Source organism: Mycetocola sp. Y444 (genome assembly GCF_059445295.1).
Map to the genome: position 1 here is coordinate 451,539 of NZ_JCAIUB010000003.1, position 109,996 is coordinate 561,534.

The window sequence follows — 109,996 nt, forward strand, 5'->3', positions numbered from 1 at the left end:
CGTGGTCGTCAGCGACCCGGTGCATCCCGATTTTCTCGGCCACGCGACTCGACGCGTAATTGTCGGGGTGGACGATGGCCACCAGCTCCTCGGCGCCGGTGTGTTCGCGAGCGAAGTCGCGGCACGCCGCTGCGGCTTCAGTCGCGAGTCCCTGCCGGTGAAGGGCGGAGCGCACGTGGTAGCCGACCTCGAGTTTCGGCACTCCGTTTACCTCCTGCCAGGTCAGGCCGCAATCGCCCACAAACTCACCGTCGAGGGTATCGATGATCCAGAGTCCGTAACCGTGCTCGGTGTAGTTCTGCTGGTTCCAGTCGATCCAGGCGGCAGCTTCGGAGCGTGACTTCGGCGCCGGGTAAAAACGCATCACGTCGGGGTCACCGAGCAGCGCGGCCATGGCGTCGAGATCGGAATCGGTCATGGGCCGGAACCGCAGGCGGGCGGTGGGAGCGGGAAGCATCCTGCGACTCTAGTGGCCGCCGCTCGAGGGCCGCTTGCTCGTCATCGTTGACGACGAGGGCCGTTTCGGCCGGGTGGTGCGGATTCGATGACGGATGCCATCGCTCACTTCGCCGGGGAAGGACGCGCTAAAACGCACTCCTGAGGCGGGAGAGATAGGTGTCGAGTGCCTCGAGCACCAGCTCCGGAGTGAACCTCAGGGGATCAGCCAGTGCATTCACGGTCAAGCCGTCGGTGAAGGCGCGGAGAGCCTTGCTCTCGCGCTCTGCCGCTTCGGCCGGGCAGCCGAGGTCTTCGACCGTGACGCGACAGAGGCGATCGAGGTCGGCGTTCGCTTCTTCCAGAACCTCACGTATCGCGGGCGAGGACGGTGGTGCCGTCATGGCGGCCAGCCAGACCGCGGCTTCTCGCCTTCTCCGCGCGTCGAGCGGCAATGCCTGTTCCCATGCTTCGCGGATGCTCCACGGTGAGTCCGGGTGTTCGGGGCTGGGCAATCCGTCGGCCTGGGCCAGGCGTACTGCCGTGAGCGCGCTCGCCAGCATCTCGTCGCTGGTGGGGAAGTAGTGGCGAACCGCGGACGGGCTCACCCCGAGGTCGCGCGCAACCGTTCGCACGCTGACGCCGCCGAGCCCTTCCCGCTCGATTCGGCGAATGACCACATCGACGATTGCCTGGCGGCGCGACGTGTGGTCGACGATCTTCGGCATCTCAGAGCCCCTCGCTTTCGCAGTACAGTTGTGCGGTGACTTTATAGTACAGTCGTACGGCAACGGAAGGGACCCGATGAAGCCACACAGGATCACCGCTCTGATCATGGTCGCGATCATCGGTGGCATGTCGGTGCCGCTGGCCCTCTGGCTGGCCCGCGATCCAGCGAGGTTCTGGACCGATTTGCTCGGGTTCGGGCAGGATCTCGCAAGCATCCCGTGGGGTTGGCTGCTTGCCGTCACAGTCGCGGCTGCGTACATCGGCTACACCTTCTGGGCTGTTCCGTTCGTGCGTCGCACGGCGTTCGAGCTGAACACCCTCAAAGCTCTCGCTGTTCCCCTGGCGATTGTCACCGGCATCCTCGAAGAGCTGATCTTCCGGAAGTTCCTGATGGACGGGCTGGCGGGGCTTGGCGTCGCCTGGTGGGTGCAGGTGACCGCCGCCGCGCTGGCCTTTGGGCTTGCACACTCCATATGGGTCATGTTCTCGCGGGACCTGGCCATCATCGCCCCTGTAGCGATCTCGACGACCGTGCTTGGCGGTGCCCTGGCCATTGTGTACCTCGCAAGTGACCGGCTCGTCCTGCCCGCGGTCCTTGCCCACATCATCATCAACCTGGTGATCGAACCGGCGCTGCTTCGCAGTTCGCTCACCGGCCTGTGGCGGGAAGCTGCGGACCCTAGGAGGGCGGGCGGTTCCACGGTCGATACCGCGGTGTGAGGCCGGCAGCCCGGCGCTTCCAGAGGATCCGGTCGGGCGCTGCCCGCGTACGTTGGGCGGTGTCGCAGAGCGCCGTCGACGCGCTAGCGTAACCCCGTGGCCATGCACAGCATCCCCGAGGACTCAACGGATCGCCTCCGTCTGTGCCGCCCGCTGACGGATGACGCACCTGGGCTCTACGCGATTCTTAGTGATCCTCGCGTGTGGGCGCACTACCCATCGCTTCGCAACACAGCCATCACCCAGACGAAGGCCACCCTCGAGCGGTGGCTGCGGGGCTGGGATGCCGACGGCATCGGGACCTGGATCGCCCGCGAACATGGGTCTGACGCGATCGTCGGATATGGTGGCCTGTCCTCGCTCGGTGGTGTCGCCTGGAATCTGGGTTATCGGTTCGCCCCGGCGGCGCAGGGCCGAGGGCTGGCGACCGAACTTGGACGCCGGGCGCTCGAGCGAGCCGTACGCCTCAAGGGCAACCGCCCCGTGATCGCCTATCTGCTCGAAGAGAACGCCGCTTCGTCAGCGGTGGCTGAGAAACTCGGCTTGCACCTCGTCGACAGGGGACCTGATGCGGGAAACCCCGACCCATTGGCGGTGCGGCTCGTTTTCGCGGATCGGTCGCTGACGGCCAACGAGCTGGCGGCTGCCCGACAGTAGGGCGTGCCCGTCACGGTGTCGCCACCGTGCCCGAGTCATCCGCCCGCAGCATCTGCCGCAGTGTTCTCGTCATGGTTCTCAATGCGGTGTCAGGGCCGTAATAGGCTTTCAGCATGATCTCTCGTGAGGACCTGTCGGCTCTGCCCATCGACGAGTACGCATTCCCCGGGCCGCTCCGGGACGCTCTCGTCGGCGCGATCCTCGACGGACGCAAGACCAGCACGACGTCGCTGGTCGCCGACTACGACCTGTCGGAGGAGCAGCTGCCCGTGATCGGCGAGCGTCGCGTTGTCGTCGACTCATCCGAGAATCCCGTCTGCGTCACCGAGGTCACCGGTGTCCGCGTCGTGCCGCTGGGCGAGGTCGACCTCGCCCACGCCATCGACGAGGGCGAGGGCTTCGAGACCGTCGCCGACTGGCGTGCCGGCCACGAGAAGTTCTGGCACGGCGCTGAATTCCGAGAGTGGATGCGCGACCCGGAGTTCACGGTGTCGGATGCCACTGAAGCGGTGCTGGTGCGATTCCACGTCACCGACCGAGCCTGAGTAGCCCGCCCCTGGGTAACGGAGCACTAGCGTAGGAGCGCGCTTCGATCTTCGGCGCACGTCGTTGTGGAGGAGTCGGCACCGTGGATGACAGGACAGAAGCAGAACTCGAGCGCATTTTTGCCGCCCGCGATCGCGACAACATGGGGCCGACGATTGCGGCGTTGCTCCCGATCTACGAACAGCATCCGCACGATCCACGAGTTCTCTATGAGGTCGGCGGCGCGTACGACACCGCGGGTGATGAAGCGACGGCACTGGGTTTCTATGAGCGGGCGATGGCCGAGGGGCTCGAGGGCGACGTGCGCAGGCGGTGTTACCTGCAGCAGGGCAGCACGCTGAGAAACCTCGGGCGACTCGACGAATCGATCGAACTCTTTGCGCGCGCTCGCCGCGAGTTCCCCGACTCGGTCTCGCTTGGCGCGTTCGAGGCGCTGACCCTGCACGCGGCCGGGAAAGCGAACACGGCGCTCGGGAGTCTCTTCACCCTGCTTGCGGAGCACGTCCACGCTGAGGAACTCGACAGGTACCAGGCCGCGCTTCGAGGCAACGCCGAGTACCTCGTCTCGCTCGACGCTCCCCGCTGAGCGGGTTGCGCTGTCGCATTTCGCGACGGTGCCGCGTGACGGCATCCGCTGCTCGGCCACAAATGGCTATTCGGTCTTTGCTCGGACGCAAAGAGCTGGACTTTCTCGAGACCAGCAGCCGTTTATGTCCGCGCACGACGCCCGCTGGGCGTGAGCGATCATTTTCGTCCGAGCAAGGCCCGCTCGCGGGTGTTACCGGCGGCGCGCCTGTACGACTCGTCTGTATGACGGGGAACGTCTTACTGTTTCGGGGTTTCAGAGGTAGCGTGGGCCGTCTGCCGATGCCCGAACCGGAAGGGGCTCCGATGCGCCGCACGATCCTCACGGTCGAGGGGAACTCCTACGTGCTTGCGCAGGGAACCGACGCCGTTGCGGTGAAGGCCGAGGTCGAACGCGCGGTGGTCTCCGGCGGCCACTTCGTCGATCTGACGATGGTGGGAGACGCTGTCGTGAGCGTCCTGATCAGCCCGGGCGTCGCGGTCACGCTCGCCACGCTCGACGTTCCTGACGACGATTCAGACACGGATCACGGGGCGACGTTCGAGGATCACTCCACCTGGGACATCGCCGACCTGCTCTGACCGGCCGAACCGCCACGTCGGAGTCGACCTGGGGGCGCGCCTCGGGTTACCGCTTTGCCGTCGCGGGTGCGTCGGGCTCCGGGACTACCCGCAGGCCCGCCGGAGAGTTAGCCAGCCTGACGAGTTCTTCCACCCAGGCTCGGTTGAGCTGCGGCTCACGGCTCCCCACGAAGTCGAACTGGAGCGGGATGGTGGGGTGGACCCAGATCGAGCTGTGTCCGCTGCCCGAGGCAACTGTGTAGTCCCAGGAGAACGTGAAGCTCTCACCGCGTCGCACCTTCGACAGAATGACGACCTTGAGGTGAGCGAGCACCCGATCGTCGAACTCGACGGAGATCGACGGGGTTCCGTAGATGAATTTGCCCATGAATTACTGTCCCAGCCCTGCGTCGAGCTCGTCCATGATCTGATTGAAGTCTTCGGCGGTCTGGCCGGCACCGGTGCCCTCTTCTTCCACGGTCCCTCTGATGCCGACCTGCGGCATTTCGGGAACGGGAAAGCGTCGCGCTTCTTCCTCGGCGGTGATGCCGCCCACGTCGGCGACGTCGAACTGACTGGCCTTGCTGAGCAGGAGGGTGTGGACGGAGGTCTCGCCGTGTTTTTCGAGGACAGTGATATCGACGGTGACGCTGTGTTCTGCGTCTGCCACCGTTGTCGTGTACTCGAGAAGCGCCGCCGTGATGGCATTGCCCGTGACGAAAGACCCGCCACTGTGTGTGATGCGCTTCATGCGTCCGACCATACGCCATGCATGCGCCGTCGGAAAACCGCGCGAGGGGGGCGGATGCTGCCGCTCAGCCCTGCGGCATCCGCTCTGCTCGGCCACAAACGGTCGTTCCTCCCTTGCTCGGCCGAAAATGGTCGGCGTTTCTCAGGATCAGCGACCATTTCTGGCCGAGCACGGCTCACGCATGGGCGAGGATGGGGCGCATGGAAGAGCGATTCGATTGGGTGGCCGATGTCTCGCGGGGCGAATGGCTTCGTTCGATGGAGGCCGAGCATTTTGGCAGCATCTTGTCGATCGTCCCCCGCGGGTTTGGGGCGTACGCGCGCGTGTTCCATCCCGTCGAGCGTGATCGACCGCGTGCCACGAAGACGTGGCTGGGCGTCACTGAGTCGACCTACTTCGCCGACATCGCGGCGTCGCTCGAGACCGAGCGCGCCACTTGGGCCCAGGTGGCCGAGTCCTTCGGCACAACCATGCACGCTGAAGCGCAATACGCTCGCCTCGTGCGCCGCGACTCTGACAGTATCGACGGCGTCGTAAGCCCCGACGGCTGGCGCTATGGCTCCACCAGCCAGGGCAGCCTCGATGCTGGGTCGGTCGCAACGGCATCCGCGGTTCTCGCTCGGCACACATCGACACCGGATGCCGGTATCGCCGCGATCTGGGAGGGCTGGGGTGGGCTCGTGAACTCGACCGGCTTTGCCGCCCTCACGCGGGCGGGGAGCGGCGGGCCGCCCGTCCGGCCCGGTGCCGAATCGGAACCGGGCTCCGGGCTGCTGGGTCGCGAGGTTGCGGCAGGGCCACGGTTTGCTTTGCACGGGGACACCGGGCGCCACTACCTGCTGTTCGAGGTCGGAGCGAATGACCTGGCGGATGCCGCGTGGCCGGATCGAGCGCCGTGGGTGCGCGAGGTCATGTGGGCGCAGTCGCCCAGCATCCTGTGGCCCGACGATCACTCCTGGGTACTCGCAACCGAGATCGACCTCGACTCGACGCTGGTTGCCGGAACCACCGCGCTCATCCGGGAACTCGTGCGAACGCCGGGACTCGAGGTGTTGCCGATCCGCACCGACGCCCACCTGACCTGGGATGGCGACGGGATCAATCGCCCGGGGTGAGAAGTAGTGAGACAGCCCGACCGCGTGAGGCCGCGGCATCCGGTGCCGGTTCAGTCGACGTGATCCTGCCAGGTTCCATCGAGAACCTCAGCCGCATGACGGCGCTCAGTCTCCGAAACGGATTCACCAATGAAACTGGCGACGAGCCAGTCCGACCGATAGGCGGCTGAACCGAGCGCTCGCGCGGCGGCTGCTGCGTCGTCCTGGGTGTCGAACTTCATCAGCACCATGTCGGCGGTGCCCCAGGCGGAAACGCAGGGCACCGCCGCATCGCAACTCGTTGCGGTCACATCCGTGGCACCGGCGAGGAGCGCAATGCTGGGTTGCTGGTCCTCGGCACCGACAAAGTCCTCCGGCAAAAGGTCGACGCGGGAGTCCCGGAGGAACAACCAGCTGACGAAAATGATGAGACCGAGAACGGATGCCGCGACTGCCCATCTGGCGACCGTGCGGCTTCTGGGTGGGTGCGGGGCGAGAGCGGACACGACCGTAATGCTGGCAGCGATTTCCGCACCCGGCAACCGAGTGGGGCATCCCGGCCGCCCAGGCGAGGAGCTGTTCGGCCCTCCGACCGTTCAATCGGTGGCGGGAGGGCCGAACGTGGGCGCTGGGACTCGGGTACCTGGCATTTAGCTCTGGCGGTTCGGGGTTCCGGACAGTCGCGCCATCTCCGACTCCACCCGGGCGTCACGGATGGCGAACAAACGCCCACCGAACACAGCGATTGCCGCCACGATCACGGCGACCGCCCAGCCGAGGATTGGCCAGATCGGCCAGAAGTATCCGTCAGGTGTGGTCAGAGTCCAGATGAGGACCATCGCCAGCGATGCGATAACCCAGATCGCGACAATGGCGGTGAATATCCTGCGTGCGACGATGTTGCGGCGAGCACGTCGGCGGATGTCGATGTCTTCGTTCATGTCAGTTTCTCCTATCTGTGTGGACCGGCCGATCCGGTTCGTTGGTGGATCATGATGAAGCCTCAAGTCTTAACGTGGGCATTTCATTCCCGGTTGTGCTCAGGCCGGGTCCATGTCGAGGACGAACCGGTACCGCACGCTCACCCCGCCGCTTGACCGAGAGCATCCGTTTCGGTCGAGCGCATCAGTTACGCGGGATGTTCTCGACCGCAACTGATGTGCTCGCGCACGGGGGCAGCGGCCCGCCCGCCGTCCGCCCGCCCGCCCGCCGGGGCATCCGCTCTGCGCGGCATCCGCTCTGCGCGGCCACCATGGCTGCCGAGCACCGACAGCGCGCGACCAGCGCCCTAGATCCAGCCCTGCTGCCAGGCGATCTCCGCCGCCTCGTGGCGTGACCGGGCATCGAGCTTCGTCATCGCCGCCGACAGGTAGTTGCGTACGGTGCCGGGCGCGAGGTGCAGCCGATCCGCGATCTCCTGCACGCTCATCGTCGACCGCGAGAACCGCAGCGCGTCGAGCTCGCGATCGGTGAGCGGGCAGCGCTCGGCCGTCAGCGCCGTCGCCGCGATCTCCGGGTCGATGTAGCGCTTGCCCGCGACCACATCGCGGATGACATCGGCAAGCTCCTCCGCGGGGGTCGACTTCGGCACGAATCCCGACACCCGAGCCGCGAGCGCTCGCCGCAACACGCCGGGCCGGGCATGTCTCGTCACGATCACGACCTTCGTCGCCACCGTCGAAAGGATGCGCGCGGCCGCCTCGATTCCATCGGCCTGCGGCATCTCGAGGTCGAGCAGGCAGACGTCCGGCTTCGTCTCGAGCGCTCGCTCGACGGCCGCCACTCCGTTGTCAACGCTTGCAACAACCTCGATGTCCGGCTCAAGGTTCAGCAGCGCGCTCAGCGCACCGCGAATGAGGTGCTCGTCGTCGGCGATGAGCAAACGGATGACACGGGGCCCGTTTTGAGGGAAGGTCATGCGTTCACGCCCATCCGCGCTGGCACAACGACCCGCAACGCGAACCGGTCGCCCTCGACGTCGGTCTCCAGCCACCCGTTCAGAGCGGACACCCGGTCACGAAGACCGACCAGACCGCTGCTGTCGGCCCGCCCCGTGGCATCCGTTGGGGACGCCGCTTCGTTGTTCTCGATCTCCAGGGCCACGCTCTCGGCCGTCGTCGTCAGGTGGATGGCGGCCCGCGTCGCTGCACTGTGGCGCAGGATGTTCGTGGTCGCCTCGCGCACGACAAGCGCGAGCACCCGTCGTATCTCGGCATCGGCGGGCAGCGCGTCGACCTGCAGTGTGCAGTCGGCACCCGCGGCGGTGAGCACTTCGCGCGCGTTCTCGAGTTCGGCGGCGAGGTCGACCTCACGGTAACCGGCGACGAGCGAGCGGGTCTCCTCGAGCGCCTGCTTCGCGATCATCCGCGTCTCGTGCACGTGCTCGCGCGCGGCCTCGGGGTCGACCGCGAGCAGGCGCTCGGCGAGCTCCGACTTGAGCGCGATCACCTGCAAGTGGTGGCCCTGGATGTCGTGCAGGTCGGAGGCGAACCGCAGGCGCTCCTTGGCCACGGCGAGTTCGGCCGCGGCCGAACGGTGCCGATCGAGCGTCACAACGATCTCCCACCACCAGAGGCTGGAGAGAACCATGAGCGGCAGCAGGATGCCATAGAAGTACAGGAGTCCCGATCCTGACATGCCCGTGGTATCGAACGGATGCCCCAGCATCGTGGCGAGGGTGGGGTGCAGCACCGTCACCACAGACCCGGCGAGAAGCAGAGCCCGCCTCGACGTGACCGGCAGCAGGGGAGCGACAGCGTTGACCGCCATCCACAGCGGGAACGCCGCGAAGAGCCCTGCAGCGGGAGTGAACAGGCCCAGCACCCACGCGAGTGCTGGCGGAATGAAGAGAGCGAGCGTCCAGCCGACCCGCGGCATCCCGCCCCCGCGCCCGACGCGGAGGAACCAGCAGTACCGCACCTGCACCGCCGCCGAAACGATGAGCAGAGCGAGAAGGATGGCGTCAAGCGTGCTGCGCGACTGCGCATAATTGGCCCCCGCGATGATCAGCAGGATGGCATCGAGAACGACGAAGAAGAAGATGATCGACGAGAGCGTATAGGTCCACGTCGTCTGGACGCTGCGTGCCGGTTGTTCGCGCTGTGGCTCGTCGGGTGTCCCGGTTGCGGCGCTGCGCTGAGCGGTCACGACAATGCCCGTTCTGGCGAGGTCTGGGGAAACATGCTCTCAGCGTAGAGCAGTGACATTTGTCACGGTCGCGGGTGTGAAACCGCCCCGGATGCTGTGACGCGGCGACACTTACCGCCCTGATGTTGCGCCGGAAGGATGGTCTCATCACCTCGACTGGCGGACCGCCCGGCGGTCGCGAGTGGCTCCGCATCACAGCACCACGGCTTCGACGAAAGGCACCTCATGATTGACGCACTGCGCGACTTCACCTCCACCCTCCCCGACGTACTGCAGTGGGTGGGTGTGATCCTCGCGGCAGCGATTCCGTTCGTTGAGTCCTACTTCGGAGCGGTCATCGGTGTGCTCGCGGGCATCCCTCCTGTTATCGCCATTGCCGCCGCGATCGTCGGCAATATCCTGTCCATGCTGGTCTTCGTACTCAGCGCCCACGGGGTTCGGTCCAAGGTTCGGAACGGCAAGCCCGCCAAGCCCGAAACGCCCCGCCGCGCGAAGCTGCGCGAGCGCTTCGACAAGTACGGTGTGGCCGGGGTGAGCCTCCTTGGCCAGACGCTCCTGCCCAGCCAGATCACCTCCGCCGCGATGGTGTCATTCGGGGCATCGAAGAACGCCGTCATCTTCTGGCAGGTCATCTCGATCGTGCTCTGGGGCGTCGCGTTCGGAGTGCTCGCGACGCTCGGTGTCACGTTCCTGCGCTGACGCGGCGGCCGCTGACGCGGCATCCGTTCGCCGTCCGCTCGAGCGCTGACGCGGCATCCGCTCTGCTCGGCCAGGAACGGTCGCAGTTCCTCGTGAACTGCGACCGTTTCTGTCGTAACAGCGCGATCACCGGAGAGCAGGTCTGCTGCCGCGAGAATAACGGCGAGGGGAGTCTTTCCTCTCTATAGGCGCCACAGCGACAGACGTATTCTCTGCCGCATGTCAGCCGATCCGAACCGCTCAACCACCGCGACGAGATCCCCTGGAGTCGCGCGATGGGTGTTCTGGCCCGCCGCGGTTATCGTGATCGTCTTCGCCGCGTTCGCCATCTTCCTGCCGGAGGCCGCAGAGGTTCTGTTCGCGAACATCCAGGCCAGTATCGTCAGTAACTTCAACTGGTACTACGTGCTGATCGCCGCCTTCTTCGTGATCTTCAGCCTGTGGATCGGGTTCAGCCGATACGGCGACATCAAACTCGGCAAGGAAGACGACGAGCCCGAGTTCTCGCTCGGGTCGTGGTTCTCGTTGCTCTTCGCCGCGGGGATGGGCATCGGGCTCGTGTTTTACGGGGTTGGTGAGCCGCTCAGTCACTTCGCCGACCCGCGCCCGGGCGTGAGCGGCACACCAGCCCAGCTCGCGCAGGCGGCGCTGTCGCAGACCTATCTCCACTGGGGTGTTCACGCCTGGTCGATCTACGTCGTGATCGGGGTCGCACTCGCCTACTCGATCCACCGGCGGGGTCGACCGGTGTCGATTCGCTGGGCGCTCGAACCGCTGCTTGGCAAGCGGGTGCGCGGCGGCTGGGGCAACCTCATCGACATCGTCGCCCTGGTCGGCACGCTGTTCGGTGTTGCCACCTCGCTCGGGCTCGGCGTCGTTCAGATCAGCGCCGGGCTGGAAAGCGCCGGGATCATCGCGGCATCCGATTTCGTTAATATCGTCCTCATCGTCCTCATCACGGGTGCCGTGCTTTTCTCTGTGCTGTCCGGGGTGTCGAAGGGCATGAAGTGGTTGTCGAACATCAACCTCGTGCTCGCGGGCATCATCGTGCTGTTCATTCTCATCGTCGGACCGACGCAGTTCCTGCTGCGCGACTTCGTGCAGTCAATCGGCACCTATCTGCAGAACTTCATTGGCCTTTCGTTCAATGTCGGCGCGTTCGCCGGTGCGGAAGGGGAGGCGTGGCAGGCGGCGTGGACCACGTTCTACTGGGGCTGGTGGATCTCCTGGGCACCCTTCGTTGGCGTCTTCATCGCCCGAATTTCGCGTGGCCGCACGGTGCGACAGTTTGTCACGGGCGTGCTGCTCGTGCCGACCCTGGTGACCTTCCTCTGGTTCAGCGTGCTCGGCGGCACGGCACTGTACTCCGAGCTCAACGGGCCGGGTGGGCTCATCGGTGCCGACGGCGTTGTCAACGTTGAGGGCGCCCTGTTCGCGATGTTCGACCAGCTCCCGGCGGGCTCGGTGCTCACGGTCGGCGGGATCATCCTCATTGCAGTGTTCTTCGTCACCTCGGCGGACTCCGGTGCGCTCGTCATGAGCATGATCGCGAGTGGCGGCGAGGTCGAGCCGAAGCGGTGGATCCGTGCCTTCTTTGCCGTGATCACGTCGGTTCTCGCCACGGCGCTGCTTCTCGCTGGCGGGTTGGAGGCGCTGAAGACCGCGGCGATCATCATCGCCCTGCCGTTCAGCGTGATCATGCTGCTCATCTGCTGGGCGACGGCGATCGCGTTCAACCGTGAGTACAAGGCGTGGGAGAAGGCGCGGCGGTCGGCGTTCCTCGATCGAATCGGCACGTACTACGGGCTCGATGCCGAGGATCTCGAACCGGCCGTCCCCGCGGGGCGGAGGTCCATCTTCAAACGGCGGAGGAAACCGTCGAGCTCGGACCGCCCGCCGACCCAGGTGTTCTAGCGGCGTCCTCTGAACGCTCGCGAGAGCATCCGTTCCGGTCGAGAACATCCGGCGCAACTGATGCGTTCGGCGGGAACGGATGCTTTCGGTGAATGTGTGCCCGTGATTCGACCGAAACGGATGCCGTCGGCGCGTGAGTCGCAGCTCGGCCCACGGTCGCCTGCTACTCGGCGCGCTTGTGACCCGAGACGCTGGTGCGCGGCAGGCGCCCCGCACGCGAGTAGCCGGTCATGCTTTCGTCCTGAACCGTGACGTCGAACTCGAGGTTCAACCGCATCGGCTTGCTCACCCTCTGCCGCCAGGTCACTCGCGCGGTCTCGCCGTCGGCTGCCTCGAGGACGATGTCATTCAGGGGCACGGTTTCGCCAGCGCCGGTCGCGGTGCCTTCGAGGATGCCGTCGCGTGAGGTGAAGCGGTACTCGGCGGCGAGGGTGCCGATGGGAGTTTTCAAGCTCAGGTCCCAGATGCCGGGAAGGGTGTTCATGTGTTCTCTCTCTTGGTCGTTGTCGGTAGATCAGGGTCAATATGCGACGGGGATGCGACCGCCCGCGCGCCAGACGACGCCACGTCGTTCGTATTCGAAAAGATCCTCGACGGCGCGAGCAACAGCCGGGCCGAAATCCCGATCGAGCAGGTGCAGGGCGAGGTCAAGTCCCGACGTCACACCCCCGGATGTCACGAGGTCGCCGTCGTCGACAACGCGTGCGCGGATCGCGTTCACGCCGGTCGCGTCGAGTACGTCCATGCCGAGCGTGTGGGTGGCTGCGTTTCTGCCCTCAATGAGGCCGGCCATGGCGAGGCCGAGCGCACCGCCACAGACCGCGACCATGGTGATTTCAGGGTTGTCGATGGCGTCTCTGAGCATGGGCGCAGCTGGGCCGTTCGCAAGGCGGGCGAGCAGAACCGGGATTGTTTCCGCGCCGGCATCCGGGTCACCTTGGACCGGACCGGATGCTCCCGGAACGATCACGTAGCCCCGCGCCCGTGGGTCCAACCGTGCGGTTGCCGTGAGCGTGAGTCCCCGCGTTCCGGACACGACGGTCCCCGGCCCTTCCGCTGAGACGAGCTCGACCGAAAGCTCGCCGCCGAGAGCATCACTGCCCGCGGCGAGCATCTCGAACGGAGCGATGACGTCGAAGGGATCGAAGCCGTCGAAGAGGAGGATCTGGGCTGACAGTGGCAAAAACGGCTCCTTGCAGGCTGGCGCAGGCGGGGAAGTGCGCCTGCGTTCACTCATCGTCCCGTGTGGGTCGAGACAGTGCCAGTGGCCGTGCTGCCACGTTTCGACTGAATCTGGCCACACCGGTCCTTCGACGCAGATCGGCGACAGTCGCCCGAACACGCGCGGCGGAGCGGGGTTACCATGACCCTATGCACACCGTTGCGGTTCTCGCCTTGACCGATGTCATCGCATTCGATCTGGCCACCGCCGTCGAAGTCTTTGGGCGCGCGAAGATGCCCGATGGCAGGCCCGCCTATCGCGTTATCGTCTGCGGCGCAGAACCGACGGTCGACGCGGGACCGATGAAAATTTCTGCGGGCTCGGGGCTCGACGAGCTGCGCCAGGCCGACACCATCATCGTCCCGGGGCGGAACCGAGCTGACGCTCCGGCATCCGCCCCCATCCTTGAGGCTCTACGGACGGCGGCGGAGGATGGCACACGCGTCGCGTCGATCTGCGTCGGAGCGTTCACGCTCGCCGAGGCCGGCCTGTTGGACGGCCGCCGCGCGACGACGCACTGGCTCGCCGCTGACCTGCTGGCCGAGCGATATCCCGCGGTGCAGGTCGACCGAGACGTGCTCTACGTCGACGAAGGGGCGGTGCTGACCTCGGCGGGAGCCGCCGCTGGCCTCGACCTCTGCCTTCACCTGATCCAACGGGACTTCGGCGTGGCGGTCGCGGCGGATGCCTCTCGACTCGCGGTTGCTCCGCTGCATCGCACGGGAGGGCAGGCACAGTTCATCGTGAGGAACACACCGGGGTATGCGACCGCGACGCTCGAGGACGTGTTGGTGTGGATTGAGAAGAACGCGCATCGAGAATTGGTCCTGGCCGACCTCGCGGCGGCGGCTCACACGAGCGTTCGGACCCTCAACCGGCGCTTCCACTCCGAGACGGGGCAAAGCCCGATGGAGTGGGTGGCCGGGGTTCGCGTGCGCCACGCGCAGGAACTGCTGGAGACGACCGACCACGGTGTTGAGCAGATCGCCCGTCGTGTCGGGTTCGCCAGTCCCAGCAATTTCCGGTCCCACTTTCGTCGGCTTGTCGGCGTCACGCCGCAGAGCTACCGCTCCACGTTCACCGGGGCCGCGCTGGCGGCGGGCTGACCGCACGGCGGCGCACGCTGCGGCCGAGATCACTCGTGCCGGACGAGATCACCCGTTACGCCGGGTGATCTCGTCCGGCACGAGTGATCTCGGGGCGAAAGCGTGCGAGAACGGATGCTGTCGCCACGTTCAGTGCGCGAGCGCGCGTCCTACGCCTCCCGCCGCACCCCGCGGCTCATGATCGCCGACATGAGGGCCTGCACTGGCTCGCGCGCGGCCGACGGGTTCGCCATCAGCACGTAGTCGACGTCGACGAGTTCGGGCAGGCTGAACCGGTTGCTCACCTTCACGAGGTCGGACGGGATGAGCGAGTGGGGGAACGCCGCGACCCCGATCCCGGCCCGCACGGCGGCGAGCATCCCGTTGACGTCGCGAGTGTTGCACGTGATTCGCCAGGTGCGACCGGCGGACTCAAGCGCGTCGATCGCGATCTGCCGGCTGAGGCTCGGCGCCTGGTACGCGATGAGTGGCACGGGATTGCCCTCCGCGATCGTCAGGGTGTCCTGTGCCATCCAGACCAGGGTGTCTTTCGCGACCCGGGTGCTCGCCGTCGCCTCGCCCGCGCTCTGCTTGACGAAGATGAGGTCGAGGTGACCCTGTTCGAGCCGGCGGCGCAGCGGTGCGCTCTGGTTGACGGTCAGCTCAAGGTTGATCTCGGGATACAGCTGCCGGAAGTGCCTCAGCATGCTCGGCAGCTGCGTGATCGCGAGGTCGTCCGCTGCACCGAAGCGCAGCCGTCCCTTCATCGCCGACCCGTTGAAGTAGCTCTCCGCTGCGGCATGCGCGGCGAGGATCGTCCTGGCGAAACCGGCCATCGCGTCGCCGTTGTCGGTCAACCGCACCTCGCGCGTATCCCGCACGATGAGCATCCGCCCCGCCGCCTTCTCCAGCTTGCTCATCTGCTGGCTCACGGTGGGCTGGCTGATTCCGAGCCGAAGCGCCGCATTGGTGAAGCTGTGGGTCTCGACGACCACGAGAAATGTCTTGAGCAATACCGGGTCGTACATGCCACTCCAGTCTCAGCCATTGAGAACACCAATGACCATAATTCTATCTATTGAGGGTCCGAATACGGATGCCGCCCCTAGCGTTAATCGAGGCATCCGCTCTTTCAACGTTTCAGGAGATCTTCCGTGGCCAGCGCGCCTCTCACCGCATTCCCGCCCACCGAACCCCTCTCCCTTCAGACCGGTCGACTGCCCTGGCGCAAGACCTTCATCGCGCTGAGCGTGCCGAATTTCCGGTTGTGGACCATCGGCAATCTGCTCGCGATGACCGCGGGCTGGACCCAGCGCATCGCCCAGGACTGGCTCGTGCTCGAACTGACCGGCAGCGCCACAGCGGTCGGCATCACCGTGGCGATGCAGTTCGCGCCGATGCTGCTCTTCGGCCTGTTCGGCGGTGTGATCGTCGATCGATACAGCAAACGGATGCTCATGGTCATCACGCAGGCGCTCTTCGCCGTGCTCAGTCTGGGCCTCGCGGCCCTCGCGCTGACCGGGACAGTTGAAGCGTGGCACGTCTTCGCGATCGCCTTCGCGACCGGGCTCGTCACGGTGATCGACAACCCCGCGCGCCAGGTCATCGTCACCGAGCTGGTCGGGCAGCGCAACCTGCGCAACGCGATCAGTATCAATTCGTCGGTTTTTCAACTGGCCGGGATGATCGGGCCCGCGATCGCCGGTGTGCTCCTGCTCACCGTCGGAGCCGGCCCCGCGTTCGTCATCAACGGGGTGGCGTGCGTCATCGTCATCGGCATGCTCTGGATGCTCCGCACCGATCAGATGACCCGGCTCGCGCCGTCGCCGCGGGCGAAGGGTCAGCTGAGGGAGGGGCTGCGCTATGCGAAGTCGAAGCCCACGATTGTGTACCCGGTGATCCTCATCGCGGTGTTCGCCGTGTTCGGGCTCACGATGCCCGTGCTGCTCGCGTCATACGCCGCCGACGTGTTCAACGTCGGACCGGGCGGCTACGGCCTCTTCAACTCAATGGTCGCCGTCGGCGCGCTCGTCGGTGCGCTGCTGTCCACCCGGCGGGCATCGATCCGGCTGCGGACGATTGTGATCTGCGTCGGCGCGACCGGGCTGCTCCAGGCTGCTGCAGGGTTCATGCCGTCGGTTGCGCTGTTCTCGGTCTGCCTCGTCACGGTGGGCGTGGCATCCCTTCTCTTCCTCACCGCGTCGAACTCGCTCGTGCAGATGTCGAGCAACATCGGCATCCGCGGGCGGGTGATGTCGCTCTACGTTCTCGTGCTGCTCGGCGGGCAGGCGATCGGCGGGCCGCTCATGGGTGTTCTCATCGAAGAGTTCGGCGCGAACGTCGGCATGATCGTCTCGGGTGGTGTGCCGGCGCTCGCCGCGGCGATCGTCGCGATCGTGCTCGCGCGGCGCGGGCAGCTGCGGCTGCAGGTGCGGCGCACCCGGTTTGTCCCGTCGCTGAGCATCGGGCCGCGGACGTACGACGGCGCCTGAGCGCGCGCTCTCGCGCGCCGAGCGCTGCAGAAACTAGTTGTGCGCGGCAGAAGTATCTGCAGCGGAACGCAGGATCCGCAGCGCTCGAGGCGGGTGGGCGTGCAGACGAGCTGAGGTGGGCAACGGATGCGGCGGGGCGAGTCGAGCAGGATGGTCGCGCGGCAGCGTGGCGCGAGTGCCGAGCGCTGCAGTTACTTTCTCACGCTGCAGAAGTATCTGCAGCGCGGGCATGGATCTGCAGCGCTCGAGGCTGGTGGGCGTGCAGACGAGCTGAGGTGGGCAACGGATGCTTCGGGGCGAGTCGAGCAGGATGGTCGCGCGGCAGCGTGGCGCGGGCATGCATCTGCAGCGCTCGGATCTGCAGCGGCGGGTGCGTTGAGGGCGGATGCTGCCGGCCGGGCGGGCGGGTGCGCCGGAGCCCGCGACTCAGGCCCGCACCGCAGCCGCCACCCGCAGCCGCCAGCTCACGAGCGCCAGGTCGAGGGCGGTGCGCCGCTCGCGGTTGTCGAGGTCCAGCCCGCCGAGCAGCCGACTGATCCGTTCGAGCCTGCCGTAGAGCGTCTGGCGACGGATGCCGAGGGCATCCGCCGTTCGCGTCTTCGACAGCCCGGCAGCGAGATACGCGTCGAGCGTCATCACGAGGCCGGCACCGGTGTGGGCGTCATGCGCGAGCAGGGCGCCGAGCTGGTCGTTGACGAACCGCTCGAGCGCCTCATCGTCGACGAACGAGGCAAGCAGCTGGTACAGCGCAAAGTCGGCCGCGACCACGACACGCGCCGCCGGAGTCAGCCGCATCGCGAGCCGTGCAGTGTCGCGCGCGCTCGGGAACGCACTCACGAGCGCGGGCACATCACCGACGGCGTTGCCGGCACTGACGAGCACGCTTCCACCCGTGGTCGACCGCAACTCGCCCTCGACCTCGTCCGCGAACCGCGCAACAGCCGCCCGCAGGTCACGGGGGGCGATCACTGCGGCGACGAGAATGTCGCCATCGTGCTCAGCGGTGATCGATCCGGTGAACACGCGCCGTGCTGCCTCCCGTGCCGCGATGAGAACGGCGTTGGCCGTCGTGTTCGCAGTGCGCGGCCGCACGCACAGAGCCAGCGCCCTGTGCCCGGGTCGCACCGTCATACCGGTTCCGAGGGCGCGGCTGGTGAGTTCGCCGGTGGAGCCATACCGCCCCGTCACGATGTCCCGCAGCAGCTCGGCCCCGGCCTGATTGCGGCTCACCGGAGACGAGCCCGAGCGCGCAACCTCGGCGGCGAGCACCTGCGCGGCCCGGGCGGCAACCGTGCGTACCCGGTCGGTCGGAGCGCCATCGAGCACGAGCTCACCCCAGACGACCCCGCCGGCGACGATGGGTTCACGGTGGGCCGCGGATTCTGCGCCGGCATCCGTCGCTATCCCGGCAACAAGCTCCCCGTCGGCGGTGTACAGCGCAACTCCGCACCCCGCGAGCTCCCCGACGATGCCGGTCAACCCGGCCAGGCCGGCGCGCTCGCCGAGCGCGAGCAGCAGTCGTTCGGTGACGGATGCCGCGAGCGTCAGACTGTCGAGGTCGGAACCGAGCAGCAGCGCGTGGGCAACCTGGGTCACCTCGATGAACGGGACCACCCCGTGCAGCAGCACGAGGGGCAGCCCCACCCGGCGGGCTTCGTCGACGAGGTCGTCCGGCGCAACCGGAAACGTACGGCCGAGCTCGAGCATGAGGGCGGAGATTCCGACCCGGGCGAGGTCCGCGATGTACGCGCGCCTCGCCTCGGGGGTCAGCGCGACCAGGCCAAGACCCGTGGTGAGGAGTACCTCTCCGCCCCGGAGAAGCGACGAGATCTCGTAAATCTCGCTCGAGTGCACCCACCGCACCGCCCGGGCGTCGAGGTTCTCGCCGCTGACAATCTCGGGTCGCGCCCGCGCGAGCACGGGCAAATCGAGGAGGTCAGTCACGGTCAGGGGCATTGCCATACCCTCCCAGCGCACCAGACACAGTGTCAAGAGTTAACGCAGCAGAAATGACACTGTGTCCCTGATGACATCGGATGCCGTCACCCTATTCTCAGAGAAGGTCACCCCACCCGGCTCACGCCCGCCCCACCTGCTCACCGCGACACCGCCCAATACTCGCCCGCACACCGCACCAGCACCACCCGAGCACCGCACCCCCACCCGAACACCGCCCCACCTGCACCAGCGCAACACCGCACGAACACCGGCACCACCCGAGCCCAGCCACACTGCCAGCCACACCCCGCACCAACCCGAGAGAAGGCCCCGATGCTCGACCGCTCCTCCCGCCGTCCCGCCCGAATGCTCGCAACGATTGGCGTGGCATCCGCAGCAGTGCTTCTCCTCGCCGGATGCGGAGGCACGACGGGCAACGAGGGCTCGGGCGGTGCGTCGACGAGCGAGGGCGGCAGTGACGTTCCCTCGGTGTTCGGCGCGTTCGCGACGCCGCTCGAAGAGCCGTGGGATGGCGCCATCCACGCGGCGCTCGAGTCGGCCGAGGAAGACGGCCTGATCACCTACGAGCACACCGACAACCTGCACACCGCCGATGAGATGGAACGCGCCCTGCGCGACATCGCCACCAACCAGGCACCCGACATCATCATCGGCGACGCGTTCGCGGCGGAAGACGCCGTCCGTACCGTTGCGGCCGAGTTCCCCGACATTGCGTTCGCGTTCGGCTCCGGTGGCGAGGAGCAGGCACCGAACTTCAGCGTGTTCGACAACTGGATGCAGGACCCCGCCTACCTCGCCGGAATGCTCGCCGGTGGACTTACCGAGACGGGCACGATCGGCGTCGTCGGCGCGATGCCGATCCCCGAGGTCAACCGCATCGTCAACGGTTTCATCGCGGGCGTCGAGGAAACCAACCCGACCGCGACGGTCACCGTGTCGTTCATCAACTCCTTCTTCGACCCGGCCACGGCCAAGCAGGCTGCGGAGGCCGCTATTGCCGGCGGGGCCGACGTGCTCTTCGCCGAACGTGACGGCGTCATCGCCGCCGCGGACGAGAACGGGCTCCCCGTCTTCGGCATGATGGTCGACCAGCAGGACCAGGCTCCCGACCACGTGGTCTCCTCCCTGCTCTGGGACATGCGCCCCACCGTTGAGGCAATCGTCGAGGCTGTCGCCGCCGGTGAGTTCGAGGCATCCAACCTCGCCGAGTACTCCTTCATGGTCAACGGCGGAAGCTCACTCGCCCCGATCAACACCGAGACCGCGTTCGAGATCCCGGCTGACCTGATCGAGAAGGTCGAGGCCCGCCAGGCCGAGATCCTCGACGGCAGCTTCGAGACGCCGGTCAACGAAGAAGCCCCAGCGGGCTCGACCACGATCGGCGAGTAAGCGCTCCGTGATCTCTCGCACCACCGGGGCGGCGCCGGACGCCGCCCCACACGATTCGACCCCGCTCGCCGAGCTCATCGACATCACCAAGACCTTCGGTGCCGTCGTCGCGAACGACTCGATTTCGCTCGCCGTCGCCCGAGGGGAGGTCCACGCGCTCCTCGGTGAAAACGGCGCGGGCAAGTCGACGCTCACCCGCATCCTCTACGGCCTCAGTCAGCCCGACAGCGGCGAGGTCCGCGTCGACGGTGTGCCGACCCGTATTGATTCACCGGCGGATGCCATGGCATCCGGAATCGGAATGGTCACCCAGGAGTTCTCGCTCGTCGACACCATGACGGTGACCGAGAACCTCATGCTCGCGGGCGTCGGGCTGGGCCGGGTGCGGACCGCGGATGCCCGGGAGCGGGTGCTGGCAGCAGCGGCGCGGATCGGCGTCTCGCTCGACCCCGACGCTCTCGTCGGCGCGCTCTCGGTCGGTGAACGCCAGCGGGTGGAGATCGTGAAGGCGCTGTTCCATGACTGCCGTGTGCTCATCCTCGATGAGCCGACCGCTGTGCTCGTGCCGCAGGACGTCGAACTGCTCTTCGCCTCGATCGAGCGGCTCACCGCCGACGGCATGGGCGTCATCTTCATCTCCCACAAACTGCACGAGGTCACCCGCATCGCCGATCGGGTGAGCATCCTTCGGCGCGGCCGGATCGTCGCGTCCCGTCCCGCCGACGGGCTTGAACCGCGCGATATCGCCGCGCTCATGGTGGGTTCGACCGCGCCGGTCGACGCGCCGTCGATCGCGCTGGCCACGAGTATCGGGCTCGAGTCGGACGATCTTTCTGTAGCGACTGCCGCTGCGCCCACGGATGCTGCGCCGACGGATGTTGCGCCGACGGCAGACGCAACCGTGACGCCGACGGCATCCGCTCGCGACCTTCCCGGTGAAGCGGCACTCGAACTCAGCGGGGTCAGCCTCGGCAGCGCGAGCTCGACGGTGCTCGACGGTGTCACCCTGAGCGTTGGTCGCGGCGAGATCGTCGGCATCGCCGGGGTCTCGGGCAACGGGCAGACCGAACTCGTGTCGGTGCTCTGCGGAACCCTGCTGGCGACGAGCGGATCGGTGCGCGTTGCCGGAACCGACATCACGAGCCTCGAGCCTGGAGCTCGGATCAAAGCCGGGTTCGGCCGGCTCACCGAGGACCGCAAGGGAAGTGTCATTCCGTCGCTCAGCGTCGGCCAGAACCTCGTGCTCGAAGACCTCGATGATTTCCGGCGTGGGCCGTTCCTCGACCGGCGGGCAATTCGCGAGCACGTCGCTGCACTCATCGAGCGCTTCGACATCCGCGCGTCGGCGAGCGATCCGATCAAGTCGCTGTCGGGCGGGAACATGCAGAAGGTGCTCCTCGCCCGCGCGATCTCCCGCAATCCGCGCGCGCTCGTCGCGTCGCAGCCGACCCGCGGACTCGACATCGGCGCGTGCGACTACGTGTACTCCCAGCTGCGCGCACTGCGCGACCAGGGCGCCGGCGTCCTGCTCATCTCCGAAGACCTTGACGAGCTCCTCGGCCTCTGTGACCGCATCGCCGTGATCTTCTCGGGCCGGATCATCGGCGAACTGCCCGCGGCCGAGGCGACGCACGACTCGCTCGGACTGCTGATGACCGGACACCGGGCGGAGGATGCCGCATGAAAATCCTCCTTCGCGCGACCGAGCCCCGCTGGCTCGCACCCGCCGCCGTCGCTCTCGCGGTGATCGTCACGCTCCTCATCACAGCGGCGCCGATCCGGCTGGCCGGCGCTAATCCCGCCGCCGCCTTCCAGCGCTACCTCGTCACCCCGCTGACAACCATCGGCGGCCTCAACGAGGTGCTGCTGGCATCCACCCCGCTGATCTTCACGGGACTCGCGGTGGCCGTCGCGTTCAGGGTCGGCTACTACAACATCGGTGCTGAGGGGCAGTTTCTCGCGGGAGCCGCCGCCGCAACGGTACCCGGGCTGTATCTCACCGACGCTCCGGCGTTTATTGCCCTGCCGCTCGCGCTCGGGGCCGGGGCGCTCGGGGGAGTGGCCTGGGCTTTCGTGCCGGCCTGGCTCAAGCGGCATGCCCACATCGACGAGGTCGTCACGACACTGCTGCTCAACCCGGTGGCGCTGCTGCTCATCCAGGGGCTGCTCAACGGGCCGTGGCGCAACTCACAGAGCGGTTTCCCCGACAGCGACCGGTACGGCGACGGCTACACGCTGCCCGCGATCATCGACGGTTCACGCGCGCACTGGGGGCTCATCATCGGCCTCGTACTCGTTCTCATCGCCTTCGTCGTGATGTCGTTCACCCCGCTCGGGCTCAAGCTCAAGGCGGCGGGCCAGGCGCCGGCCGCTGCGCAGTTCTCCGGCATCCCGGTCGCGAAGCTGCAGTGGCGCTTCGCCCTCATCTCCGGCGGGATCGCCGGGCTGGGTGGCGCGACCCAGGTCCTCGGCGTGCAGCACCAGCTGACCGCGGGCATCTCGAACGGTTACGGCTACACCGGTGTCGTCATCGCGACGCTCGGCGCGCTGACCGCCGGTGGCGTGCTCCTCGTCGCGCTGCTGCTCGGCACGATCACGGTCGGTGCGCAGAACGCGTCGATCACGCTGCAGCTGCCCACCCAGATGGGCGAGATCGTCAGCTCGACCCTCCTGCTCTCCGTGGTGTCATTCCTCGCGCTGCGGCGCTACACGGTGGTCTTCCGCCGACGAAAGCCGTCGACGAGTGAGGGGGACAGCGCATGAACTTGCCACTGTTCGCGATCCTCGCGGCCACCCTCACTATCGCGACCCCGCTCGTCTGGGCGGCGCTCGGCGCGGTCATCAACGAGCGTGCCGGCATCCTGAATCTGGGTATCGAGGGGACGATGTACGCCGGGGCGTTCTGCGGGTTCCTCGCCACGGTGATGAGCGGGTCGCTCTGGTTCGGCCTCGCCGCGGCCATTGTGGCCGGTGCGCTCGCCGGTGCGCTGGTGGGCCTGTTGACCGTCACGCTCGGCGTGAACCAGCACGTGGCCGGAATCGGCACGACCCTGCTGCTCGTCGCGGCCTGCGACTTCACCAACCGGCTGCTGTTCTCGGGCGGTGGGCAGACCACGACCGAGAAGTTCGATCGGTTGCTGCCCGGTGGCGGGATGCTGTCGCAATACCCGATGACCTACGTCGCGTTCATGCTGCTCGCCCCGGCGCTCTGGTGGGTGTTGCGCTCGAGCGGGTTCGGGCTGCGTCTCCGGGCGGTCGGTGAGAACCCTGAAGCGGCGGATGCCGCCGGCATCCCGGTCGCGAAAACGCGCTACGCCGCCCTCATTCTGGGCAGCGTGCTGATGGCTCTCGGCGGGTCCTTCCTCACACTCTCGCTACTCGGTGCGTTTACCATCGACATCGTCAGCGGGCGCGGCTGGATCTGTATCGCGCTCGTCATCTTCGGACGCTGGAAGGTGTGGCCCGTCGTTGCGGGTGCGCTGCTCTTCGCCGTCGTCGATGCGTTGCAGCTGCAGCTCGCGATCACGCCGCTGTTCAGTGAGGTGCCCAACGAGTTGCTCATCGCGTTCCCGTACCTCGTCGTCATCGCGGCGCTTGCCATCTGGGGGCGGGGCGTCCGGTATCCGGGTGCCTACCTCAAGCCGTATCGGCGGGCGTGATGTCCGGTTCCATGCCGTTGTCCGCCCCGGCGCCGCGGCCCAGTGTGCTTCCGGCAACTACGGTTCAGCCAACTGCGGTTCAGCCCTCTGCGCCGGAGCCAACTGCGCCGGAGTCAACTGCGCCGGAGCCAACTGCGCCGGAGCCAACCTCGTCTCGTCCCACCCCGTCGCATCCCACTTCCTCACATCCCACCCCGTCACGTCTCTCGAACGGAGCAGCAATGCCGACACCACTCACCGATGCCGAACAACTCGACGTTGCCATTGCCGAGGCCAGGAAGAGTCGCGCGGAAGGCGGCATCCCGATCGGTGCTGCCCTGATCGTCGATGGACAGGTGCTCGCCACCGGGCACAACCGACGCGTGCAGGATGCCAGCCCGATCCACCATGGTGAGACCAACTGCCTGGAGAATGCGGGCAGGCTGCCGGCGAGCGTCTACGCTCGGGCCACCATGGTGACGACGCTGTCGCCGTGCGACATGTGTACCGGCGCGATCCTGCTGTACAAGATTCCGCGCGTGATCATCGGCGAGAACTCGACCTTCTATGGCGGCGAAGACTATCTCCGCGAGCGTGGCGTCGATGTGGTGGTGCTCGACAGTGCGGAGTGCGTCGAGCTCATGGGCGAGTTCATCGCGGCGGAGCCGGCGCTCTGGAATGAGGACATCGGCGAGTAGCGGGCTGCGGCGCGCGCCGAGCCCCACTCCTCTCTCTGGGCTCCCGCTCACCAACCCCACCCTTCACCGCCCGGCGCTGCATATCCATGCTCGAGCTGCAGAAGTATCTGTAGCGCGGGCATGGAAGTGCCGCGCTTGCGGCTGCGCGCGACGGATGCTACGGGACAAGCGGGCGGGCTGCGCGGCTGCGCCCGCACCCGGCGCTGCACATCCATGCTCAGGCTGCAGAAGTATCTGTAGCGCGGGCATGGATATGCCGCGCTCGAGGTGAAGGGCCGCCCCGGCCGCCCGCTCAGATCCCCGGCCCGACCGGCAGGAGGTCGAGCCGCGTCACCGCACGGGTGTCGAGGTCGATCATCGCCGCCGAGTCGGGCGGCACGTGCGTCCACCCCGGCTCGTCAAGCCCGCTCGAAATGATGTGAACGGCATCCGCACTCACGCGGTAGTCCATCGCGTAATACTCCGTCGCGTGCCTGGGTGGCATGTCCTCATACGAGTCATAGAGTGCGCTCAGCGCGGGGGGCGGTGACGCAGCCCGGCTGTTGATGTGGATAGCGAAGAGGGTCGTCGGCGTGAGCAGAAGCGCGTTGAGACTCGCGTCCGGAAACTCCTTCATCATCGTGTGCAGCGCGCGCGTGACGCCGCTCGCCTCGCTTGCGCTCTCCCCAATGCACTGCATGACGAAACGGAAATACCGCTCACTGTCGGTCGCACCCCTGAGCTTCGCCGTCGACTCCGGCGTGAGCAGTTCGTCGAGCCGGGAGATCGGTGTGATGTTGCCGTTGTGGGCGAACACGTATTGCCCATCGGTGAACGGATGCGTGTTCTCCGGTGCGACGGGAAGGCCCCCGGTGGCCCAGCGCAGGTGCACCAGCCCCGCTGAGCCGAGCGGCGTGTGGGTGAGTTCGGTGTACCGAGGGTCGCGGGCCGCCGAATCCGGGCTGGAGACCGCGTGCGTGAGGTGGTCGCCGTCGCGCCATGCCATTCCCCAGCCATCGCCGTGGAGCGACGCGAGCGAGGTGAACGCCTCGAATGGCCCCTCACCCAGCACGTCGACAGCGGCGACAGGGCGGGCTGCAACGTAACCAAGCAATCGGCACATGGCGCACCCCCTTCCGCAGTGTCCAGCTTTCTCCACTCTCGCGCTGGTGGCAACCGATGCGGGCTGCGACACTATACGCATGCGCACCGTCGGGGTCGAGGAAGAGCTGTTCCTGGTTGATCCGAAGAGTGGTGCCGCGCGGTCGGTGGCGACGCGCGTCCTCCGCCAGACCAACGATGTCCCCGGGTCTCATGACCACCTCGGCGGACGGCTCGAGCACGAGGTGCAGCAGCAGATGGTGGAGACCAACACGGCCCCGCACGCCGATCTCGCAGAGCTGGCCGATGACATCCGTCAGTGTCGTTCACGGGCGATCGACGCAGCGAGGGATGCCGGCGTGCGCGTGATTGCGTCGGCCACGTCGCCTCTGCGGGTTGAGCCGCGGCTGTTTTCGCATCCCAGGTACGAGCACATGGCCGAGGTGTTCGGCATCACGGCCAGGGAACAACTGACCTGCGCGTGTCACGTCCACGTGCAGGTCGAGTCGGACGAGGAGGGTGTTGCCGCCCTCGACGGGATTCGCTGCTGGCTGCCCGTGCTCGTCGCGTTGAGTGCGAACTCACCGTTCTGGCAGGGCGCAGACTCGAGCTACGCGAGCTACCGGTCACAGGCGATGCTGCGCTGGCCGACCGCCGGGCCGACCGAAGTGTTCGGCTCAGCAGAGCAGTATCACGCGACGATCGCGGCCATGCTCGACTCGGGCGTCATGCTCGACAGGGGCATGGTGTACTTCGACGCGCGGCTGTCGCATCACGCGCCGACGGTGGAGATCCGGGTGGCGGATGTCTGTGCGGATGCCGCCGACACCGTGCTGATCGCGGCCCTGTGTCGCGGTCTTGTGGAGACGGCCGTCGCCCTGTGGCGTGACGGCGAACGAGCGCCGCAGGTGCCGGCTGCGCTGGTGCGCCTCGCGGGCTGGCAGGCCGGTCGTTACGGACTCGAGGGCATGCTGGTCGACCCGGTGATACTCACGCCGCGGCCAGCTGCGGAGGTCGTCGCCGATCTCCTCGAACTGGTGCGGCCTGCACTCCGTCAGAGCGGCGACGAAGAGCTGGTCGAACAGCGCATCGACGCGGTGCTGTCACGGGGTAACGGTGCGATGCGCCAGCGGGCCGTTCTCGCACGCACCGGGCAGTTCGCCGACGTCGTCGCTGACCTCGCCAGACTGACCGCCGGGCAGGACGCGCTCTAATTGTTACCGGTACAGACGCCGGGCAGTTACCGCGCGGATGCCGTCTGGCATTCTTCGCAGATACCGTTGAAGATCACTTCGGCGGCGAAGATCTCGAACCCGGATGTATCGGAGGGAGTCAGGCAGGGGGCTTCGCCGATGACGCAGTCCACGTCCTTTACCGCACCGCAGCGCACGCAGAGCAGGTGGTGGTGGTTGTCACCGACCTTTCGCTCGAAGAGCGCGGGGGATCCTGGCGGGTCGAAGCGCCGGACGAGGCCTGAAGAGGTGAACACGGCGAGGATGCCGTAGACGGCCTGCGGTGATGAGCTGCCCAGGATTTCCTGCACCCGCGTGAAGATCTCTTCGGCGCTGGAGTGCGGGTGGTTTTCCACGGCTTCCAACACTGCGAGGCGTGGCGCCGTCACCCTGAGTCCCGCCGCGCGAAGCGACTGTCGGAGTACATCGGTGTCGAGTGCGGCCGCGCCGAACACCTCTACGTCGAGTTGGGGGTCAGCCGCAAGTGCCATGGGTCAATGCTAGGCCTTGTTTTGATTTAGTCAAAACAAGGCCGTAAGCTGAACCAACTTCCGTGTTTGGAACGTCCAGATGCGTAATGCAGTAAATGAGGAGAAATCCATGACCGATGTCGCAAGCCAGCCACCCGCAGAGGGCGATGACCGGGAGGTCCTGACCAACCGACAGGGTCACCCCGTCTACGACAACCAGAACTCGCGCACCGTCGGCGCACGCGGCCCGGCCACACTCGAGAACTACCAGTTCCTCGAGAAGATCAGCCACTTCGACCGCGAGCGTATCCCGGAGCGCGTCGTTCACGCACGCGGCGCCGTCGCATTCGGTTACTTCGAGGCAACCGGCAACTGGGGCGACGAGCCCATCTCCAAGTACACCCGCGCCAAGCTCTTCCAGGAGCCGGGCAAGCGCACTGACCTTGCCATCCGCTTCTCCTCCGTTATCGGCGGACGCGACTCATCCGAAGCCGCACGTGACCCCCGCGGATTCGCGGTCAAGTTCTACACCGAAGACGGCAACTGGGACCTCGTCGGCAACAACCTCGGCGTGTTCTTCATCCGCGACGCGATCAAGTTCCCCGACGTCATCCACTCCCTGAAGCCAGACCCGGTGACCTTCCGCCAGGAGCCGGCTCGCATCTTCGACTTCATGTCGCAGACCCCAGAGTCGATGCACATGCTCGTCAACCTCTTCAGCCCGCGCGGCATCCCGGCCAACTACCGGACCATGCAGGGCTTCGGTGTCAACACCTACAAGTGGGTCAACTCCGAGGGCGAGACCAAGCTCGTCAAGTACCACTGGATTCCGAGCGTCGGCGTCAAGAGCATGACCGAGAAGGACGCTGTGGCAGTTCAGGCCGGCGACCTCGGTCACGCATCCAAGGACCTCTACGAGTCGATCGAGAACGGCGAATACCCCGAGTGGGAGCTTCGCGTCCAGCTCATGTCTGACGACGCGCACGACGAGCTCGACTTCGACCCGCTCGACGACACCAAGCTCTGGCCGGAGAACGACTTCCCGCCGAAGACGGTCGGCAAGATGGTGCTCAACCGCAACGTCTCCAACTTCTTCGCCGAGAACGAGCAGCTCTCGTTCGGTACCGGTGTGCTCGTCGATGGTCTCGACTTCTCCGATGACAAGATGCTCGTTGGCCGTACGTTCTCGTACAGCGACACGCAGCGCTACCGCGTCGGGCCGAACTACCTCCAGCTCCCGGTCAACCAGGCCAAGAACGCCAAGGTTCACACGAACCAGCGCGATGGCCAGATGACCTACCACGTGGACGGTGGCGAGAACCCGCACATCAACTACGAGCCGTCGATCACCGATGGTTCGCTGCGTGAAGCCACGTACCCGACCCACGACGAGCAGGGTCCCGAGATCGTCGGGCGCCTCACGCGCAAGCGCATCCCGCGCACCGATGACTACACGCAGGCTGGCCAGCGCTTCCTGCTCATGGAGCCGTGGGAGCAGGACGACCTCGTCGCCAACTTCGTCGAGCTCATCGGACAGGCGAGCCGCGAGGTGCAGGAACGTATGGTCTGGCACTTCTTCATGGTGGAGGACTCCCTCGGCGCCCGCGTCGGTGCCGGTCTTGGCATCAGCGCTGACGACGTTCGTCACCTGCCGCCGCTCGCGAGCCAGACCCTCAACGAGGCTGAGCTTGCCCGCCTCGCGAACCTCGGCAACAACGGCCCGCGGGACGTCGCCGGACTGGTGATGACCCACTGCGTGCCCAACGAGCACGTCGTTGTAACGCTGTAACCAGCACCAACCCGTAGTGAAACGGCGGGCCCCGGGAAATCTCCCGGGGCCCGCCTTTTTGCTGTGCGGATGCCTGTCGTGGGCCGCCCGCGAACCGCTCGGCCTGAATCGGCGCGGTTGGACAATCCGTTCCCAACGGTGGCCGATGCCGCACGGATGTCGTCTCATCCGGGCGGTCGTGTCATTTTTCTGGACTCACGTTCCTCGATTTCGGGATGAGAGGCTCTCGCGGCAATACTCATCAGCGTGACTGCCGACCCGCGTTCCAGCGCCATCCCCACGTCCATCGACGGCCTTGAATTCGCCATGATCAGCTCCTCCGGAAGCGCCGTATCGAACGAGCAGCCCTCTCGCTTCCGGTACCACCAGGACGGAGCGATGATCTGGGGTGAATACGCCGGGGACACGGTCGCCGTCGGCCGTTTCGTCGGGCGTCGCGAGGGCGACACGCTGACGGTTTGCTTCACCCACAGCCCGGCCAGCGGGGTGGGCGACGTTGTGATGGGCATCGCGCGCAGCGTTCTGCGCCGAGGCGACGACGGGCGGCTGTACCTGGACGAAACGTTCGAAAAGAACGGAGATACGCACGAAAGTGCGTGCGTCGAGGTAGCCGCTGACCTCAGTTGGCCGGAGCCTCGTAACCTTCGCGCACCCGAGGCGAGCACATCGCCGATGGACGGCGCCAGTTTCGTTCTCGAGCATTCGACGGCGAGCACAGTGAGCCCCACCGATCCGACCCGCTTCGATTTCGAGGAGAGTACCGGTGTGGTTTGGGGCAGCTACAGTGGCGACACCGTCACGAGCGGGCACTGCGTCGGTCGCTTTCGGGACGGTGCGCTCGAGGAATACTTCGTGCATCACGTCAGGGCGACGGATGCCACGTTGCTCGGTGACAGTTCAAGCAAGCTGCAGCGCCGCGACGACGGTCGCCTCGAATTGATCGAGAACTTCGTGCTCGATGGCGTCCCCGGGTACAGCGTCTGTGTACAGTCGCCCCACTCTTCCGAATCGAGCGCTCACGCTGCCGCGAGTGTTTAGGCGCTGAGTCCAGGACGCGCTGGATTGACTCTGGTAAAGCGGGTCATCCCCAGTGGGGCGCCCTCCGGCTCACGCGGGGGCAGGTCGCTTGGCAGGAGGTACGGGCGCTGGAACACTTCGTCGAGCACGAGCACCGTTTCAACGGACTTCACTTCGGGCTGCGCGGCGAGCACTCCGATCACGAAATCGTGGATGGATCCGACATCGGTTCCGCGAATGAGCAGCATGGCGTCATGCTCGCCCGTGGTGATGCGGCACGACTCGATTTCGGTCATCTGCTCGACCCGCTCGCGAAACGATTGCCAGCTCTGCGGATGGACAGAGAGGAACACGAGCGCGCAAATGCCGAGCCCGGCCTTGGCGGGATCGATGCGGGCGCTGAATCCCGTAATCACCCCATCTGCGACAAGTTGCTCCACGCGGGTGTAGACATTCGCTCGCGAGACATTCACGCGCTCCGCCAAAGCCGACATTGATATTCGACCGTTATCTCGCAGCTCCATCAAGATTTTCAGGTTGATCTCATCGAGCGGAGGCCGTGATTGTCCAGCGGTGGACGCGGCGGTGCTGGCTTTTGCAGACATTCTGAAGGTTATTCCCTCGGGGTGGGGTGCAAGTTCTCTAACAACTCGCTTTGAGTGGACAGAGTATCGGTATTTGTGGGAATCTCAAGCAAAGCTGTCCAGAGTCAGTGCAGGCGGCAAGGTGGGGTCCCGACCCACGTTGCTCCCGGCGACGGCGGTCAACTTTCGTCCTCTGTCTCATCAAAAGGAGTTACCCGTGCGCAAGAACTTCCGTTTCGTCGCCACGGCCATCGGCCTGAGCGCAACGCTCGGCATCGTCGGCTGTACCGCTTCCGCGCCGGAGGGTGGTGACGCGCCCACGAGTGTCGTCATCGACACCGCGTTCACCCTGGAGACAGGAGACCCAGGCCGCAACTACGTGCCGACCGGCTACATGGTGTCCAAGGCGGTCTACGAGACCCTCCTCGACTTCGCAGGCTCGGATGAGAGCACCCCCATCGACGGTCTGGCCAGCTACACCGCCAACGAGGATGCGACGGTGTTCACTTTCACCCTTGAAGAGGGCCGGGTCTTCTCCGACGGCTCGCCGATCACGGCTGATGATGTCGTCTTCTCACTCAACCGGGTGAAGGGGATGACCGAGAGCAAGGCCAACTTCCTCATGGCAGGTATCGAGGTCGCGAAGATCGATGACAAGACCGTGGAGCTCACCACGGCCACGCCGTCGCTCAAGCTGCCAGCACTGATGACCAATCCCTCGTTGGCAATCGTCAACTCCAAGGTCGTTATCGAAAACGGCGGCACGACCGACAATACTGACGCTGCCGAGGAGTTCCTCAACGGCGCTTCGGCCGGGTCAGGTCCATACGTTCTCGACTCCCTCGACTTCGAATCTCAGGTCGTGCTCACCGAGAACGAGAACTACAACGGTGATGAGGACATCGACTTCACCCGGGTCGTCATCCGCAGCGTCTCCGAAAGCGCAACCCAGAAGATGAACCTCGAGGGCGGCGATTCCCAGGTGGCCGTTGACCTCAGCGGTGACCAGGTAGCGGAACTCAAGGATGGGGTGACCGTCACCTCAACGCCCTCGGCGCAGACGATCTTCCTCTTGCTGAACCAGGCCGACGGTGTCAGCCCCGTCACATCCAGCCCGGACTTCGTGTCCGCGGTGCGCTACGCGCTCGATTACGATGCCCTGCTCGAACTCGCGGGTGCCGGGTCTGAACAGGCAACCGGTGTCATCCCACCGTCCTTCCTCGGAGCACTCACAGACGGAGTAGAGCAGGACCTCGACGCCTCGAAGGCCGCTTTGGAAGCGTCCGGCTATGCCGGCGAGACGGTCACTCTTAAGTACCCGAACGACTACCCGGTCGGCGGTGTGAGCTTCACGCCACTCGCCGAACGTATCCAGTCACAGCTGAAAGATGCCGGCATCACCGTCGAACTCGCCCCTGCGCCGTTCACCACGCAGATCGACGAGTACGTCAACGGCCGTGAGGCCTTCAGCATCTGGTTCTGGGGACCGGACTACGCCGACTCAGCCAACTTCCTGCCTTTCGCGGCCGGCCAGAAGGTCGGCCTCCGCGCCGGGTGGGCAGCCGAGCAGTCGCCAGAGATCGTCGAACTCGCGACAGCGGCCGAGAACGCCACAACCGTCGAGGAGCGTGAGTCCGCGTTTAGCGCATTCGCCGCGGCGTTGCAGGAGGAGGGGCCGTTCGTGCCACTCATCGTCCCAGGATCCAACATCGCAACGGCCAGCTTCATCTCCGGCGTCGCGTACAACTCGACGTGGACGATGGACATCGCCGAGCTCAAGGCCGAGTAGAGGGAACCGCCGGCGTGGGAACGAAACCCCGCGCGACCCGCGGGTATCCGGCCAGATCTCCTCTGGCCGGATACCTGCTTCGTCGCTTCGGAATGTCTATATTGCTGCTCTTCGGCGTCACCGTCGTGACCTTTGCCCTGGCCAATCTTGTGCCGGGCAATCCGATCGTCGCGGCGCTGGGCGAGGGGGCAGCAAGCAACCAGGCCACCGTCGACGCCTACGTCAAAAAACATGGGCTCGACCAGCCCCTGCCTGTCCAGTACCTCACCTATGTCACGAACCTTTTCCAAGGTGAGATGGGGACATCGCTGCGCACGGGTCAGCCCGTCGCCTCTGACCTGCAGAAGGCCGTTCCGGCCACTGTCGAGGTGGCGCTCGGCGCGATCATCGTGAGCCTTGCCGTTGGCATCACGCTTGGTTCGATCGCCGCATACCGTCGCGGCAAGATCAGCGACCAGGTCGTCCGCGTCATCTCACTCATCGGCCTCAGCATCCCCACCTTCTGGATGGCCCTCGTCAGCTTCAACGTCTTCTTCCTGCAGTTGCGGATAGCGCCGGGCTCCGGGCGGCTTTCGCCGATCCTGAGTGCGCCGCCTCATGTGACCGGGCTGTACACGATCGACTCCCTGCTGGCCGGACAGTGGGTGACCTTTGCTGACGCGATGGCGCACCTCATGCTCCCCGTCTTCGTTCTTGCCCTGTTCACCATCGGTCTGCTTACGCGCTTCGTGCGTACGTCAGTTCTCGAGGTGCTCGACGCCGACTACATTCGTGCAGGCCGTGCGAAGGGTCTGCGTGGACCGCGCATGCTGTTCGGCTATGTGTTGCGTGGCGCCTCGCTGCCCATTCTCACGATCGTGGGGCTTGCCTTTGGATCGCTGCTCTCAGGAACGGTGTTGGTTGAGGCTGTCTTCGCCTGGCCGGGGCTCGGCACCTATGCCTACAACTCCGCAACAAGCCTCGATCTGCCGGGTGTCATGGGTGTTGGTCTGATTGTCGGTGTGATCTATCTGGGCATTAACTTCGTCGTGGACATGCTCTATGGCGTTCTCGACCCGAGGGTGAGGCTCGCGTGAAGCGGCGTTGGTACAAAATTCCTACGGCATGGGTCACTCCGCTCGGCATTGTCGGCGCTGTGGTTGCGGCCTTCTGGATTGTCGTCGCGTTCACGGCGCCCCTGTGGGTGCCGTTCAACCCGCTTGCGCAGGATCTGCCACGCCTGCAGGCTCCCGGCCTCGAGACTCTCATGGGCACGGATGCGCTCGGTCGCGATATCTTTTCCCGCCTGATGACCGGTGCGAGCGTAACCATTCCCCTCGCACTGTTGCTTGTCGTCATGTCCCTTCTTGTCGGCACTCTCCTGGGCGCGGTCGCCGGCTACTTCGGCGGCTGGATCGATGAGATTCTGATGCGGCTCACCGACCTCGTGATGGCGTTCCCCACGGTGATTCTCGCGATGGTGGTCGCTGCTGCGCTCGGACCGTCGCTTTTCAACGCGGTGATTGCGGCCTTCGTCGTGTCGTGGCCGCAGTATGCCCGTATGACGCGCAGTATCGTGCTCGGGCTCCGCGGCCAGAACTATGTCATGGCCGGCCGGCTGCTTGGCTTCTCGCCCGGTAAGACGCTTCGGGTCGATATTGCCCCCAACGTGGTTGGGCCGATTCTGGTACTCGCGAGCCTGGATATCGGCACTGCGATCCTGTTGCTCTCCGGCCTCTCCTTCCTCGGGCTCGGCGCACAGCCTCCGACGCCGGAATGGGGCTCGATGATCTCAGCGGCTATGGAGAACTTCGACAGCTGGTGGATCGGGGTGTTTCCTGGGCTGGCCATTCTTACGGTTGTGATGGCCTTCAACTTCGTCGGTGACTCGCTACGCGACATCTTCGATCCAACGTCGCAGATGAGCGGGGTCCGTTCATGAGCGGCTCCTTCACCCGGTCGGCACGGGCTGCCGAGGCTGCGGCATCCGGCGCAGCTCTCCGGATCACTGATCTCACCATTTCCGTCGGCCCCCGAAAGCAGCAAAGGCCCATCGTCAGCGGGATCAGCCTCGACCTGATTCCCGGCCGAGTGCAGGGGCTGGCGGGCGAATCAGGCTCGGGCAAGACGGTGTCGTCACTGGCGATCCTGGGCCTGCTGCCGACGAATATGACTGTGGGTGGTTCGATTCGCTTGGGAGATACCGAGCTCGTCGGACTTGGCCGGCGTGAGATGAATGACATCCGCGGTCGTCGTATCGCGATGATTTTTCAGGACCCGTCCGCGAGCCTGCATCCGCAACTCACGATTGGCTCGCAACTTACCGATCACGTCCGAACTCACCTGGGACTAGCCAGGGCGGAGGCACGGTCCCACGCGATAAAGCTGCTCGATCGGGTGCGTGTGCCCAACCCGGATGACGCTTTGGGGCGCTACCCGCACCAGTTCTCCGGTGGTCAGCGACAGCGCATCGCTATTGCCATCGCGCTCGCTTGTGATCCCGTTGTGTTGCTCGCAGACGAACCGACCACTGCGCTCGACGTGACAGTCCAAGCCGGTATTCTCCACCTGCTCCGCGATCTCGCGGATGAGCGACAATTGGCCGTCCTCCTCGTCACGCACGATCTGGGCGTGATGAGTGCGATCGCCGATGACGTCGCCGTCATGCGCCGTGGGGTCGTCGTGGAATCGGGTACGCGGGAGCAGGTTTTCACCGCGCCCAAGCACGAATACACCCGGGAGCTACTGGCGTCGCTGCCGAGCGCACACCGACCGTCGGCCGAAGAGACGATTTCGGATGTTCTCGCAAGTCAGGCTGCCTCCGAATTGCCTCCTGTGGCAGACGAAGATGCGCCAGTCGCCATTCCGCGAGCAGGAGAGAGGGATGCCCGATGACCGCGCTTCTGACCGTGCAGGACCTCGTCGTGGAGTACCACGGCCACTCTGTCGTGCGCGCCGTTGACGGGGTATCCCTCTCGATTGATGCCGGCGAAGTACTGGCTCTCGTTGGTGAGAGCGGCTGCGGAAAATCCAGCCTTGCCCGCGCCGTCGTCGGGATGGAGAAGCCCAGGGAGGGCGTCGTGCGCTACCGCGACAACGTGGTCCCGCTTCTCGGTGTGCGCAAACGCGACAAACGATTCACCTCGATCCAGATGGTGTTCCAGGACCCGAACTCCTCTCTCAACCCCCGCGTCAGGGTCGGGCAGCAGATCGCCGCGGGTATCCGCGCAGCTGTGAGCCGGGGCGATGCCGGTTCGAGTCCCGAGGAGTGGCTCGAGCGGGTCGGCCTGCCGACATCCATGACCTCACGCTACGCGCACGAGTTGTCGGGCGGGCAGCGCCAGCGCGTGGCCATAGCCCGTGCTCTGGCTGCGCGCCCAGACCTCCTGGTGGCGGATGAGCCGATCTCCGCTCTCGACGCGTCGAGCCAGGCATCCGTCGCCGACATGATGCGAAGGCTGGCGCTCGATGCGGGTGCTGCGCTGCTCTTCATCTCGCACGACCTTGCAATCGTCAGGTTGATCGCCGACCGCACCGCGGTGATGTACCGGGGAAAGATCGTCGAAGACGGAGTCTCGGAGCGGATCTGGAATGAACCGGTGCATCCGTATACGAAGGCTCTGATCTCGGCGATTCCCGAGCCGGACGGCAAGGGGATCCTGCCGGCGGCACCGGCGCTTGAGGCGCCGGCCGAGTGGCGTGAGTCGCTGCCCTCCGCGCTCAACCGCGTCTAGCCCGAGCTTCATCGAGTTTCATCGAGTTTCGCCGAGTGGCCCGATGCCTTCGTTGCGAGGGCGTCGTGCCGAGCGCCGACCATTGCTCGGCCGGAAACGGTCGTTGCGACGCGTTTCTGCCCTTGCTCGGTCAGTAATGGTCAGGTTTCGGGTGGAAGTGTCGCCGTTTCTGGCCGAGCAGCGCGCGTGCAGCCCTTTCTGGCCGAGCAACGGGGCCCGGTGAGCCCCGCGCCCGCATCCGCCCTCGCGGCGATGTCGGTGGGGCGTTCTATACCTGAAGTGTGCCGGATGAACCTATCCAATTCGATGGAGGACATCATGAAGGTACTTGTGGCACCACCCGTAATCGAGGGCCCCGACGGCAGCATCAACTCACTGGCGATCGAGGGTGAGCTGGTGATCGACCCCGGCCCGTGTTCGTGCGACGTCAGGGATTGTGTTGGCGGCTTCTCGTTCATCGGCGCTGCGTCCGGGCGACTGACGACGCAGGCCGTGATCGCCGACCTGCCGTTTCTCGACGTCAGGGAATTCCGGAAAATTGTGGTGAGCGGATGCTGCCGCGAGTGCGGCCGCGACGGTTACGCGGACCAGATGGTGCGTGACTCGCGCTTCACCGCCAATCGGTGGCCAGTGGGGTCAGTGGTCGGTCGGCGCGACGGGTACGCGTTTCTGCAGGAACGCGGTTCCGGGTACTGACCGTCGGCTGAACGCGGCACCGGCTACTGACCGTGAGCGGACCGCCGGCTGCGGGCGTTACGGAGAGCCGCCCGGTGCTTTGCGCGCGATGGCGGCGGCCACCCGCTCGATCAGAGCCAGCGGCGCTGGCGATTCCCACGGAAAGGTCACCGAGTCTTTCTCGCTGCGGTGGGGCGCCACCTCGGCTTCGAGGGACTCGTCGAAGCGCGGCACCGGATACAGACCGATGTGTTTCTTCCAGCCCGCGAAGTGGATGGCGTAGCGCCCGCCCAGCATGATCGCCGGCATCCCGTAACGGATCTTCTCATCGGCGTGAGGCACGCCCCGGTGAATCGCCTCCCGGATGTTCTGGAGCACGACCTGACGCTCGGCCGGAAAGCCGGCGATGTACTCGTCGACGGTGGCCGGGCTAGACATGCTGGGCTCGCAGGTACGCTTCGATGCGCGCAAACGCACCGTTCCACACTTCCCGGCTGAAGAAGTCGCGTACCTCGACGACCGGGAATCCGGTCTGCACGACGGTGACGAGGCATCCGTCGTCCTGGGCGTCGAAGGTGACCTCGATGCGGGTGGTCATCGCCGACCCGTCCGGTCCGCCGCCGGTCGACTCCGTCACGAGCCGGTGCGGGCGGTCGATCTCGAGGAACGTCTGCGTCTCGTGGAAGAGGGTGTCGGCATCAGGACCCCACACGGCGGTCTGCTTTCCGCCGACCCGCAAGTCGACGTGGATGTCGACGACTCCTGGCTTCTCGTCAAGAATGCTGAACCAGATCTTCTGCTTCTCGGCGTCCGTATAGGCGTCGAAGACCTGATCGGGGGTCGCGGGAAGGAAGCGCGTGATCCGCAGTCCGATGGTGTCGGTGGTGCCAGGTTGTTCAGTCATTTCTCTGTTCCCTTCTGGAGCGTGAAGTAGGCGTCCAGGCCGTCGAGTCGACGCTCCCAGAGCCGCTGGTAGAAGCCGATCCACGCCATGGCGTCGTCCAGTCGTTCGGTTCCGAGTCGGACCTGTCGTGTGCGCCCGACTTTTTCGGTCGAGACGAGTCCGGCGTCTTCAAGCACCTGGACGTGCTTCTTCATGCCGGTCAGCGTCATGCCCGCGGGTTCAGCGAGTTCGCCGATCGTCGCTGGTCCCTCACCGAGCCGGGTGAGGATCGAGCGACGGGTGGTGTCTGAGAGAGCGGAGAACGCCCGGTCGAGAACTGCATCGTGAACCATGTGGTTCAGTGTAGGTCGGCATCGAGCAGTCCACAAGAGAACCGAGCGTCGAATCTGGAGGCGGAAAAGCCCAAGTGTCTATGGGTTGACGGCCGGTGTGCCGGAGCGTTCTCTTGAATGAGGCGGCGTTCGAGCACCATCCGCCCGCAAGGAGTACGACCATGATCGCAACATACGAGCTGCACCGGGGATTCACGCTGGTCTGCCACGTCGACGCCCCGCGCACCGCGGTATTCCGGGCCTGGACAGACCCGGCTCACCTCGGCTGGTTCTATAACGACACGGCTCCGCTGCCGACCGAGCCCATCGATATCGATCTTCGAGTGGGCGGTGCGTGGCGGCAGCAGATGGTCATCGATGAGTTCACGAGGTACGTGACCGGCGGGATCTACCGCGAAATCTCGCCGGTCGACAGGCTCGTGTTCTCGTGGGGCGCCGTTGGCGGGTGGCCGGAGATCACGATGAGCCAACTCGGCGATGTCCCACTTGTCACGGTCATCCTGGGTGACTCTGACTCTGACGCAGACGCAGACGCAGACGCAGACGCAGACGCAGACGCTGACCGGTCGGATGCCGCGGACGTCACCCGCCGCGCGGACGACAGCGGAGAGAGTGCCGACAGCGGTGCAGCCCGTAGTGCGGACAGAGCTGCCGACAGATCCACCGACAGCACTCCCGATAGCGGCGCGGCCCCGGGAACGGACAGCGGAGCGGATGCCGGGACAGACATGGTCTTTTCCCTCGCGTTGCCCGACCACCTCACTGCCCAGCAAGCGCGGGCGTGGGCTGAGTCCGGCGTCGAAGAGAACTGGGAACTGACGCTCGATCGCCTGGTCGCGGCGGTCTCCGGAGAGGCGGACGGTCGCGAGCCACGCGGGCGGTGACCGGCACTATAACTTTGCCGACGGCATCCGTCGACCCTCTGGCCTCAGGCGGGTTGCTCAGCCAACCTTGAGTACCGACCGTGTGAACGGCCGATTCGAAGGGGCAACACATGAGTACCAAAGACAACCCGAGCAAGGGCCGCGAGGACAGCGTCGCGAAGGAGCAGAACGCTCCAGACCCGAATGACTCGCGTAAGCCAGACGACCCCAGCGACGTGAAGAAGCCGTCGTGGGGATACGTGTTCAAGCGAACGCTCCGCGAGTTCGGCCGTGACAAGTGCACCACCCTCGCCGCCGCTCTGACCTACTACGCCGTCTTGGCGATCTTCCCCGCGCTGCTCGCGCTGATCTCGCTGATCGGCCTGTTCGGCGAGGCCGGTGAGACAACCAAGCTGCTGCTGCAGATCATCGAGACCGCCGGATCCGAGTCGACGGCCGAGACCCTGCGCGGACCGATCGAGCAACTCGCGAGTGCACCGGGTGCCGGACTGGCGCTCGTCATCGGTCTCCTCGGTGCGATCTGGTCGGCCTCGGGTTACGTGAATGCCTTCAGCCAGGCAATGAACCAGGTGTACGAAGTCGACGAGGGTCGGCCGTTCTGGAAGCTGCGCCCCGTGATCCTGCTGATCACCGTCGTGCTTCTCGTCATCGCTGTCGTGATCATCCTCCTGCTGATCATCTCCGGTCCGATCGCCAAGGCAATTGGCGATGTGATCGGGCTCGGCGACGTTGCGGTGACCGTCTGGAACATCGCCAAGTGGCCAATCATCGCGATTCTCGCGATCATCATGGTCGCCGTCCTCTACTACGGCACCCCCAATGTGAAGCAGCCGAAGTTCAAGTGGATGACGCTCGGCGCGTTCATTGCCCTGCTCGTCATGGCAATCGCAACGGTCGCCTTCTTCTTCTACGTGTCGAACTTCTCGAACTACCAGGCCACCTACGGAAGCATTGCCGGCGTCATCATCATGCTGCTTTGGCTCTGGCTGATGAACCTGTCGCTGCTGTTCGGAGCAGAGTTCGATGCTGAAATGGAGCGGGGTCGCCAGCTCCAGGGCGGAATCGAGGCCGAGGATTCGCTGCAGCTTCCGCCGCGCGACACCAAAGCGAGCGAGAAGAAGCTCGAGAAGGAAAAAGACGACATCGAGCGCGGCCGTAAGCTGCGTGAGACACAGGGCGAGTCGCAGTCCGCTCCGGGGTCGGAGTCGCGGAACGACCGCCGCAGCTGACGAAAAGGAACCAACCGGGGGTCCGGCGATAATGGGAGCATGCCCTTGCTGCCCGAATCGCCGGACCCCCGCTTCGTTCTCGCCAGGGACAACATCCGGATCGCAACCTATGAGTTCGGCGATCCCGCTGGGCCGCCGGTTGTCCTCGTGCACGGTTTCGCCTCGGGGGGACTGCTCAACTGGCACCACGCCGGGTGGACCCGTGTGCTCAGCCGTGCCGGATTCCGTGTGCTCGCGATCGACCAGCGCGGGCACGGCGCGAGCAGCAAGCCGCACTCGCCCGAGGCGTACTCGATGCCGCTGCTCGTCGACGATCTGCTCGATGTACTCGACACCTTCCTCATCGATGAAGCACTCTTCGTCGGCTACTCACTCGGCGCCAGGGTGGGCTGGCAGGCGTGCCTCGACCTTCCCCACCGGATTACCCGCGCTGTTCTCGGCGGGATCCCCGACGGCGACCCGCTGACCCGGTTCCGCATCGATGAGGCTCGTGAATGCCTCGAGACCGGAACCGCACCCACCGACAAACTCACGGGAGCCTACGTGTCGATAGCGAGCGGCATCCGTGGCAACGATCTCGCCGCGCTGATCTCGCTCGTCGAGGGGATGCGCGGCGGCGCGCAGCCCGACCCGGCGAATCCGCCGCAGCAGCCTGTGTTGTTCGCGACGGGCAGTGAGGATGCGATCCTCGAGAAATCCCGCACCCTCGCGGCGTCGGCGCCGAACGGCACCTTCTTCGAGATCCCCGGCAGGAACCACTTCAACGCACCGACGTCGAAGGATTTCCGCAGCGCGGCCCTGGCATTCCTCACCGCGAGCTGACGCGGTAGAGACTGACGGCCCCGAGTGCAAGGGGGTCGCTATTTTGTCGCCGAAGCGGTGGTCGCCCCTAGGGTAAAAGCCATGTCTTCTCGCGCAGCGTCATCGTCCTCCGCCTCACCCAGCGGCCACTCGTCCGGATCGGCACGCTCGGCTGCATCCCGGCTTCAGGACAACCACGCCTTCCAGCTGATGGCCCGCGGCGGCTTTGCGGTCAACGGCCTCCTGCACATCCTCATCGGCGGCATCGCCCTCAGTGTCGCGTTCGGCGCTGGCGGCGAGGCAGACCAGGGCGGGGCGCTCAGTGGTCTGGCGTCGTCTCCGGGCGGTACCTTCCTGCTCTGGACCGTGACGATCGGCCTCTGGGCTCTCGGACTGTTCCAGGTGCTGGAAACCGTGCTGGTGCGTGGCAGCGACAAGGATGCCTGGGCCGAGCGCGCGAAGGAAGGCGGCAAGGCGATCGCGTACCTCGCCATCGGCTTCTCAGCATTCAGTGTGGCGACCGGAGGCGGCAGCAGCAGTTCAGGCCAAACGCAGGGCCTCACCGCGACGCTCCTGGCGACACCGGGCGGCGTCATCCTCGTGGTGTTGCTCGGACTCGGTGTTCTCGCCGTCGGCGTGTACTTCGTCGTGAAGGGCGCCCGTAAGAAGTTCCTCGAAGACATCACCGCGCCGTCGGGCAAGACCGGTCGAACGGTCACCGTGCTTGGCCAGACCGGTTACATCGCGAAGGGCATCGCCATCGCGGTTGTCGGCATCCTGTTCTGTGTCGCCGGATTCACCGCGGATGCCAGTGAAGCGACAGGTCTGGACGGCGCCCTCAAATCCCTGGCCGAGCTGCCGCTCGGACCGGTGATCCTGACCGTCGTGGCGCTCGGCCTCATTGCCTACGGTGTGTACTGCTTCGCGCGGGCCCGGTTCGCTCGGCTGTAGGGCAAGTCGCTAGCGTCGCTCGCAGCGCCGGTCACAGCCCCCGTCACAGCCCCCGTACAGTACCGTCGCCGGGGCCCGCGGAGTAGGCTCCATCCGAGCGGGAGGTGACACGCCATGACCGACAGTGACGGAATCAACCCAGGGGCAGCACCGACCACGACGGGGTGCGTGGACTGCGAAGCGAACGGCGGCTGGTGGTTGCACCTGCGTCGTTGTGCGGAGTGTGGCCACGTCGGATGCTGCGACGACTCCCTCGCGAAGCATGCGACGGCGCACTACGCCCAGTCCGGGCATCCCATCATCCAGAGTTTCGAACCGGGCGAGGACTGGTTCTGGAGCTACACCGACGAGACGTATGTGCGTGGACCGGCGCTCGCCGAACCGACGAGCCATCCCGCCGGGCAGCCGGTTCCTGGCCCCGCGTCGCTGGTTCCCCCGAACTGGCGTGAACTGCTCGGTGCCGAGCGGTGAGCGCTGCACCCGCCGCGTATACCGCCGCGCAGATCAGGGCGGCCGAAGCTCCGCTCCTCGCCGCCGGCGTTCCACTGATGCAGAGAGCCGCCGCCGCGCTCGCCCGTGAGTTGTGGCTGCTCCTTCCTCCCGACCGCCCCGGGCGAGTTCTCCTGCTCGTCGGCCCTGGCAACAACGGCGGCGACGCCCTCTTCGCCGGTGCCGAACTCGCCGCGGCCGGGGTCGATGTCACCGTCCTGCCCACCGCCGATCGGATGCACGACGAAGGCCGCGCGGCCGTTCTCGACGCGGGCGCGCGGATGCTGTCGGCCGATATCGACACGGATGCCGTGGCATCCGTCGCCAGAAAATCCGACGTGGTGGTCGATGGCATCCTCGGCACCGGAACGAGCGACAGCCCCGCGCTGCGCGGGCGGGCCAGGGAGCTCGTCGCCGCGATCCTGCCGGTACTGGCCAGCAAGCGCCCGCCCGTCGTGGTGGCGGTGGACCTGCCGAGCGGCGTGCACCCCGATGACGGCACGGTGCCGGACCCGACGGTGCTGCACGCCGACCTGACCGTCACGTTCGGAGCGTGCAAGACCGGGCTGCTGATCCGTCCGGCCGCCGATTACGCGGGCCGGATCGTGGTCGTCGACATCGGGCTGGGTCCCGAGCTGGCGCGGCTGGCGCCCGAGGCGTGACGCCCCGCGTGATGCCGCGGGTTCGTCCGGCACACCTGTCGGGTTGTGCGTGCAAAACCTGGCATCTGCGACGGACGGGCCTGGGCCGGTGTCGCGGGGCGCGTTCATCCGTCACGGGGGTCGGGTTTCCGGTGGAGAACCCGGCATGTGCGACGGATGAGTCGAATGGTCGCGCGGCGGCGGCCCTCATCGGTCGCGAATGTCGAGTTATCCACCCGGAGCCTGGCATCTGCGACGGACGGGCCTGGGCCGGTGTCGCGGGGCGCGTTCATCCGTCACGGGGTCGGGTTTCCGGTGGAGAACCCGGCATGTGCGACGGATGAGTCGAATGGTTGCGCGGTGGTGGCCCTCATCGGTCGCGAATGTCGGGTTATCCACGCGGAACCCGGCATGTGCGACGGCTGAGCCCGCACCTGTACCGTGTCTCCACAGTGCACGTGGGGCGTGCGCCTCTGGAGCCCGCGACGGCGGCGGTGATAATGGAATGTGTCCGTCCGCGCATCCGGTGCGAACGGCATCCGTTCGGAGTGACCCAATGACCGCTCGATACTTCCGTTATGTCGCCCTCGGCGACAGCTTCACCGAGGGCGTCGGCGACGAACTGCCTGACGGCCGCGTGCGAGGCTGGGCGGACTTCGTTGCACTCGGGCTGCAGGCCGCGGCACACGAACCAATCGGCTACGCCAACCTCGCGATCCGCGGGCGCAAACTCGGCCCGATCATCGCCGAGCAACTCGAACCAGCCCTCGCCCTGAAGCCCGACCTGATCAGCTTCAACGGTGGCGGCAACGACATCATGCGGCCGCGCGTTGCCATCGACTGGGTCGTCGACGAGACGGTCAAACTCGTCGATCGCGCCCTCCAGGAGCCCGACCTTTCGATTGTCGTCCTCGCCGGCGCAAACCCGTCCAGGCACCTCCCGATGGGCGGCCTGATGCAGAAGCGCGGTGACCAGCTGGCGGATGCCGTCTTCGCGGCACTGAAAGACCCTCGCGTCACGATCGTCAACAACTGGGCAGATGAGACGCTCACCGACATCCGGTACTGGTCGCCAGACAAGCTGCACCTGAACGCACTCGGCCATGCCCGTGTCGCATCCAACGTACTCACCGCCCTCGGCGTCCCAGTTCCGCCGGAGTGGGGCGTCGACGAGGTCGCGGCAGCGGCCTCGGGTCCCCGCTCCCGCAACACCGCGGCGTACTACCGCGAGTTCGTCCTGCCGTGGATCGGCCGCCGCGTCACTGGGCGGTCGTCCGGCGACGGGCGGGAGCCGAAGCGGGCCACCCTTCTGCCCGTCGACTGACCCCGGTTAATGGGCAGCTCTGCCCATCAGAACTGCCCCGGAATCCGCGCGCCTCCTACTAGTCTTGGGGACGTCGCGCCACGCCGGGGGAGGGATCGCATCGTGAGTCTGAGAGACGTCACCGTGTCGAGTTCCGCCCGCCGTCGCATCCGTTCATTTTCCGTCGCGCTCTGGGTCTTCGGATCTGTTCTCCTGTTCGTCAGCGCGCTCAACACCTATGAGAACATCGGTTTAGGTGACGACGGGTTCGCCGTTCTCGGTGAAGACGAGTACCCGTGGGATGCCGAGAACCCGCCGGTTTTCGAGGCGGACGGGAACGTGTACTCGGGCGATGGCAGCGGTGTCATCCGTATCCCGCTCGAGGAGCACAATGGCGACCCCCTCACGGTGCAGCTCGAAGCCGGCGAATACGTTGACCTGTTCGTGACGCGACCGGAAGACCTCGACCAGCCTGCCAACGACCGGTATTACCCCGACAATGTCGCGTATATGTACGAGCCAGACGACGAGGCGTTCGTGCTTCCGGCGGAGGCTGACCTCGAGCTCTGGGTTCGCACCGAAGGCGAGTGGAGTTTCACGCTTGCCCCCGCCGATGTCCGGGAGATCACCGACGGTTACGCCTCGGGCAAGGGCGACCAATTGCTCATCTACCGGGGCGATGCGGTCAGCGCCCGGTTCGAGCACGCGGGCGCCGGCGTCTTTTTCGTCACGATTCAGACCCCCGGCAGCGACCGGGACCAGCCCATCATCGACTCGGGAGAGGTCAGCGAACGGCTGTCGTGGGATCCCGCCGACTCGGTCTTCTTCAGCATCGAGTCTGACGCGGAACGCGGCGTCTGGACCGTCGACATCGACGAGCTGGCGAGCGACTCCCCGGAGCAGTCGACCCCGCCGCCGTCGGACACCCCGGCCACCCCGCCCGCAGAACCCGCCGAACCAGCATCCCGCTCCACGAGAGGAACACCATGAGTTTCGTTCAGACGCTCGACCAGGCGTTCAAGGCACGCCTGCCGCTTCTGTACATCGAGACGAGTGAGGAAGTGCGCGCCCTCGAGGAGATCACCCGCGCCGCCCAGGCTCTTCGCCGCCCCCGCGACGTCTGGACATGGACAAGCGCCGTCGGTCTCATCGGACCGGACGGCAAGAGCATCAACAACACGACAGCGCCCGCCCGGGCGCTCGATCACATCATCACCGTGCCCGAGAACGCCGTCTTCGTGTTCTGCGACCTGCACGCCTACTTCGGTACCGAACAGCGGCCAGGCGACCCCGTCATCGTCCGCAAGGTTCGCGAGACGGTCCTCGAATTACGGCACGCGGATGCCGCCCGCGCGTTGATCGTGACGGCACCGGTTCGCGCCATCCCACCCGAGCTGGACAAGCTCGCGCACCTGCTCGAATTCCCGCTGCCGAACACGACAGAGCTGGCCGCGATGCTCGACGCCATGATCGAGAACAACACGTCAGGTGGCGGCAGGATCCGGGTGGAGGCTGACGCCAGGACCCTCGAGAGTCTCGTCCAGGCGGCGCGCGGCCTCACGATGAGCGAGGCGGAGAACGCGTTCGCCCGCGCGATGGTCGACGACGGGCACCTCACCGCGAGTGACATCACCGTCGTGCTCGACGAGAAGCGCCAGATCGTCAGCAAGTCAGGCCTGCTCGACTTCGTCACGAAGGCACTCGACCTCGACAGTGTCGGCGGACTCAATAACCTCAAACGCTGGCTCTCGAGGCGCAACGGATCCTGGCTCGCCGAGGCCGAGGAGTTCGGGCTTCCCGCGCCCAAGGGTGTGCTCATCACCGGCGTTCCCGGGTGTGGCAAGTCGCTCACCGCCAAGGCCATGGCCGCATCGTGGGGCCTCCCGCTGTTGAGACTCGACATCGGCCGCATCTTCTCCGGGCTCGTCGGATCGTCCGAACAGAACCTGCGCCAGGCGCTCGCGACCGCCGAGGCGGTTTCCCCCTGCATCCTCTGGGTCGATGAGATCGAAAAGGGCTTCTCGAACACGACGGGCACCGGCGACTCCGGCACCACCGCGCGGGTCTTCGGATACTTCCTGACCTGGATGCAGGAGAAGAAGCATCCGGTGTTCGTTGTCGCGACGGCGAACAACATCGACTCGTTGCCGCCCGAGTTCATGCGCAAGGGGCGGTTCGACGAGATCTTCTTCGTCGACCTGCCGACCGCCGTCGAACGCCGGGCCATCTGGAGCATCCAGCTCGCTTCCAATGCCACAGACGGCAACGGCCTCGCCGCCATGGGGTCCCGGGCCGTTGACGCCCTCGTCGCCGTCAGCGAGAACTACTCGGGTGCCGAGATTGAGCAGGCCGTCGTCGTCGCCCTGTACGAAGCGTTCGCCGAGCGCCGCCAGGCCACCCTCGACGACCTCACCGAGGCGATCACCAACATGATCCCGCTCGCCGTGACGCAGGCGGAGGAAGTGCAGGCGATCCGGGCGTGGGCCGAGGTCCGCGCCGTGCGGGCAACCGGCAGCGAAGACATCGACGCCAACGAAGACGCACTCGTCGGTGCTGGCGACTCGCTCGGTTCCGGGCTGTCGAGCCGACGCGGCGGACGCACCGTTGACTTCTAAGCCGGCTGACGGCATCCGTTTCACTAGTTTCGATCTCGAGGACGACGAATGACAGACAAGCAGCTCATCGTGCAGGTCCGGCCGGACGGCACCGTGCACGCCGAAACCATCGGGATGTACGGCGACGAATGCCTCGACTACATCGCGGTGCTCGAGAATCTGCTCGACGCCGAGACCACGTCGTCGTCGTTCACCGAGGCGTACGCGCAGGTCGCCGCGCAGCAGGAGACGGCGACGAACAACTGGGACGGCGCCCGATGACCCTGCTCGCCACGCCGCGGATGCGGAGTGCGGGAGCGAGAGCGCAGCTCGGCACCGTCGAGCCTGTGTCTCGGTCGGGGGAGGAGCTGCGCTGGTCGCGGTTTCTGTCCGCAACGACGGCCGAGGGCCCCGGCCTGCGCTCGGCGCTCTGGGTGCAGGGCTGCAGCGTGCGCTGCCCCGGCTGCTTCAACCCCCACCTCTGGGCAGAGATCGGCGGGACCGTCGAGAACACGGCGGACCTGGCCACACGTTTCGTGACGGATGCCGCCAGTGCGGGCGTTGAGGGAATCACCCTTCTCGGCGGCGAACCCTTCGACCAGGCCGCCGCGCTCGCCGTGATTGCCGAAGCGTTTCGGGCCGCCGGACTCACCGTGATGACGTTCAGCGGCTACACGCTCGAGCTGCTCACCGACTGGGCGACCGAACGCGAGGACATCGCCCGGCTGCTCGCCGCCACCGACCTGCTCATCGACGGGCCTTACCTGCGCGATTCGCCGGACAGCGTGCGGCCGTGGCTCGGCAGCACCAACCAGGGCATCCGTGCCCTCACCACGGCCTACGCCGACGAGGTCGCTGCCATCGAGCGCGATGGTGGGCTCGACCGGCTTGAGATCCGGATCTCCCGCGACGGTCGCATCGATGTGAACGGCTGGGCGGATGCCTCGGCGCTCGAAGAACTACTGCATGACCTCGGTCCGCGACAGGACCGGCCCGGAACGAAAGCGAGACGCGCATGAGTGTCACCCTGGTCCTCCTCCCCATCGCCCTGGCCGCTGCCGCGGCGGCAGGTGGCGTTGGCGCGCTCGGCGCTGTCGCTACGGCGAAGACCGACGCCTCCGCCGCGGGTCGGCCCGCGCCGGAGATCCGCGTGCGCACCCGGATGAAAGACAGCACCCTCCTCGCCGACGCCCTCAGGAGCCTTGGCGCGACCGGCGTCGACGTCTCGCGGTCGCGGGTCACCGCTGATATAGATGGCGTCGCGTTGACCATGACGCTCACCGACGATGCGGTATGGGAAGCGCACGTGGAGAGTGACGCGCGTGAGGTGACCGTCGCGAGTGCAACCGACCTGTTGCAGCGGCTCGACGCTGCGTACGCTCAGGGGGTGCAACACGCGGTTGCCGAGAAGATCCGGCTTCGAGCCCTCGATGCCGGGTTCGACCTGGTCTCGGAAACCCGGGAGACGGATGACACCGTCACCATGGTGCTCAACGTCCGGACGGGCGCGTAACCAACGATGACCAACGCCGAGGCGAAGAGGAGCAGGACGCGGACACCCGTTCCCGTTGAGGGCCCGTCGCTGACCTGGCGTTTCGTCGCGAGCGCGTGGCTGATCCTGCTGATTCCGCCGGGCGCCGGGCTGTCATGGCTCGGTTTCGCGATCATCGCCGGCATCGGTCGACGGACCGCCTGGTGGATTTCCGCGGTGTTCTACGCGGTGGCCGCGGTCGTTGTGCACAACCTCGAGGGCGTTGCCGGTCACGTGGCGCAGGGCAGTCTGACCCTCGTTGCTCTCGCGCACGGCCTCGCGGTGAACCAGTCCTGGCTGCTCCTCCTCTGGAGCCGCCACGAGAACAGGCTCACCATCTTCGGCTTCCCGATGAAGGCTTCATCTCTCACCGATCCGAACCCGGCCGGCTCGCGGCGAGCCGAGGTCCCGAAGGAACTCGATGGAGTTCTCGGGGCGCGTGGCGCGTCTCGGTCGGATTACGTCGACGACTCGGTGGCCGCGCCGCCCCGAAAGCGTCCGACCTGGGCCGAACGGCGCGCCGCGAAAGCGACAGCTCGAGCGCGTGCAGAATCCGCCGCGTCGTCGGCTCGTACAGCTCAACCTGCGCGGCCAGCGGGCACGCTTGACCGGGGTTCGTCTCCCGCCGCTCAAGCCGGGCCGACCGAGGTCGAACTTGTGGACGTGAACACGGCCAACCACCGGGCTCTCGCCAAGCTCACTGGCATGGATCGCGGACGCGCCAAGGCGGCCGCCGCCGAACGGACGAGGCGGAAGGGCTTCGTCTCCCTCGAGGATTTCGCGGCAACCGCCGGGCTTCAGCCTCACGAGATCGCCCGGCTTCGCGGCGAGGCGTTCTGTTCCCCGCGGCCCCGAGCGCCGAGGACGTTTGGACGCCGCGTCGACTACTGATTTCAAACTTGAGTGCCATCGACTCAGGTTTCTCCCAGCATGGGAATAGGCAGGCCACCCCAGCGTTAAGTTGAGTGATCATTACTCACGTAACAGGAGGTTGCATTGCCTACATTCTTCGGTCCTGCCGGCTCCGGCAGCGAATCGTTCGACGAGTTCCTCGCTCGTTATCTGCAGGGACAGCGCTCCGCACAGTCGGGACGCAGCGTCGACATGACCAGGCTGCTCAGCCGGCGAACCCACGCAGTGCTCGCTGAGGCGGCCCGATTCGCGATCGCGCACGGCCACACCGAAGTCGACGCGCTGCACATTCTCCGCGTGCTCGTCGAGACGGCCCCGATCGCGGACACTCTCCGTGCCATCGGTACCGATCCGGCCGCTCTCGCTGATGCCGCAGAACAACGACTTCCCGACAAGAGTGACGGGTCGACCTCGGCCGCTCCCTCGCTCACGTCGGCCGCGCAACGAGCCCTGCTCGACGCCCACCAGGTGGCCCGTGCTTTTGGTTCGACCTACATCGACCCCGAACACCTCTTCTTTGCGTTCGTCGTCAACCAGGAGGCCATCGCCGGCCAGTTGCTGACGTCCTTCGGCGTCACCCCGCAGTCGCTGCAGGCCGTTCACGAGGCAGCCCGCACCGGGCAGCCGATGGCCCAGCCGAACGGCGCAGCCTCGAGCGACACCCCGATGCTCGACCAGTTCGGCACCGACCTCACCGAGCTCGCCCGGAACGGCGAACTCGACCCGGTGATCGGTCGGGCTGACGAAATCGCGCAGACCCTCGAGATCCTCTCGCGTCGCACCAAGAACAACCCAGTGTTGATCGGTGAAGCCGGCGTCGGTAAGACCGCTGTTGTCGAGGGAATCGCGCGAGCGATCGTCGACCACGAAGTGCCGAGCCTGCTCGAGGACAAGCGACTCATCTCGCTCGACCTTGCGTCGATGGTCGGTGGCACCCGCTACCGCGGAGACTTCGAGGAGCGACTCACGAAGCTCGTCGACGAGATCACCGCGCACAAGGGCGAGCTGATCATCTTCCTCGACGAGCTGCACACCGTTGTCGGTGCCGGCGGCGGGGGAGAGAGCGGCGGGATGGATGCCGGAAACATCCTCAAGCCGCGACTCGCCCGCGGCGACCTGCACCTCATCGGTGCGACGACGCTCAAGGAGTACCGCCGCATCGAGAAGGACTCGGCTCTCGAACGTCGCTTCCAGCCCGTTCACGTCGACGAGCCCAGTGTCGAAGACGCTGAGCGCATCCTTCAGGGGCTGCGCGGAAGCTACGAGGAGTTCCACGGTGTGACCTACACCGACGAGGCCCTCAAGGCCGCCGTCGACCTGTCCGCCCGGTATGTCACCGACAGGTTCCTGCCGGACAAGGCGATCGACCTGATCGACCAGGCCGGCGCACGGTTGCGTCTTCGCCGCGGCCCCGTCGTCGACACGAGTGAACTGCACGCACAGCTTGCAGTTCTCGAAGCGTCGAAGAACACGGCTGTCGCCGCCGAGAAGTACGAGGAGGCCTCCCGCATCCGCGACGAAATCGAGGAGCTGACCAAGCGAATCGCGTCTGCGGAATCGTCAGGGACGGCATCCGTTGTCGACACGGTTATCGACGAAGGCCAGATCGCGGAAATCATTTCGCGTGCGACGGGGATCCCGGCACACCGGATCACGCAGAGTGACCGGCAGCGCCTGGGTCACCTCGAGGCCGAGTTGCACCAGCGGGTGATCGGCCAGGATGACGCCGTCACGTCGATCGCGAAGGCCGTGCGCCGCAACCGAACGGGGATGGGGGACCCGAACCGCCCAGTGGGCAGTTTCCTGTTCCTCGGCCCGACCGGTGTCGGCAAGACCGAACTCGCGAAGGCCCTCGCCTTCTCGCTGTTCGGTGACGACTCGGCCATGGTTCGCTTCGATATGAGCGAGTTCGGCGAGCGGCACACAGTGTCGCGACTCGTCGGTGCTCCTCCGGGCTACGTCGGTTACGACGAGGCCGGCCAGCTCACCGAACGGGTTCGTCGCAACCCGTACTCGGTCGTTCTCCTCGACGAGATCGAGAAGGCGCACCCCGACGTGTTCAACCTGCTCCTGCAGGTGCTCGACGACGGGCGTCTGACCGATGGGCAGGGTCGCACCGTCGACTTCCGCAACACGGTCATCATCATGACGTCGAACATCGGTTCCGAGTTCCTCGCGAGCCGCAGCGGCGCCCTCGGTTTCGTCGCCGATGCTGCCAACGACAGCACAGGCTTCGGATCGGAGAAGGCACTGCGCGACAGGGTGATGGGCAAGCTGCGTGAGGCGATGCGTCCCGAGTTCCTCAACCGGATCGACGAGATCGTTCTCTTCCAGAAGCTCACCCCCGAGCAGCTGCACGAGATCGTTCGCCTGATGCTCGCGAAGACCACGGAGCGGCTCGCCGCGCAGGGCCTGACGCTGAGTGTCAGCGATGGTGCCGTCGACTGGATCGCGACGCACGGGTACGAGCCCGAGTTCGGTGCTCGCCCGCTGCGCAGGCTCATCCAGCGCGAGGTTGACGACCGGATCGCCGGGCTCATGGTCGACGCCGAGCTTCCCGCCGGCTCGATCATCGAAGTGGGCGTCGCCGGAGATGAGCTCTCCGTCGCGTCCAGGGCGTTCGAGGCCCAGTTGGCCGCGTAAGTACGTCTGAAAAAGACCGCCACCGCATTGCGGTGGCGGTCTTTTTTGTGCCTGCGAACGGATGCCGTGTGCCTGCGCTTGGGGCGAGCGGATGCCGCCGCTCGCGTCAGGCGGTCTGCGCGCTGAGCACTCCGAGGACCGCGAGCGCATAGGCATCCGGAACCGTCGCCGCGTCGAATCGCAACGTCTCACCGCCGCGGTCGATCTCGACGGCGTACATGTCGTCGACCCGCAGCAGGAAGCTGAACGTGGAGCCGAGCAGTTCGCGCAGCTGGTCCTCGCGCGGCAGCCAGAGGGTGTTCTCGAGGGCGACCGAGTCGAGCGCCCACTCGGTGGTTCCGTTGAAGCCGAGGATCGTGCCCGAATCGTAGTCGTGCGGCTCGATGGTCATGTCGCTCACCGTGAACACTTCGCCGTCGAATTCTGCGGCGTCGAGGCAGAACTGGTCGCCCGATTCCGGGATCCAGCCGAGCCCGGCATCGCGGAGCTGCTGGGCCAGTTCGCGGGAGGTCGTCGTGACGGTCATGGATGCATCGTGGCACTCGTTGGTGAGTATTGGGTGAATGTGCGAACGCGCGCCTCGGCATCCGTTCGATTGCCGCTTCCGGTTGCGCGATTACGTCGAATAGCGGTTCATACGACGTAATCGCGCGACTGGAACGACGGATTTCGCGTGGCGAACTCGTTCCAGCGCGTGGCGGGCGTCAGGCGCGCGCCTCGAGCAGCACCGTCTCGCCGCTGAGAAGCGACTGGCGGGCGGCGAGTGCGACGTCGAGCGCGAGAACTGCGGATGCCGTCGGGCAGAACACGGGGTCGTTCCCGTTTCGGACGCACTCGAGGAAGTACTCCGCCTGCCGGGTGTAGTGATCGAGCCTCGACAGGGTGTCGGTTGCGCTGCCGCTGGGTGTGGCCAGCCGATACGAGTTGACGCCCGAGTCCGGTGTCGACGCGGTGGCGGCATCCGCTGCGAAATCGTAGTCGAGCAGCCCGTCGTTGCCGAGAAGCTCAAGTCCCGTGGTGAACGGTGCGCCGTCGGGCAGGTCGGCGAAGGTCAGCACCTGGCCGAGAGCACCCGACTCGTAGTCGACGGTGGTCTCGATCGGGCCGAGTGCGTCGCGTGCGCGGGCCGTGACGGCGATCGGTGTGCCGAGAAAGAGGTTGAGCTGGTCGAAGTCGTGAATGCCGACGTCGACGACCGCTCCGCCCGACTTTGCGTCGTCGTGCCACCAGCCCGGGCCCGGTTTGGTGATGAGCCGTCGGGCGCGCGCCGAGAGCACCGTGCCAATCAGGCCCGCCCCGACGTCGGCGCGGGCGCGACGGTAGCCCTCGAAGAACCGGACGACGTGGGCGACCATGAGGATGCGGCCGCTCAGGCGGGCCGCGGCGGTGATCGCGAGCGCGTCGGGAATCGAGAGGGCGATGGGCTTCTCGAGCAGCACGTGTTTGCCGGCTCCCAGTGCTCGCACCGCGATGTCCCTGTGGGTGGGGGTCGGGGTGCAGATCGAGACGACGTCGACGGCGGGGTCGGCGAGCACGATGCCGAGGTCCGAGACGTACTGCGCGTTCGGGGCGTCGGCGAGGGTAACGGCCGTCGGGCTGCAGACGTACGCGATGTCGTCGGCGTGGCCGAGCGCGGCGAATGCGGCCGCGTGGGTGCGGCCCATGTAGCCGGCGCCGACGATCGCGATGGTGGTCACGGGATCCTCTCGGGTGCGGCTCGGGTGCGGCACGGGCACGTGCTCGAGCGCTGCACATCCATGCTCACGCTGCAGAAGCTTCTGTAGCGCGGGCATGCATCTGCCGCGCTCGGTGATGTACCGGGGTGCGGGCTGGTCCCATTGTGGCTGGTGCGGGCCGTCTACCGGTAGTAGTACCCGATCCGCTCCCCGTCGACCTCCCGCACATCGATGTCGACGTCGTAAATCGAGCTGAGCACCTCCGACCGCATGACGGACTCTGACGAACCGTGCAGCACCACCCTGCCGTCGCGCATTGCGACAATCTCGTCGGAGTACACCGACGCGAAGTTGATGTCATGCATCACAAGCACGATGCGCTTGCCCATGTCATCGGCCGCGGTCCGCAGCAGCTTCATAATCTCGACGGCGTGCCGCAGGTCGAGGTTGTTGAGCGGCTCGTCGAGCAGCACATAGTCGGTGTCCTGAGCGATGACCATCGCGATGAACGCGCGCTGCCGCTGCCCGCCGGACAGCTCGTCGAGGAACCGGTCCACGAACGGGGTCAGGTCGAGGTAGCCGATCGCACGGGCGATCGCATCGCGGTCGACGGTGGTGAGCCGGCCCTTCGAGTACGGGTAACGCCCAAATGACACGAGATCCTGCACGGTCAGTCGCGCAGCGAGGTGGTTGTCCTGCCTCAACACCGCGACCTTCGTCGCGAGCACCGACCCCGACGTCGTTTTCACGTCGAGCCCGTCGATCGAGATGGACCCGTTGTCGACCGGGAGCAGCCGCCCGATCATCGAGAGCAACGTGGACTTGCCGGCCCCGTTGGGCCCGATGATCGACGTCACCCCGCACCCGCCGAGCTCGAGCGACACGTCATCGACGACCGCCTGCCGGCCGTATCGTTTCGTCACTCGCGAGATCGAGATCATCGCACTCCTCTTTTCAACAGCAGAACTAGAAACAGGATGCCGCCGGCAAACTCGATCACGACGCTCAGCGCCGTGTCCAGCGCAAACACGTGCTCAAGAATGAATTGCCCGCCGACGAGGCAGATCACACCGAGCAGTACCGTCGCCGGCAGCACGAGCGCGTGCCGCGACGAGCCGAGCAGCGTGTAGGCCAGGTTCGACACAATCAGCCCGAAGAAGGTGATCGGTCCGACCAGTGCGGTCGACACCGAAACGAGCACGGCGATGAGCACAAGCATGACCGTCACGACCCGGCGATGGTTCACACCCAGCCCGATCGCGTGGCTCTCCCCGAGTCCGATCACGTCGAACACCCGCATCATCCGGATCCCCACGAGACTGACCAGCAGGATTGCGATCGCCGCCAGCAGCATGAGTTCGACGTCGACCGCGTTGAAACTGGCGAAGGAGGCATCCGCGAGCACCGCGAACGACGCTGGATCAAGCATCCGCTGCATCATCGACGAGAGGCTGCGAAAGAGCGTGCCGAAGACGATTCCGACGAGAACGAGCAGGTAGATGCTGCGTTTGGCGCCCGCGAAGATCCAGCGAAACAGCAGCGTCGAGAACGCCACCATGACCGCGACCTCGACCACCCACTTCACCTGCTCGTCAGCGGTCGCGAGCGCGGATGCACCGAATACGAACACGACGAGCGTCTGGATCAGCAGGTAGAGCGAGTCGAAACCCATGATCGACGGCGTGAGAATGCGGTTGTCCGTGATGGTCTGGAACAGCACAGTCGACACCCCGATCGCGAACGCGACGAGCACCATGGCGTAAACCTTGCGGGCCCGAAACGGCACCGCGAAGTCCCAGCTGCCCGTGATGCCAACCGTGAGAAAGACGACGACGGATGCCGCAGCCAGGACCGCGAGGATCCAGAGTCGCACGCCCGGACGACGGGTGTAGGCGAGAACCGTGTCGGTTCGGCTCGGGGCGAGGGTGTCAGTGGGCACGGGACGGCCTCCGCAGCAGCAGGTAGAGGAACAGCACAGAGCCGATCACGCCGACGACGATGCCCAGCGGGATCTCGTAGGGGAACCGGAGCATGCGACCGATGATGTCGCAGGCGAGCACGAAGCCCGCGCCGAGCATCGCGACCCACGGGATGGAGCGGCGCACGTTGTCGCCTCTGGCGATACTCACGATATTGGGCACGATGAGCCCGAGGAAGGGGATGACGCCAGCGGTCACGATCACGATCGCGGTGACGACGGAGACGATGGTGAGGCCGAGCGCGAGCACGCGGCCGTAGTGCAGGCCGAGGTTGGTGGTGAACTCCTGGCCGAGGCCAACGACGGTGAACCGGTCGGCGGCAATCCAGGCGATCGCCGTCATTGCGAGGGCGAGCCAGAGCAGCTCATACCGTCCGCGGAGGATGCCGGAGAAGTCGCCGGTCATCCAGGTGCCGAGCGTCTGCAGCAGGTCAAGCCGGTACGCGAAGAAGGTGGTGACGGCGCCGATCACCCCACCGAGCATGATGCCGACGAGCGGCACGAGCACGATCGAGCGCACCGGGATACGGCGCAGGATCAGCAGAAACAGCCCGGTGCCGGCGAGGGCGAAGATCGCGGCGACGACCATCTTGCCGAAGAGCGGCAGGGTCGGCGCGAAAATCGTGACGACGAGCAGGCCGAGCGCAGCAGATTCCGCGGTTCCGGTTGTTGACGGCTCGACGAACTTGTTGCGGACGAGCATCTGCATGATGAGGCCAACGATCGACATGGCGATGCCGGTGAGCACGAGAGCGAGGGTGCGGGGGAGGCGGCTCACGACGAGCAGTTGAGCGGCCTTGCCGTCGGGCCCGCCCTCGAGAAGGCTCAGTGGCGAAACATCGCTCACGCCGATGAAGGTGCTGAGCGCCGCGAGCAGTATGACGGCGATGCCGGCGCCGGTCAGCAGGAGCGCCGATCGGTGCCGGGAGGCCGTGCGCCCGAATTTCCGGACCACCGATTTCTGGCGCACCGAAGCGCCCCCGGTCGAGGAGGGCGCTTCGGTGCCGGTCGGAGCGGAAATTACTTCAGGCCGTCCGTGATCTGGTCGACCATCTGGTTGACCGCGCCAAGACCGCTCATGACAACGTAGAACGGAACACTGTCGAGGTAGAGGACCTGGTCGTTCTGCCACGCGGTGGTCCCAGCGATGACCTCGTTGTCGAGCACCTGCTGCGCTGTCGAACCGCTCTCGCCGACCGCGGCGTCACGGTCGATGACGAGCAGCCAGTCCGGGTTGGTCTCGAGGATGAACTCAGGAGAGACCGGGTCACCGTGGGTCGCGGCCTCGACGTCGTCGATGGCCGGCGTCAGGCCGAGCTCGTCGTGCAGCCAGCCGAACCGCGAACCGCTGCCGTAGGCGGTGATCTCACCGGCGTTGGTCATCACGATCAGGCCGGTGCCGGCATCCGTTGCCTGTTCCTTCGCCTCGTCGATCTTCGAGTCGATCTCTTCGAGAGCCGTGGTGGCCTCGTCCTCCTTCTCGAAGATGCTGGCGAGGGTCTCAACGTTGGTGCGGAAGCTCGGGAGGTAGTTCTCCCAGTCGAGGGTGAGGTCGATCGTCGGGGCAATCTTGCTGAGTTCCTCGTACGCCGCAGCGGAGCGGTTCGCGACGATGATGAGGTCGGGCTCGGCCGCGTTGACGGCTTCGTAATCCGGCTCGAACAGCGTGCCGGCGTTGAGGTACTCCTCGCCCGCGTACTCGCTGAGGTACTCGGGAACGTTCTGCTGCGGCAGCCCGTCGACCTTCACGCCGAGCGCGTCGAGCGTGTCGAGGGAGGCCATGTCGAAGGTAATGACGGACTCGGGGTTCAGCGGAACCTCGGTGGTTCCCTGCACGTGCTCGACATCGATCTCGGTGGCCGCGGCCTTCGTCGGCGCCGGTTCGGCCGGAGCGGATGCGCACCCGGAGAGGGCAAGAGCGCCGGAGAGAGCGAGGACGCCGAGCGAGAAAATGCGCGTGCGGGCATGGGTCATTGGAGAACTCCAGTTCGTGGGGGGATGGGCCGTTCGGCCGGTGGGAAGCCCGAGGCGGCTCGGAGCCGGGAGGCGTTCTGTAGGTTAGGCTAACCTAAAAGTATTCAGTCTGTCGACCTCGGAGTGCCATGACCTTCTCGCTCACCCGCTCACCCCGCGAGCTTGTCTTTCGCACCGCCCGCCTGACCCGCCGTGAGTGGTTGACGTCGTCTTATATCCGTCTCAGGTTCGAGGGTGCCGATCTCCGCGGCTTCGGATCGCTCGGCTCGGACGACCACATTCGCGTCTTCTTCCCCAACCGCGAGAGTGCGCCGGATGCCCTCGCCGGCCTTGATCCTGCCGCGGTCCGCTCCGTCGGGATCAGTCGTGAATACACCCCGTTGTCGTGGGATGCCGAGGCAGGGATCCTCGATCTTGAGTTCGTGCTCCACGGCGATGCCGGGGTCGCGGGCCCGTGGGCGGCAACCGCTCCGGTCGGCGCCACCGTCGGGATCGGCGGCCCGCGAGGGTCGCTCGTGCTCGACGGCGCGCCCGACGGCTGGTTCCTCGCCGGCGACGAATCAGCCCTCCCGGCGATCAAGCGCTTCATTGGCGCGATGACGGCGGATGCCGTTGGCCAGGTCGTCGTCGAAGTCCCGGGTGCCGCGAGTGAGCAGAATCTCGCAACCCCGGACGGGGTTCAGGTGCGCTGGGTGCATCGCGGGCGGGCCGAGGAGGGCTCGACACTCGGCCTGGCCCTCGACGCTCTCACCGAAGCAGACCGGCCCGCCGGGGATATCTTCGCGTTCATCGCCGCCGAGCAGTCGGTGATGAAGCCCGGGCGCGCCCTGTTCTTCGACCGGTGGGGCCTCGATCCGGCGACGGCGGTCGTCAAGGGCTACTGGAAGCGCGGGGAAGCCGAGTACCACGCCCCGCACTGAGCCGTCGTGGCATCCGCGGGCTCAAGCGCGGGCTCAGGCGCGGGCTCAAGCGCGGGCTCAGGCACGGGCTCAGGCTCGAGCGCTGCACATCCATCCTCAGGCTGCAGAAGCTTCTGTAGCGCGAGCATGCATCTGCCGCGCTCGGCGGTGCGGCCGCCCGGGAGCACCGCACCGCTCGACTCAGTGGTAGTCCTCAAACGACATGCTGGAGTCGACGCGTGGCCGACGCGCGGTCACGGCATCCTCGACTTCCCAGTCAACGTCGTCGTAGGCGTCGCTTGCCCGCTCCGCGCGGATGCTGCCGGGAGAGAACCTGGCGATGAGGTCGCGCCCCATCTCGCGGGACCGGGTGGCAGCGCGTGTGTCGCCGCCGGCAGCATTGAGGATCGCGCCCTTCATCAGGATGTGCCACGAGAGCGCGAACTCCTCGACATCGACGAGACCCGCCTGGCGGGCGAGGCTGAGGACGAACAGCCGGATGCGGTCGAGGTGGATGATGCTGACCCGCCCCGACGAGTGAGCCGGCTCCATGTCGAGAAGCACGCTGATGAACGTCTGCGCCTCGTGGTCGTCGCGCGTAAACCACTCGTCGAAGACATCGAAAATGGCGAGCAACCTGCTCTCGGGGGTCGTTCCGCGCCGTTGCGCGCCGGCCGTGACGATTCCGAATGTCCACTCCGGTCCGCCCTTCGCGGCCCCGGTGACGTCGTCGTTCAGCGAGAATTCGCGGTCGTCTGCCGATACTCCGGATGCCCGTCGGCCTTGCGTTTCGGCCGTGTCGTGGATGCCAGTCTCATGGACGCCCGCTTCGTCGAGCAGCGGGTAGGCCGCGTCGGCGAGGCGCTCGCGCACTGCCTGAGGCGGGGTGTCCGATCTGTCGTGGCCCAACATTTACACAGCCTAGGCCGGGATGCCATGGACACATACCCCTCGACCGGGGGGTACGGTAACCGTCGGCCGAATCGCCGGCCAAGCCGAGTGCAGTCGACGGCGTAACCGAGGGGTGCAGTCGACCGCTACTCGACGGAGACCCAGCGGGAGCGCCGCTCGGCCTCGACAACGGCGAACTCTTCGGCGGCCCTCTCTATCGCCGTCGGCTCCTCAGGCTCTTCGAGCAGACCACGGATGTCGTCGGCCGTGAGCGCAGAGCTGAAGACGGCGTCGTCGTCCATCACCGAACTGAACAGCTTGGCCTTCTGCTCCTTGAGCTTCATCACCTTCTCCTCGATGGTGCCGTTCGCGACCATCCGGTAGACCATGACGTTCTTGGTCTGCCCGATCCGGTGCGTGCGGTCGACGGCCTGGGCCTCGCTCGCGGGGTTCCACCACGGGTCGAGCAGGAACACGTAGTCGGCCTCGGTGAGGTTGAGCCCGAACCCGCCGGCCTTGAGGCTGATGAGGAAGACCGGTGCCTCGCCTTCCTTGAAGCTCGCGATGACATCCGCTCGCTTCGTCGTCGAACCGTCGAGGTACGCATACGGGATGCCCTGCTCGTCGAGCCGGGCCGCCGCCTTCTGCAGGAACGACGTGAACTGGCTGAAGATGAGCGCGCGGTGACCCTCTGCGACGACGTCTTCGAGATGCTCGAACAGCGCGTCGAGCTTCGACGACGGCACGTTCGAGTACTGCTCGTCGACGAGCGAGGCGTCGAGCGACAGCATCCGCAGCAGCGTCAGCGAGCGGAACACGATGAACCGGTTCTTGTCCATGTCACCGAGCAGGCCGAGCAGCTTCTGCCGTTCACGCTGCAGGAACGTGTCGTAAAGCTTCCTGTGCTTCGGGTTGAGGTCGATCGCGAGCACCTGCTCCTGCTTCGCTGGCAGGTCGTTCGCGACGAGTTCCTTCGTCCGGCGCATCATCAGCGGGCGGATGCGACGGCGCAGGCGGGGGAGAAGTTCGTCGTTCGATCCCTTTTCGATGGGCTTCGCGTATGCATCGGTGAATTTCTTCGCCGAGGGGAACAGGCCGGGTGCAACGATCGCGAACAGCGACCAGAGCTCGAGGAGGTTGTTCTCCATCGGGGTTCCGGTGATGGCGAGTTTGAACGGAGCGCGGAGGTCGCGAGCGGCCTGGTGCACGCGCGACGTGCGGTTCTTGAGGAACTGGGCCTCGTCGAAGATCAGCCCGGCCCACTCGCGGTCGAGGTACTCGTCGAAATCGAGCCGCATCAGCGTATACGACGTGATGACGATGTCGGCGTCGGCGATCTGGGCGGCGCGGGGCCGTTTCGCCCGAGTCGACGTCACGACCACGACCTTGAGGTCTGGAGCGAACCGCTTGGCCTCGAGCTGCCAGTTGGAGACGACGCTCGTCGGTGCGACGACGAGGAACGGCCGATGCGTGCCAGGCTGTGCCGTCTCCTTGGCGTGCGCGATGAGCGCGAGCGCCTGCAGCGTCTTACCGAGGCCCATGTCGTCGGCGAGGACGCCGCCGAGCTGGTGTTTCCAGAGGAACGCGAGCCAGTTGAAACCGTCGTGCTGGTACGGCCGGAGGTTCGCCTGGAGGCCGGCGGGCAGCGGCGTCTGCTCGACGCTCGTGAGCTCGCGAAGCCCGGTAACGGATGCCCGCCAGCTCGCGGCCTGTTCGCTCTCGTCTGCGAGGTCTTCGAGGTCGTCCCAGAGGCTCGACTGGTAGCGGCTGATCCTGAGGCCGGTGTCCCACTCGGCCAGCGAGCGGGCCTCTTCGATGAGGTCGTGCAGCTGCTGGAACTCGGGCTGCTCAAGCGAGAGGTAGCTGTTGTCGACGAGCAGGAGCTTCTTCTGGCCCTTCGACAGCGCCTTGAACAGCGGGCCGAACGGAATGTTCTGGCCGTCGATGGTGATCACGACGCCGAGGTCGAACCAGTCGCGCTGGTCGGTCTCGACGGTGGTGACCTTGAGCTTCGGGGTCTCGGTCAGTTCGCGGTAGTCGGGGCGTTCACCGATGACGTCGACGCGGATGCCGTCAGCCGCTTCGATCTGCGGCAGCACCTTGTCGGTGAACTCGGCGGCGTCGAGACCCTGCAGGGCAACCGGAGCGAGCGGGGCCGGCCGCAGGATCCGCATGGCGGTCTGTGCAACGGCGAGCTCGGTCTCGGTATCGCGGAGGCTTGCGTCGGACGGGGACGCGGCCAGCGGCATCCGTCTGACCGAACTTCCTTCGGCGTACTCCCAGCCCCAGTCGAGTGAGAGCGTGTGCTTCGCGCCGAAGGTGGCGGTCAGCACGAGCGTCGGCGGCTCGACCTCGGGCAGCACGACCGTCTCGTCGGAGGAGGTGATCGCGATGGATCGCCGGAGTTTCGGGTAGAACTCGGTGAGGAACTCGCCGATGTCGTCGGCGGGGACGATGACGGTGGACGGCTTGCCGATGAGGCGGCGTTGCTCGTCGGTCAGCGGGGACTTCGTCGGCGCGAGGGTGAACGACGGCACGGGTTCGAGGGCGTAGCTGTAGACGCCGTGGTTGCCGATGCTGCCGGCGTCCGAGGCCGGGTACTCGACGCCATCGATGATGAGGGTGGTCTCGAGGCGGAGGTCGTCGCTGTCGGTGCGTGCGTCGAGAGTGACGCTCGCTTCGCTGCCGATCGTGACCGTTGCATCCTTCTTGGCACCGAGCATCTCGATGCCGAGGCGCCTGCCCTCGGCGAGCAGGGTCCAGAGAAGCGGGCTGTGGAAATCGTCGAGGTAGAGCCAGTCGAGTTCCTGTCCGCCCACGTACACCTCGCGGGTGGCGCGGTGCAGCGCCGAGAACTGGCCGAACCAGCGGTGCTGGTCGGGCTGAAGACCCAGCCGGTTGACCTGATAGCTGAAAGTGTTCCAGCCCACGTTGGTACGGACCCAGTTGCCCTTACCGTTGCGGATAACGGGGCGAACACCGAGCCGGTACTCGCTGATTTCGCTCGTCGACTTCGCCGTCTTGGCGGTGGGGCCGTTCCACCGGTGCTGGGTGCGCGGCGTCTGCTCGCGGAGCTCGAACTGCAGGCCCATCATCGTGTGAGTGAGTGGGGCGGATGCCGTCGCGTCGCCGGTCAGGGCACTCACCGCGGTTTTCCACGCGGGCTGCGGCGGACCGGATGGCTCTTTCACCGCAGGTCGCAGCGGGCGGTGTTCGATGCCGGCCCACTCGTCGGCTTCGCGCATCTGCCGTTCGAGCCAGCTGTCTTCGACCGACGGCGCTTCGTCGGCCCACTCGTCGTCACTGGTGCGTGCGCTCGCGGCCGAGCCGGCGTTGAGCTGCTTCACCCGGGCGGCGTTGCTCGCGAGCAGGGTCGCGGCCACGTGCTTGCACGCACCGCCGAGCGGGCAGGTGCAGGTGCTCGATGTGGGACGACTGTAGCTCTTGCTTCCGGCGGCCAGGTTGACCTTGCAGAGGTACGGCTCAAAGTCTGTGCCCTGGACGGTGCCGGTCAGGCGGCTCGTGTCTGAGTTCCAGTTGACCTTGAGAACGGCGCCGTTGCGGGCATAGACAGCCGCTCGGTTGAACGCCGAGTTGCCGACGAGCCGGATGATGTCGGTCACATCGACCAGGGGAGTTGCGGTCGACGTCATACCTCAATGTTCTCACGCGCCACTGACAGGCAGCCGCGTGGAGCCGCGCGGGCGGCATCCGTTCGCTGAGGGCTGTATCGGTGCCGATCGACCTCGGTTGGGGGCGGAGAACCGGGGGCAGACAAACGGATGCCGCCAGCGGTGATCGCGGGCGGCATCCGTTCGTCGGTGGTTGCGCGTGAGGGCGCGAGCGCAGTTAGTCTGCGGGGCCACCCGAAACCGTGTCGCGGTCGGTGTCGCCCTTGTTCGGGTTGTCCGAACCCGAGCCGTCAGGCAGGTTCTCGGCTGGCTGGCTGGGGGACTCCTCCGAGTTCGCGGTGGAGAGGTCGTCGGACTTGGCGTTCTCGTGATCAGTCATGACCCAACGCTAACCGCCGGAAAGCTCCAGTGGAAGGGCGAGACTCCGGCGGGGTTCGAGTGCTATACGGGTTGCGCGGACTCTGACGGTGTGACCGACTCGACCGGTTTGACGGCGCGGCCGGCGATGAACGGCACGCTGACGCCGAGCGTGCCGGGCAGGTCGTAGTGCTCGATCTCCGTCAGGGCGAGGTGGGAGGCGCGGATCCGGGATTCGGTGTCGCGGACAGGGTCGCATCCGCCGGCGGCGAGCTTCATGAATGGGGCGGCGATCCGCTGGGCGGCGCGGCGCCAGGTACGGGGCGGCGCTCCGACGTGCTCGACGAAAATGAAGGAGCCGCCGGGCTTGAGCACCCGCTCGACCTCGTCGAGCACGCGATCGGTGTCGGCGACCGAGCACAGGACGAGGGTTCCGAGAACGGCGTCGACGCTGGCATCCGGGAGGGGGATGTTCTCGGCCTTCGTGTTCAGGGGCGGTGCACTGTGGCCGTTGCGGTCGGCCTCATAGGCGAGTTCGTCGAGCCGTTTGGGGTTCGGTTCGAGGCCGACCCAGTCGATCCCGCTGGGAAGGATGTCGAAGTTCTCGCCGTTGCCTGCGCCGATCTCGAGCACGCGGCCGTGAAGCGCGCCGACGAGACGGCGGGTCTGGTCGTCGAGTGCATCCTGGTCGTGTGCTGTGGTCATGGCCCGCTCAGCCTAATCGCGCGGTGCTGGGTGCGCGCTGGAGTGCGGGCCGGGTGCCCGTGCTCGCGCTCTCGTCGAGCGCTACAGTTCCATGCGTGGGCTGCAGATACTTCTGTAGCGCGGGCATGGAGCTGCAGCGCTTAGCGAGCGGGCCACCGTGTCGCCCGCCCGATCCACCCGTCCGCTGCCCACCCGAACCCGTCCCGTCGCCCACCCAACTCCGTAAACCCAGCCCCACCCGATCCACCCCAGGGAGCCGCCCATGACCCGAGTCGCCGCCATCGACTGCGGAACCAACTCGATCCGCCTGCTCATCGCCGATGTTGAGCGGGGGCACCTGACCGACGTGGTCAGGACCCTGGAAATCGTGCGGCTCGGCCAGTGCGTCGACCGGACCGGCCGGTTCGCCGCCGACGCCCTCGACCGCACCCTCGCCGTCACCCGCCACTATGCCGAGCTGTGCCGCGAGCACGGGGTTGAGCGGCTGCGATTCGTTGCGACGAGTGCGACCCGGGATGCCGCCAATCGCGACGATTTCCTGGGCCCGGTTCGCGAGATCCTCGGGGTGGAACCCGAGGTCATCGACGGTCGCGAGGAGGCCGAACTGTCGTTCACCGGCGCGCTCAGTGCCCTCGCACCGGCCGACCGCGACGAGGGCATGCGTCTCGTCGTCGACCTCGGTGGCGGCTCGACCGAACTGGTCCTCGGCGATTCGCACCCGGTGTCCGCGGTGTCGATGGAGGTCGGGTCCGTGCGGCTCACCGAGCGGCATTCGCCCGGCGACCCCATATCTGATGCGGAGAGGGACGCGCTCGCCGCCGACGTGCGCTCCGCCCTCGAGGAGGCGGGTCGCGTCGTCGACCTGGCGGCGGCATCCGTGGTTCTCGGTGTCGCGGGAACCGTCACGACGATCACGGCGCACGCGCTTCGCCTGCCCGGCTATGACCCGGTGGCGATCAACGGGACGCGGCTGCCCCTCGATGCCATGCTTTCCGCGTGTGACGAGCTGGTGCGGATGCCGCGGCAACAACGCGCTGCTCTGCCGTACCTGGTCGAGGGTCGGGTGGATGTTCTTCCGGCTGGCGCGGTGATCTGGGCCGAGGTGCTTCGCTGGGTGAGGGATCTCACGGAAGCCAGCGGGCATCCGCTGACCGATGTGCTCACGAGCGAGCACGACATCCTCGACGGAGTGGCCCTCGCACTGGAGTAGCCGGAGTGGACGTCGCCCAGCCCGATGTCGGTCGCTGCCGCTAGCCTCAAAGCACCGACCATCGGAGGGTACGTGTTCTTCCTCGACGACTCACTAGTCACCAGCGCCAGCGACCTCACAGCGGCGTCGAAGTGTGAATTCGCGTTCCTCCGCAAGCTCGATGCGAAGCTCGGCCGCGCCGAGAAGGTCGATGAGAAAGCCGACGCCATGCTGGCCCGCACCGGCCGGCTCGGAGACGAACACGAGGCGAGGGTGCTCGATACCTATCGCGCCGAGTTCGGCGACGGAGTCGCGGAGATCAAGCGGCCAGACAAGATGACCCGCGACGCCCTCGAGACCGCTGTCGCCGCCACCGATCGGGCATTCGCCAGTGAGGCTGACGTGGTCTTCCAGGCCACCTTCTTCGACGGTACCTTCGTCGGCTTCGCAGACTTCATCGTGCGGAGGCCCGACGGCAGGTATCTCGTGCAAGACACCAAGCTGGCCAGGTCCGCGAAGGTCACGGCGCTGCTGCAGCTGGCCGCGTACGTCGAACAGCTCGAAAATCGCGGGGTGGCGGCGGCAGACACCGTCGAACTCCTGCTGGGCAACGGCACCACGAGCGAGCACAGGGTCAGCGACATCCTGCCGGTGTACCGCAAGCGCAAGCAGCGGCTCGCCGGCATCATCGCCGAGCGTCTCGCCGACACGGTCGCTGTGGCATGGCGTGATGACCGCTATTCGATCTGCGGTCGCTGCGAGACCTGCGAACTGGAGATTCAGGCCAGCCGCGATGTTCTCCTCGTTGCCGGGATGCGTGTCACCCAGCGTGCGCGATTGACGGATGCCGGGATCACGACGATCGAACAGCTCGCAGCATATTCCGGCACGAGCATCGACGGAATTGGCGACTCGACCCTCGCCGGCCTCAAACTGCAGGCCGACCTTCAGCTGCACGGACCGTCGAGCCCCGAGGATCACAGCCCGCCACCCGTTCGCGTGTTCCACCCCGAGGCGCTCGCGGCGCTGCCGCAACCGGATGCCGGTGACATTTACTTCGACTTCGAGGGCGACCCGCTGTACACCGAGGGCGACGGTCACTCCTGGGGGCTCGACTACCTGTTCGGCCTCGTCGACAACGACGAGAACTTCACGGCATTCTGGGCCCACAGCTTCGCCGAGGAACGCGTCGCATTGAGGCAGTTCCTCGACTTCGTCGCCGAGCGCCGTCGGACATTCCCGAATCTGCATATCTACCACTACGCCTCATACGAGCGGACGCATCTTTCGTCGATCGCGGCTCGGCACGGCGTCGGCGAAGAAGAGGTTGACGCGCTGTTGCGGGAGAATGTGCTCGTCGACCTGTACCCCATGGTCAAGAAGAGCATTCGCGTCGGGTCGAGGTCGTACTCGATCAAAAAGCTCGAGCCGCTCTACATGGGCGACGAGATCCGCAACCAGGATGGCGTCACCAACGCCGCTGATTCGATCACCGAGTACGCCGACGCGCAGCACCTGATCGCGACCGGCGACGCCGTGGCCGGTCAGAAGAAGCTCGACGAGATCGCCGACTACAACCGGTACGACTGTGTCTCGACGGTTCGCCTGCGCAACTGGCTGATCGAGCGTGCCCGCGAGAACGGCATCCTTCCCGGAACCCTGCACGAAGCGAAAGACTCCGTTCCTGATGTTGAGCCGTCGCCCCTGCGCTACGCGCTGCTCGGCCTCGCCGGCGACCGGCTTGCCGCCGGGCGCAGCGCAGACGAGACCGCCGCCGCGTTCGCCGCTGCAGCACTCGACTACCACCAGCGTGAGCAGAAGAGCTTCTGGTGGGGACACTTTGCCCGGCTCGTCCAGGATGTCCGTGACTGGGCAGACACCCGCGATGTCCTCATCGTTGCCCCGGGCGGTGTCAGCGTCGAGAAACCCTGGTTCCGTGAGGGCAGGCAGAAGAACGATCGCCGCTGGTTGAGGCTCACCGGGCAGTGGGGCCCCGGCAGCAGCGTCAAACCCGGCGAATCGGCGGGTCCGTACATCGTTTACGAGTACGAGGGTCGCCCGTTCGACGCCAAGGTCGGCGATCCAGGGGCACGTGTGCCCAGGGCCGTTCGCGTGCTCGAGGTCGACGACCGCGGCGCGCTCGTCGAAGAGACGACGCCCGCGGGCGTCGAACCGTACGACGCCGTTCCCATCGCGCTGACCCCGGGGGCCCCGCCCCCTGCAGGGCAGCAAAAGCCGGCGATCGAAGAGTGGGCGCAGGCCATCGTCGACGCCCAGCCCCAGTGGCCGAAAGACCCGGTCGTCGACATTCTGCGCCGCACAGCTCCCCGCACAGGAACCGGCCGCCTGGCGCCGGTCACGGGTGAGCGTATCGACGCCGTGACGGCATCCCTGCTCGATCTTGATGCCTCTTACCTTGCCGTCCAGGGTCCGCCCGGCACCGGCAAGACCTACCTCGGCGCGCACGTGATTACCGCGCTCGTGAACGACCACGGCTGGAAGATTGGCGTCGTCGCGCAGTCACACGCGGTTGTGGAGAACCTGCTCACCGCGGTCGTCAAAGCTGGCCTTGGCGGCGGTCTCGTCGGCAAGGTGCAGAAGAGCGGTGCGGATGCCACAGACGTTGCGTACACCCCGCTGGAGTCGAACGGACAGCTGATGTTTGCCGCCGAGCGCGAGGAGAGCGGGTTCGTCCTCGGCGGGACGGCCTGGGACTTCAGCAACAAGGCGCGGTTCCCCCGGCACTCGCTCGATCTGCTGGTCATCGATGAAGCCGGTCAGTATTCGCTCGCGTTCACCATCGCCGCGAGTGTCGCGGCACGCAATCTCCTTCTCCTCGGTGACCCGCAGCAACTGCCGCAGGTGAGCCAGGGGCTCCATCCCGAACCCATCGACACCTCCGCACTCGGCTGGGTGAGCGACGGACACGACGTGCTGCCGCCCGAACTCGGTTACTTCCTCGCGGAGTCGAGGCGCATGCACCCCGCCGTCACGGCACCGGTGTCGAGGCTGTCCTACGAGGGAGAATTGCGGGCTCACGAGGTCGCCTCGACGCGACGGCTCGAGGGCGTCGAACCCGGACTCCACGTGGAGCGGGTCGAACACTCCGGAAACGCCACATCCTCGCGAGAAGAAGCGAATCGTGTGGTCGAGATTGTGCGCTCCGTCATCGGCCGGACGTGGACGGATCCCACCGAGGCGCGCCCTGCCGGCCCGCTCGAGCAGGACGACGTCATCGTGGTCTCGCCGTACAACGCACAGGTGGCCGAGGTCCGGGAGGCACTCGCTGAGGCGGGGTTCGGCGACGTTCGAGTCGGCACCGTCGACAAATTCCAGGGCCAGGAAGCCGCCGTCGCGATCATGACGCTGGCCGCGTCCAGTGCCGCGGATGTGCCGAGGGGGATGGGCTTTCTCATCCTCAAGAACCGGCTCAATGTCGCTATCTCTCGGGCGAAGTGGGCGGCCTGGCTCGTGTACTCGCCCGCCCTCACCGACTACCTCCCCGTCACCGCGAAGGAGGTCGCGGAACTCAGCGCGTTCATCACCCTGGCGGAGTCGGAGCATGAGCTCGGTTCGCAATCAGGATTGGAGCCGCGGGTGGAGTCCGAGATCGCAGTCACGGTCTAAGGCCCAGTCACGGTCTAAAGCTCAGTCACGGTCTGAGCCGCAGTCAGGGCGGACCCGTTACCGGAGTCGGAAGCACGGCCGGCGGCCGAGCGCGAATCGGTGCCGACGCGCGGGTAAAGTCCGGGGCTCGGCGTCAGCGCGACAGAAGCCCGCGGCGCTCCGGGTGATCTGAGAACCAGTCAACAACGAACGAGCAGACCGGAACCACCCGGTCGTGTGACCGCGACTCGATGTCCTTCATCGCGAAATCGATGAGTTCGGCCGCGTAGCCATTGCCGCGGCGTGCCGGGGTTGTGTACGTGTGGGTGAAATAGATGGCGCCGGGACGCGTCGAGTAGTCGGCGACGCACACCAGCTCGTCGCCGATCCGCAGTGTGTACCGGTTCGCGTCGGGTTCGTGGGCGAGGGTGGATGGCATCCGTTAAGAGTAATCCCGGAGCCTGACCGCGAGGGCGGGGTGAAGCCACTTTCGGGAGTCGGATGCTGCGAGTAGCGTGTCGGCATGAACGCAACGAACAACGGCAACCACAAGGACAGTGGCCTGACGGCATCCGCTTTTCTTGCAACGAGCGTTGACGGTTTCATCGCGCGCACTGACGGCGGTCTTGACTGGCTGGTCGGTCGTGGTGAAACGCTCGGGGATACCGGGTACGACGACTTCTTTGCCTCGGTCGGTGCGCTGGTGATGGGCCGAGGTACGCACGACGTGGTCAAGGAGTTTGAGGAGTACCCGTACGCGGGCAAGCGGCTCCTCATCCTGAGCACGTCACTTGAGAGCACCGAGTGGCCGGACGCCACGGTGCACCGGTCGCTCGACGATGTGCTCGAGACGCTCGCGCGGGAGGGAATCACGAGAATCTACGTCGACGGGGGTAAGACCGTGTCGACGTTCCTGCGTGCGGGGCTGCTGGATGAGATCACGATCAGCGTTGCGCCGGTACTCATCGGAAGCGGGATCCCGCTGTTCGGTCCGCTCGAGAGCGATGTGGCGCTCGAACTGACCGCGACGCGCGAGCTCGGCGCTGGCTTCACCCAGGCAACCTATCGGGTGCTGCGAGCGGGGGCGTGACCTGGATCGACACCGCGGTGACACGTCGGTAATGACACAGCGAAGGGCCGGTCAGAATCCTGACCGGCCCTTCGCCGTTGAGTGCTGTTGTTGAGTGCTGTTGATCGCTGGAGGATCAGTGCCCGACCGGCATACCCTCGGGCACGTCAGCTGGCTTCTTCACGAAGATCGCTCCGACGATGGCGAGCAGCGAGATGATCGCGCCGACCATGAAAGCCGACTGCACACCGCCCGCCGCAGCCGCGACATCCGATGCTCCGTCGCTCGCGAGAGCTGCCGTCGTTGTCGACATCAGGGTGATGAACAGGGCGGTCCCGGCGGCGCCGGCGACCTGCTGCACGGTGCTGACTGTCGCGGAGGCGTGTGAGTAGAGGTGCGGGTTCACCGAACCGAGCGCTGAGGTGAACAGCGGCGTGAACAGGAACGCGAGCCCGAGGCTCAGCACGAGGTGAGCGCCGAGCAGGTACATGGGGGATGTCGATTCACCGACCATGGCGAGTGCCCACAGTGCGACGCTCACGACGATCGTGCCGGGGATGAGGAGCGGCTTGGGACCGACCCTGTCGTAGAGGCGGCCGACGAACGGTGCGAGGAGTCCCATCAGGAGCCCGCCGGGCAGGAGCATCAGGCCGGTCTCGACCGGTTCGAGTCCGAGGACCTGCTGCATGTAGATGGGCAGCAGGATGATCGTGCCGAACAGCGCGGCCATGCTGACGACCATCACGAGGAGCGAGACGCTGAAGTTCGCTGAGCGGAAGGTGCGCAGGTCGAGCAGCGCGTTGTCGGTGCGCTGCAGGCGCAGCTGTCGCCAGACGAACGAGGCGAGGCCGAGAACGCCGATACCGAGGGCGATCCACATCGGCATTGTCGCCGTGGCCTGCTCCGCCGCTGTGGCGTCTGCGGGGGCGCTTTCGCCGATCCGGCTGAGGCCATAAATGAGGCCGCCGAAACCGAAGGCCGAGAGGAGCACCGACAACACGTCGAGCGGAACGCGCTCGGGCTCCGACACGTTCTCAACCCGCTTGATGCCGATGACGAGCATGACGAGAGCGATGGGCAGGACGATCCAGAACATCCAACGCCAGGTCAGGGCGTTGAGAATCATGCCGGACACCGTCGGGCCGATGGCGGGTGCCACCGAGATGACGATGGAGACGCTTCCCATCATGCGGCCGCGCTGGGCAACCGGGATGAGCGTCATGATCGTCGTCATGAGGAGCGGAATCATGATCGCGGTACCCGACGCCTGCACGACGCGTGCGCCGAGCAGTACCTCGAAGTTGGGGGAGAGAGCGGCGAGGAGAGTCCCGACCGAGAAGAGGCTCATCGCTGTGATGAAGATCGGTCGCGTGTGAAAGCGCTGCAGCAGGAACCCGGTGATCGGGATGACGATCGCCATGGTGAGCAGGAACGCCGTCGTGAGCCACTGGGCAGCGCGGGCGTCGATGTCGAGATCGAGCATCAGCTCGTTGATCGCGACGCCCATGATCGTCTCGTTGAGGATCACGACGAAGGTCGCGGCGAGCAGCAACCAGATCACGCGCCGGTTACGGGCGGTGTGGTCAGGAGTGATGGGGGCAGCGGATGACGCTACCGAGCCATCGAGGAGAGGGGCACGTTCGTTCACGAGGGTCCAATCTTGGGGGTCGGGCGCGAGGCTCGACGAGCTTTCAGGACCGTGGGGGCCAGAGTGCGATGCGAACGCCTGATCGACGTCGCCGTAGCCGCAACGACAGGGAACGCTGAGCTATTCCCGACTCGCGGAACAATTTTCCGTCGACCGAAATCTCCCGTGCCCCGTGCTCGGTCACAAATGGCTGTTCGGCGCCTCGGGCATCCGTGCTCAGCCAGAAATGGTCGAGGTTTCGCGAAAACTCCCGCCATTTGTGGCCGAGCAACGCGCGAACGACCGTTTGTGGCCGAGCAAGGAAAGCGGGGTAGAGCGGATGCCGTGGCGGGGCGGACCCGGACAACAGCGCGCGCGGCGCGACTACCCGTTGATCTCGACGAGCACCCGCGGCAACTCGTCGAGCAGCTCCCGCGCGAGGAATCCGAGCGGACCCACCTGCACGGCGAGCCGGTCACCAGCGGCGGCGTGGGCGTGGGTCGCCCACACCGCAGCCTGCTCGAGCGAAGCGCCCCGGGCGCACAGCCCGACGATCGCGCCGGCGAGGACATCGCCGCTTCCGGAGGTGGCGAGACCGCCGCCTCCGCTTCCCGTGCGCCAGATTCGGCCGTCCGGGTGCGCAATCGCGTCGTAGCAGGTGACAACCGCGCCGTATCGCTCGGCGATCTCCGCGATGTCGGCGGCGAGGTCGTCGCTGAGGTCCCGTTCGAGCAACCGCGCGGCTTCCTCCTTGTTCGGCGTCAGCACGAGCCGACCGGCGAGCGCACTGACGACGTCGGGAACGCGGGGGAGGACGCCGAGCGCGAACGCGTCGAGCACCACGACGGTCTCGTCGCCCACCAGGGGCGGAAGCGCGTTGAGCATCACCTCGAGCTGGTCAGGATCGTCGAGGCCGGGTCCGACGAGCACAGCGTCAGAGGTTTCGAGGTCGTGCTCCGCTGTCGCGATACCCTCACCGGAGACGGTGCCGTCGGTTTCGGGGAGCGGGACGATTCCGCACTCGGGCACGGCAACCGCGACGGCCGAGGCCACCGAGTCGGCGATCGCGAGGGTCAGTCGCCCAGCGCCGACCCGGAGCGCCGCCATCCCGGAGAGCATCGTCGCACCGGGGGAGCGCCTGGCGCCCCCGACAACGAGCACTGTGCCGCGGCCGTACTTGGACTCCCCGGCGTCGGGCAATGCCCAGTCGCGGAGAAGGTTCGGGGTGACCACGACCTCACCAGCCGGCGTGGCGGCATCCGTCGATTCAGATGGGCTGGACATTGCTGTCTCCTCCGTGTCGGGTTACCGGGGCGCCGAGCGCCTCCAGGTGGTCGTCGTGTGAAAACACATCGAGTGTCCATCGCGCGTCGCCCGCTTCCCTGGACAGCAGGGTGACCGAGGCGTTGAGCACGGTGTGGGTCGAGGCGAACTCGAGGAGTTCCCGCTCGGACCAGCCGAGGCAGACGTAGAGAAACACCATCACGACGGCGTCATGGGCGGCGATGAGCACCGGGCCGCCGTCGCTCGACGAATCGAGGTCGCGCAGGAAGGAACGTACCCGCAGCACGACATCCGTCCACGACTCGCCTCCGGGTGGGCGGTAGTAGAACTTGCCGAGCCAGCGTCGCCGCGCGGCCTCGTCAGGCAGCCGGACGTCGACGCCGTGCGCAGTGAGCGCGTCGAGGATCCCGAGTTCACGGTCCCGCAGCCGCTCGTCGACGAGGATGGGCAGCGGCCGCCCCGACTCCTCGATCGCGATGGCGATGGTCTGCTGCGCGCGAAGGTATGGCGAACTCCACACGGACTGAGGTGTGCCCTCCGCCGCTCGGAGCCACGAACCGAGCGCCTCTGCCTGCTGGATACCGGCAGCCGACAGCGGAACATCGGCATCCCGGTGTTCAACCGCTATCGCCTCGAGTCCCGCCCGCTGAGCCTCGGTCGCGATCACGTTCGCCGTGCTCTCGCCGTGCCGCACGAGCCACAGTTGGGTTGCAGTCATGCCGCAAGACTAGGACAGCCACCACCCACAGGCACAAGTAGCGCGGGGGGCTTGATTTCATCAACGGATGCCGCCAGTACGTCGGTGGGAATCCGCGCCACCGGCGTCGCACGCGAGCGATGTCAGTGGCCCGGGTTACCGTGTCGGTATGAGAATCCTGCACACCTCCGACTGGCACATCGGTCGCACGTTCCATGGTCACTCGACCATCGAGAACCTGCGCACCGTGCTTGCGGCGCTCGCCGCAGAGGTGCGCGAACGCTCGGTCGACGTGGTGGTTGTTGCGGGCGACATCTTCGATTCGGCGACCCCGTCAGCCGAGGCATACACCGTGCTTGAAGCCGCCGTTGTCGCGCTGCGTGAGGCCGGGGCATCCGTCGTTCTCACCAGCGGCAACCACGACTCGGCGACCCGCCTCGGCTTCATGTCGCGGTTCTCCGGGCTCGCCGGTGTGCACGTTGTCACGCGGCAGGAACAGCACAGCCAGCCGATCACGATCGACGACGGGTTCGGTCCTGTTCACTTCTACGGCATTCCCTACCTCGAGCCGGCGCTGCTGCGGCACCATTACCCGGATGTTCCGCTGAAGAACCACGAGCAGGTCCTCGGTTTCGTCATGGACCGCATCCGCGACGATCTCGCCGAGCGCGGGGGCCGCAGCGTCGTGTTGTCCCACTGCTTCGCTGTGGGGGTCGAGCCGAGCGACGTCGAGCGCGACATCACCTCTGGCGGCATCGACTACGTCCCGCTGAGCGTCTTCGACGGTCCCGACTACGTCGCGCTCGGGCACATTCACGGCAGGTCGACGCTCAGTGCGCGTGTCCGTTACTCGGGTGCGCCGCTGCACTATTCCTTCTCCGAGGCATCGAAGCCGCGGGGCGGCTGGCTCGTCGACCTCGACGCTGACGGCTTGTCCACCGTGGAGTGGGTCGGTCTTCCGGTTCCGCGCTCGCTCTCGGTGATCACCGGTTCCCTCGACGAGATACTCGCCGATGCCGCTCACACAGCGGTCGAAGACCACTGGCTCTCTGTCATTCTCACCGACCAGGTGCGACCGCTCGACGGCATGCGCAAGTTGCAGCGGAGGTTCGGGCACTGCGTGACGCTCGAGCACCGCCCGGCGGTGACCACTGCGGCAACTGAAACCACGTACGCCGAACGCGTGCGAGCCCGCACCGACGCCGAGATCGTCTCGGGGTTCCTCGAGTTCGTGCGCAACGGCATCGGCCCGACCGAACTCGAAACCGACATACTCAGCTCGGTGCTTAATGAGGTGGCGATCGGCGAGGTGGCGGTTGGCGAGACCGATGAATCGGCCGCGAAGCCCATGAAGACGAGCGTCTCCCCGACGGATGCCCGTGGCCCGGTTGACGCCCTCGCCGAGGTCGACGCATGAAGATCCAGCAACTGAGGATCGCCGGCTTCGGTCCATATAAAGACGAGCAGCACATCGATTTCGAGCGGTTCGACGACGACGGCATCTTCCTCATCACCGGGAAGACCGGCGCGGGCAAGTCCAGCCTCCTCGACGCCATCTGCTTCGCGCTGTACAGCAGCGTTCCCCGGTACGACGGCACCCAGTCCAGGCTGCGCAGCGACTACTGCGAGACCGGCGACCCAACTTTCGTCGAGCTGGAATTCACGGTGAACGGTACGAGCTATCGTGTACGCCGAGCACCGGAATATGACCGGCCGAAGGCCCGCGGCACGGGCACGACACCGCAGAAGGCGACGGCAGAGCTGTTTCGGCTGACCGGCGGTGTGTGGGAGGGTATCGCCGCCCGCCCGGTCGACGTCGCACACGAACTCGACGCCATCCTCGGCCTCACCAAGGAGCAGTTCCTCCAGGTCATCCTGCTCGCTCAGAACCGGTTCCAGCAGTTCCTGCTCGCGAAGAACGACGAGCGCCAGGCCGTGCTCCGAACGCTCTTCGGAACCGAGCGATTCGAACAAATGGAGCTCGCTCTCGTCAGCCGGAGCAAAAACCTCGCTGCCATGCTCGATTCCTCGGCGGGCAGCCTGAGGACCCAGGCGGCCCTCGCCGCCGGACTCGTCCAGGACGACGCGCCGAGCGAGCCGGCCCTCGCCTGGTTCGATGAGATCCTCGCCGGTCTCGCCGACGCACACGCGAGTGCTGCTGAGGCCGCGACCGTCGCTGACGCCGAGTTCTCCACGGCCGACGCCGAGCACCGGGGGTTGCAAGACCTCCGCCGTCGCCAGCTCCGACGCGACAGTGCCCTGTCCACGCTCGAGACGTTCGAAGCGCAGACAGGCGCGATTGAGGTCGATCGCGAGGCACTCGAGCGAGCGCGACGAGCGTCATCGGTCTGGGCTCATGTGGCCGCCCGCCGTGGTGCCGAGGCGGCGTACCAGCGTGCGATCGAGACCGAGAAGAAGAAGACCGGGGCATACCTCGGCCTGCTCGACAGGGACGCCGACAGTGACACCGACAGTGCCGCCGACATCGATCCGGACACTCTGGGTTCGGTCATCGACGAACTTGCGCGTTCGCTCGGCACGCTGCAGAGCGTGCTCGCCGAAGAGCGTGCCCTCCCGCGGCTCTCGGCCGAGGTCGAGCGGTGCACACAGGTTCATGCTGCCCGTGCGGCCGACGTCACCGACGCCACCACCCGGGTCGCAGAGCTCCCAACGCAACTCGACGCCGTCGCCGACGAACTCAAGACGGTTCGGGTTACCGCCGCCGCCCTCCCCGAGGCGAGGGCCAGGGTGGCGCGGCTCGAGGTGGCCAGGGCTGCGGCCCAGCGCGCGGCAACGCTCGACCGCAAACTCACCGAGGCACGCTTCACCGAGAAAGACGCCAGTGCGGCGCACCTCGCCGCCGCCACTCACCTCGACGAACTCTTCAGTGCTCGACTGAACGGCCACGCGGCCGAGCTCGCCGGCGCACTCGCGGCCGGAGACGCGTGTGCGGTCTGCGGTTCGACCGAGCACCCGAAGCCCGCGTCGTGGGACGGTGCCGAGGTGACCGAGGCCGACATCACTCAAGCGCGAGCTCTCGTCCAGGCCCGCCGCGCCGACCTCGAGACGGCGACGCTTGCCGCTCAGGACCTCGCCACGCGCCTGGCGAGTGAGCAGGCGCGCGCCGAGTCAAAGCCACTCGACGAGATCGACGCCGAGCTGGCCGACGCGACGGTCCTGCTCGTCGACCTCGAAACGGCCGATGAACAAGTAGCCGAGCTGGAGGCCAGGCAGGGGGCACTCCGAACCCGGCTCGACACCGCCAGAGAAACCCTGACGGCGCTGCGCGCCGACCTCGACAACGCCGCTCGTGATGTAGTCGAAGCCACCGCCCGGTTGAATGACGCAACGTCACTGGTCACCGAAAACCGGGCGGGGTTCGACTCGGTCGCCGAACGCGCTGGAGAGCTCGAGCAGCGACTCGATGCCGCGCGTGACCTGCTCGAAGCCGCCTCGGTCACCCGAACGCGACAGGACGCCCTCGCTGCCGCCACCGAAACGCTTGTCGGCCAACTCGCCGAGAACGACTTCGCCGACGAGTCCGCCGTTGATTCTGCGCGCAGAGGCGCGGCCGAAATTGCGGCGCTCGAGGTCCGTATCCGTGAGTTCGACAACGCCGTGGCGTCCGCCAGGTCCACCCTCGCCGACCCGGAACTGGCCGACCTGCCGGTCGATCTCGTCGATCTCGCGCCAGCAGCAACTCTCGTCGCCGAGACCAGGGCCATCCGTGACTCAGCACTCCAGACCGCAAGCTCTCTGGCGGAGCGCCTCGACCAGCTCTCCGTGATCGTGCGCCGGGTGCGTGCCGAGCAGGAAGCATCCGCCCAGCTGAGGGAGGAATACGACCGCGTGCGGGCACTCGCGAGTGCCGTACAGGGTAATGAACCCAACACGAAGCGCATGCGCCTCGAGACCTACGTTCTCGCAGCCCAGCTCGAGGAGATCGTGACCGCGGCGAACGCCCGCCTCGCCACCATGACCAGCGGCAGGTACACGCTCCAGCACGACGATTCAGTGCAATACCGCAATACGCGGTCCGGACTCGGGCTTGCCATCCTCGACGAGCACACGGGGCGCGCCCGCCCCACACATTCGCTGTCGGGAGGCGAAACCTTCCTCGCGTCGCTCGCGCTCGCGCTCGGCCTCGCCGAGGTGGTCACGAACCAGGCGGGCGGGATCACCCTCGATACCCTGTTCATCGACGAAGGATTCGGCTCCCTCGACGGCGACACTCTTGAGATCGCCATGTCAACGCTCGACAGCCTGCGATCAGGGGGCCGCACCATCGGTCTCATCAGTCATGTCGACGCGATGAAGGAACAGATCCACGCGAAACTTCGCATCGAGGTCACCGACTCGGGCGCGAGCCGCGTGGCGATGAGCACCGCACCCACTCACCTCGAACTGGCCTGAGCCGGCTTTCCTGAGCCGGTCGCTCACCCTGACTCAGGATCAGGTACAACCCCGATTGTGCGAGGCCGCCCGCGGTGACAGGCTGTGAGGCATGAACCTCATTCGTCCTCGTCGCGGCCGTGTCATCGCCGGTGTGTGCGCGGCGGTCGCCAATCGTTTCGGAGTATCGGCCACCCTGGTGCGGGTGCTGACCGTGCTGAGCTTCCTGCTTCCCGGCCCACAGATCCTCGCCTACGTCATCCTGTGGATACTCATCCCGAACGAGATCTGACGGTATGGCTCCCCTGCACCAACTGACAGACCCGGTCGCGTACCACGGTGAAGGCCCCGTCTGGTCGACCACCTGGGGTGGCCTCCGCTTCGTCGACATGCTCGCGGGCGACATCCTCTCCGTCGATGCCTCCGGCGGCGTCACACGGATGCACGTCGGCACCGTGGCGGCGTTCGTGCGCCCTCGCACGCGCGGCGGCTATGTCGTCGGCCTCGAGCGCGGCATCGGACTCGCCGACGATGTCGACGCGCCGCCGACGTCGGAGATCGAGCTGTGGACCGACCAGGGAGTGCGCATGAACGAGGGCGGGTGCGCACCAGACGGCAGTCTCTACGCCGGATCGATGGGTTACGACCAGACACCGGGTGCCGCGGCGCTTTACCGCATCGATCCAGCCGGCTCGGTGTCGACGTTTCTGCCGCACGTGACGGTGTCGAACGGTATCGACTTCTCCCCGGACGGCAGCCTCGCGTACTACAACGACACGGCCACCGGCCGAACCGATGTCTTCGACGTCGTCGACAACGTCCTGGTGAACCGCCGGCCGTTCGCCGACGGAGGCGACGGCAGCCCCGACGGGCTCTGCGTCGACTCCGAGGGCAATATCTGGGTCGCGATGAACTCCGTCGGCCGGGTGCGGTTGTATTCACCGGATGCCACGATCCTCACCGAGATCGCGTTGCCGGTTCGCCTTGTCACAGCGTGCACCCTTGGCGGAGAGGACGGTCGCGATCTGTTCATCACCACCTCCAGGGAGAACCTCGACGACCCCGAGCCGGAGGCTGGCGCGGTATTCACCGTCAGGGTGGACGTGGCTGGCAAGCCCGTGCTGCCGTACGCCGGCTGACCCGACCTGACCCGCCACAGAACGAAGGCCCCTGACGGATCGTCGGGGGCCTTCGTCGGTGTTGGGAACGTCTAGCGGCGGAACGCCTTGACGAGAAGTCCGACGGTCGCGAGTACGCCGACGGCCGCGATAGCGATTAGCCTGCCCGGACGCTTTTCGTAGTTCGTCCGCAAGTCTGCGACAGCGGCCTGCGTTGCATCACGGGCGGCATCGATCGCCTCGCGTGAGGCGTCCGCAGCCTGTGACGCCTTGTCAGAGGCCATCGCCGCCGCTTTCGCGAGCCTCTCGGAGACCTGGGCGGCGACCGCCTGGGCCGCCTGCGCCGCCTTCTCGGCAGCTTCGCCAACATCATCGGCCTTTTCGGCGAGAGGCTTCACCGCCTCGGCGCCCCGCTCGACAGCATCGTGGGCGGCGTCCTTCAGCCCCGGTGCGTCGATTGGCGCCTCGTCGACTGCCGTGTGCGCGTGGTCCGCTGCGGCCTCCACGTCTGGTTCGCCGATCGAGGACGGCTCGCCATCGGACTGCCCGTCGGACTCATCCGACTGCTCGTCACCGGACTGGTCGGCGTGGGGCTCTTCGAAAGCGATCGGGGCGTCAGCGTCGGCAGCGCTGTCTGCGTCATCCGACCCGCCATTGTCGTTCGAGTCATTGTCGTTCGAGTCATTGTCGCTCGAGTCGCTGTCGTTCGAGTCGTTGCTGTTCGAGTCGCTGTCGTTCGGCTCGTTGCTGCTTGAGTCGTCCGCCGAAGCGTCGTCGTCTGTGTGGCTGGTGTCGGGGGCATCGGCCAGGTCGGAGTTGGCGAAGACCTCCGCCGGGGTGGGGATTTCGTCTTTTGTGGGCTCACTCATTGTTACCTCCGGGAAAGTGTGTGGTCGGTCAATTCTGGTCGTGCTGGTTACCGCGTGCGCTGCTTGATCTTCTTCACGAGCGCCTTTTCGGACCTCTTGGCCTTCTTGCCGACGGTTTTGCGGGCTGCCTTGACCTGCGGGTCGTCCCAGAACGAGGTCACGCTCTTGCGAATCTGCTCATAACGCGGCCGGCCAGCCTTGGCACCGAGCACATAGGCGCTGAACGCTATGGCGAGAATGAAGATGAACCTGGGACTCATGTCTAGCTCCTGACAGTCATGGTGGGGACAGCGTCAACCCTGTTGCCTAATGCTCCACGGTTCAAGGGGTTGCGCTCGAGACAGATCCGCGTCATGCAGCGGCCTGCAGTTACCATAGGGCCGTGCCTTACCTGTCGCCTGCCTCACGTGCAGCCCTCTCCCGCGTCGTTGATGGCGACAGTGCCGAAACGCCGCCGGATGCCCTCAGCCGGCTTCGCGACATCCGTTCACTTCTCGGAGAGCTGGAGAAAGACCCGGCAACCCTCACGGCGGTGCGCGAGGCCATCGACGGCGGCGCGTCGTGGGAAAGCGTCGCCGATGCGTCCGGCCTGAAACCGTCGGCAGCGAAATGGCGCTGGCTCGGCACCGACGAGGAGATCACCGAGCGTCACGAGGCGGGACGCAAGCGGGCAGCACGACCGAGCAGCGTGCCGACGGACCTTCCCGGATTGTCCGTGTCGGAGGCGGCCGCCCGCCTGGGAGTCACCGCGCAGGCCATCTACCTTCGGGTGAGCCGTGGTTCTCTTCGGGCTGAGACTGTTGAGCTGCCAGACGGACGCAAATACAAACGTGTGTTCCTCGATAACGACCAGGACGAGCAGCAGGTCGACGGAGCCGAGGACCAGGCGTAGCGGCCTGGCCCAGTACGCCTGGCTCCAATGGAGCGGGTTTCAGCGGCACGAGTTCAGCGGCACGAGTTCAGCGGCACTGTCGCGAGAACCGTTCGTCCGCCGGGCGACTGGCGCGGAGCCATGTCGACGAGAGCGACCTGCGCCAGGTGGAGTTCCTGGCCGTCGACAACCCGCTTCTCACCCTTCACGGTGACGTGCGGGCGAAAGTCCGGCCGCGAGAAAGCAGGTTCGTCCGGTGTCGTCGCGAGCGGCCGCACAGCCGCAACCAGCTGGTCGCGGAGGGCGAACAGGCGTTCGTCGTCGGCAATGAGGGTGACGGGGATGTCGTGGCGGCGCCCGAAAAGGGCGTCCCCGGTGGCGCGAACGCTGAACGGTGTGAGGTCACCGACCGCGTCGGCGAGAGCGGTCGCGATCACGGCAGTCTCCGCCTCCGTTGCAAACGGGGGAACCACTGTGATGTGCAATGGCCACGAACTGACGAGGAAACTGTCGCCGGCCCGGAGCGGTTCCAAGGGAACGACCACCACCACGCGCGACATGTGCCGAGTCTATGGCCAGGGGGACGGGGCTTTAGAGCACCGAAAACTCGGTGTCGTTCCTCACGTGGATGTCTGCGCTGTCCACGTCGGAGACGACCGCTGAACTCGGGCCGTGCTGAAGCCAGGCCATCATGGCGGCAACGGCGGACTCAGTTCCTTCGACCTCGGCCTCTACGCTGCCGTCGAGCCTGTTGCGCACCCAACCGGTGACACCGAGGCGCGCAGCTTCGGCTCTCGTCCAGTAGCGAAAGCCGACCCCCTGCACACTGCCGTGCACGATGACATGTTTGCGAATCACCCTCCCATTCTCACGCCGGGTGTGTCGATTACCAGAGGCCCCACGGGTTTGTGACGACGGGCCCTCCCCGGAATCCCTCTCGGTGTGCGCGAGCAGCGAGGGTCGTTCGGACCCGCTGTTCAGGTGTCGTTAGGTTTCGCGTAAGCGCCGTTTGGATTCCGTTAGGACGCCGCAAAGGCCCTGAACCACGGGTGTCTAATCAGATGTCGCACCCGAGCCCGGGTGACCGCATGCCCGTCGGCATCGCGCGAGAAATCCCCTGAAGGAACCGAAATTGCTTGACATCGTCTACGTGCTCGGCAGCATTGCCGTGTTCGTGCTGGTCGGCCTTGCCGCCAAGGGGGTTGAGAAGCTGTGATGTTCTTCTCCCTCCTGGCCGCTGGCCTGGGAATCGCCGCCATCGTCTATCTCGTGTACGCACTCGTAAAACCGGAGCGGTTCTAGGATGGCCGGTCTCTTCGCGATCCTTCAGGTCGCTTCCCTTGCCCTCATCCTCGCTCTCCTGTATCGCCCGCTCGGCGACTACATGGCCCACCTCTATACCTCGACGAAGAACCTCAGGATCGAGCGCGGCTTCTACCGGCTCATCGGAGTGGACGCCTCGGTCGAACAGACCTGGCAGGCCTACGTGCGCGGCGTGCTCTGGTTCTCCGGCATCGGTCTTCTCCTGGTCTATCTCCTGCAGCGTTTCCAGACCGTGCTGCCGTACTCTCTCGGGCTCCCGGCTGTGCCAGAGGGCCTGTCGTTCAACACGGCGGCATCGTTCGTCGGTAACACCAACTGGCAGTCGTACTCGCCCGAGGTGACCGTCGGCTACACAGTGCAGATCGCTGGTCTTGCCGTGCAGAACTTCGTTTCAGCTGCCGTCGGAATTGCGGTTGCCATCGCGCTGGTCCGCGGTTTCGCGCGGAGTCGTTCCGGCACCATCGGCAACTTCTGGGTCGACATGACGCGCGGAACCCTCCGGCTGTTGCTGCCACTCTCCGTGCTCAGCGCAATAGTGCTGATCGCGAGCGGAGTCATCCAGAACTTCAACGGGTTCACTGAAATCTCCACACTGTCCGGTGGCGTGCAGAGCCTGCCGGGTGGCCCCGTTGCCTCGCAGGAGGCCATCAAGAACCTCGGTACGAACGGTGGTGGCTTCTTCAACGCGAACGCCGCGCACCCGTTCGAGAACCCGTCGGCGTGGACAAGCCTCTTCCAGAACGTGTTGATGCTCGCCATCCCGTTCGCGCTGCCACGCACCTTCGGCCGCATGGTCGGAGACCGCCGTCAGGGCTCTGCGATCCTCGCGGTCATGGCGACGTTCTACATCGCATCACTCACCATCCTCTCGCTCGTCGAGCGCGCCGGCCTCGGTACGGCGCCACAGCTGGCCGGAGGTGCGATGGAGGGCAAGGAGCAGCGCTTCGGAATCTTCGCCTCGACCCTCTTCGGCTCGACGAGCACGCTCACCTCGACCGGTGCCGTGAACTCGATGCACGACTCATATACGGCTCTCGGCGGCATGATGCCGATGCTCAACATGATGCTCGGAGAAGTTGCGCCAGGTGGGGTCGGCTCTGGGCTCTACGGCATGCTGATTCTCGCGATCATCGCCGTGTTCGTTGCCGGACTGCTCGTCGGACGCACTCCGGAGTACCTGGGCAAGAAGATCGGGCCGAAGGAGATCAAGCTCGCGAGCCTCTACATCCTGGTCATGCCCACCCTCGTTCTCGGTGGCACGGCCCTGAGCTTCGCGATCCCCGCCATCCGTTCTGACGTTGAGTCGACGTCGATCTGGAACCCGGGCAACCACGGCCTCTCCGAGGTGATCTACGCGTTCGCCTCTGCCGCGAATAACAACGGTTCGGCATTCGCGGGACTGACAGCGAACACTCCGTGGTTCAACACAGCCCTCGGCGTCACGATCCTCCTCGGGCGGTTCCTGCCGATGGTCTTCGTTCTCGCGCTCGCCGGTTCGCTCGCGGCACAGGACAAGGTTCCGGCAACAGCGGGAACCATGCCAACTCACCGGCCGCTCTTTGTCGGTCTTCTCACCGGTGTGACGGTCATCGTGACCGCACTCACATTCTTCCCCGTGCTCACACTGGGACCCCTCGCAGAAGGGCTGCTGTAAACCATGTCCACACTCACCGCACCGTCATCGTCACGGAACGCTCCCGAGCAGAAACCGGCGGAAGAACCCAAGGCGGCGTTCGGGCCCGCCGCCCTCCTCGACGCCGTTCCCGGCGCATTCCGTAAGCTCGACCCGCGAATCATGTGGCGCAACCCCGTCATGTTCATCGTCGAGGTCGGAGCCGTTCTCACCACGGCGATCGCGATCGCTGAACCGTTCCTCGGCGGACCGGAAGCGTCGGGCGGATCTGCGATCCCCTCGACGTTCACCTGGGGTATCGCCGTCTGGCTGTGGCTGACCGTTCTCTTCGCGAACCTCGCGGAGTCGGTTGCCGAGGGGCGCGGTAAGGCTCAGGCCGACAGCCTGCGAAAGACCAGGACAAGTACGACCGCCCACCGCGTTGTCGACTACGACGAGGCGGGGGACCCCTCCGCCTCAGGGGCGGTCCCCGACGAGGTCTCGTCGGCTGATCTGACCCTCGGGGACGTCGTCGTCGTCAGCGCCGGTGAACTCGTACCGGGAGACGGTGACATCATCTGGGGCATTGCCTCAATCGATGAGTCAGCCATTACCGGCGAATCAGCGCCGGTGGTCCGCGAATCGGGGGGCGACCGAAGCGCCGTTACCGGCGGCACCCGGGTGCTGTCCGACCGCATCGTAATCCGGATCACGTCCAAGCCGGGCGAGACCTTCGTCGATCGCATGATCGGGCTGGTCGAGGGTGCGGCACGGCAGAAGACGCCCAACGAGATAGCGCTGAATGTGCTGCTGTCGAGTCTCTCCATCATCTTCGTTGTCGTCACCCTCACACTCAACCCGATTGCGTCGTCGGTGTCGGCCGAGGTGAGCGTTCCGGTGCTCATCGCGCTTCTCGTGTGCCTCATCCCGACAACCATCGGCGCCCTGCTGTCCGCGATCGGCATCGCCGGAATGGACAGGCTCGTGCAGCACAACGTTCTGGCGATGTCGGGCCGAGCCGTTGAGGCCGCCGGAGACGTGACGACCCTGCTGCTCGACAAGACGGGAACGATCACGTACGGAAACCGACAGGCATCCGAGTTCGTGAGGCTTGCCGGAATCGACGAGCAGGAGCTCGTTCGGGCTGCCGCGCTGTCGTCGCTCGCCGACCCGACGCCGGAGGGCAAGTCGATCGTCGACCTCGCCAACGAGCAGGGTGTCCACGTCGGTGACTTTGCCGTCGGTGACGTCGTGCCGTTCACCGCGCAGACCAGGATGTCCGGAATCGACCAGCCGGACGGCACCCAGATCCGGAAGGGCGCGAGCTCTGCCGTGATTGCCTGGATCGAGCAGGACAAGCGTGCCGCGAGTTCCATACTCGCGGACCTGGACGAGCAGGTGGAGCGGATCTCCTCATCGGGCGGAACCCCCCTCGTCGTTGCCGCGAAGTCGCCGGAGGAAGGCGCCAGGATCCTGGGTGTGGTTCACCTGAAGGACGTCGTCAAGGACGGACTGGCCGAGCGTTTCGCTGAGCTGCGGGCCATGGGTATCCGCACGGTGATGATCACGGGTGACAACCCTCTGACGGCGAAGGCGATTGCCGCGGAGGCCGGAGTCGATGACTTCCTGGCTGAAGCCACACCCGAAGACAAGATGGAGCTCATCAAGAAGGAGCAGGCGGGCGGCAACCTCGTCGCCATGACCGGTGACGGCACCAATGACGCCCCGGCGCTGGCACAGGCCGACGTCGGAGTCGCGATGAACACGGGCACATCAGCGGCGAAGGAGGCGGGCAACATGGTTGACCTCGACTCCGACCCGACCAAGCTCATCGACATCGTGGCGATTGGCAAGCAATTGCTGATCACGCGTGGAGCGCTCACCACGTTCTCCATCGCCAACGACGTGGCGAAGTACTTCGCGATTATCCCCGCGATGTTCGCCGGGGTCTTCCCCGGTCTGGCCGTGCTCAACATCATGGGGTTGCACTCGCCGGCATCCGCTGTGCTGTCCGCGATCATCTTCAATGCTGTCGTCATCATCGTGCTGATTCCGCTCGCCCTCCGCGGAGTGAAGTACCGCCCGTTGAGTGCCTCACGGGTGTTGTCGAGGAACCTGCTGATCTACGGCGTCGGCGGCGTCATCGCTCCCTTTATCGGAATCAAGCTCATCGACCTCGTCGTCAGCCTGATCCCCGGATTCTGATTTACCTCCTGAGAGAGAAGAAAACAATGAGTTCCTCACGCACCACCCTGCGAACAGCAGGGGTAGCGCTCCGGGCGATGGCGGTCCTCACCGTCGCCCTCGGCCTCGCCTATCCGCTCGCGATCACCGGTATCGGGCAGATCGCCTTTCCCGGCCAGGCGAATGGCTCCACTCTTGAAGCGAACGGGACAACCGTCGGCTCAGCCCTCATCGGCCAGTCCTTCAGCGACGCCGAAGGCAACCCTCTGCCCGAGTGGTTCCAGCCGCGGCCGTCAGCAGCCGGTGACGGCTACGACGCTGGCGCCTCGAGCGGCTCCAACTTTGGCCCGGAGAATCCCGACCTGATTGCGGCAATCGAAGAGCGCAGGGACCAGGTCGCCGCGTTCAACGATGTCGATCCCGGAGAGGTCCCTGTCGATGCCCTCACCACGTCGGCCTCCGGTCTCGATCCCCACATCAGCCCCGAATACGCCCGTCTCCAGGTGGCACGGGTAGCGGCTGAACGACGTTTGTCAGAGGATGATGTCGCAGCTCTGGTCGAGGATAGCGTCCAGAATAGGGATGTCGGTTTTCTGGGCGAGCCGACCGTGAACGTGCTCGAGTTGAATATCGCCCTCCAGGGCCTGAAGGGCTGAGGATGAAGCGAGGGCGGCTGAGGGTCCTGCTCGGCGCCGCTCCCGGTGTCGGAAAGACCTTCACCATGCTCGAAGAAGGCAAACGTCTTCGCGATGAAGGCAGCGATGTGGTCGTCGCGATCGTGGAAACCCACGGTCGCGCGGCCACAGCAGCGATGGTCGAAGGCCTCGAGGTCATCCCGCGCATGGCCGTCTCGCACCGCGGTGTGGAACTGACCGAGCTTGACCTCGACGCCGTGATTTCCCGGCATCCGGATGTCGCCCTCGTGGACGAACTAGCCCACACCAATGCTCCCGGATCCGCGAACGAGAAGAGATGGCAGGACGTCGACGCCCTGCTCGCCGCCGGGATCGACGTCATTTCGACCGTCAATATCCAGCACATCGAGTCGCTCAACGACGTGGTTCACCAGATCACCGGTGTGCCCCAACGCGAAACGGTTCCCGACAAGGTGTTGCGAGCGGCCGAGCAGATCGAGGTCGTCGACCTGGCCCCGCAGGCGCTCAGGGATCGGCTGTCGGCGGGCCGGGTGTATCCGGCAGAGCGGATCGACGCCGCGTTGTCGAATTACTTCAGGCTCGGAAACCTCACGGCTCTCCGCGAACTTGCGCTGCTCTGGCTGGCTGATGAGGTCGACAGTGCGCTCCGCAATTACCGCGCTGAGCACGGGATCGACGCGAAATGGGAGGCGAGGGAGCGGGTCGTCATCGCGCTGACCGGTGGCCTTGAGGGAGAGACCCTCATCCGCCGCGGTGCCCGGATCGCTGCCAGGTCCTCTGGAGGCGAGCTCCTCGCCGTGCACGTCACGGGCCAGGACGGGCTTCGGAGCGCACACCCCGAAGCCCTCGCCGAGCAACGAGCCCTCGTCGAGAAGCTCGGCGGCAGTTACCACCAGGTCGTCGGTGACGACATTCCCCGTGCGCTCGTTGAGTTCGCGCGAGGAGCGAACGCGACTCAACTCGTCATCGGGGTGAGCCGCAGGAACCGCGTCGCGGCGGCTATCAGCGGCCCCGGAATCGGCGCAACGGTGATTCGCGAGTCCGGTGACATCGACGTGCACATCGTCACGCACTCCGCAGCGGGAGGAGGGAAATTCTCGCTCCCGCGGCTGGGCGGGGCGCTCACCATGAAGCGGCGCATCGCCGGGTTCCTCCTCGCTCTCGGCGCCGGTCCACTCCTCACCTGGCTGCTCGTCTCGCTCCGCAACCCTGACTCGTTCTCGAGCGACGTGCTTGCCTACCAGCTGCTCGTCGTCATCGTTGCGCTCGTGGGTGGAATCTGGCCCGCACTGTTCGCCGCCTTCCTCTCGGGACTCACCCTCAATTTCTTCTTCGTCGAGCCGGTGCGCACGATCACGGTCAACGAACCCATCCAGCTCGTGACGCTCGCGCTCTACGTTCTCAATGCGACGCTTGTCAGCTACGTCGTCGACCAGGCCGCGCGTCGGACACGAGCCGCCAGGCGCGCCGCAGCAGAAGCGGAACTTCTCGCAACTGTCGCGGGGAGTGTGCTCCGCGGGCAGAGCGCGCTCCAGGCGTTGATCAGCCGGACGAGGGAGGCGTTCTCCCTGACCGGAGTGCGCCTCGTGGTCGACGGGCAGGTACTGGTTCGTGATGGCGAGCCGACCCTTGACGAGAAATTCACCGCGGTGCCCGTTGGCGATCGGGCAACGCTTGAGCTCCACGGAGGCGACCTGCAGGCATCCGAACGTCGTCTTCTCGCCGTGATCGCCGCTCAGGTCAACGCGGCACTCGAACACTCCGACCTCACGGCAACGGCTCGCGAGGTCGGTCCGCTTGCCGAGACCGACCGGGTACGGAGCGCGCTGCTGTCCGCGGTCAGTCACGATCTTCGGCGCCCGCTCGCCGCGGCAACAGCTGCGGTGAGCGGATTGCGGGCGACCGATGTTTCCTGGTCGCCCGACGATCGAGAGGAGCTCCTCGCTACCGCGGAGGAAAGCCTCGGCACCCTCTCATCGCTCGTCACTACTCTCCTCGATGTGAGCCGGGTGCAAGCCGGCGTGCTCGGGGTGTCACTGAGTCGAGTCGCCGCAGACGACGTCATCCTTCCCGCGCTTGACGAGCTTCACCTGGGACCGCGCGACGTCGAAATCGCCCTGGAACCCGGGCTGCCAGACATCATCGCCGACCCCGGGCTGCTGCAGAGGGTGGTCGTCAACATCCTCGCGAACGCGACCCGCTTCGCCCCGCCAGGAACCCGGGTGCGGGTCGCGGGGAGCAGCTTCGGCGGCACCGTCGAGATCCGCATCATCGATCACGGCCCCGGCATCGCCCCCGAACGTCGCGACGACGTCTTTATGGCATTTCAGCGTCTTGGCGACACCGACAACCTCACTGGACTCGGCCTCGGGCTCGCGCTGTCCAAGGGATTCACCGAGGGGATGGGCGGAACTCTCGAGGTGGAGGATACCCCCGGCGGTGGACTGACCATGGTGATCGCTCTCCCCATTGCCGAGGACGTTCCGGCCGAGACCGGATTCGTTAGCACCCCGCCCGCTCCGAACGACCAGGAATGACCGACATGAAGATTCTCATCGCGGACGACGACCCGCAGATCCTCCGCGCGCTGCGGGTCACCCTGCGGGCACGGGGGTATGACATCGTCACCGCCGCGACCGGAGTGGAAGCGATCAACGCGGCGATCGAGCACCGCCCCGACATTTTCATGCTCGATCTCGGGATGCCGGAGCTCGACGGCATCGAGGTGATCCAGGCGCTGCGCGGGTGGACCCAGGCGCCGATCCTTGTTGTCTCTGGTCGCACGGGCGCAACCGACAAGGTCGAGGCATTGGATGCCGGTGCCGATGACTACGTCACCAAGCCCTTCTCCATCGATGAACTCCTCGCCCGGATCCGGGCCCTCACCAGGCGGGTGCCGTCACAGGAATCCGTTCCGGTGACGCGGATCGCCGATATCACCATCGACCTCGCAGCGCGCAGTGTCACCCGCTCCCTCGCCTCCGGGACCGAGTCGGTACGACTCACGCCCACCGAATGGCAGGTACTTGAGCTTCTCGTCCGGAATCCGGGAAAACTGGTCACTCGTCAGAGTCTCCTCAGCGACATCTGGGGATCTGAGCACATCACCGACACCGGGTACCTGCGGTTGTATATCGCCCAGTTGCGCAAGAAGATCGAGCCGGATCCGTCCAGGCCGCGATTTTTGCTCACTGAACCCGGCATGGGCTACAGGTTCCAGACGGATGACGCGGCATCCGGGCCTGCTCCGGCGTCAACGATGACAGCGCCAACAGCTGAAACCTAGGGGGCAACCCCAGTGGGTTGAACGCGCAGGACCGCCAGAATTACGGATGCCCGGCGTACCTCCGTACCCGACGGATTCGGGCATCGAGGGGACGACCAGTGAATGACCGACTTTCCTCGGCGGTATCAGAGTCAGGGCGCCAGGCAGCTGCAGGCGCCGTACCAGCCGTCGAGCCCATACTCCGCCTCGGAATTGTGCTTCGTCGCGTAATGATCATCACTCTCATGCTGCTGCTCATCGGGCCAACCCTGTGGACGGCGGTGACCGGTCAACGCACCCTCAGGATTGAGGGAGCCCTGAGCGACGCCGCCAGCAGCATCGCCATCGTCGGTCCGGCCGCCGGCGCGCCGGCCGTGGGGGAGACGGTGGTCGTTCGCACGTCGACGACACCGCTCTCGGTGGCCGTCGGGCGCGTGGCTGAGGTGGACGACGGCACTGTCGCTCTCCGCGACATCGTCAGTCCGGCCGCGTGGACGGCATCCGTAACCGATCTGAGTGGATCGGTACTCGCCATCTTCGACGGACCGGTGGCCGCATTCCTGGCTGGCCTCCCGCCGACGATGGCGAGTACCGGGATCATTCTCCTGATTGTCGGGCTCGTCGCCCTCCCCCTGCGGCATCGCGACCCGGACGACGCTGGCGCCGTGCCGCTCCCGTTCGCCCGGCACCACAAGGACATCACAGAGTTCGGTCGCACCTAGGATCGATGGTCCTCTGAGCGCGGGAGCGGTGCGCGGGAGCAGTGCGCGGGAGCGGCGTCGCGCTCTCTTCGTCAGGTCAATCCTGAACGGGCACGGTCTCGTCGACGGCATCGGTTCCGGCGTAGGTGCCGGACTGGCCGGACGGCTTCGAACCGCCGTGGTCGTCTGCTCCGTCCACTGAGTCGTCGGAGCTGGCGCCGTCGGAGCCCGTCCCGTCAGCCGGCGGGGTTTCGAGCGACGAGTGGTCAGCCGCGTCAGCGTTCTTGGCTTCTTCGTAGTTGCCGTCGCGCTGCCCCTGGTCGGGGAGCTCAGGGAGCGTGTCGTTTCCGCTTTCGGTGGGGTGCTGGTCGGTCATGCGGGGGTCCTTTCATTGACGGATGCCCCGAGGCTACCCACCGGCGGCACAAAGCGCACAGCTCTTCCACTGTCGCCTCATTGGGTGTACATTCCCGCGCTCTGCGGCTCGCCCTCGCGGGTCAGAGTCGTCCTGTCAGGTTGTTGCGGAAGCTCGTCGATCGGTCGTCGAGCCCGACGAACTGCACGGTCGTGCCGTGCGCCCTGTACTTGGATTCGATCGAGTCGAGGACCGCGACTGTCGACGCGTCCCAGATCTGCGACGCGCTGAAATCGACGATCACCTCGGCCGGGTCCTGGCCGTACGAGAACTGCTCGACGAGGTCATTGCTCGATCCGAAGAAGAGCGGACCGTTCACGGCATAACGCACACTCGAGCCGTCCTCTGAGACGGTCCTCGAGACGCGAACGACGTGCGCCACCCGGCGCGCGAACAGCACGATGGCGAGGACAGCGCCCGCGGCAACGCCGACGGCCAGGTTGTGCGTGACGACAACGACGAGAACCGTCGTGAGCATCACGACAGTCTCGGGAACCGGCATCCGCCTGAGCGTCGACGGCGAGACGCTGTGCCAGTTCACCGTGGTGATGGCAACGATCATCATCACCGCGGCGAGGGCCACCATCGGGATCTGCTCCATCACGTCGCTGAGCACCGTCACGAGCAGAAGAAGCACAACGCCGGCAACGAAGGTCGAGATCCGCGTGCGTGCCCTGCCCAGCTTCACATTGACCACGGTCTGGCCGATCATGGCGCAGCCGGCAATGCCGCCGTAGAAGCCAGCCAGGATGTTCGCAATGCCGAGTGCCCAGGACTCGCGGTTCTTCGCTGACCGGGTCTCGGTGATGTCGTCGACGAGCTTGGCCGTGAGCAGCGTCTCCATGAGACCGACGAAGGCAACGCTGAGAGCCGTCGGGCCGATGATCGAGAGGGTCTCGAGGTTGAGCGGCACGAGAAGAGGCGTGATCCCGGGAAGGCCACCGGCAATGTCGCCCTCGTCGCCGACAGTGGGCACTGTGAGGTGGGCCACCATGGTGATCGCCGTCACGACGACGATCGCAACGAGCGGTGCCGGAATCACTGTCGTGATTTTCGGCAGGACCAGAACTATGACGACGGTCAGGACGAACAGTGGATACACCAGCCACGGCTGTCCGAGGAGGTGGGGCACCTGCGCGGTGAAGATCAGGATGCCGAGGGCGTTCACGAAACCGATCATCACGGAGCGGGGAATGAATCGCATCAAGCGGGCCAGCCCGGTAACGCCGAACAGCACCTGGATCAGTCCGGCGAGAATGACGGCGGGCAGCAGATACTCGACGCCGTGCTCCTTGACCAGCGGAGCGACGACAAGTGCGACGGCTCCCGCTGCCGCGGTGATCATCGCGGGCCGTCCGCCGAGGAACGACATCGAGATCGCGAGAACGACGGATGCCACGAGGCTGACCTTCGGATCCACGCCGGCGATCACGGAGAACGAGATCACCTCGGGAATGAGCGCCAGCGTCGTGACAATGCCGGCGAGTACTTCGACACTCAGGGCTTTGGGGTTCCTGAGTGTGGCGAGAACCGTCGGGGCCAGGGGAGCGCCGGAGCGCGCCGGGGTAGCGGCTGATCGTGGTGAAGGCACCGGTCAACTGTATTCTCTCGCCCGGCGGCCCGTAGGCTCGGAGAATGCCCTCCTACCGAGTGACCATCAGCGTTGGCAGGCTGGCGCCACGGGTGATGCCTGACTCAGTGCTCCCCGGAGCTGCTGCCGCTGCGGCTGAGCTCGTCGTTGTTGAAGCATCCGATCTCTCCGTCGTCGCCGGCTCTCCTCGGATCGTCGTGCGGTTTACCGCCGAGGATGCCAGTGAGGCGCTGAGGGTGGGCAGTCACGTGGCGGAGCAGACCGGGCTCATCGCTGAGGTTCTGAACTGGACGGTGACCGCTCGTGACCAGGGACGTTGGTACCTTGTGCGCTGACCGGTAACCCGCCAGAGTTCGGACCAGAAAGTTCGGCGCACTACACCGGTATGAGGGGTGGTGACATAATCCATTCCCGTTTACCGTTGGAGTCCCATGTCAGATGTGCGCCCCGAGCGAGCAAAATCACCGCCCCCACCGGTGCTTTTTGGGCGCGCCCGCCAGCTGGATGCGATAGTGCGAACAGCCTCGACGGTGGAGGGCGGAGCGAAGTTCGTCCTCATCGAGGGGGAGTCGGGATTCGGAAAGACGGCGCTTCTTCGGGCGGCTCTGGCTGTCCTTCCTGACTGGCCGCGGTACCACGCCGTGGCGGACGCCTATGAACGGGCTCTGCCGTACGGTGTCCTGAATCAGCTCCTCGCACCCTTCGACCAGTCCCTGCTTCCGCCTGTCCTGGCCGGCGGGGTCGAGCAGGACGTCTCGGCCCTCGTCGCGGGGGCCGCGCTTCTCGCGGTGGTGGATGCGAGCGAGGGAGCATCCATCATCACCATCGACGATACGCAGTGGGTCGACGAACAATCGGCGAGGGCGCTCTGGTTCGCCGCGCGGCGATCACTGTATGACCGACTGCTCTTTATCGTCGTCGCCCGCCCCGTTGCCACTGACGTCCTTAACCAGGTGAGGAGGTTCGCTCTCGATGGCGAATCCGGTATCCGCGTCGAGGTCGACGGGCTGTCGCCGGATCACGTGGTGGACTTCGTCCGGACGGTGCTCGGTGTGTCTGTGCCGCGCCGGACCGCCAAGCGGCTGGTCGCTGCCACCGATGGCAATCCGCTCCACATCCGGGCGATTCTGGACCGGGTGGCATCCGCCCCCGACGTGGCCGTCGAAATCGAACGCCGGCTCGGTGACGGAGCGCTCGCGCCCGCGCCGGGCTTCGACACCATCACCAGGGAGGCAATGGACAGGATGCCGGAGGCCGCGCGCAGGGTGATACACCTCGTCGCAACGCTGGAGGGCCCGGTCAGCGCCAGCCTGCTGATGGCTGCAGCCGGCCGTTTGGGAGCGCCGACCGTCACGATGGATGCAATTGACGACGCAATCCTCTCCGGCATGATCGATGCCGGGGAGGGGAGTGGGTCGCTCGAGTTGCGGATGCATCACCAGCGGGTCGGTGACGCTGTGCTTGCAGAGCTCCCGGAGAGGTCGCGGCAGGAACTGCACAGAGCGGCTGCCGAGGTTGTCGGAGGCGATCGAGGTCTCCGTCACCGGGTCAGGTCTGCGCCTGGCCCCGACGATTCACTCGCGAGAACACTCGATGAGGCGGCGGAAGAAGCCCTGCGGAACCATGAGGCGGCGAGGGCCGTACGTTACCTTCGCTGGGGTTCATCCGTGTCCAGCTCTTTGGCCGACCGGCACGAACGGCTCATCAGGGCAGGTATTTACGCCGTCACGACACAGCATTACAGCCTCCTGGTGCCGGCCATGCCTGAGTTCAGTAACCTCCCCGCAGGGCCGGAACGGGATCTTCTCCTCGGTAGCGCTCTCTACGCGATGGGAGACATCGCGCCCGCGAGGACGATGCTCTCCCGTGCAGCGCTGTGTCGCCCGGCAACCCTGCGAGAAAGAGCCATCGTGGCTCTCGCCAATGGCTCGATGGCATACCTGGAGATCGAAGCCCGCAGGTTCGAGGCCGTCTGCCAGGCGTGCGACGCTGTCCTCTCCGAGGTCGGGAGAACCCGTTCTGCCCTGCTGGACACTCCGGAGTCAATCGGCGGCGTCGACCTTGACGAGCTGGAAGGCATCGCGCTCACCTGGCGGACGCTCGCGAGGTGGCGGTCGGGTGCCGCGGAACCCGTCGATGAGGAGATCTCCGAGCACATCAGCCGGGGGGAGCAATCGGGTTTTGAGCCGCGCCACGCGCTGATGCTGGTCGTTCGCGGCGGAGTTCGCCGCCAGCAGGGTCGCCTCGATGACGCGATCCGCGACCTCGAGCTGGGGATCGAACTGACGGACGCGATAAACCCCGCACTCGCTCCCTTCGGGCGCATCGAGCTCGCCCTTGCCCAGTTCAGACGCGGGAACTGGGACGACGCGTCGACCGCCGCCGCTGTCGCTGTGTCACTTGCCGACGACTTCGGTGGTTCCTGGACATACGGGAGTTGCCAGGTCGTTGCCGCGCTCGTGCCAGCGGCGCGCGGTGAACTCGAAGCAGCGGAGATCCTCCTCCCCGACGCCGACCTGTCGCGATCCGCGGTCGACACGTCCCTCACCATGCTGGTTAGGGCTGTCGCCGCGCGGGCAAAGGGTGACCGCGCCGCTGTCGTGCGCATCGCCAGGCAGGCGCTCGCGACCGAGCACCCCCGCGCTCAGGTTGAGCGTGGCTGGTGGCTCGAGCTCCGCGACGAATCGGCGCTTCCCTCGCGTCCATCGGCGGCGACGAAGGACCCCCTGAGCGTGCTCAGCGGGCGGGAGCGCGAAGTCGCACGCCTTGCTGCCCAGGGACTCACGAACCGAGAGGTGGCCCAGCGCCTCTTCGTCACCGTCAAGGGTGTCGAGTACCACATGGGCAATGTTCTCGCGAAGCTCCATCTCACCTCGCGGCGCGGCATCCGGCACCTGATCGACGGGGAGGAGTTACCTCCGTCCGCCCAACCTGAGAGATCCCTGACTAGGGATGCCCCCTAGTGTGCGGCGTAGTCAGCTCGGACACACTATCTCTGTAGCTTCGCGTCCGTCGGTGTTCTCGTGGGGCAGCTTGAACACCGATGGCGCGTGGCTCAAACTTTTGGTCGATCGAGTTTTGGTCGATCACGGTTGGTTGTTGAGGTCGGTTGTCGAGAAGACGCCGTCGCCCGGGCACCAGCGGCCCCCTTACCATTGAACCCATGGTGAGCATGGCTGAATCGTTGGAACGCCTGTCGGAACTTGCCGCGTCGCCGGTCGTGATGAAGGTGGCATCCGCGTTCTCCGCAGCGGGATTCGAACTCGCGCTCGTCGGCGGTCCGGTGCGGGATGCCATGCTGAGCCGCCCGGTCACCGACCTCGACTTCACCACGAACGCGTCGCCGGATGAGATCCTCGCGGTTACCAAACCCGTTGCAGACGCGCAGTGGGACATCGGCCGCGACTTCGGCACCATCGGCGCGCGAGTGACGGCGAACGGTGTGACCGAGACCGTGGAGATCACCACCTATCGCGCTGACGCCTACGACGGTGTAACCCGCAAGCCGGTCGTCGCGTTCGGCACCAATCTCGAAGACGATCTTCACCGGCGCGACTTCACGGTCAACGCCATGGCGTTCCGGGTGCCCGAGAAGATCCTCGTCGACCCGCACGGCGGTGTTGAGGATCTGCTCGCTGAAACCCTGCGGACCCCGAGTGCCCCAGAGGTCAGCTTCGGAGACGACCCACTGCGGATGCTCCGTGCCGCACGTTTCGCCGCACAGCTGGGGTTCTCCGTTGAACCGGCGGCAGCCGCGGCGATGAGCGATATGGCTGACAGCATCCGGATCGTGTCTCCCGAACGGGTGCAGGGGGAACTGTCGAAGCTGTTGCTCACCGACAAGCCGAGGGCGGGGATCGAGCTCCTCGTCGACACCGGCATCGCGGAGATCGTGATCCCGGAGATTCCCGCGCTGCGGCTGGAGATCGACGAGCACCACCACCACAAAGATGTCTACCAGCACTCGCTGACTGTGCTCGAACAGGCCATCGATTACGAAAAGGCGCGGCATCCGGGCGAGGCGCCGGACCTCACGTTGCGACTCGCGGCCATCCTGCACGACATCGGGAAGCCCGCAACCCGTCGGCTCGAGCCCGGCGGAGCCGTGAGCTTCTACCACCACGACATGGTGGGCTCGAAACTGGCGAAGAAGCGATTGACCGCGCTCCGGTACGACAACGACACGGTGAAGGACGTTTCCCGGCTCATCGAGCTTCACCTCCGGTTCTTCGGCTACACCGACGGGGCCTGGACCGACTCGGCGGTGCGCCGTTACGTGCGGGATGCCGGCCACTTGCTCGAACGACTGCACATCCTCACCAGGGCCGATGTCACCACCCGAAACCGCCGCAAGGCAGACCGCCTCGGATTCGCTTACGACGACCTCGAAGCCCGCATCGCCGACCTGCGCGAACGCGAGGAGATGGAATCCGTTCGTCCGGATCTCGACGGCAACGATATCCAGCGGGTTCTGGGAATCAAGCCGGGCCGCGAGGTGGGCGAGGCCTACAAGTGGTTGCTCGAGCTGCGCCTCGATGAGGGACCGCTTGGCGCGGAAGAAGCCGAACGTCGTCTTCGTGAGTGGTGGGCTCAGCGGGACGCGAGTTCGTGAGCGGCGGGGCGGCGACGGCACTCGACCTGAGAGCCCTCGCTGAGCCGGTGACCGGCCCCGACCTGCGCTCATTTCGTCACACGTCCATCGCTGCCGGGGTGCCGAGGCTGGACCCCACAGCGCCGAGCCTCCGGGGATGGGTGACCGTCATCGGCATGGCCGTGTTCGGCGTTGCCAGTGCCCTTGTCGGCCTGCTGGTCCTCGTCGAGGGCGTGAGCGTCGAAAGTGTCGTGGTCGCCCTCGTCTCAGCGCTGATGGTCTTCGGTTCAACGCTCATCGTCGGGCGATTTCGCTGGCCGCGATGGGGATCACGGTTGTGGCGGGACCGGGTCCGGATCGCCCGCTTCGCCGAGCAGAACGGCGCCAGGTACTCAGTGGTCATGCCAGCGCCGCAGCTGGCCGGGATGCTCTTTTCGCGCGGCGACCGGAGGCGCGCGTCCGACGTCGTCGACTTTGGTGAGCAGTCACGGTGGAGCGTCGGTAATCTCTCCTATCTGAGGAGCCTTCCGAAGGGTGGTGCTGAACAGCACGTGTGGGGTTACGTCGAGGTCGACCTGCCCCGACGGTTCCCCCATATCGTCCTTGACTCGCTGTCCAACCACGGTCTGCGCGGACGCGAACTCGAGAACCCGTACTCGGGACAGGGCGCCATCGCACTCGAGGGTGACTTCAGCCGTCACTTCCGGATGACCTGTCCGCCCGGATACGAGCGTGACGCGCTCTACCTGCTCACCCCGGACCTGATGGCCGTCCTCATCGATGAAGGCCGGGACTTCGACATCGAAGTCGTTGACGACAGGCTTTTCCTCTACCGGCCACGGCCGTTCGCCCTCGCTGAGCCCGCGGAGTGGGAGCGCATCCAGCGGATCATCGGCACTATTGCCGAGGGCGCGTACAAGCGAACCGTGAATTATCGGGACGAGCGCGTCGGGGACGTCAGGACGGACATCGTCGCCGATGGCGGGAGACGGCTGCCGACGCCGAACCTCACGGCGATTGTCCTCGTCACGTACGCGGTCTGTGTCATCGCCGCTGTCGTCGCGGGTATTCTCGGCGGCTGAGGGCCCTGCAGCGCTCAGGCTCCATGCAGCGCACAGCGTCCGGCTGTCAAGCCCTTTTTACTCGGGTGTTCCGCGCCTATTTTGAGTGTCGAGAGCGTACTCAACGCAGCGTACGCATGTCAGGAGGATCTCATGCGCATCACCACCGCCGAGCGAATCGACACAGCGACCACATTCGGTCGCAAACCGAAGACGGCAACCTGGCTTGTTCATATCCAGCTCGAGAGCGACAAGGTGGAGCGGGATGTTGAACTTCACCTCAAGCACGCCGGGCAGGACGTTGAGAAAGTGCTCCTTAACGGCATGACTATCGGATTCGTCCACCATGTCGAACCGGTGTACGTCGCGCTGACGGGTCCCGACCTCGCGCGGGCCGTCGAGGTTTCCCAAAAGCTCACTCTCGACGGGAGCATCCGTTCGCTCCTCAACACAGTGTCACCGGAGAAGCTCGGCGCGCACTGACCCGCAGAAAGCCCCTGTTGCTGGCCTCATCGCGCGCGTAGTGTCTGCAGAATGACTCACTCACACGACCCGGACGACCGGGTGAAGCCAGCTATTCCAACGGAGGAATACGGCTCGGACGAGAAATTCAGGACCGCCGACAAATCTCAGGCAGCGAACGGTGCGGATTACACAACGACCGGTGACCCCATCGAGGATCCGGAACACCTCGCCGAAGAAAACCAACTTCACGCCACGGTGGGAAATCCGCTTTCGGGCACTGATGAGGTCGACGACGACGTTGACCGGACGACGCCGGGAAATCCGATCTCGTCGGTGGAACACGACGTCGAGGAAGATCTGCCTCACGCGACGCCGGGTAATAACCCGGTGATCCCCGAGGACTGACGCCGCAGCATCCGTCGTGCGCGGTCGGGGTGACCCCGATGCAGCATTTACGATTGACGGATGCCCGAAATACTGCAGCAAGGCGTGTCCGCGCCCAGCCGCAGGACAGACCACGGCAGGCCTCCCATGCCCAGCCGCAGGACTCATCGCGGCAGGAGCAACGTCGCCGCGTACTCGATGCTCGCACCGAGCCTCTTCGGCCTCGCCGCGTTCCTTGTGCTGCCGATCCTCGTGGTGTTCTGGTTGAGCTTCCAGAGCTGGGATCTGCTCTCCCCGATAACGCCGGTCGGTTTTGCGAACTACGGTGACGTGTTCAGTGACCCCACGTTTTACAACTCGCTCGCCGTGACGCTGTTCTTCGTCGTGATCGTGATTCCGGTGCAGACGGTGCTCGGCGTCGTCGCCGCTTCGCTGCTCACCCGCGGGCTCCCCGGGTCACTGTTCTTCCGAACCATTTACATTCTCCCGTGGGTATGTGCCCCGCTCGCTCTCGGCATCGTCTGGCGCTGGATCCTGGCGCCCACCGATGGCCTGCTCAACGACCTGATCGGCACACGCATCGAGTGGCTCAGCGATCCCGCGCTTGCGCTCCCATCCGTTGCCGCCGTGGTGATCTGGTCAAACGTCGGCTACATCACCCTGTTCTTCATGGCGGGACTGCTCAATATCCCCACTCAGATCCTCGACGCTGCGCGCATGGACGGGGCGGGTCCGATCGCCACGTTCTTCCGAATCAAGCTGCCGCTACTCAGGCCGACCACCTTCTTCGTGCTCGTCACGAGCGTGATCAGCGTCTTCCAGTTGTTCGACCAGATCTACGCGCTCACCGGCGGTGGTCCGTTCGTCGTGACGGATGCCGGTACGTACGGCAGGACCGACGTCGTCGCGTCCCGCATCTACAGCGAGGCTTTCTCGACCTTTGATCTCGGGCACGCCGCCGTCATGGCCGTTGTGCTTCTGTCCGTGCTCGTCGTCATCACGCTTGGCCAGCAGCTCTACTTCGGCAAGAGGACGACCTATGACCTCTCCTAGCCGCATCATCACCACCATCGGCGCCTACCTGATCCTCATCGCGGCCGCCATCGTCACGCTCGGGCCATTTGTGCTCAGCGTGATGACCGCATTCAAATCGCCGCGCCAGTTCGCGAGTGAGGATTCACTCACCGTGCCGGCTCCGTTCGCGTTCGAGAACTTTGTGACGCTGCTCACCGGGCCAGCCGAATTCGGGAATGCGATCCTCGTGACGGTCGCCGTGACATCCGTCATCGTCATATTCCAGCTGGGGTTCTCGGTGCTCGCTGCATATGCCTTCGCCCGCATCGACTTCGTTGGCCGCCGTGTGCTGTTCTGGGTCTATCTCTCCGGCCTGATGGTCCCAAATATTGTGCTCGTCATTCCGCTGTACCTGATGATGGTCGAACTCGGACTTCGCAACACGTTCTGGGGACTGGTTCTGCCGTTCATGTTCGGTAGCCCGTATGCGATCTTCCTGCTCCGCGAGTATTTCCGCGGCATTCCCAATGACCTCGTCGATGCCGCGAGGATCGACGGGGCCGGGCACTGGCGCATCCTCCGCAGCATCATCGTTCCCCTCTCGAAACCGATTCTCGCGACACTTACCCTCATCACCATCGTCAGCCAGTGGAACAGTTTCCTCTGGCCCCTCGTCATCACGACGGGACCGGACTGGAGGGTCATCACAGTCGCAACTGCTAGCCTCCAGTCTCAGTACAACGGCAATTGGACCCTCGTGATGGCCGCGACGACGCTCGCCCTGGTCCCGCTGGTCGTGCTGTTTTTGGCCTTCCAGAAGCAGGTCGTCCGCTCCATCACGATCTCCGGATTCAAGTAAAAGAAAGACCACCCGAAATGGCTCAGCGTTTTCTTCAGTTTGCGGCAGTCGTCGCCGCGTCCGCCCTCGCACTCACCGGTTGTGCGGCAGGCAGCCCTGACGACGAAAAGACGACAGTGTCGTTCCGGCTCTGGGACGACACCGTGGCCGAGGCCTATGAGGAATCCTTCGCGGCGTTCGAGAAGCAGAATCCCGAGATCGACGTCGAGATCAACATCGTCGGCTGGGGCGACTACTGGACCAAGCTCCGCACCGACATCGCCGGCAAGACGATGGATGACATCTTCTGGGTCAACAACTCCTACTTCGGCGCATACGCCGATTCGGGAAAGCTCGTGAACGTCGACGACGTCCTCGGCGACGACGCCAGCGCCGAGTGGGAACAAAGTGTTGTCAACCAGTTCACCCGCGACGGCAAGCTGTGGGGAGTTCCGCAGCTGTACGACGCCGGAGTGGGTGTCTACTACAACAAGGCGCTTCTTGACGCTGCGGGAGTGACCCCTGAGTCCCTCGCCGACCTCACCTGGTCCCCGGACCCGGCCGCGGACACCTACCTGCCTGTCGCGAAGGCGCTGACCCTCGACACAGCCGGAGTCTCGGCCGCTGACCCCGCGTTCAACGGGGCGATCGCGCAGTACGGCACAAACGTCGGTTACGACACCCAGGCGATCACGCTCCCGTTCATCGGATCGAACGGCGGTGTCTACCAGGAGGGCGACGAGTTCGCCTTCACGGATCCCAGGACGGTCGAAGCTGTCAGTTACCTCGTGAACGCCATCAACGTTGCGAAGGTCGCGCCGTCAGCCGCTGACACCAACACCAACAGCGACTTCAGCCGTGACGCGTTCCTGCAGGGCAAGGTCGCCATGTTCCAGTCGGGCCTCTACAACCTCAAGAACATCGCCGACGGCGCGGAATTCGAGTGGGGCGTCGCGCCGATTCCCGCCGGGCCTGCTGGCCGTGTCTCGGTGACGAACGGCGTCGTCGTCGCTGGCAACGCGGCATCCGAGAAACAGGATGCCATCGCGGAGGTCCTCGCCTGGCTTGGCTCGGAGGAAGGTAACGGGTATCTCGGTACCTCGGGTGCAGCCGTGCCCGCTGTGAAGAGCGCGCAGGCTGGTTACTTCGACTTCTGGGACGGCGAGAACGTCTCGGTGGACCCGTTCTTCGACGTGATCGACGAGGCCGATCCGATTCCCGCTCCGACCGGACCCAACTACGGCAAGGGATTCGAGGCGTTCGACCCGATCTTCCAGGAGATCTTCAAGGGAACGCTCGACGTGAAGGCCGGTCTGAAGCGGGCCGAGGACGCGGCGAACGCGGCGATCGCGGGCTAGCTCTCCCGAGCCCGCCCCGCGCGTTGCCCCACCCCGAGAACATCACTTCCGGCCGAGGCCATCAGTTCCGCGGGGTGTTCTCGACCGGAACTGATGTTCTCGTGCCTACCGGCGTGCCGACTGGGGCAGGCCAGCCTCGCGCAGCGCCGCGGTGAGAAGCCGCGGGCTCAGCGCGGCATCCCACAACCACCTGACCATCCCGTTGCCGGTGCCGCGCATCAGATCCTCGCGCCGTTTCTCAGCCCACACGATCTCTTCGATGCTCGTGCCGCCGGTCATGGATGCCCGCGAGTACTTGACGTAACCGTCGAACTCGCCGAGCAGTCGAAACGCTGGCCAGCCGAAGTCAGCGAACCAGGTGGTGCCGTTCCTGTCGGTCACCGGGAACTGGAGAACAGGTGCCGGAAATCCGCACCGGTACATGGTCACCCTGCTTGCCGACTCGCCGGGTGACTCCGCGTTCGGCGACGCGAAGGTGATTGCCCGCAGGGCCCGGCGGGAGCCTCTGGCCGGCCCCAGCGCGGCGAGTCGCTCCAAAAGATCGCTCCGCACGAGCTCGGCCGCTGTCGTGTCGTCGCGGCCGCGCGCATCGCGGCCGCGCGCATCGCGACCGAGTGCGGCGTCGAGCGTGACAACCGCTGAGAGGAAGGTCGCCGATCGAGCGAGGTCGAGCATCGTCCGCGCCAGACTCGTCACGAGAGTGCCGTTGAGATCCACGACGTCAGTGTCCCCGAGCGGCGCCTGATGCCACAGAACACCGTTGCGGGACGCGCGCCGACTGCCGTCGGCCGAATAGAGGTGAACGGTGTCGGGCCAGCTGCCGATCACCGGAAGCCCCCACAGGGCAGCCGCCGACTCGTAGCCAAACACCGCGCCGCCCGCACGGGTGGCTGTGGCCGCCCGCATGCGGAGCAGGTACCTGTCCCGGTCGGTGAGTGCTGCCCAGGTATCACTCGCGACATAGGCGCCGCGGCGGAGGCCGACGACAGTGCCGGACGCGAGGCCGCGCCGAAGCGCCCTCCCGTCGCCCCCGATCAGTTCGAGGGAGCGGGTGAGTTGCAGGGGGTCGTCGTCGCGAATCAGATCGGTCGCCATGGTCTCGAGGATGGCGCGGCTCGGCGGCGTGTAGCGAGGTTCCCGGGTAAGCGGTGGGAAAGGTGGCGGGGGTGGCGGCGCTGTGGGGGACCTCTCTCGGCGCGACCGAGCCCGGAGCGAGAACATCAGCTGCGGTCGAGAACACCAGTTGCGCCGGATGTTCTCGACCGGAAGTGATGCCCTCGCGATGACCTGCGCTCGAAGCAGCCACGGACCCAGCCAGCGGATGCCGGCCCCAATAGGTAAAACCCGGCGAGATCCGGTAAGCTACTCAGGTTGCCCGTATGTGAACACTCTGTTCCCGTGCGGTCCAACGATGCTAGAACCCTCCTGCTGCAGATCGTCTGCAGCCGTTCGAGTCCGAAGGAGGTGGGTTAGTGACGCATCAGTATGAACTCATGGTTATCCTCGACCCCGAGATTGACGAGCGCACAGTTGCTCCCAGTCTCGATAAGTTCCTTAATGTCATCCGCAACGATGGTGGAACCATCGACAAGGTTGACATCTGGGGCCGTCGTCGCCTGGCTTACGAAATCAACAAGAAGACCGAAGGCATTTACGCCGTCGTCGACTTCACCGCGACGAGCGAAGCAACGGTCGAGCTCGACCGTCAGCTGAAGCTCTCCGAGGCAGTCATGCGCACCAAGGTGCTGCGTGCCGAAGAGGCAATCGCTCTCGTTGAGTCCGAAGGCAAGCGCGCCGAGGAGAAGGCTGCCCGCAAGGCTGCTGCCACCAAGGCCAAGGTTGACGCCAAGCCTGCCGAGCCGGCAACGGTCGAAGGCGCTTAGTCCCGATGGCTGGCGAGACCGTAATCACCGTGGTGGGCAACCTCACGTCTGACCCTGAGCTGCGTTACACGCAGAACGGGCTGGCGGTTGCCAACTTCACCATCGCATCCACTCCGCGCAATTTCGATCGCGCGGCAAACGAGTGGAAAGATGGCGAAGCACTGTTCCTGCGAGCGAGCGTTTGGCGTGAATTCGCCGAGCACGTCGCCGGATCGCTCACCAAGGGTAGCCGTGTCATCGCTACCGGGCGTCTGAAGCAGCGTTCGTACGAAACGAAGGAAGGCGAAAAGCGCACCTCGATGGAACTCGAGGTTGACGAGATCGGCCCTTCGCTTCGGTACGCAACCGCACAGGTCAGCCGCGCACAGTCCTCCGGCGGTGGTGGTGGCCGCGGCCCCGCTGCAGTCCAGGACGAGCCGTGGGCAGCAAGTGCACCGGCCGCCCCACAGGCGTTCGGTGGCGGCAACTCGAACGCAGGCAATGCGGGCAATTCCGGCGACAGCTGGAACACGCCCGGATCCTACGGCGACGACACCCCTTTCTAAACACTTCGTCCGCTGGGGCCCAGGTCCCGGCGGACACATTCACACTAAGGAAACCAAATGGCTGGAAAGTCTAGCGGCGCAAGCCGCAAGCCTGCCCGCGGTGGCAAGGGCGGCAAGCCGCTCGCTCCCGCGAAGGCAATCCGCGTTGGGGTCATCGACTACAAGGATGTCCCAACCCTTCGCAAGTTCATCTCCGAGCGTGGAAAGATCCGCGCCCGCCGCATCACCGGTGTTTCCGTCCAGGAGCAGCGCCTCATCGCCCGTGCAGTCAAGAACGCACGCGAGATGGCTCTTCTTCCCTACGCCGGCTCAGGCAGGTAAGGAACACTCACATGTCAAAACTCATCCTCACGCACGAAGTGACCGGTCTCGGCACTCCTGGTGACATCATCGAGGTCAAGAACGGTTACGCACGTAACTACCTGATCCCGCAGGGCTTCGGCATTGCGTGGAGCCGCGGTGCTGAGAAGCAGGTCGAGCAGATCAAGGCCGCACGCGCAGCGCGCGAACTTGCCACCCTCGAAGACGCTCAGTCCCTCAAGGCTGCCCTCGAAGGCACCAAGGTCAAGCTCGCCGTCAAGGCTGGCGCTGAAGGCCGTCTCTTCGGTTCCGTCAAGACAGGCACTGTCGCTGACGCGGTCGCCGCAGCTGGCCTCGGCCAGATTGACAAGCGCAAGATCGAGATCCCATCTCCGATCAAGTCCGTCGGTACGCACGAAGCTCGGGTCCGCCTGCGCGAAGACCTCAGCGCCGTCATCACCCTCCAGGTGGTTGCTGCCAAGTAGTACAACGCGATGCGGGGTGACGGGTTAAAAGCCCGTCATCCCCTCTCGAATAAGCGGCTGAGCCCTCACGGGCTCAGCCGCTTTTTCGCCCCGTAAACATGAGGATTTATTCGACTTCTGTAGGGATGCCTCTAGCCCTGTTGGCCGAAATGTCAAGTTATTTGTGCACAGGTGTTCGGCGGCGCGCCAACGTTCAACACAAACTCTAAACAGGTCGAAGTGCACACATGTGGAAACAGGATTTACCCGGTGAGGTGCTATTTATCGGGCAAAAGTATTTCCCTTTCCACAGATCTATCCACACCTTGTGCACACACCGCCCGGCGTTTCGCCCACTTTATTCACAGAGTTATCCACAGGCGCATTTGTGCCGGGGGAGTGGCGCTCCTAGTGTGTAGCAGCGCAGGTTTTTATCGGGGCGCGCCAGGCGGTTCATCCCACCAATGTCGGTGGTCGATGATCTGCTGTAACTGAGCATGAAAGTCATGAGCTGTCCCCGCCGGACGGGCTGAAAAGCCAGAGGAGGAACGAGTGTCGATCGCTCATCTCGGGCTCAACGACCATCAGTCGTCGGGCGAACGACCGGAGCAGCGCGCTGAGCGGACCCCACCTCACGACCTGCTCGCTGAGCAGTCCGCTCTCGGTGGAATGCTCCTCTCGAAAGACGCAGTGGCTGACGTCGTCGAGTCGGTGCGCGGTGTTGACTTCTACATCCCCAAGCACGAAATCATCTTCGACGCGATTCTGTCGCTGTATTCCCACGGCGAACCGACGGATGTCATCGCCGTCACCGATGAACTGATCAAGACCGGTGAGCTGTCCCGTGCGGGCGGCGCTGATTACCTGCACACGCTGACGAGCCTCGTGCCGACGGCAGCCAACGCAGGCTTCTATGCCTCGATCGTCGCAGAACGGGCGCTGCTCCGTCGCCTCGTCGAGGCGGGAACCCGCATCGTGCAGATGGGTTACGCGGGCGAGGGTGAGGTCCTCGACCTCGTCAACACCGCCCAGGCCGAGATCTACGGCGTGACCGGGTCGACGACGGCCGAAGACTACGTGCCGCTCAACGAAGCCGTCGGAACCGCGTTCGAAGAGATCGAAGCGAACAACGGCTCAGATGGCAAGATGGTCGGCACGCCGACCGGGTTCGCCGAACTCGACGACCTCACCAACGGCTTCCACGGAGGCCAACTCATCATCGTGGCGGCCCGACCTGCGCTCGGTAAGTCGACCCTCGCGCTCGACTTCGCGCGCGCTGCATCGATCGGAAACGACCAGCCGTCGATCTTCTTCTCCCTGGAAATGGGGCGGAGCGAAATCGCCATGCGACTCCTCTCAGCCGAGGCATCCGTGCCACTTCAGAGCATGCGTAAAGGAAACGTCGACCAGCGCGACTGGAACAAACTCGCGGCTGTGCGTGGGCGGATCAACGACGCCCCGCTCTACATCGACGACAGCCCCAATATGACGCTCGTCGAGATTCGCGCCAAGTGCCGCAGGCTCAAGCAGCGCGTCGGACTCAAGCTCGTGGTGATCGACTACCTGCAGCTCATGACGTCCGGAAAGCGTGTCGAAAGCCGCCAGCAGGAGGTTTCGGAGTTCTCGCGTGCACTGAAGCTTCTCGCGAAGGAGCTCAAGGTTCCCGTCATCGCGCTTTCGCAGCTGAACCGTGGACCCGAGCAGCGTGCTGACAAGATGCCGGCGATCTCCGACCTCCGTGAGTCCGGTTCGCTCGAGCAGGATGCCGATATGGTCATCCTGTTGCACCGAGAGAGCGCCTACGAGAAAGACAACCCGCGAGCCGGTGAAGCGGACCTCATCGTCGCCAAGCACCGTAACGGACCGACGCGCACGGTAACCGTCGCGTTCCACGGCCACTTCTCGCGGTTCGCCGACCTCGCGCCGGCCTAAGCCCCGGCCGAGTCCCGCGTTCTTCTACGCCGCGTAGACTAGAGGTATCCCCCTCACGCTCCACCACGAAAGAGGCGTTCTCCTTGGCCAGTTCCGCCGCTGCTGCACCACGCGGCTCCGTCGACTCGACGTCGCGGTACTGGATCTTCCAGGTGCTGAGGGCGGTACCAGCGGCGGTCGCGGCCGCAGTCATCACGTTCAGCGTCGACCACTCGGCTCCCCTCGGTCTGACGGTCTTTGGCGCATTCGCCGTGGTCACCGGCCTGATGGCCGTGGTGTTCGTGCCACGGGTCCTCGCTGACGATCGGGGCTCGCGCCTCAACTTCCTCCTGAGCGGAGTTGTCAGCCTCTTCGCCGGCGCGGCCGCTCTGTTCCTCGCCGGAACCGGCACATCCGCGCTGCCCGGTCTCTTCCTCACGGTGATCATCTGGGCGCTGCTCACCGGCGTTCTCGAGCTCTACAGCGGCTTCCGCCTGCGCGGGCGATCGCCGTTCGCGCGAGACTGGATGACCGTCGGCGGGGCCACAGTGCTCCTCGGCATCGTCTACCTACTCGTGCCGCCGGGACTCGACCAGCACTACACCGGGCCTGACGGCGTCGACCGCAGCCTCACAGCATCCATCGTTACGGTGGGGGTCTTCGGCGCTTACGCCGCGATCGTCGCCGTGCTCCTCATCATTGGCGGTTTGTCGCTCAAATGGGGAACGGACGGCGCCGGGCGTTCGTCTACAACAGGCACTACGGAGTCACAATCATGAGCACACCACAGCCACCAAGCCGTCGCGAGATTCTCAAACCAGTCGAGTTGCTTGTCTTCGCTGCGGTCGCTGGAATCTTCACCGGCCTCGTGACCCTCATGGTGACCCGCGACATCTCCTTTGCGCTGATCGGGTTCGGTATCGCGTTCATCGTGACGCTCGTCTTCATCGCCATGTTCGCCCTCACGGTCAAGCCCGACGACATGGAGAAGAAAGACATTCACGACCAGGACACCGGGCACTGACTCTCGGGCGGTAATGTCCGAACTCTGGCAGTCGGGCTCTGGCAGTCGGCTTCTAGCAATCGGGTTCTGGCAGTCGGCTTCTGACCAGCGCCCGCTAGCTTGCTGGCACGGTCCGCGGATGCCAGGTCAGGCGTGTTCCAGGACGCAGTCCGGCCCCGGATAGACGAGGCTCTCGTGGCCATCGTCGAACCGGATGTAATAGGGCGGTGCGCCGTCCGGGCCACGCACCTCGAGGATCTGTCCGTGCCGTTCCGGCGCTCCGACGCTCTGGCCCCGAATGACAATCCGCTGTCCGGCTGTTGTCTGCATGATCGCCTCCCGATTTCAGGGTACGCGCGGTGTGCGAAACGCGGAAGGGTCGACGCGTGGCACTTGTCGAGCACCCGCCGAGAACATCAGTTCCGGTCGAGAACATCGGTTGCGCGTGATGTTCTCGACCGCTTCTGATTTTCTCGCGGTTACGCGGGCGCTACGCCAGGTAGTCGACGAGCTCGTCGGCGAGGCCCGTGTAGTGCGCGGGGGTGAGAGCGAGCAGGCGCTCCTTCGCGTCGACGCCGATGTCGAGCGTCGATACGAACTCGATCAGGTCGTCACGGCCGATGCGCTTGCCCCTGGTGAGGTCCTTGAGCAGGGCGTACGGGTCGGTGATCGTCGAGCGACCGGCGACAACCTCGGCGCGGATGACCGTCTGGATCGCCTCGCCGAGAACCTCCCAGTTGGCGTTGAGGTCCGCAGCCAGCACCTCGCGGTCGAGGTCGATCTCACCGAGACCGCGGGCGAGGTTGTCGAGGGCGAGCAGCGAGTGCCCGAGCCCGACACCGATGTTGCGCTGGGTCGTCGAGTCGGTGAGGTCGCGCTGCAGCCTGGAGGTGACGAGGGTTGCGGCGAGCGAGTCGAGCAGGGCGCTGGAGAGTTCAAGGTTGGCTTCGGCGTTCTCGAACCGGATCGGGTTGATCTTATGTGGCATCGTCGACGAACCCGTGGCACCGGCCTGCGGGATCTGCCGGAAGTAGCCCATCGAAATGTAGGTCCAGATGTCGGTTGCGAGGTTGTGCAACACCCGGTTGGCGTGCGAGACGCGACCGTAGAGCTCCGCCTGCCAGTCGTGCGATTCGATCTGGGTGGTCAGCGGGTTCCAGACCAGTCCGAGCGATTCGACGAAAGCCCGGGACAGAGCCGGCCAGTCCGCTGTCGGATCAGCGACGGTGTGAGCGGCGAAGTTGCCTGTCGCGCCCGAGAACTTGCCGAGGTATTCGGTGCCGTCGATCTGCTTGGCGATGCGTTCGAGCCTGAAGACGAAGACCGCGAGCTCGTGCCCCATGGTGGTTGGCGTCGCCGGCTGTCCGTGTGTGCGCGCCAGCATGGCATCCGCCCTGTGCTTCACGGCCAGCGCCTGCAGCGTGTCGATGGTGACCCGCAGCTTCGGGAGCCACACCGCCTGAACGGCGTTCGATACGGTGAGCGCGTACGCGAGGTTGTTGATGTCTTCGCTCGTGCAGGCGAAGTGCGTCAGCTCGGCGATGGAGTCGAGGCCGAGGGAGGCGAGCCGGTCGCGCACGAGGTACTCGACGGCCTTCACATCGTGGCGTGTGACCGCTTCTTTCTCGGCGAGCCAGTCGATCTCGGCTTGTCCGAAGTAGAGGTACAGCGAACGGAGCGAGAAGATCTGCTCTTCGCTGAGCGGTGCGGATCC

General features: G+C 65.8%; 111 protein-coding genes (2 of these 111 only partly in view). 70 read left to right on the top strand and 41 right to left on the bottom strand.

Annotation, left to right across the window (positions count from 1 at the left end; genetic code table 11):
• On the bottom strand, positions 1–457 hold the 5' portion of the coding sequence (locus tag AC1C2M_RS13620) for a GNAT family N-acetyltransferase (protein WP_495437096.1). Its footprint begins 44 nt before the window's first position; only the first 457 of its 501 coding nucleotides appear in the window; it begins with the start codon at positions 455–457; the stop codon falls past the left edge of the window.
• 127 nt (positions 458–584) lie between these two features.
• Positions 585–1,163 carry a TetR/AcrR family transcriptional regulator gene (locus tag AC1C2M_RS13625; RefSeq protein ID WP_495437097.1) on the bottom strand — a complete coding sequence of 193 codons (579 nt, stop codon included), beginning with the start codon at positions 1,161–1,163 and terminating at the stop codon, positions 585–587.
• 76 nt (positions 1,164–1,239) lie between these two features.
• Between AC1C2M_RS13625 and AC1C2M_RS13630 the strand changes: the two genes are divergently transcribed.
• The 5 genes from AC1C2M_RS13630 to AC1C2M_RS13650 all read left to right on the top strand — a co-directional run bounded on the left by AC1C2M_RS13630 (position 1,240) and on the right by AC1C2M_RS13650 (position 4,254).
• Entirely contained in the window at positions 1,240–1,884 is a 645-nt protein-coding gene (locus tag AC1C2M_RS13630) for a CPBP family intramembrane glutamic endopeptidase (protein ID WP_495437098.1), read from the top strand.
• Positions 1,885–1,986: 102 nt separating this feature from the next.
• Positions 1,987–2,541, top strand: coding sequence for a GNAT family N-acetyltransferase (locus tag AC1C2M_RS13635; protein WP_495437561.1), 555 nt, complete (start codon positions 1,987–1,989; stop codon positions 2,539–2,541).
• Between the two features lie 113 nt (positions 2,542–2,654).
• Entirely contained in the window at positions 2,655–3,086 is a 432-nt protein-coding gene (locus AC1C2M_RS13640; RefSeq protein WP_495437100.1) for an ASCH domain-containing protein, read from the top strand.
• Between the two features lie 83 nt (positions 3,087–3,169).
• Positions 3,170–3,673 (top strand): tetratricopeptide repeat protein, encoded by a 504-nt coding sequence (locus AC1C2M_RS13645; protein ID WP_495437102.1) that lies wholly within the window; start codon positions 3,170–3,172, stop codon positions 3,671–3,673.
• Positions 3,674–3,978: 305 nt separating this feature from the next.
• On the top strand, positions 3,979–4,254 hold the full coding sequence (locus AC1C2M_RS13650) for a hypothetical protein (protein ID WP_495437104.1): 276 nt from the start codon (positions 3,979–3,981) through the stop codon (positions 4,252–4,254).
• 46 nt (positions 4,255–4,300) lie between these two features.
• On the opposite strand, the gene AC1C2M_RS13655 is transcribed toward AC1C2M_RS13650, so the two are convergent.
• A complete protein-coding gene (locus tag AC1C2M_RS13655) occupies positions 4,301–4,621 on the bottom strand; it encodes a DUF7882 family protein (RefSeq protein WP_495437105.1) in 321 nt (106 codons plus the stop codon).
• A 3-nt stretch (positions 4,622–4,624) separates the two neighbouring features.
• Positions 4,625–4,984: a hypothetical protein gene (locus tag AC1C2M_RS13660; protein ID WP_483406291.1), complete on the bottom strand. Its 360-nt coding sequence runs from the start codon at positions 4,982–4,984 to the stop codon at positions 4,625–4,627.
• A 200-nt stretch (positions 4,985–5,184) separates the two neighbouring features.
• Between AC1C2M_RS13660 and AC1C2M_RS13665 the strand changes: the two genes are divergently transcribed.
• Positions 5,185–6,099 (top strand): hypothetical protein, encoded by a 915-nt coding sequence (locus AC1C2M_RS13665; protein WP_495437106.1) that lies wholly within the window; start codon positions 5,185–5,187, stop codon positions 6,097–6,099.
• A gap of 50 nt (positions 6,100–6,149) precedes the next feature.
• On the opposite strand, the gene AC1C2M_RS13670 is transcribed toward AC1C2M_RS13665, so the two are convergent.
• The 4 genes from AC1C2M_RS13670 to AC1C2M_RS13685 form a co-directional block, all read right to left on the bottom strand.
• Positions 6,150–6,584: a hypothetical protein gene (locus tag AC1C2M_RS13670; RefSeq protein ID WP_495437107.1), complete on the bottom strand. Its 435-nt coding sequence runs from the start codon at positions 6,582–6,584 to the stop codon at positions 6,150–6,152.
• Between the two features lie 144 nt (positions 6,585–6,728).
• Positions 6,729–7,019, bottom strand: coding sequence for a 2TM domain-containing protein (locus AC1C2M_RS13675; protein ID WP_483406285.1), 291 nt, complete (start codon positions 7,017–7,019; stop codon positions 6,729–6,731).
• Positions 7,020–7,366: 347 nt separating this feature from the next.
• Positions 7,367–7,996, bottom strand: coding sequence for a response regulator transcription factor (locus AC1C2M_RS13680; RefSeq protein WP_495437108.1), 630 nt, complete (start codon positions 7,994–7,996; stop codon positions 7,367–7,369).
• Positions 7,993–9,225, bottom strand: a complete 1,233-nt coding sequence (locus AC1C2M_RS13685; RefSeq protein WP_495437110.1) for a sensor histidine kinase — start codon at positions 9,223–9,225, stop codon at positions 7,993–7,995. The genes AC1C2M_RS13680 and AC1C2M_RS13685 overlap by 4 nt, the downstream gene beginning before the upstream one ends.
• A 225-nt stretch (positions 9,226–9,450) precedes the next feature.
• Here AC1C2M_RS13685 and AC1C2M_RS13690 point away from each other — a divergent pair, with 225 nt between their 5' ends.
• Complete coding sequence (locus AC1C2M_RS13690) at positions 9,451–9,924, top strand: hypothetical protein (RefSeq protein ID WP_495433437.1); 474 nt, start codon at positions 9,451–9,453, stop codon at positions 9,922–9,924.
• Between the two features lie 219 nt (positions 9,925–10,143).
• Complete coding sequence (locus AC1C2M_RS13695) at positions 10,144–11,838, top strand: BCCT family transporter (protein ID WP_495437112.1); 1,695 nt, start codon at positions 10,144–10,146, stop codon at positions 11,836–11,838.
• A 163-nt stretch (positions 11,839–12,001) separates the two neighbouring features.
• On the opposite strand, the gene AC1C2M_RS13700 is transcribed toward AC1C2M_RS13695, so the two are convergent.
• Positions 12,002–12,322 (bottom strand): hypothetical protein, encoded by a 321-nt coding sequence (locus tag AC1C2M_RS13700; RefSeq protein WP_495437113.1) that lies wholly within the window; start codon positions 12,320–12,322, stop codon positions 12,002–12,004.
• Between the two features lie 36 nt (positions 12,323–12,358).
• Complete coding sequence (locus tag AC1C2M_RS13705) at positions 12,359–13,021, bottom strand: DJ-1/PfpI family protein (protein WP_483406279.1); 663 nt, start codon at positions 13,019–13,021, stop codon at positions 12,359–12,361.
• Between the two features lie 188 nt (positions 13,022–13,209).
• On the opposite strand from AC1C2M_RS13705, the gene AC1C2M_RS13710 reads away from it, so the two are divergent.
• Entirely contained in the window at positions 13,210–14,166 is a 957-nt protein-coding gene (locus AC1C2M_RS13710) for a GlxA family transcriptional regulator (RefSeq protein WP_483406278.1), read from the top strand.
• A gap of 149 nt (positions 14,167–14,315) precedes the next feature.
• On the opposite strand, the gene AC1C2M_RS13715 is transcribed toward AC1C2M_RS13710, so the two are convergent.
• Complete coding sequence (locus AC1C2M_RS13715) at positions 14,316–15,173, bottom strand: LysR substrate-binding domain-containing protein (protein ID WP_495437116.1); 858 nt, start codon at positions 15,171–15,173, stop codon at positions 14,316–14,318.
• A 126-nt stretch (positions 15,174–15,299) separates the two neighbouring features.
• On the opposite strand from AC1C2M_RS13715, the gene AC1C2M_RS13720 reads away from it, so the two are divergent.
• Positions 15,300–16,637: an MFS transporter gene (locus AC1C2M_RS13720; protein WP_483406276.1), complete on the top strand. Its 1,338-nt coding sequence runs from the start codon at positions 15,300–15,302 to the stop codon at positions 16,635–16,637.
• Positions 16,638–17,063: 426 nt separating this feature from the next.
• Here AC1C2M_RS13720 and AC1C2M_RS13725 read toward each other — a convergent pair whose 3' ends face one another.
• Positions 17,064–18,599 (bottom strand): PucR family transcriptional regulator, encoded by a 1,536-nt coding sequence (locus AC1C2M_RS13725; protein WP_495437117.1) that lies wholly within the window; start codon positions 18,597–18,599, stop codon positions 17,064–17,066.
• Positions 18,600–18,908: 309 nt separating this feature from the next.
• Here AC1C2M_RS13725 and AC1C2M_RS13730 point away from each other — a divergent pair, with 309 nt between their 5' ends.
• The 5 genes from AC1C2M_RS13730 (at position 18,909) to AC1C2M_RS13750 (ending at position 24,321) form a co-directional block, all read left to right on the top strand.
• Entirely contained in the window at positions 18,909–19,985 is a 1,077-nt protein-coding gene (locus AC1C2M_RS13730) for a BMP family protein (RefSeq protein ID WP_495437119.1), read from the top strand.
• A gap of 7 nt (positions 19,986–19,992) precedes the next feature.
• Positions 19,993–21,669: an ABC transporter ATP-binding protein gene (locus AC1C2M_RS13735; RefSeq protein ID WP_495437120.1), complete on the top strand. Its 1,677-nt coding sequence runs from the start codon at positions 19,993–19,995 to the stop codon at positions 21,667–21,669.
• Complete coding sequence (locus tag AC1C2M_RS13740) at positions 21,666–22,748, top strand: ABC transporter permease (protein WP_495437122.1); 1,083 nt, start codon at positions 21,666–21,668, stop codon at positions 22,746–22,748. The genes AC1C2M_RS13735 and AC1C2M_RS13740 overlap by 4 nt, the downstream gene beginning before the upstream one ends.
• Entirely contained in the window at positions 22,745–23,644 is a 900-nt protein-coding gene (locus tag AC1C2M_RS13745; RefSeq protein WP_495437124.1) for an ABC transporter permease, read from the top strand. Before AC1C2M_RS13740 ends, AC1C2M_RS13745 begins: the two co-directional genes overlap by 4 nt.
• 221 nt (positions 23,645–23,865) lie before the next feature.
• Positions 23,866–24,321, top strand: coding sequence for a nucleoside deaminase (locus AC1C2M_RS13750; protein WP_495437126.1), 456 nt, complete (start codon positions 23,866–23,868; stop codon positions 24,319–24,321).
• Between the two features lie 292 nt (positions 24,322–24,613).
• Here the strand turns inward: AC1C2M_RS13750 and AC1C2M_RS13755 are convergent, their stop codons facing one another.
• Positions 24,614–25,423: a class II glutamine amidotransferase gene (locus AC1C2M_RS13755; RefSeq protein ID WP_495437128.1), complete on the bottom strand. Its 810-nt coding sequence runs from the start codon at positions 25,421–25,423 to the stop codon at positions 24,614–24,616.
• Between the two features lie 79 nt (positions 25,424–25,502).
• Between AC1C2M_RS13755 and AC1C2M_RS13760 the strand changes: the two genes are divergently transcribed.
• A complete protein-coding gene (locus AC1C2M_RS13760; RefSeq protein WP_495437130.1) occupies positions 25,503–26,615 on the top strand; it encodes a carboxylate-amine ligase in 1,113 nt (370 codons plus the stop codon).
• A 26-nt stretch (positions 26,616–26,641) separates the two neighbouring features.
• On the opposite strand, the gene AC1C2M_RS13765 is transcribed toward AC1C2M_RS13760, so the two are convergent.
• Entirely contained in the window at positions 26,642–27,124 is a 483-nt protein-coding gene (locus AC1C2M_RS13765; protein ID WP_495437131.1) for a Fur family transcriptional regulator, read from the bottom strand.
• Between the two features lie 109 nt (positions 27,125–27,233).
• On the opposite strand from AC1C2M_RS13765, the gene AC1C2M_RS13770 reads away from it, so the two are divergent.
• Positions 27,234–28,892, top strand: a complete 1,659-nt coding sequence (locus tag AC1C2M_RS13770) for a catalase (RefSeq protein ID WP_495437133.1) — start codon at positions 27,234–27,236, stop codon at positions 28,890–28,892.
• A 246-nt stretch (positions 28,893–29,138) separates the two neighbouring features.
• Positions 29,139–29,930: an avidin-fold protein gene (locus AC1C2M_RS13775; protein ID WP_495437135.1), complete on the top strand. Its 792-nt coding sequence runs from the start codon at positions 29,139–29,141 to the stop codon at positions 29,928–29,930.
• Here AC1C2M_RS13775 and AC1C2M_RS13780 read toward each other — a convergent pair.
• Entirely contained in the window at positions 29,927–30,514 is a 588-nt protein-coding gene (locus AC1C2M_RS13780) for an Lrp/AsnC family transcriptional regulator (RefSeq protein ID WP_495437137.1), read from the bottom strand. The two genes, AC1C2M_RS13775 and AC1C2M_RS13780, sit on opposite strands and share 4 nt — an antisense overlap.
• 196 nt (positions 30,515–30,710) lie before the next feature.
• Here AC1C2M_RS13780 and AC1C2M_RS13785 point away from each other — a divergent pair, with 196 nt between their 5' ends.
• The 6 genes from AC1C2M_RS13785 (at position 30,711) to AC1C2M_RS13810 (ending at position 36,691) form a co-directional block, all read left to right on the top strand.
• Positions 30,711–32,282, top strand: coding sequence for an ABC transporter substrate-binding protein (locus tag AC1C2M_RS13785; RefSeq protein ID WP_495437139.1), 1,572 nt, complete (start codon positions 30,711–30,713; stop codon positions 32,280–32,282).
• A gap of 14 nt (positions 32,283–32,296) precedes the next feature.
• Entirely contained in the window at positions 32,297–33,358 is a 1,062-nt protein-coding gene (locus AC1C2M_RS13790) for an ABC transporter permease (protein WP_495437140.1), read from the top strand.
• Positions 33,355–34,203, top strand: coding sequence for an ABC transporter permease (locus tag AC1C2M_RS13795; protein WP_495437141.1), 849 nt, complete (start codon positions 33,355–33,357; stop codon positions 34,201–34,203). Before AC1C2M_RS13790 ends, AC1C2M_RS13795 begins: the two co-directional genes overlap by 4 nt.
• Entirely contained in the window at positions 34,200–35,156 is a 957-nt protein-coding gene (locus AC1C2M_RS13800) for an ABC transporter ATP-binding protein (RefSeq protein ID WP_495437143.1), read from the top strand. Before AC1C2M_RS13795 ends, AC1C2M_RS13800 begins: the two co-directional genes overlap by 4 nt.
• Entirely contained in the window at positions 35,153–35,995 is an 843-nt protein-coding gene (locus tag AC1C2M_RS13805) for an ABC transporter ATP-binding protein (RefSeq protein ID WP_495437145.1), read from the top strand. The genes AC1C2M_RS13800 and AC1C2M_RS13805 overlap by 4 nt, the downstream gene beginning before the upstream one ends.
• 318 nt (positions 35,996–36,313) lie before the next feature.
• Positions 36,314–36,691 carry a DUF7715 family protein gene (locus tag AC1C2M_RS13810; RefSeq protein WP_483406265.1) on the top strand — a complete coding sequence of 126 codons (378 nt, stop codon included), beginning with the start codon at positions 36,314–36,316 and terminating at the stop codon, positions 36,689–36,691.
• Between the two features lie 57 nt (positions 36,692–36,748).
• Here the strand turns inward: AC1C2M_RS13810 and AC1C2M_RS13815 are convergent, their stop codons facing one another.
• From AC1C2M_RS13815 to AC1C2M_RS13825, 3 genes are read right to left on the bottom strand one after another with little or no spacing between them, the layout of a single operon-like run.
• The gene (locus tag AC1C2M_RS13815) at positions 36,749–37,108 is read right to left on the bottom strand and encodes an iron chaperone (protein WP_483406264.1); all 360 of its coding nucleotides are present in this window, start codon (positions 37,106–37,108) and stop codon (positions 36,749–36,751) included.
• Positions 37,101–37,574, bottom strand: a complete 474-nt coding sequence (locus AC1C2M_RS13820) for an SRPBCC family protein (RefSeq protein ID WP_495437146.1) — start codon at positions 37,572–37,574, stop codon at positions 37,101–37,103. Before AC1C2M_RS13820 ends, AC1C2M_RS13815 begins: the two co-directional genes overlap by 8 nt.
• On the bottom strand, positions 37,571–37,906 hold the full coding sequence (locus tag AC1C2M_RS13825; protein WP_495437148.1) for an ArsR/SmtB family transcription factor: 336 nt from the start codon (positions 37,904–37,906) through the stop codon (positions 37,571–37,573). Before AC1C2M_RS13825 ends, AC1C2M_RS13820 begins: the two co-directional genes overlap by 4 nt.
• Positions 37,907–38,067: 161 nt before the next feature.
• Between AC1C2M_RS13825 and AC1C2M_RS13830 the strand changes: the two genes are divergently transcribed.
• The 14 genes from AC1C2M_RS13830 to AC1C2M_RS13895 all read left to right on the top strand — a co-directional run bounded on the left by AC1C2M_RS13830 (position 38,068) and on the right by AC1C2M_RS13895 (position 51,884).
• Positions 38,068–38,790, top strand: a complete 723-nt coding sequence (locus tag AC1C2M_RS13830) for an SRPBCC family protein (RefSeq protein ID WP_495437150.1) — start codon at positions 38,068–38,070, stop codon at positions 38,788–38,790.
• Positions 38,791–38,900: 110 nt separating this feature from the next.
• Positions 38,901–40,019: a YihY/virulence factor BrkB family protein gene (locus AC1C2M_RS13835; protein ID WP_495437151.1), complete on the top strand. Its 1,119-nt coding sequence runs from the start codon at positions 38,901–38,903 to the stop codon at positions 40,017–40,019.
• A 39-nt stretch (positions 40,020–40,058) separates the two neighbouring features.
• Positions 40,059–40,841, top strand: a complete 783-nt coding sequence (locus AC1C2M_RS13840) for an alpha/beta fold hydrolase (protein ID WP_495437153.1) — start codon at positions 40,059–40,061, stop codon at positions 40,839–40,841.
• An 81-nt stretch (positions 40,842–40,922) separates the two neighbouring features.
• Positions 40,923–41,771: a DUF1206 domain-containing protein gene (locus tag AC1C2M_RS13845; protein WP_483406258.1), complete on the top strand. Its 849-nt coding sequence runs from the start codon at positions 40,923–40,925 to the stop codon at positions 41,769–41,771.
• A 114-nt stretch (positions 41,772–41,885) separates the two neighbouring features.
• Positions 41,886–42,242 (top strand): UBP-type zinc finger domain-containing protein, encoded by a 357-nt coding sequence (locus tag AC1C2M_RS13850; RefSeq protein ID WP_495437155.1) that lies wholly within the window; start codon positions 41,886–41,888, stop codon positions 42,240–42,242.
• The gene (locus AC1C2M_RS13855; protein ID WP_483406256.1) at positions 42,239–42,922 is read left to right on the top strand and encodes an NAD(P)H-hydrate epimerase; all 684 of its coding nucleotides are present in this window, start codon (positions 42,239–42,241) and stop codon (positions 42,920–42,922) included. The genes AC1C2M_RS13850 and AC1C2M_RS13855 overlap by 4 nt, the downstream gene beginning before the upstream one ends.
• Before the next feature lie 535 nt (positions 42,923–43,457).
• The gene (locus AC1C2M_RS13860) at positions 43,458–44,225 is read left to right on the top strand and encodes an SGNH/GDSL hydrolase family protein (protein ID WP_495433464.1); all 768 of its coding nucleotides are present in this window, start codon (positions 43,458–43,460) and stop codon (positions 44,223–44,225) included.
• Between the two features lie 102 nt (positions 44,226–44,327).
• A complete protein-coding gene (locus AC1C2M_RS13865; protein ID WP_495437157.1) occupies positions 44,328–45,194 on the top strand; it encodes a hypothetical protein in 867 nt (288 codons plus the stop codon).
• Positions 45,191–46,819, top strand: a complete 1,629-nt coding sequence (locus tag AC1C2M_RS13870; RefSeq protein WP_495437158.1) for an AAA family ATPase — start codon at positions 45,191–45,193, stop codon at positions 46,817–46,819. The genes AC1C2M_RS13865 and AC1C2M_RS13870 overlap by 4 nt, the downstream gene beginning before the upstream one ends.
• A gap of 48 nt (positions 46,820–46,867) precedes the next feature.
• Complete coding sequence (locus tag AC1C2M_RS13875; protein ID WP_495437159.1) at positions 46,868–47,080, top strand: DUF2997 domain-containing protein; 213 nt, start codon at positions 46,868–46,870, stop codon at positions 47,078–47,080.
• Positions 47,077–47,817: a 4Fe-4S single cluster domain-containing protein gene (locus tag AC1C2M_RS13880; protein WP_495437161.1), complete on the top strand. Its 741-nt coding sequence runs from the start codon at positions 47,077–47,079 to the stop codon at positions 47,815–47,817. Before AC1C2M_RS13875 ends, AC1C2M_RS13880 begins: the two co-directional genes overlap by 4 nt.
• The gene (locus AC1C2M_RS13885) at positions 47,814–48,311 is read left to right on the top strand and encodes a hypothetical protein (RefSeq protein ID WP_495437162.1); all 498 of its coding nucleotides are present in this window, start codon (positions 47,814–47,816) and stop codon (positions 48,309–48,311) included. Before AC1C2M_RS13880 ends, AC1C2M_RS13885 begins: the two co-directional genes overlap by 4 nt.
• Positions 48,312–48,317: 6 nt before the next feature.
• Positions 48,318–49,220: a ComEA family DNA-binding protein gene (locus AC1C2M_RS13890; RefSeq protein ID WP_495437164.1), complete on the top strand. Its 903-nt coding sequence runs from the start codon at positions 48,318–48,320 to the stop codon at positions 49,218–49,220.
• Positions 49,221–49,325: 105 nt separating this feature from the next.
• Positions 49,326–51,884, top strand: a complete 2,559-nt coding sequence (locus AC1C2M_RS13895; protein WP_483406248.1) for an ATP-dependent Clp protease ATP-binding subunit — start codon at positions 49,326–49,328, stop codon at positions 51,882–51,884.
• A gap of 106 nt (positions 51,885–51,990) precedes the next feature.
• Here the strand turns inward: AC1C2M_RS13895 and AC1C2M_RS13900 are convergent, their stop codons facing one another.
• The 6 genes from AC1C2M_RS13900 to AC1C2M_RS13925 all read right to left on the bottom strand — a co-directional run bounded on the left by AC1C2M_RS13900 (position 51,991) and on the right by AC1C2M_RS13925 (position 57,512).
• Positions 51,991–52,410, bottom strand: a complete 420-nt coding sequence (locus AC1C2M_RS13900; protein WP_495433472.1) for a pilus assembly protein CpaE — start codon at positions 52,408–52,410, stop codon at positions 51,991–51,993.
• Positions 52,411–52,588: 178 nt separating this feature from the next.
• Positions 52,589–53,581 (bottom strand): Gfo/Idh/MocA family protein, encoded by a 993-nt coding sequence (locus AC1C2M_RS13905; protein WP_495437166.1) that lies wholly within the window; start codon positions 53,579–53,581, stop codon positions 52,589–52,591.
• 161 nt (positions 53,582–53,742) lie between these two features.
• Entirely contained in the window at positions 53,743–54,501 is a 759-nt protein-coding gene (locus AC1C2M_RS13910; protein WP_495437168.1) for an iron ABC transporter ATP-binding protein, read from the bottom strand.
• On the bottom strand, positions 54,498–55,499 hold the full coding sequence (locus AC1C2M_RS13915) for an iron chelate uptake ABC transporter family permease subunit (protein ID WP_495433476.1): 1,002 nt from the start codon (positions 55,497–55,499) through the stop codon (positions 54,498–54,500). Before AC1C2M_RS13915 ends, AC1C2M_RS13910 begins: the two co-directional genes overlap by 4 nt.
• Positions 55,489–56,508 carry an ABC transporter permease gene (locus tag AC1C2M_RS13920; protein WP_495437170.1) on the bottom strand — a complete coding sequence of 340 codons (1,020 nt, stop codon included), beginning with the start codon at positions 56,506–56,508 and terminating at the stop codon, positions 55,489–55,491. Before AC1C2M_RS13920 ends, AC1C2M_RS13915 begins: the two co-directional genes overlap by 11 nt.
• Positions 56,509–56,558: 50 nt before the next feature.
• Positions 56,559–57,512, bottom strand: a complete 954-nt coding sequence (locus AC1C2M_RS13925; protein ID WP_495437171.1) for a siderophore ABC transporter substrate-binding protein — start codon at positions 57,510–57,512, stop codon at positions 56,559–56,561.
• 128 nt (positions 57,513–57,640) lie between these two features.
• On the opposite strand from AC1C2M_RS13925, the gene AC1C2M_RS13930 reads away from it, so the two are divergent.
• The gene (locus AC1C2M_RS13930; protein WP_495437172.1) at positions 57,641–58,432 is read left to right on the top strand and encodes a siderophore-interacting protein; all 792 of its coding nucleotides are present in this window, start codon (positions 57,641–57,643) and stop codon (positions 58,430–58,432) included.
• Positions 58,433–58,612: 180 nt separating this feature from the next.
• On the opposite strand, the gene AC1C2M_RS13935 is transcribed toward AC1C2M_RS13930, so the two are convergent.
• From AC1C2M_RS13935 to AC1C2M_RS13950, 4 genes are all read right to left on the bottom strand, one after another.
• Positions 58,613–59,323: a TetR/AcrR family transcriptional regulator gene (locus AC1C2M_RS13935; protein ID WP_495437173.1), complete on the bottom strand. Its 711-nt coding sequence runs from the start codon at positions 59,321–59,323 to the stop codon at positions 58,613–58,615.
• 125 nt (positions 59,324–59,448) lie between these two features.
• Positions 59,449–62,955 (bottom strand): DEAD/DEAH box helicase, encoded by a 3,507-nt coding sequence (locus AC1C2M_RS13940; RefSeq protein ID WP_495437174.1) that lies wholly within the window; start codon positions 62,953–62,955, stop codon positions 59,449–59,451.
• A 196-nt stretch (positions 62,956–63,151) separates the two neighbouring features.
• Positions 63,152–63,313: a hypothetical protein gene (locus AC1C2M_RS13945; RefSeq protein ID WP_483406238.1), complete on the bottom strand. Its 162-nt coding sequence runs from the start codon at positions 63,311–63,313 to the stop codon at positions 63,152–63,154.
• Between the two features lie 62 nt (positions 63,314–63,375).
• Complete coding sequence (locus AC1C2M_RS13950) at positions 63,376–63,996, bottom strand: class I SAM-dependent methyltransferase (protein WP_495437175.1); 621 nt, start codon at positions 63,994–63,996, stop codon at positions 63,376–63,378.
• A 262-nt stretch (positions 63,997–64,258) separates the two neighbouring features.
• Here AC1C2M_RS13950 and AC1C2M_RS13955 point away from each other — a divergent pair, with 262 nt between their 5' ends.
• Both AC1C2M_RS13955 and AC1C2M_RS13960 read left to right on the top strand, forming a co-directional pair.
• Positions 64,259–65,206: a Ppx/GppA phosphatase family protein gene (locus AC1C2M_RS13955; RefSeq protein ID WP_495437177.1), complete on the top strand. Its 948-nt coding sequence runs from the start codon at positions 64,259–64,261 to the stop codon at positions 65,204–65,206.
• Positions 65,207–65,230: 24 nt separating this feature from the next.
• On the top strand, positions 65,231–68,812 hold the full coding sequence (locus AC1C2M_RS13960; protein ID WP_495437178.1) for a TM0106 family RecB-like putative nuclease: 3,582 nt from the start codon (positions 65,231–65,233) through the stop codon (positions 68,810–68,812).
• Between the two features lie 133 nt (positions 68,813–68,945).
• Here the strand turns inward: AC1C2M_RS13960 and AC1C2M_RS13965 are convergent, their stop codons facing one another.
• Positions 68,946–69,230: a GNAT family N-acetyltransferase gene (locus AC1C2M_RS13965; protein WP_495437180.1), complete on the bottom strand. Its 285-nt coding sequence runs from the start codon at positions 69,228–69,230 to the stop codon at positions 68,946–68,948.
• A gap of 84 nt (positions 69,231–69,314) precedes the next feature.
• Here AC1C2M_RS13965 and AC1C2M_RS13970 point away from each other — a divergent pair, with 84 nt between their 5' ends.
• Positions 69,315–69,881 (top strand): dihydrofolate reductase family protein, encoded by a 567-nt coding sequence (locus AC1C2M_RS13970; RefSeq protein ID WP_495437181.1) that lies wholly within the window; start codon positions 69,315–69,317, stop codon positions 69,879–69,881.
• A gap of 115 nt (positions 69,882–69,996) precedes the next feature.
• Here the strand turns inward: AC1C2M_RS13970 and AC1C2M_RS13975 are convergent, their stop codons facing one another.
• The 3 genes from AC1C2M_RS13975 to AC1C2M_RS13985 form a co-directional block, all read right to left on the bottom strand.
• Positions 69,997–71,508 (bottom strand): DHA2 family efflux MFS transporter permease subunit, encoded by a 1,512-nt coding sequence (locus AC1C2M_RS13975; protein ID WP_495437183.1) that lies wholly within the window; start codon positions 71,506–71,508, stop codon positions 69,997–69,999.
• Positions 71,509–71,871: 363 nt separating this feature from the next.
• Entirely contained in the window at positions 71,872–72,771 is a 900-nt protein-coding gene (locus AC1C2M_RS13980) for an NAD(P)H-hydrate dehydratase (RefSeq protein WP_495437185.1), read from the bottom strand.
• Positions 72,755–73,489 (bottom strand): histidine phosphatase family protein, encoded by a 735-nt coding sequence (locus AC1C2M_RS13985; protein ID WP_495437186.1) that lies wholly within the window; start codon positions 73,487–73,489, stop codon positions 72,755–72,757. The genes AC1C2M_RS13980 and AC1C2M_RS13985 overlap by 17 nt, the downstream gene beginning before the upstream one ends.
• A 148-nt stretch (positions 73,490–73,637) precedes the next feature.
• On the opposite strand from AC1C2M_RS13985, the gene AC1C2M_RS13990 reads away from it, so the two are divergent.
• The 4 genes from AC1C2M_RS13990 (at position 73,638) to AC1C2M_RS14005 (ending at position 78,999) form a co-directional block, all read left to right on the top strand.
• On the top strand, positions 73,638–74,885 hold the full coding sequence (locus AC1C2M_RS13990) for an exonuclease SbcCD subunit D (protein WP_495437187.1): 1,248 nt from the start codon (positions 73,638–73,640) through the stop codon (positions 74,883–74,885).
• On the top strand, positions 74,882–77,881 hold the full coding sequence (locus AC1C2M_RS13995; RefSeq protein WP_495437188.1) for an AAA family ATPase: 3,000 nt from the start codon (positions 74,882–74,884) through the stop codon (positions 77,879–77,881). The genes AC1C2M_RS13990 and AC1C2M_RS13995 overlap by 4 nt, the downstream gene beginning before the upstream one ends.
• 91 nt (positions 77,882–77,972) lie before the next feature.
• The gene (locus tag AC1C2M_RS14000; RefSeq protein WP_483406227.1) at positions 77,973–78,152 is read left to right on the top strand and encodes a PspC domain-containing protein; all 180 of its coding nucleotides are present in this window, start codon (positions 77,973–77,975) and stop codon (positions 78,150–78,152) included.
• A gap of 4 nt (positions 78,153–78,156) precedes the next feature.
• Positions 78,157–78,999 (top strand): SMP-30/gluconolactonase/LRE family protein, encoded by an 843-nt coding sequence (locus AC1C2M_RS14005; RefSeq protein ID WP_495433492.1) that lies wholly within the window; start codon positions 78,157–78,159, stop codon positions 78,997–78,999.
• Between the two features lie 71 nt (positions 79,000–79,070).
• Here AC1C2M_RS14005 and AC1C2M_RS14010 read toward each other — a convergent pair whose 3' ends face one another.
• Both AC1C2M_RS14010 and AC1C2M_RS14015 read right to left on the bottom strand, forming a co-directional pair.
• Positions 79,071–79,847, bottom strand: a complete 777-nt coding sequence (locus tag AC1C2M_RS14010) for a hypothetical protein (protein ID WP_483406225.1) — start codon at positions 79,845–79,847, stop codon at positions 79,071–79,073.
• Positions 79,848–79,894: 47 nt separating this feature from the next.
• Positions 79,895–80,107 (bottom strand): hypothetical protein, encoded by a 213-nt coding sequence (locus AC1C2M_RS14015; RefSeq protein WP_495437190.1) that lies wholly within the window; start codon positions 80,105–80,107, stop codon positions 79,895–79,897.
• A gap of 122 nt (positions 80,108–80,229) precedes the next feature.
• On the opposite strand from AC1C2M_RS14015, the gene AC1C2M_RS14020 reads away from it, so the two are divergent.
• The gene (locus AC1C2M_RS14020; protein ID WP_495437192.1) at positions 80,230–80,739 is read left to right on the top strand and encodes a hypothetical protein; all 510 of its coding nucleotides are present in this window, start codon (positions 80,230–80,232) and stop codon (positions 80,737–80,739) included.
• Positions 80,740–80,792: 53 nt separating this feature from the next.
• On the opposite strand, the gene AC1C2M_RS14025 is transcribed toward AC1C2M_RS14020, so the two are convergent.
• Both AC1C2M_RS14025 and AC1C2M_RS14030 read right to left on the bottom strand, forming a co-directional pair.
• Positions 80,793–81,278: a 2'-5' RNA ligase family protein gene (locus AC1C2M_RS14025; protein ID WP_495437193.1), complete on the bottom strand. Its 486-nt coding sequence runs from the start codon at positions 81,276–81,278 to the stop codon at positions 80,793–80,795.
• Positions 81,279–81,309: 31 nt separating this feature from the next.
• Positions 81,310–81,576 (bottom strand): acylphosphatase, encoded by a 267-nt coding sequence (locus AC1C2M_RS14030; RefSeq protein WP_483406221.1) that lies wholly within the window; start codon positions 81,574–81,576, stop codon positions 81,310–81,312.
• Positions 81,577–81,933: 357 nt separating this feature from the next.
• Here AC1C2M_RS14030 and AC1C2M_RS14035 point away from each other — a divergent pair, with 357 nt between their 5' ends.
• The 7 genes from AC1C2M_RS14035 to AC1C2M_RS14065 all read left to right on the top strand — a co-directional run bounded on the left by AC1C2M_RS14035 (position 81,934) and on the right by AC1C2M_RS14065 (position 90,480).
• Positions 81,934–82,020 (top strand): potassium-transporting ATPase subunit F, encoded by an 87-nt coding sequence (locus tag AC1C2M_RS14035; RefSeq protein WP_033373121.1) that lies wholly within the window; start codon positions 81,934–81,936, stop codon positions 82,018–82,020.
• Position 82,021: 1 nt separating this feature from the next.
• The gene (kdpA, locus tag AC1C2M_RS14040) at positions 82,022–83,695 is read left to right on the top strand and encodes a potassium-transporting ATPase subunit KdpA (protein ID WP_483406220.1); all 1,674 of its coding nucleotides are present in this window, start codon (positions 82,022–82,024) and stop codon (positions 83,693–83,695) included.
• A gap of 3 nt (positions 83,696–83,698) precedes the next feature.
• On the top strand, positions 83,699–85,858 hold the full coding sequence (kdpB, locus tag AC1C2M_RS14045) for a potassium-transporting ATPase subunit KdpB (protein WP_495433495.1): 2,160 nt from the start codon (positions 83,699–83,701) through the stop codon (positions 85,856–85,858).
• A gap of 26 nt (positions 85,859–85,884) precedes the next feature.
• Positions 85,885–86,493 carry a potassium-transporting ATPase subunit KdpC gene (gene kdpC, locus AC1C2M_RS14050; protein ID WP_495437195.1) on the top strand — a complete coding sequence of 203 codons (609 nt, stop codon included), beginning with the start codon at positions 85,885–85,887 and terminating at the stop codon, positions 86,491–86,493.
• 2 nt (positions 86,494–86,495) lie between these two features.
• Entirely contained in the window at positions 86,496–89,030 is a 2,535-nt protein-coding gene (locus AC1C2M_RS14055) for a sensor histidine kinase (protein ID WP_495437197.1), read from the top strand.
• Positions 89,031–89,035: 5 nt separating this feature from the next.
• Positions 89,036–89,779: a response regulator gene (locus tag AC1C2M_RS14060; RefSeq protein ID WP_495433498.1), complete on the top strand. Its 744-nt coding sequence runs from the start codon at positions 89,036–89,038 to the stop codon at positions 89,777–89,779.
• Between the two features lie 209 nt (positions 89,780–89,988).
• Entirely contained in the window at positions 89,989–90,480 is a 492-nt protein-coding gene (locus AC1C2M_RS14065; RefSeq protein WP_495433499.1) for a hypothetical protein, read from the top strand.
• Between the two features lie 76 nt (positions 90,481–90,556).
• Here AC1C2M_RS14065 and AC1C2M_RS14070 read toward each other — a convergent pair whose 3' ends face one another.
• Together AC1C2M_RS14070 and AC1C2M_RS14075 are read right to left on the bottom strand one after the other, a co-directional pair.
• The gene (locus tag AC1C2M_RS14070) at positions 90,557–90,835 is read right to left on the bottom strand and encodes a hypothetical protein (protein ID WP_483406214.1); all 279 of its coding nucleotides are present in this window, start codon (positions 90,833–90,835) and stop codon (positions 90,557–90,559) included.
• Positions 90,836–90,956: 121 nt separating this feature from the next.
• The gene (locus AC1C2M_RS14075) at positions 90,957–92,465 is read right to left on the bottom strand and encodes a SulP family inorganic anion transporter (RefSeq protein ID WP_495437198.1); all 1,509 of its coding nucleotides are present in this window, start codon (positions 92,463–92,465) and stop codon (positions 90,957–90,959) included.
• A 44-nt stretch (positions 92,466–92,509) separates the two neighbouring features.
• On the opposite strand from AC1C2M_RS14075, the gene AC1C2M_RS14080 reads away from it, so the two are divergent.
• The 9 genes from AC1C2M_RS14080 (at position 92,510) to AC1C2M_RS14120 (ending at position 102,176) form a co-directional block, all read left to right on the top strand.
• Positions 92,510–92,800 carry a hypothetical protein gene (locus tag AC1C2M_RS14080; RefSeq protein WP_483406212.1) on the top strand — a complete coding sequence of 97 codons (291 nt, stop codon included), beginning with the start codon at positions 92,510–92,512 and terminating at the stop codon, positions 92,798–92,800.
• Positions 92,801–92,896: 96 nt separating this feature from the next.
• Positions 92,897–95,428, top strand: coding sequence for a LuxR C-terminal-related transcriptional regulator (locus tag AC1C2M_RS14085; protein WP_495437200.1), 2,532 nt, complete (start codon positions 92,897–92,899; stop codon positions 95,426–95,428).
• A 200-nt stretch (positions 95,429–95,628) separates the two neighbouring features.
• The gene (locus AC1C2M_RS14090; protein WP_495433504.1) at positions 95,629–97,077 is read left to right on the top strand and encodes a CCA tRNA nucleotidyltransferase; all 1,449 of its coding nucleotides are present in this window, start codon (positions 95,629–95,631) and stop codon (positions 97,075–97,077) included.
• Positions 97,047–98,138, top strand: a complete 1,092-nt coding sequence (locus AC1C2M_RS14095) for a hypothetical protein (protein WP_495437201.1) — start codon at positions 97,047–97,049, stop codon at positions 98,136–98,138. Before AC1C2M_RS14090 ends, AC1C2M_RS14095 begins: the two co-directional genes overlap by 31 nt.
• A gap of 132 nt (positions 98,139–98,270) precedes the next feature.
• Entirely contained in the window at positions 98,271–98,600 is a 330-nt protein-coding gene (locus AC1C2M_RS14100; RefSeq protein WP_483406208.1) for a hypothetical protein, read from the top strand.
• Positions 98,601–98,651: 51 nt separating this feature from the next.
• Positions 98,652–98,987 carry a hypothetical protein gene (locus tag AC1C2M_RS14105; protein ID WP_495433506.1) on the top strand — a complete coding sequence of 112 codons (336 nt, stop codon included), beginning with the start codon at positions 98,652–98,654 and terminating at the stop codon, positions 98,985–98,987.
• A gap of 60 nt (positions 98,988–99,047) precedes the next feature.
• The gene (locus AC1C2M_RS14110) at positions 99,048–100,019 is read left to right on the top strand and encodes a carbohydrate ABC transporter permease (protein ID WP_495433507.1); all 972 of its coding nucleotides are present in this window, start codon (positions 99,048–99,050) and stop codon (positions 100,017–100,019) included.
• Entirely contained in the window at positions 100,006–100,839 is an 834-nt protein-coding gene (locus AC1C2M_RS14115) for a carbohydrate ABC transporter permease (RefSeq protein ID WP_483406205.1), read from the top strand. Before AC1C2M_RS14110 ends, AC1C2M_RS14115 begins: the two co-directional genes overlap by 14 nt.
• Positions 100,840–100,856: 17 nt before the next feature.
• Entirely contained in the window at positions 100,857–102,176 is a 1,320-nt protein-coding gene (locus AC1C2M_RS14120) for an ABC transporter substrate-binding protein (RefSeq protein WP_483406204.1), read from the top strand.
• Between the two features lie 105 nt (positions 102,177–102,281).
• On the opposite strand, the gene AC1C2M_RS14125 is transcribed toward AC1C2M_RS14120, so the two are convergent.
• The gene (locus tag AC1C2M_RS14125; protein WP_483406203.1) at positions 102,282–103,271 is read right to left on the bottom strand and encodes a hypothetical protein; all 990 of its coding nucleotides are present in this window, start codon (positions 103,269–103,271) and stop codon (positions 102,282–102,284) included.
• 377 nt (positions 103,272–103,648) lie between these two features.
• Between AC1C2M_RS14125 and rpsF the strand changes: the two genes are divergently transcribed.
• The 7 genes from rpsF (at position 103,649) to AC1C2M_RS14160 (ending at position 108,303) form a co-directional block, all read left to right on the top strand.
• Positions 103,649–104,059: a 30S ribosomal protein S6 gene (gene rpsF / locus AC1C2M_RS14130; RefSeq protein WP_121659358.1), complete on the top strand. Its 411-nt coding sequence runs from the start codon at positions 103,649–103,651 to the stop codon at positions 104,057–104,059.
• A 5-nt stretch (positions 104,060–104,064) separates the two neighbouring features.
• On the top strand, positions 104,065–104,604 hold the full coding sequence (locus tag AC1C2M_RS14135) for a single-stranded DNA-binding protein (protein WP_483406202.1): 540 nt from the start codon (positions 104,065–104,067) through the stop codon (positions 104,602–104,604).
• Between the two features lie 57 nt (positions 104,605–104,661).
• The gene (rpsR, locus tag AC1C2M_RS14140) at positions 104,662–104,925 is read left to right on the top strand and encodes a 30S ribosomal protein S18 (protein ID WP_108392326.1); all 264 of its coding nucleotides are present in this window, start codon (positions 104,662–104,664) and stop codon (positions 104,923–104,925) included.
• A gap of 11 nt (positions 104,926–104,936) precedes the next feature.
• Positions 104,937–105,389 (top strand): 50S ribosomal protein L9, encoded by a 453-nt coding sequence (gene rplI / locus AC1C2M_RS14145; RefSeq protein WP_108392324.1) that lies wholly within the window; start codon positions 104,937–104,939, stop codon positions 105,387–105,389.
• 531 nt (positions 105,390–105,920) lie between these two features.
• The gene (gene dnaB / locus AC1C2M_RS14150; protein ID WP_483406200.1) at positions 105,921–107,300 is read left to right on the top strand and encodes a replicative DNA helicase; all 1,380 of its coding nucleotides are present in this window, start codon (positions 105,921–105,923) and stop codon (positions 107,298–107,300) included.
• An 83-nt stretch (positions 107,301–107,383) separates the two neighbouring features.
• Positions 107,384–108,058 carry a DUF308 domain-containing protein gene (locus AC1C2M_RS14155; RefSeq protein WP_495433510.1) on the top strand — a complete coding sequence of 225 codons (675 nt, stop codon included), beginning with the start codon at positions 107,384–107,386 and terminating at the stop codon, positions 108,056–108,058.
• Positions 108,055–108,303 (top strand): hypothetical protein, encoded by a 249-nt coding sequence (locus AC1C2M_RS14160; protein ID WP_483406198.1) that lies wholly within the window; start codon positions 108,055–108,057, stop codon positions 108,301–108,303. The genes AC1C2M_RS14155 and AC1C2M_RS14160 overlap by 4 nt, the downstream gene beginning before the upstream one ends.
• A gap of 126 nt (positions 108,304–108,429) precedes the next feature.
• Here AC1C2M_RS14160 and AC1C2M_RS14165 read toward each other — a convergent pair whose 3' ends face one another.
• Both AC1C2M_RS14165 and purB read right to left on the bottom strand, forming a co-directional pair.
• Positions 108,430–108,612, bottom strand: a complete 183-nt coding sequence (locus AC1C2M_RS14165; protein ID WP_483406197.1) for a DUF1918 domain-containing protein — start codon at positions 108,610–108,612, stop codon at positions 108,430–108,432.
• A gap of 160 nt (positions 108,613–108,772) precedes the next feature.
• Positions 108,773–109,996, bottom strand: the 3' portion of a protein-coding gene (gene purB, locus AC1C2M_RS14170) for an adenylosuccinate lyase (RefSeq protein ID WP_483406196.1). It continues 159 nt past the right edge of the window; 1,224 of the gene's 1,383 nt are visible here — the last part of the coding sequence; the start codon falls outside the window, past its right edge; its stop codon occupies positions 108,773–108,775.

What these genes read in the sequence shown, in the direction of transcription:
- AC1C2M_RS14090 (WP_495433504.1), top strand. Translation starts at nt 95,629, where the DNA reads ATGGTGAGCATGGCTGAATCGTTGGAACGCCTGTCGGAACTTGCCGCG.
- AC1C2M_RS13730 (WP_495437119.1), top strand. Translation starts at nt 18,909, where the DNA reads ATGCTCGACCGCTCCTCCCGCCGTCCCGCCCGAATGCTCGCAACGATT.
- AC1C2M_RS13845 (WP_483406258.1), top strand. Translation starts at nt 40,923, where the DNA reads ATGTCTTCTCGCGCAGCGTCATCGTCCTCCGCCTCACCCAGCGGCCAC.
- AC1C2M_RS13815 (WP_483406264.1), bottom strand. Translation starts at nt 37,108, where the DNA reads ATGTCTAGCCCGGCCACCGTCGACGAGTACATCGCCGGCTTTCCGGCC.
- AC1C2M_RS13630 (WP_495437098.1), top strand. Translation starts at nt 1,240, where the DNA reads ATGAAGCCACACAGGATCACCGCTCTGATCATGGTCGCGATCATCGGT.
- AC1C2M_RS13820 (WP_495437146.1), bottom strand. Translation starts at nt 37,574, where the DNA reads ATGACTGAACAACCTGGCACCACCGACACCATCGGACTGCGGATCACG.
- AC1C2M_RS14065 (WP_495433499.1), top strand. Translation starts at nt 89,989, where the DNA reads ATGATCATCACTCTCATGCTGCTGCTCATCGGGCCAACCCTGTGGACG.
- AC1C2M_RS13955 (WP_495437177.1), top strand. Translation starts at nt 64,259, where the DNA reads ATGACCCGAGTCGCCGCCATCGACTGCGGAACCAACTCGATCCGCCTG.
- kdpB (WP_495433495.1), top strand. Translation starts at nt 83,699, where the DNA reads ATGTCCACACTCACCGCACCGTCATCGTCACGGAACGCTCCCGAGCAG.
- AC1C2M_RS13970 (WP_495437181.1), top strand. Translation starts at nt 69,315, where the DNA reads ATGAACGCAACGAACAACGGCAACCACAAGGACAGTGGCCTGACGGCA.
- AC1C2M_RS13760 (WP_495437130.1), top strand. Translation starts at nt 25,503, where the DNA reads ATGCGCACCGTCGGGGTCGAGGAAGAGCTGTTCCTGGTTGATCCGAAG.
- AC1C2M_RS14135 (WP_483406202.1), top strand. Translation starts at nt 104,065, where the DNA reads ATGGCTGGCGAGACCGTAATCACCGTGGTGGGCAACCTCACGTCTGAC.
- AC1C2M_RS14035 (WP_033373121.1), top strand. Translation starts at nt 81,934, where the DNA reads ATGTTCTTCTCCCTCCTGGCCGCTGGCCTGGGAATCGCCGCCATCGTC.
- AC1C2M_RS14100 (WP_483406208.1), top strand. Translation starts at nt 98,271, where the DNA reads ATGCGCATCACCACCGCCGAGCGAATCGACACAGCGACCACATTCGGT.
- AC1C2M_RS13825 (WP_495437148.1), bottom strand. Translation starts at nt 37,906, where the DNA reads ATGGTTCACGATGCAGTTCTCGACCGGGCGTTCTCCGCTCTCTCAGAC.
- AC1C2M_RS13890 (WP_495437164.1), top strand. Translation starts at nt 48,318, where the DNA reads ATGACCAACGCCGAGGCGAAGAGGAGCAGGACGCGGACACCCGTTCCC.
- AC1C2M_RS13640 (WP_495437100.1), top strand. Translation starts at nt 2,655, where the DNA reads ATGATCTCTCGTGAGGACCTGTCGGCTCTGCCCATCGACGAGTACGCA.
- AC1C2M_RS13680 (WP_495437108.1), bottom strand. Translation starts at nt 7,996, where the DNA reads ATGACCTTCCCTCAAAACGGGCCCCGTGTCATCCGTTTGCTCATCGCC.
- AC1C2M_RS13810 (WP_483406265.1), top strand. Translation starts at nt 36,314, where the DNA reads ATGAAGGTACTTGTGGCACCACCCGTAATCGAGGGCCCCGACGGCAGC.
- AC1C2M_RS13950 (WP_495437175.1), bottom strand. Translation starts at nt 63,996, where the DNA reads ATGACCACAGCACACGACCAGGATGCACTCGACGACCAGACCCGCCGT.
- AC1C2M_RS13755 (WP_495437128.1), bottom strand. Translation starts at nt 25,423, where the DNA reads ATGTGCCGATTGCTTGGTTACGTTGCAGCCCGCCCTGTCGCCGCTGTC.
- AC1C2M_RS13770 (WP_495437133.1), top strand. Translation starts at nt 27,234, where the DNA reads ATGACCGATGTCGCAAGCCAGCCACCCGCAGAGGGCGATGACCGGGAG.
- AC1C2M_RS14060 (WP_495433498.1), top strand. Translation starts at nt 89,036, where the DNA reads ATGAAGATTCTCATCGCGGACGACGACCCGCAGATCCTCCGCGCGCTG.
- AC1C2M_RS14070 (WP_483406214.1), bottom strand. Translation starts at nt 90,835, where the DNA reads ATGACCGACCAGCACCCCACCGAAAGCGGAAACGACACGCTCCCTGAG.
- AC1C2M_RS13900 (WP_495433472.1), bottom strand. Translation starts at nt 52,410, where the DNA reads ATGACCGTCACGACGACCTCCCGCGAACTGGCCCAGCAGCTCCGCGAT.
- AC1C2M_RS13985 (WP_495437186.1), bottom strand. Translation starts at nt 73,489, where the DNA reads ATGACTGCAACCCAACTGTGGCTCGTGCGGCACGGCGAGAGCACGGCG.
- AC1C2M_RS13935 (WP_495437173.1), bottom strand. Translation starts at nt 59,323, where the DNA reads ATGTTGGGCCACGACAGATCGGACACCCCGCCTCAGGCAGTGCGCGAG.
- AC1C2M_RS13625 (WP_495437097.1), bottom strand. Translation starts at nt 1,163, where the DNA reads ATGCCGAAGATCGTCGACCACACGTCGCGCCGCCAGGCAATCGTCGAT.
- AC1C2M_RS13690 (WP_495433437.1), top strand. Translation starts at nt 9,451, where the DNA reads ATGATTGACGCACTGCGCGACTTCACCTCCACCCTCCCCGACGTACTG.
- AC1C2M_RS14080 (WP_483406212.1), top strand. Translation starts at nt 92,510, where the DNA reads ATGCCCTCCTACCGAGTGACCATCAGCGTTGGCAGGCTGGCGCCACGG.
- AC1C2M_RS13940 (WP_495437174.1), bottom strand. Translation starts at nt 62,955, where the DNA reads ATGACGTCGACCGCAACTCCCCTGGTCGATGTGACCGACATCATCCGG.
- AC1C2M_RS13995 (WP_495437188.1), top strand. Translation starts at nt 74,882, where the DNA reads ATGAAGATCCAGCAACTGAGGATCGCCGGCTTCGGTCCATATAAAGAC.
- AC1C2M_RS14010 (WP_483406225.1), bottom strand. Translation starts at nt 79,847, where the DNA reads ATGAGTGAGCCCACAAAAGACGAAATCCCCACCCCGGCGGAGGTCTTC.
- AC1C2M_RS14005 (WP_495433492.1), top strand. Translation starts at nt 78,157, where the DNA reads ATGGCTCCCCTGCACCAACTGACAGACCCGGTCGCGTACCACGGTGAA.
- AC1C2M_RS13780 (WP_495437137.1), bottom strand. Translation starts at nt 30,514, where the DNA reads ATGTCTGCAAAAGCCAGCACCGCCGCGTCCACCGCTGGACAATCACGG.
- rplI (WP_108392324.1), top strand. Translation starts at nt 104,937, where the DNA reads ATGTCAAAACTCATCCTCACGCACGAAGTGACCGGTCTCGGCACTCCT.
- AC1C2M_RS14120 (WP_483406204.1), top strand. Translation starts at nt 100,857, where the DNA reads ATGGCTCAGCGTTTTCTTCAGTTTGCGGCAGTCGTCGCCGCGTCCGCC.
- AC1C2M_RS13835 (WP_495437151.1), top strand. Translation starts at nt 38,901, where the DNA reads ATGAGTACCAAAGACAACCCGAGCAAGGGCCGCGAGGACAGCGTCGCG.
- AC1C2M_RS13745 (WP_495437124.1), top strand. Translation starts at nt 22,745, where the DNA reads ATGAACTTGCCACTGTTCGCGATCCTCGCGGCCACCCTCACTATCGCG.
- AC1C2M_RS13840 (WP_495437153.1), top strand. Translation starts at nt 40,059, where the DNA reads ATGCCCTTGCTGCCCGAATCGCCGGACCCCCGCTTCGTTCTCGCCAGG.
- AC1C2M_RS13910 (WP_495437168.1), bottom strand. Translation starts at nt 54,501, where the DNA reads ATGATCTCGATCTCGCGAGTGACGAAACGATACGGCCGGCAGGCGGTC.
- AC1C2M_RS13665 (WP_495437106.1), top strand. Translation starts at nt 5,185, where the DNA reads ATGGAAGAGCGATTCGATTGGGTGGCCGATGTCTCGCGGGGCGAATGG.
- AC1C2M_RS13875 (WP_495437159.1), top strand. Translation starts at nt 46,868, where the DNA reads ATGACAGACAAGCAGCTCATCGTGCAGGTCCGGCCGGACGGCACCGTG.
- AC1C2M_RS14160 (WP_483406198.1), top strand. Translation starts at nt 108,055, where the DNA reads ATGAGCACACCACAGCCACCAAGCCGTCGCGAGATTCTCAAACCAGTC.
- AC1C2M_RS13725 (WP_495437117.1), bottom strand. Translation starts at nt 18,599, where the DNA reads ATGGCAATGCCCCTGACCGTGACTGACCTCCTCGATTTGCCCGTGCTC.
- AC1C2M_RS13710 (WP_483406278.1), top strand. Translation starts at nt 13,210, where the DNA reads ATGCACACCGTTGCGGTTCTCGCCTTGACCGATGTCATCGCATTCGAT.
- AC1C2M_RS14115 (WP_483406205.1), top strand. Translation starts at nt 100,006, where the DNA reads ATGACCTCTCCTAGCCGCATCATCACCACCATCGGCGCCTACCTGATC.
- AC1C2M_RS13695 (WP_495437112.1), top strand. Translation starts at nt 10,144, where the DNA reads ATGTCAGCCGATCCGAACCGCTCAACCACCGCGACGAGATCCCCTGGA.
- AC1C2M_RS14000 (WP_483406227.1), top strand. Translation starts at nt 77,973, where the DNA reads ATGAACCTCATTCGTCCTCGTCGCGGCCGTGTCATCGCCGGTGTGTGC.
- AC1C2M_RS13990 (WP_495437187.1), top strand. Translation starts at nt 73,638, where the DNA reads ATGAGAATCCTGCACACCTCCGACTGGCACATCGGTCGCACGTTCCAT.
- AC1C2M_RS14055 (WP_495437197.1), top strand. Translation starts at nt 86,496, where the DNA reads ATGAAGCGAGGGCGGCTGAGGGTCCTGCTCGGCGCCGCTCCCGGTGTC.
- AC1C2M_RS13850 (WP_495437155.1), top strand. Translation starts at nt 41,886, where the DNA reads ATGACCGACAGTGACGGAATCAACCCAGGGGCAGCACCGACCACGACG.
- AC1C2M_RS13805 (WP_495437145.1), top strand. Translation starts at nt 35,153, where the DNA reads ATGACCGCGCTTCTGACCGTGCAGGACCTCGTCGTGGAGTACCACGGC.
- AC1C2M_RS14105 (WP_495433506.1), top strand. Translation starts at nt 98,652, where the DNA reads ATGACTCACTCACACGACCCGGACGACCGGGTGAAGCCAGCTATTCCA.
- AC1C2M_RS13830 (WP_495437150.1), top strand. Translation starts at nt 38,068, where the DNA reads ATGATCGCAACATACGAGCTGCACCGGGGATTCACGCTGGTCTGCCAC.
- AC1C2M_RS13960 (WP_495437178.1), top strand. Translation starts at nt 65,231, where the DNA reads ATGTCGGTCGCTGCCGCTAGCCTCAAAGCACCGACCATCGGAGGGTAC.
- AC1C2M_RS13965 (WP_495437180.1), bottom strand. Translation starts at nt 69,230, where the DNA reads ATGCCATCCACCCTCGCCCACGAACCCGACGCGAACCGGTACACACTG.
- AC1C2M_RS13880 (WP_495437161.1), top strand. Translation starts at nt 47,077, where the DNA reads ATGACCCTGCTCGCCACGCCGCGGATGCGGAGTGCGGGAGCGAGAGCG.
- AC1C2M_RS13930 (WP_495437172.1), top strand. Translation starts at nt 57,641, where the DNA reads ATGACCTTCTCGCTCACCCGCTCACCCCGCGAGCTTGTCTTTCGCACC.
- AC1C2M_RS13860 (WP_495433464.1), top strand. Translation starts at nt 43,458, where the DNA reads ATGACCGCTCGATACTTCCGTTATGTCGCCCTCGGCGACAGCTTCACC.
- AC1C2M_RS14015 (WP_495437190.1), bottom strand. Translation starts at nt 80,107, where the DNA reads ATGAGTCCCAGGTTCATCTTCATTCTCGCCATAGCGTTCAGCGCCTAT.
- AC1C2M_RS14165 (WP_483406197.1), bottom strand. Translation starts at nt 108,612, where the DNA reads ATGCAGACAACAGCCGGACAGCGGATTGTCATTCGGGGCCAGAGCGTC.
- AC1C2M_RS13715 (WP_495437116.1), bottom strand. Translation starts at nt 15,173, where the DNA reads ATGTACGACCCGGTATTGCTCAAGACATTTCTCGTGGTCGTCGAGACC.
- AC1C2M_RS13870 (WP_495437158.1), top strand. Translation starts at nt 45,191, where the DNA reads ATGAGTTTCGTTCAGACGCTCGACCAGGCGTTCAAGGCACGCCTGCCG.
- AC1C2M_RS13635 (WP_495437561.1), top strand. Translation starts at nt 1,987, where the DNA reads ATGCACAGCATCCCCGAGGACTCAACGGATCGCCTCCGTCTGTGCCGC.
- AC1C2M_RS13980 (WP_495437185.1), bottom strand. Translation starts at nt 72,771, where the DNA reads ATGTCCAGCCCATCTGAATCGACGGATGCCGCCACGCCGGCTGGTGAG.
- kdpC (WP_495437195.1), top strand. Translation starts at nt 85,885, where the DNA reads ATGAGTTCCTCACGCACCACCCTGCGAACAGCAGGGGTAGCGCTCCGG.
- rpsR (WP_108392326.1), top strand. Translation starts at nt 104,662, where the DNA reads ATGGCTGGAAAGTCTAGCGGCGCAAGCCGCAAGCCTGCCCGCGGTGGC.
- AC1C2M_RS14085 (WP_495437200.1), top strand. Translation starts at nt 92,897, where the DNA reads ATGTCAGATGTGCGCCCCGAGCGAGCAAAATCACCGCCCCCACCGGTG.
- AC1C2M_RS13800 (WP_495437143.1), top strand. Translation starts at nt 34,200, where the DNA reads ATGAGCGGCTCCTTCACCCGGTCGGCACGGGCTGCCGAGGCTGCGGCA.
- kdpA (WP_483406220.1), top strand. Translation starts at nt 82,022, where the DNA reads ATGGCCGGTCTCTTCGCGATCCTTCAGGTCGCTTCCCTTGCCCTCATC.
- AC1C2M_RS14025 (WP_495437193.1), bottom strand. Translation starts at nt 81,278, where the DNA reads ATGTCGCGCGTGGTGGTGGTCGTTCCCTTGGAACCGCTCCGGGCCGGC.
- AC1C2M_RS13925 (WP_495437171.1), bottom strand. Translation starts at nt 57,512, where the DNA reads ATGACCCATGCCCGCACGCGCATTTTCTCGCTCGGCGTCCTCGCTCTC.
- AC1C2M_RS13750 (WP_495437126.1), top strand. Translation starts at nt 23,866, where the DNA reads ATGCCGACACCACTCACCGATGCCGAACAACTCGACGTTGCCATTGCC.
- AC1C2M_RS13655 (WP_495437105.1), bottom strand. Translation starts at nt 4,621, where the DNA reads ATGGGCAAATTCATCTACGGAACCCCGTCGATCTCCGTCGAGTTCGAC.
- AC1C2M_RS13765 (WP_495437131.1), bottom strand. Translation starts at nt 27,124, where the DNA reads ATGGCACTTGCGGCTGACCCCCAACTCGACGTAGAGGTGTTCGGCGCG.
- AC1C2M_RS13945 (WP_483406238.1), bottom strand. Translation starts at nt 63,313, where the DNA reads ATGACTGATCACGAGAACGCCAAGTCCGACGACCTCTCCACCGCGAAC.
- AC1C2M_RS14110 (WP_495433507.1), top strand. Translation starts at nt 99,048, where the DNA reads ATGCCCGAAATACTGCAGCAAGGCGTGTCCGCGCCCAGCCGCAGGACA.
- AC1C2M_RS13660 (WP_483406291.1), bottom strand. Translation starts at nt 4,984, where the DNA reads ATGAAGCGCATCACACACAGTGGCGGGTCTTTCGTCACGGGCAATGCC.
- AC1C2M_RS13675 (WP_483406285.1), bottom strand. Translation starts at nt 7,019, where the DNA reads ATGAACGAAGACATCGACATCCGCCGACGTGCTCGCCGCAACATCGTC.
- AC1C2M_RS13650 (WP_495437104.1), top strand. Translation starts at nt 3,979, where the DNA reads ATGCGCCGCACGATCCTCACGGTCGAGGGGAACTCCTACGTGCTTGCG.
- AC1C2M_RS13700 (WP_495437113.1), bottom strand. Translation starts at nt 12,322, where the DNA reads ATGAACACCCTTCCCGGCATCTGGGACCTGAGCTTGAAAACTCCCATC.
- AC1C2M_RS13885 (WP_495437162.1), top strand. Translation starts at nt 47,814, where the DNA reads ATGAGTGTCACCCTGGTCCTCCTCCCCATCGCCCTGGCCGCTGCCGCG.
- AC1C2M_RS13740 (WP_495437122.1), top strand. Translation starts at nt 21,666, where the DNA reads ATGAAAATCCTCCTTCGCGCGACCGAGCCCCGCTGGCTCGCACCCGCC.
- AC1C2M_RS14125 (WP_483406203.1), bottom strand. Translation starts at nt 103,271, where the DNA reads ATGGCGACCGATCTGATTCGCGACGACGACCCCCTGCAACTCACCCGC.